This window comes from Cyclobacterium xiamenense (assembly GCF_900109255.1).
In the GTDB taxonomy this organism is placed as follows: Bacteria; Bacteroidota; Bacteroidia; order Cytophagales; family Cyclobacteriaceae; genus Cyclobacterium; species Cyclobacterium xiamenense.
The window spans coordinates 732324-847666 of the sequence record NZ_FNZH01000003.1 but is presented as its reverse complement, the minus strand read 5'-3'; the positions used below and the strand labels follow the sequence as shown (position 1 = coordinate 847666).

The following is a 115343-nucleotide window of genomic DNA, read 5'->3' as shown; positions in this document are numbered from 1 at the left end:
CGGTATTTCCAACTTTGGAGGCACGCTGTTTAACCAACAGCAAATCGGTCTGGGCATCGCCAATCAGTTGGGATTGGCTAGCTTGGGGCTAAAAATCAGCTATTTTCAAACGAATATCGAAGGTTTTGGAAGAACTGCACGCCCGGTCATCGAACTGGGGGGTACGGCCGAACTACTTCCAGGATTATTTTTCGGCGCCCATGCAAACAACCTTACCCGGGCGGCAATCAGTCAGGCAAGCAACGATTACCTACCGACCACCGTGAAAGCGGGTATTTCCTACCGCCCTTCCGAAAACCTACTGGTCAATTTTGAATCCGAAAAGGAGCTGCTCAGTCCCGCACAGTTTAAGGCGGGTGTTGCCTACAGCTTTCAGCAAAAGCTATGGGCCCGAACCGGTATCAATACCCGGCCCAACAACCTGTTTTTTGGTATTGGTTTCAAACCCCGAAGGTACCAAATCGACTACGCCATGAGTCGCAATTTCCTCCTGGGCTTTACCCATCACTTTTCTTTTACCTACAACCTGTCTGCCCCGTGAAACCCTTGGTACTCATCCCGGGTATCTGCCTGGTCTGGGGACTGCAATCGCTCAGTGCCCAAACGCCTACGGACAGCGAACTGGATATCGAAGCCTTTATGGAAGAGCGCTTCGCCTTTCAGGACGAAGACATTGATTACGAAGACCTGTACGAAAGCCTGCTGCAAGTGCACCTCAGCCCGCTGAATTTGCAACAGGTAACTGCCGAACAACTCCAATCCCTTTCCATCCTGACGCCACTACAGGTGGAGTCCTTTATCGGCTACCGTGACACGTTTGGTCCGCTGCTGTCGGTCTACGAGCTACAGGCCATTCCGGAATGGGATCTGGAAACGATCGGTAAGATGCTGCCCTTTGTCGTTTTAAAGTCCGATCCAATCCCACTAAGTCCCCCGGGCGTAAGACGTCTTAAAAATGCGGAAAACGCCTATTTCATTGTTCGTCAGCGCCGAATCTGGCAAACCCGGAAAGGATTCAGCCCTCCGGATACCCTATCCAGCGGCACCTTAAGCAGCCGGTACCTGGGCGATCCAAACGATGTGTACGTCCGTTTACGGCTGCAGCAACCAGGCGACTTTAGCGTAGGACTCACTGCCGAAAAAGACGCTGGCGAACCCTTCACCTGGGATACGGACAGCAGACGGTATGGGATGGATTTTCTGTCCCTTCACTACACCCTGTACAATAAAGGGGCGCTACAAACCTTTACGTTGGGAGATTACCAGCTACAATTTGGGCAGGGGCTCGTATTTGGGGCCGGGTTTTCGGTAGGCAAAGGGGCAGAAACCGTGGCCACTGTAAGAAGAAGCTCACTGGGCCTCCGTCCATACACTTCGGTCTTGGAAACCGGCTTTTTCCGGGGGGCCGCGGCCACTGTTACCAGCGGAAACCTGGCCTGGACCGCCATGTATTCTTCCGCGCCAAGAAATGCGAACGTACAACTACTGCAAGACAGCCTCGAGGCATCCGATAGCTATTTGTCCTCCTTGGTTCTTTCGGGATACCACCGTACGGAGAGCGAAATTCAAAAAAAAGCACAGGCCCGAGAGCAAAATATTGGCGGAAATGTTCATTACAAAAACCGGACAAATGGCCTTCAGGCAGGGGTGAATTTTTTGCATACCCGGTACAGTCAACCCTTGCTGCCACGGGCCCGCATCTACAATCAATTTGAATTCAGAGGCGATCAAAATGCCATTGGTAGCCTGTACATCTCGTATAATTTTTCCAACCACTACCTATTTGCCGAATCGGCCCTTTCGAAAAGCGGAGGCAGCGGATCTGTCGTTGGCATCATGAGTAGTTTAAGCCGGCAGCTGGATTTTTCGCTGGTGTGGCGAAATTTTGACCGAAACTTCCATTCGTTTTACGGGAATGCTTTTTCCGAAGGATCCCGGCCGATCAATGAAGAGGGATTTTACATGGGAATGAACTATAAACCCTCACGAAAAATCAGCTGGTCCGCCTATTATGACCACTTCTCCTTCCCCTGGCTGCGGTTTCGGGCATACGCCCCCTCCTCGGGCAGCGAATGGCTAAGCCGCTTTACCTACACACCCAATAAATCCCTGGTTTTATTCGCACAATGGCGGGAGGAGCGGAAAAGCAGAAACCTCCTGTCCGACGAACAATCAGCAAATCAATACCTCCTGATGGAAGGAAAGCGACGAAACTTCGCCTGGAACCTCACTTACCAACCGACCCCCTGGTGGCAAGCAAAAACCCGAATCCAGCTTAGCTCCTTTTTAATTAACGGCCGCACCACCCGGGGGTATGCGATCTTTCAGGACCTTTCGGGCACAATAAACAGGTTCAACTTCAGCGGAAGGATCTCGCTTTTTGATACCGACGATTTTGAAAACCGACAGTTTCTTTTCGAAAAAAACGTGCTATGGGCCTTCTCTGTTCCCAGCTTTTACGGACAAGGTATGCGGTACTATTTGCTCGCCAAATACAAGATCAGCCGGCAGTTGACCTGCTGGGCGAGGTGGGCAAAAACCAGCTACACCAACCGGGAAGGGATCGGTTCCGGGCTTCAGGAAATCCCGGGCAGCGAGGTCACAGAAACCACCATTCAACTGAGGTATCAGTTTAACCGATAAGGCACAAAAAAGCGAAGCCACCCGAATAACCGGGCGGCCGCTGCTCTATTTCTTCAAAAGGTCCCGAATTTCTTCCAGGAGTACCTCGGTTTTGTTGACGGTAGGCGGAGGAGGCGTAGTAGCTGCCTCTTCCTTTTTCTTCAGGTTATTGATCAGCCTCACGATCAGAAAGACCGCCAGTGCTACGAGTGCAAAATCAACAATAAATTGGATAAAGTTGCCATAATTGATCGTAACAGCGACGATCTCGACCCCCGCCGGATCCACGTAGCCCTCTTTGAGCACGACCATCAAATCCTTGAAATCAACTCCTCCAAGTAGCAAACCAAGCGGAGGCATCAGGATGTCGTTTACCAGCGAAGACACCACCTTTCCAAAGGCGCCGCCCATAATGACCGCCACTGCCAGGTCGACGACATTGCCCCTTACAGCAAAATCCTTGAATTCTTTAATTAATCCCATACTTTTGTGCGTTAAATAGGTTACATAGCGTGTGAAATAAAAGCATCAAAGCCCACCAATATATGTAATTATCCGAATAATTTTTTATTCGGCGGGCGACAAAATAGAAAAATAAAAAATCAGGAAAATGAAAACACCATCATCCTTGGAAGCCCCTATAGCTGCGATTATACCAAAAACCATCGACTACCATTCCGATTCCCGCATAGACAACTACTATTGGATGAACGAACGGGAAAATCCGGAAGTACAGGCCTATCTGAAAGCGGAAAACGCGTTCAAATCGCACTGCCTGGCAGCTACCGAACCCTTGCAGGCAACCCTTTTTCAGGAAATGAAACGCCGGATTAAAGACGATGACGCCAGCGTACCCTATTTTAAGAAAGGGTATTATTACTACCAGCGATTTGAAGCCGGAAAAGAATACCCGATCTACTGCCGAAAAAAAGAGGCATTGATGGCCGACGAGCAGATCGTTTTGAACGTCAATGAGCTGGCAGCAGATAAGGAATACCTGCAGGTAAATGCCCTGGCTGTCTCGGAAAACACCCGGCTCTTGGCCTATGCTGCCGATGCAGTAGGCCGAAGGATTTACACGATTTACTTCAAGGACCTTCACTCGGGGCAAACTTTTCCGGAAAAATTAACCGAAGTTACCGGAAATATGGCCTGGGCAAGTGACAATAAAACCCTCTTTTACGCACAGCAGGATCCGCAGACCCTGCGGTCTAACAAGGTATACAAGCACGTACTCGGTCAAAGCCAGGCCGAAGACGAATTGGTATTTGAGGAAACAGACGAGAAATTTACCGTTCGTATCCAAAAATCCAAATCAGGAAAGTTCCTTTTCCTTGCCAGTCAAAGTACCGTCTCTTCGGAATTCAGGTACCTGCCAGCGGACCAGTCGGACGGAGTCTGGACGCTCATTCAGCCTCGAGAAAAAGATCTGGAATACGAAGTAGAGCACCACGAGGGTCGGTTCGTTATCCTGACAAATGCAGACGGGGCCACCAATTTCAAACTGGTAACCGCTCCGCTATCGACGCCGAACAAAGCCCATTGGAAGGAACTGGTGCCGGCACGTGAAAATGTATTGTTGGAAGAATTTGATGTCTTCAAACACCACCTGGTAATCGCTAACCGGTTCAATGGCCTGACCCGCCTGGAAATCCGCACCTGGGATGGAGATCGGAAACACTACATCCGAATGCAAGACCCTGCCTACTCGGTATGGATCGGAACGAATCCGGAGTACTATACAGAGATTCTCCGCTATGGCTACAATTCCCTCACCACCCCCTCTTCCATCTACGACTACCATATGGATAGCCGGGAGAAGACGCTCATGAAACAACAAGAGGTAGTCGGCGGTCACGATCCGGAAGCGTATCAATCCGAACGGATTTGGGCACCCGCCGAAGATGGGCAGGAAATTCCCATTTCCCTGGTTTACAAAAAGGACCTTTTTTCCAAAACAGGAGAAAACCCCTTGCTTTTATACGGCTATGGAGCCTATGGATTGAGTTCGGACCCGTACTTTAGCTCCAGCAGACTGAGCCTGCTGGACCGGGGATTCGTAGTTGCCATCGCACATGTACGAGGTGGACAGGAGATGGGCCGGCACTGGTACGAAGATGGAAAAATGCTGCAAAAGAAAAATACCTTTACCGATTTTATCGCTTGCGGTGAGCTACTCATCCGGGAAAAATACGTGCATCCAAAAAAGCTCTTCGCCATGGGCGGAAGCGCAGGTGGTTTGCTTGTCGGTGCAGTGATTAATCTGCGGCCCGACCTATTCTTTGGTGCCATTGCTGCGGTACCGTTCGTCGATGTACTTACCACCATGTTGGATGAAAGCATTCCCTTGACGACTGGTGAGTTTGACGAATGGGGAAACCCGAAGGACAAGGTTTTTTACGACTATATCCGGTCGTATTCCCCCTATGACAACGTGAAAGCACAAAACTATCCCCACTTATTGGTGACATCCGGGCTTCACGACAGTCAGGTTCAATACTGGGAACCCACCAAATGGGTCGCAAAATTACGCGCCCTGCGCAGGAATGACTCCTTATTACTTCTGCACACCAACATGGACGCAGGGCACGGAGGTGCGAGCGGGCGCTTCAGAGCTTTAAAAGAATTGGCCATGGAATATGCCTTCCTGCTCTGGTTGGCCGGGAAGAATCAATAAGGACCTATCCGAGGGGAGTAATTACTTTTTTGAATAAAAAAAGCGGGTGATATGTAAAAAGTTTAACTGAATTGCCGGGAATAATTGCAATTATGCTAATCTTTGATTAAATTATTCAGCTAATTGTTTTTAGAAACGAGAATTTAAGTCGATACCAATCCATACCAATGAAGGTAATCCACAACAACCAACAAGGCTTTTACGATGAAATGTACCGAAACGAACGGGAACTGAGACCGCACTACAGTCGATTTGGCAACTACATTCAAAGCATCTCTGCCAAAAAACTTAGTCACCTTCAGTATTCGGCTGACAAAGCGCAAATGGCCATGGGTATGACGTTCAACGTGTACCACGACAAAGAGGGGCTGGAGAAAATTTTACACCTGGACATCATTCCCCGAATCATTCCCGCAAACGAATGGAAAATCCTCGAAGATGGCCTGAAACAGCGAATTGATGCCTTGAATCTATTCCTGCAGGACATTTACAACGAGCAAAAAATCTTTGCGGACGAAGTGATTCCAAGGGATCTTATTTTGGGGAGTAAAGATTATTTGGAGCCCTGCAAGGGCCTCACTCCTCCCAAAGGCATTTGGTGCCACATCACCGGTACCGACCTGGTCAGAGACAAAGATGGGGATTTTTACGTACTCGAAGATAACCTGCGCTGTCCTTCGGGCGTGTCCTACATGCTGGAAAGCCGGGAAATCATCAAAAGGGCCTTTCCGGAACTCTTCAATAGCCTGGGCGTACGCCCTGTCTCGGATTACAGCACCAAGCTTTTGGAAATGCTGCAATTCCTGTCGGAAAAGCCCAAACCAGTGATCGGGGTGCTAACGCCGGGGGTTTACAATTCTGCTTACTTCGAGCATTCGTACCTGGCACAGCAAATGGGGGTGGAATTGGTCTCGGGAATGGATCTACTGGTGGAAAACAAAAAGGTGTACATGCAGACCACCAAAGGCCTGGAACAAATCGATGTCCTGTACCGGCGAATCGATGACACGTTCCTGGACCCCCTGGCCTTTAATCCGGATTCCATGCTGGGTGTACCTGGGCTATTTGAAGCCTACAAAGCAGGCAACGTGGCCCTGGCAAATGCACCGGGTACCGGCGTGGCCGATGACAAGGCCGTATATGCTTACGTTCCCCGAATCATTCGGTATTACCTCAAGGAGGAACCCATATTGAAAAACGTCCCTACCTATCTCTGCCGGGAAAAAGCGGACAGAGAATACGTTCTGGACAACATTGCCGATCTGGTGGTCAAGGAAACCAACGCTGCCGGGGGATACGGCATGCTCATTGGTCCGAAAGCCGATTCCGAAGAACACGAACGTTTCCGAAAATTAATACAGGATAACCCCACCAACTACATAGCCCAACCCACGCTGTCGCTGTCTACAGTCCCTTCCATCATCGATAACAAATCCATCGAGGGAAGACACGTAGATTTGCGGCCGTACATTCTGTACGGGAAAGAGATCGAAGTGATTCCAGGTGCGCTCACCCGGGTAGCCCTGAAAAAAGGATCGCTGGTCGTCAATAGTTCTCAGGGTGGGGGAAGCAAAGACACCTGGGTATTGTACTAACCAACAACAACCATTATGTTAAGTAGAGTAGCAAATTCCATTTACTGGCTGGGCAGGTATCTGGAGAGAGCAGAAAACTATGCCCGTTTTATCGACGTAAATTTCAACCTGATGCTGGATCTTCCCGGAGACCTGAAGGAACAATGGGAGCCTCTGATTTTAGCTACCGGAGACAAAGCGCTCTACCAGGCAAAGAATCAAAATTACGACATGCAGGAAGTCATCTATTTTCTGGCTTTTGATGCGGATAATCCCAACTCCCTCATTTCTTCGGTCAGCAAAGCACGGGAAAATGCCCGCATGATTCGGGAAAACCTGACCAAGGAAACCTGGGAGAAACTGAACGAAACCTATCATTTTGTAAAACGCGGCTCTGAAGGTAAAGTCTGGAAAAAAGAAGATCCAAGGGTTTTTTTCGAGTCGGTCAAATCGCAAATACTGTTACTTTACGGCATTGCAGATAGTACCGTCGCCCGGACAGAAGGCTGGTATTTTCGCCAACTAGGCCAATACCTGGAGCGGGCGGACAAAACGTCGCGTATTTTGGATGTCAAATACCATATCCTCCTTCCCTCCCCCAAAGAGGTGGGATCTCCGCTGGACTTCCTTCACTGGATGGCCCTGTTGAAATCGGTCACAGCCTTTAATACCTACCGCAGGCTTTACGGTACCATCGACCCTTCCGGTGTGGTGGAGTTTTTGGTGTTAAATCAGTATTTCCCCCGTTCCGTGTTTTTCTGCCTCCGTGAGGCCGAGCAAAGTCTTTTTAAGATTTCCGGAACAAATGGCTCGGGCTTTTCCAACCGGGCCGAAAAATCCATGGGAGAGCTTCGATCCAAATTGGAGTTTGACGATGTCAACGACATCATCAGTACCGGACTCCACGAATACCTGGAACACCTTCAAGTAAAAATCAATCACATATCGAATCAGATAAACGATAATTATTTCCAAATAAAAGATAACTTTGTAAGCCAAACCATGGAGCAAGGATGACATTTTGTATTGGAATTAAGACGAAGCACGGGATCGTTGGCTTATCAGACACCAGAATCACGTCCGGAAACGAAACCACCACCTCGAAAAAATTATACACCGTCAATAAAAAAAGGCACTCCTTCTTTATCATGACTTCCGGCCTTCGGTCGGTTCGTGACAAGGCCATCACCTACTTTGGAGAACTCATCGAAAAAGAAGACGATTCCTTCGATAAATTATACAAAGCAGTCAATGGCTTTGCGGATCAAGTCAAGCGGGTGGCGGGAGAAGACATGGACTCACTGGAAAAATCCGGTTTCTCGTTCAATCTCTATTCGATCATCGGGGGGCAGTTGGAAGAAGACAGTGAGCCCAAGCTGTATCTGTTGTATCCACAGGGAAATTGGATTGAAATACGGCAGGGAACACCCTTTGTGATCATCGGCAACACGGGATTTGGAAATCCAGTACTGCGCCGGTCGCTGAAATACGAAGAGCCGCTTTATTTTGCCTTGAAAAGTGCCTTTCTGGCTTTTGATGCTACCCGAATCAGTGCCAACGATGTCGATTACCCCATTGATACCGTCATTTTGGAAAACGACAGTTACCATGTCATAGAAAATCGCTTTGAGCAACACGAACTGAATCATTTGTCCGAGTTCTGGAATAATTCGCTAAAAAGGGCCATCCATAAACTACCGGCAGATATATTGAAAAAAGCCTTTTTTCACGAAGAAATCGAAGAAAGCGAGTAGATTTCACCCCATTTGAATTCCACAGATGCCGGGTTTTCCGTACCCTTTAACGAATACACGATGCGTCTACAAATTCAACACGACACCAGTTACGATTACCATCAGCAGGTTGGACTCAACCCACACCGTATCTTTCTTCGCCCACTGCAACGAAACTACCTGAAAATTCATGATTTCAGGCTCCACATCCAACCCGAACCCGCCGGCATAAATGAACGGTACAGCCTGGAGGGCAATCCATTTTTCCAGGTATGGTTTGCAAAAGAAACCGACCGCTTACACATTCGAACCTCTTTTGAGTCCATTCATACCCCATTTAATCCCTTTTTATTTTTGGTGGATCAATCGTTCATTGATCAATTGGATCCGGAAGCCGAAACACCCTTTTCCTACCCGGAAGCCGATATGCCGCTGCTCCAGGCCTATCTAAACCATAGCAATAATGCACTGCTACAGAAATACGGATTGGCAAAATTAACCTCTCGGGATCCCATTGGTTTTCTAACCGGCCTCAATGCCTCCATCCACGCCGATTGGCAGCACATTATCCGGGAAGAAGAAAACCTATGGGAAGCGGATTATACCTTTGCTGCCGGTAAAGGATCCTGTAGAGACCTGTCCTGGATGTTGATCGAAATCCTCCGGCATCTGGGGCTGGCTGCCCGATTTGTGAGCGGCTATGCCTTTAACCCGGAATTGGAGGAAGGACACGAACTTCACGCCTGGGTAGAGACCTATCTACCGGGTGCGGGCTGGGTTGGACTGGACCCCAGTCTGGGCCTGATGACGGACGAACACTATATTCCCCTTGCCTGTAGCTTTCTCCCTCAAAACACCCTGCCGGTGCATGGAAGCTTTGGTGGCGATCAACTGCAGGAACCTTCCATGCATGCCACCGTACGTATTCAGGCCTTGTAGGAGCACAAATCCAATACTTTCTGCTTTTTTCAGTCGAATACCAAACCTTTTCTTTCCGTTTGCGATTAATTAGGGTAACATAAAAAAACATGACAAAAGTGGGTGGCATCATTATCATTTTCATTGTACTGGCTGTACTGTTTTTCTTAAATTGGTACGTCTACCAGGGAGTGAAAACCCTGCTGCCCGTAGCATGGGCTTCCAGGGGGAAATTCGCCTATTGGCTGGTTTCTGGAGGCATCAGTTTGTGGATCGGCCTTACATTTTTCCGGATTATGCAGGAAGGGAAAATCTCGCCAACCTCTCAGCAATCGCTGAATTTATTTCTCACCATTTCGGTCACGCAGCTAACGGTGATCGCCTTTTTGTTTGGAGAGGACATTTTCCGCGGATTGAGTGCTACGTGGTCGTATTTTTCGGCTGGGCTTTCTTCGGATGACGGTGGCGTTTATCCGGGACGAAGAAAGTTTATCAGTCAGCTTGCGTTCAGTGCGGCAGTTATCCCATTCACGGGGTTTGTTTATGGGATAGTTAAAGGGAAATACGATTTCCGAACCATTCGAAAAACCATCTATTTTCCCGACTTGCCGGAAGCTTTTGATGGCTTTACCATTACCCAGCTATCGGACATTCATGCGGGAAGTTTTACCGATATGGAAGCGGTAAAAAAGGGGGCAGCACTTGCGGCATCGCAAAAATCGGATCTTTTTGTATTTACCGGGGATCTGGTAAATCACCGGGCGGATGAGATCGAACCCATGTTGGAGGCATTTGCGCAAATCCGTGCTCCCTTCGGGCAGTACTCCATCCTGGGTAATCACGATTATGGGGACTATTCATCCTGGCCCAGTCCGGAGGCGAAGCGGGCAAATTTTGAACAGCTAAAGCAGAAGCACAAAGAGCTGGGATACGACCTACTACTAGACGAAAACAGGGTGCTGGAAAAAAGCGGGCAGCGGATCCGCCTGTTGGGCGTGGAAAACTGGGGAGTTGGGTTTCAGTCCAAGGGAGACCTCGAAAAATCCCTGTCGGGTGTAGCTGAGGAAGAGTTTAAAATTTTGCTTTCGCACGATCCTTCCCATTGGGACGAGCAGGTCAAAAAGCATCCAAAAAACATTCACTTGACCCTGAGTGGGCACACCCATGGCATGCAATTTGGGATAGAAACACCCCTTTTCCGTTGGAGTCCCGCCCAATACCGGTATCCCAATTGGGCCGGATTGGTAGCGGAAGCCGGAAAATACCTGTACGTCAATCGGGGCTTCGGCTTCCATGCCTTTTCGGGGCGGGTAGGCATCTGGCCGGAAATTACGGTGATTGAATTGAGGAGGGGGTAAGAAAGATCAAAAAGACCCTTCCAAAAGCCCACAAAATTCCTATTCCGCTGACTTTTGAAAAAGGTAAATCAAACTTACCTGCGAATGGACAGAAAAAAGATGCTGTCCTTTGGGGAATTCGGGTGTGCTATCCGGAGAGAGTTGCCATTGGTAGTTGAATCCATTGATAAGTTGGAGTTTGGAACTCAGAAGAAACTGCTCCCATTTTTTATCAAATAGAAACCCAATGCTAAGGTCTACCCAGGGTTGATGCTCGTGTTGCTGTCCGAAAGCCTGATAATAGAAGTCTTGGTGGTTTGCCAGCCGTTCAAAAAGAACGCCTAACTTATCGAAGTTCTCAACTAAAGAAATCTCAAGCGTTTGTACATTAGAGCCAGTACCAATGCCTACCCCGAGTGGCTGGCCAAAATGAGTAAACCCACGTGCTTTTGAATGCGTATGCCACGAAAGACCACCGTTTATTCCCGGATATCGCATATATCGATTCACAGACTCTTGCTGATGCGTCATTTCGCCCCTAACCTGAATGATTTTTTCAAGATTATTTAAATCAAACAATTTTTTAAACCCAAATAAATATGCTCTGGCATGTTCGGGATTAAGAATCGCTTCACGCCAATTAAAAGCATGATCTCTTCTTCCATATTCGAAATAAATTTCAGCTTTTGCTTTAACCGATAAAAACCTAGCAAAAATTGTAGCTTGTTGATCCTTACCGTCAATATCACGGTCAAAACCAACTACTGTTTTCTGAAACGCATCAAAAATTGGGAAATGATCTCTAAACTCATCTCTACGGTATTCATTGTATTGCTGATAGGTGCGGGTAAAACCCAAGAACAGCCCAGAGATCCACTTGGGGTTGTACGAGACTGTTATACCGTTTAAATACCTCCAGTCATTGGTAAATGGAAGTGAAAATCGTTCATTCAATTCCTTTGATTGGGTAGCCTCTGCTCTCGAACTCTCCAAACGGCCGACTATAAGTTGACCTTCAAACCTCCCTAAAAAGGTATGCACCGGATCAATGGTATTTAGCGAAAGATGGGGAAATCCGGGAGCATTGTTTGAAAAAGTTAGCGCATTCCATTGGCCTGGTCCCCACCAAATATTTTGTGTAGAAATACCAGTTTCAAACCCACCAAATTGAGCGGTAATTTTTGATTGCCCCCACAAAAAATTGGTATACTTTCCGGACCCGAATCTTTCTGGATAATCCCCAAAATTAAAGATCCGGAACCTAAGTCGATTGATATCCCGATTAAAGGCATCACTGAACCCTTCAAAAGGTAGGTTCTGTGCAATAATGATCTCTGGTTGAAATTGAATTCTAAAAAAAAGCAGTTTACTGTATACTCCAAAAGTACCAAAATATTGTAAACCCCTATTTGGAATAACTGGACCGTCCGCCCAGCCATAAGGTCGATTTGAATTCATGTACAACCTATGAATAATGGGTAAAATTCCTATACCAAAATTTTCTGTCCCTTCATAAGGCTTCCTACCGACATTATTTAAACCATAAAACCTTTCATTATTTTTAAAACTACTATTAAGCGCTCTTAAATGGAATGAAATATTAAACACACTATCATCATGGTTAAATAACTGATCTCTTCGTACATATTCCTGCAATTGAGTATTATTAGAAAGAAACCCCTGAGAATAAACTGGGTTACCCAAGAAAGCAGAAAAAAGCAAACACACGAAAACTCTACTATCCATTAATGCTAACGTACTATCTGTTTAGATATTGATTAAAATATGAAACATTTTTTTTGCTAGTTTCTTCCTATCGAAGTCCACTGCCAACTCCCTACATCCTTTTTGCAATTTTCGGTACACTTCTAAGTTTAACGCAATTTCTTTTACATTCGAAACAAACGAACTCCGGTCTTCGGGAACAAAACATAATCCAGCCTGGTACATCTCTATGATCACTTTTGTTTCTCCTTCTAACCCTAGCAAAATCGGTTTTTCCATAGCTGCGGCTTCAAAAATCTTTGAAGGGATTACTGTCAAAAAGGTCGGATTCCTTTTAAGATTTACCAATGCTACATCCATGACTTTTAAATAGTCTACCACCTCATTCTTTGAAACCGAATCTAGGAAACGTACATTTTTAAGCCTTAATTCCGCTGCTTTTAAAACCAGCTTTCTTTTTTCAGCACCATCTCCCAAAAACAAAAATAAAATTTCCGGATTGGAATAATACAATTCACCGATAGATCCCAAAATAAAGTCAAGCCCATGTGCCATACCATGGGTTCCAATGTAACCGATGACAAATTTCCCTTCCAATTGATGTTTTTCGACCAAACGGTCGGGCTTTTCCCCTTTTTGAAACATTTCTAGGTTCGCGCCATTTTTTACTACAGATATCTTCCCCTTACAAATTCCCCTAGAAATCATCTTGGATTTGAACGTATCGGTAACTACAACAATATGGTTAGCTGAACGATACAACCATAATTCAAGTCGTTCAAAAATCCGAATTAAAAAGTTTTCCTTCATTGCACCTACCGCTACGATGGACTCTGGCCAAAGATCCCTAACCTCCATTACCCACTTTTTCCTCTTAATTACCGACAAAAAGTTACCAGAAAGCGCAGTAAAAAACTGGGGAGAGGTAGCGATAATTAAATCTGTTTTAACGAATAAACCTACGAAGAATGCCATTAAAGCATAGGAAGTATAATCTAAAATTCGTTTAAAAAAACCCTCATTAGCAGTTATGTACGACCAAACCCTGATAACTTTTATGCCATCAATCTCTTCCTTATTAATAAACTTATTTTTATAACCTGAATACACCTCTCCCTTTGGAAAATTTGGCGCACAGGTTATAACCGTGACATCTGCACCTAAACGGACCCATTCCCTGCAGTGTTCGTAAGTCCTATTCGCTGGCGCGTTTACTTCCGGTGGAAAATTATCGGTAAGAAATAACAACTTCATATTTATACTTTAAAGATCATCAGCTATATCGCGGCTGATTAACAATTACTTAATAAATTCAAGAAAAAACCGTTGGACTAAATGAATTGAAAAACCCATTCCATTTACTACCTAAAATCATCTTTATCCGAAATCGCAAATAGACAAAGTGCCTATTTTCCCCTAAAAAAACTTCTTTCTAGACTTTAGAAATTCATATCGATCTATATCCCTTTTATTAAAAGCAACAGCAGGATTACCCCCTGCAATTGACAGTGCAGGAATACTTTTTGAGACAACACTTCCAGCTTGAATAATCACTCCTTCTCCAATCGTTACACCGCCTAGAATAATAACGTCTAACCCTATCCAAACATTATCACCAATAATAACATTTTTGACAATAAGGGTATCATCATAGGGCAATTTATCTCCTTTATAGTTATGAAACGATGTCAATATTTTGAGATTTTGAGCAGAGTGGAAATTGTCTCCAAATTTAACAACACCCTTACCATAAATCTTACAACCATTAAAATGAGTATTATTACCGAAAACTGTATGCCTATTGAAAACACAATAGTTATTAATATTGGCATTTAGTACATTCCTGTTATTGGAGATAAGCATAGCAAGACGCCTATAAAACATACGTCTAATCCTGAAAAACATTCTTTTCATATTTCGGGGATTTTACTTTTACCATCAAAAACATGAACAATGCTGCACATACCGTAGCGATAGCGCTTCCGTACAGGCCAATATTTTGAACTAATAATAAGTTAATACAAATGGTAATACACGCACCGCCTAACGTAATAATAGACAATCGTTTAGTGTTCTTCGAGTAAAAAAAATAGTTAGCCTCAAATTTATAGAATGAAATAAACATGTAGGCTAAAGAAATTATAGTGACTAAACCCATTTCGATAGCGTATGACTCAAAAAATGGACTAAATTTTACGAGAAGATAAATGAAAATAAGCATTAAAACACTAAATATGCTGATTAAATAATATGAAATTATCTTTATTCTTCTAATTCTAGAAAGCTCGTTCTTCTTCAACATCTCATAAAAAACCGGAACCCAGGCTAGATTAAAGCTTGTAAAAAGGAAATTACCTAACATACCGAGTTGATAAGACACTGCATAGTTACCCAAATCCTCTTCAGAAAGATAATATAGTATCACAAATCGATCCCCAATATTCAAAATATATCCGGATATCATATGCACTATTAAAGGACTACTATAAGCAATAGCAGTTACTAGCAACTTTTTATCAAATTTCAATAAATACTTATTTTTAAACAGAATAAATATGGCAACTAACCCTACTAAGCTTGTAGCAAATACATTCGGAAGAACTCTAAACGTCCAATCAAAATGGTCAACCAAAGAGTAGAAGGTATAGAGTAGAATTATATCACTCCCGATACAAGCCAACCTTATTAAAAAATAGTTTTTGGACTCTTTTTTTGCTCGGTAAATTGAAAGAAGTATTTCAATAATTTGATTAGATAAAAAGAAAATGATACAATAAAAAATAATGGACCAATACTTCTCAGAAATAAAGTATGACATAGAAAATAAAAATATCATCCCAAAAATAGCATTAAAGAAATGTAAAAAGATAATATTCGAAACAAAAACTTTAAAATCGGTCTCCTCCAGGTCATAAAAAAACCGTATGATGGATTGGACGGTACTCAACCCGAGAATAGGTATCAATACCATCGACAAAATTCGATAAAATTCGATAAGCCCATAATCTTCAGGTGACAATAAAATAGTAAATAATGGCAACATAAACAACGGAAAACCCGCATATAAGGCATTTGAAATTCCGTATATCACAGAATCACGTAATAAAACCGATGACTTTAGCCTTGCGATTGGTACCTTCAACGAATGCTTTCCTTTTGAGACAATAAAGAACTGAGAAGGGTGTGGGGCTTGGAAAAAATAATAAAGCCAAGGTCTTGCAAATTTCTCACTTTTTCGATTGAATGATTTACGTCATCAATAACAACATCTATTTGATTAAAAAATGCTTGCGTTAGGCAAGAAGAGTATAAAGAGATCACTGATTTTGTTCGAGAAAACGATTTCTCTAGCGACACTTCATTAGGATTCTCAACATTGAAACCATTGAAAATCCTTTCGATCGTATCCTTCCTTGAATACCTAGGATGGTATCTAACACATATTTTATCTATAGTTTCAATTTTGAGAAGGATTGATCGAATATTAATTAGTTCTTCATTCGTTTCTGCGGCTAAATAGTAGGTAAAACTATATAATTTACTATCATTTGTCAAACTCATATTTAAATGGCTGAAAGTTCCAACCCTAAATTGATTAGGCGCTGCATTTAACTCAATAAATAAATTCCTATAGTGATTATCCCAGACATAAAACCTGTCAAATTCAAAAAAACTATCCCTTATAAAAAAGAACTTTTCCCCATGCATTAAGTTAATGTGCTGAACTTTATTTTCCCTACAGAAGTAAGTGGCTATCGACGACGTAAATGAATATTCGGAAGTAGATAAAATTGCCTTTGGGTTATATTTATAAATGATATATCGATAAAAAAATAATTTAGAAAAACATTTTGATATAAAATAAAAACTTAGTGGAGAACTTTTTACTATCTTAAAAATTAATTTTACGTCTTTTACCTCAAACAAGAACTCTTCCATAAAATCAATCTTTTCGACATGAAACTCTTCATTAATCTCCTTTGGAATAATATCAGGATAATGGAAATTTTTGTAAGGAAAAATTGTAAGGTTGGAGATGCTATTGGCCTTTGCCTTCGTACCGCTAGTAAAATTACCGAGGACGGCTAAAAATAAGAAATAAGGAATACCAAAAAATCCTACAAAATTTTTAACAAATCGGTCCCTTCTTGAAAGTGTTATAAATTGTGCTTTATACTGTTTGATAGAACGATCAATTAGACCATTAGGGAGTCCTAAATCGTTCATTTTTTTTATCTGTTCGTCCTTATTATACTCCAAAGGCTTAGGCAGGCCAGATAATAGATTATTTAATTTATTTTTTAGAAACATTAATAGTCAATAGTCGTGAATTTAACCTTGTATTTTTCTGAAAATTCTACAGGTTGCAAATACATTTTTTCTTTTGAGTTCTACCAAGTTGGTATGAAACGGAAGTAGGCTCTGTTAGGGAGTAACCTACCGGAAAAAAGATCGGCTGGACGAAAAAGTTACTTAGGCGGCTTGGTTGACAACCTTTTTTTGTAGCCATAATGGGAGTTTGATCCCTGCAGAAAACCGTGTCCTGCATAAACGGTTGGTGTTCTATATCCTAGCGCCTGATTTGGCCTGTGCACTATATCCTACTTGCCCATTGGTCTGTCATTTGCTATTTTAGGGATGTGAACAAGCAGTCATCTGGTATGTCGTTACAGAAAGGCCTGTCGAAGCGTTCCACAATCCTATTTTGCTCAGGTTTCCTTTCTAGAGAGGGGACCATTCAATTGCTTATTTTTTTATCCATTGACGGAATCTCTCGATTCGAAGCTCTGCCCCAATATCTGTTCGTATGCTTTTGGGTTTACCATGAATGTCTATGATCTGCTACAGTGGGTCTATCAAACGTCCTAACGGTAAGCTATGGGCTGTCGTCATTCCTTTGCACGCACGATCGAAGTGATCGGTCACATTCAGTATCCTGACTATCCTACCGTTTTCTAGGAAATCAGACATGTTGTCTATCGCCCACTACTCGTTGGCACCAGAGGGATCAGGATCTCGGATGAGCGCGTTGGCCTTTTACTCTTCGTTTCTATCACTTATACAAGCTGAAGCCCTTTTAGCTCATGCACTAGCCTGCTAATACTCCGACTAATATGAATAAACTTTTTCATTACCTAGCAGACCACCTTGATTCTCCCTATTCTGCTACAAGCTATGACCTTCTTAATCATCCCTTTGATCACGCATCCTTTCCCAGTATTTTATTCAGCATTCTTCTTTGGTTCTGGAAACCGAAATGGTGTTTCGCACCCATACATGGACTACTTGGCAGGTGTGTCTAAGCTAGGAACGGCTTCTTGCTCTTGCATAGGCGTCAGGCCTTTTTTGATGGAATAGCCTCTATAAAGTCAATCTCAAGGCTTTGGTAACGACAATTCTTTTAAACCGATTGTTTTCCTCCTCCAGACTTCTGAGACGACGGAGTACCTGTACCTCCATCGCTGCGTATTTTTTCCACCAAGCGTAAAACGAGCAACTATTAATTCCATGCTTCCGCCGTATTTCTTTCCTTTTGATGCCTTCTTCCTGTAGTTTGAGGTTTCTAATGATCCGTTTCTCAATCAATTTGTTCGTGTAAATTAAGACAAAGTTGAAATTTCTAGCTTTAACCTGTTCAAAGAGGAAACCAACTAAGCACCACGCGCTAATAACTACGAGACGAACTAGCCAACAACTAATCTTAAAAAATATTACCAATCTAACGAACGAGAAAAGCTAGGCCACAACCGTTAATTTTCTAGAATCATTTGAAGCATTAGCTGATTCTTTTTTTGAAAGAAAAATTAGACTATACATCGATATATCGAATAGTGAACAGCCCCAAAAAATACCGTATTGGGCAAGCGAATAAAATAAAAAAGGTAAAATAAAAACAAAATTCGATCCTTTAATTAAATTCGTAAAAAACAGAATCCAAACAAAAAACAAAGGCATCCCAACTGTAGCAATAAACTGTAAATAAGAGTTATGAGCATGATAACTATGTCCCGCAAATGACATATAGATTTTTTCAGAATAATTGCCCCAAATCAGGTTGTTAGAAATAAATTCAATATATACACCAAACACGATAGCGCGTATATCCTTAAAGTCAGTCGGATTTCCTCTGGTAAATTGGAACAATATTTCGTTACTATTTGAAACAACCAAAAGAACAAAAAGGACAAAAATAAAAATTAAAAAAACTTTATATTTAAATTTTATTTCAAATAACCACGGTAGAAAATAAAAACAAAAAAAGACAGAAACAGTTAAAATAGCGGTCCGCTGGAAGGATAATATCGAAGCGATTAAGATTATTAGTATAAACAAATAGGTATGAGCTTTAGATATTTTATTCATTTCAAACAAAAACATCGAAAAGACAATACCTACGACTAGCTTTAATCCTAAAACACTCACATTTGGACTTAAACCAAAAACCCGATTATAATAAAGTAGATCAGTTTCTCCGAATTTAGTTTCACCGCCTAAATCACCTGGGTAAATTAGGTATTGAATGCCAATTAAATATTCAATTACAGCTATAATGGCCTCAAACAAGATAAAATACAGTAAATAGCGCATCGTGTCAAATGACATGTGCTTAGAAAAAAAAATGGTACCCAGAAGCAAAATTGTAAACGGAAATAAATCGGTTGAGCGCTCGTAGTCTTTAAACATAAAACTCGCTCCATAAAAGACTTTCCCTAAAAGAAATGAAACTACTGAACCTACTATAAAAATAATCAGAATTACCCCCGGCTTATCCAGTGTGAATTTCCTTGAATCATTGAAAAAGTGATAAATCCCAATTAACATTATTACAAAATAAAACATTACCTGCGGCATTTGAGCTACGGAGGTAATGTAAATCAATAATGCATAAAAAAAATCTCTTTTTACTTTAAACATTAAATTCAATAAAATCTAGTTAATTAGCAAAAATGCTTTGATCTTATTAATAATTATAATATCGGTTTTAAATGAAAATATGCATAGAATATTCAATTGCTGAACGTAATTTTCAAATAAGGGATAGAGTTATTTCTAACTGTTTTTTTTTATAAATTTATAATAAAGTTTTAAAAATAGTAATAATTATATCTCTAAAAATTGTTAACTAAAACATAATATGGATTCTCGATTTAGGGATAATCTATAGTAATAATAGACTATATTTAACCTTATTTTAGAAAATATATAAACTTATTATTTATTAAACATATATTCAAGAAAAACATCACCTATTATCTTATTTATAAGTTGGAATAAGTCGTCTATAAATAAATAAAAATTTCCATAGCTAACGCAAATAATAATGACTTGTTCGGTCAAAATTGAACTATATAACACATTGCCATTAGCACCTCTAAATTAGCGATTTCATCGAGGACGGCGATACTTAAAACGGAAATACTAACCTTACCTAAGGGTTTCTTTTCAAAATTTCTAATACTACGATCCAATAGGCAGTAATTGGCCAAAATTACACCGAATTGGCCGACAAAATAGACCTTACATTCGTAAAATATCAACTATAGCCGGTAGACTAGGTATTATTTGACAACTTTAAAATAGTTTCCATTGCATGAAATGATTTTACCTTCATGCATTTAAATCGAACCTAAGATTTCATAAACCATTCTTACGTATTTGACCTGTAATTACAAAGCCTGGTATACGACGAACAACATTTACTATCTCCGAGAAAAAAATAGAGGCGCTGAAATACTATTTTATTCGACAGTAAAGTTAGATATCAAGAAAAAACCACTCACTGAGCTTTAAGCAGGAGCAATTTGGTTCGGTTACCAAACCACTTTTAGCCTACTTTCCTTTGCACACAACCCGGTAGATGTAAAAATTAACTATCAAATCAATCCTACTTAAATAAGCGAGTCAAAAGAATAGCAAAAGATATCTTATAATTTATAGTTGATGATTTTTTCGCTTTATAATCCACTCAGCAAATTCAAAATCTTCAATCGTATCAACATCAACTGATTTATTTCTATCCATAATGAAAGCATAGGAATTATCAGTGTACTGAAGATCTTTAAATATCAGATCAGATTTCAGAATATAAATTGCTCCATTAGGAAAATAGGAAGTTCTTCCATCTTGCATATTTCCAATAGATTTATCAAAAATATTTAAAAACTTATTTTCCTCTGTAATGTACTTATGCCATTTAATGGGATGATGTTCCTGACAATAACTAATTACCGAATCAGCGTTCTTCAAAGAAAAAAGTTTGATTGCATTATCAATATCTTCACTCTCCCGCAATGGGCTAGTAGGCTGGAGAACTACTAACTCATTATATGAAACCCCCTCTGTTCTATAAAGCTCATTTAAAACAAACCGGAAAACATCATTGGACTTAGAACTATCTAGGGCTAGGTAATCCGGTCTCATAAAAGGAACTTCCGCTCCATAATTTTTTGCCACCTCGGCAATCTCCATATCATCTGTATTTACGACTACTCTGGATACTCCAATAGCCGCAATAGCTGCTTCTATTGAATAAGCTATTAAAGGCTTGCCGTTTAGAGCCCTAATATTCTTGTTCTCCAATCGTTTTGAACCACCTCTAGCAGGTATCAATGCCAACATCAACTTATCTTTATATGTTTAATATCTTCCTGGGCCTTATTGTAATCCTCATGTTTTCCAATATCCAACCAATACCCTACCAACGGATATGCTACAACTTTTTTACCTTCTTCTATCAACCGTTCCATTAAGTCAGTCGCGTTGTAAACAGTGTCTTTCGGTATCTTATCTAAAATTTCTCTTTTCATTAGATAAATACCTGCATTGGAATAATGTGTATATATCGGTTTTTCCTTAAGACCTTTAACAACTTTATTTTCAGTTTCCATAACGGCATAGGGTATATTTACCTGATATGGAATACAGGCAACCGCAAAATCAGCTTCATTTTCTTCAAAAAACAGAAATAAATCCTCGAAATCAATATCTGTGAGCAAATCAGAGTTCATCATTAATACATAGTCATGAATGAAGTCATCTATCAATGCAAGAGCACCTGCTGTTCCAAGAGGAATCTCTTCCCAAACGTACTTGATTCTAATTGACTTCTCTGCGCCACTTTTTAAATAGTCAACCAATTGTTCCCCCAAATATCGAATAGAAATCCATATATCATCTATTCCATAAAGATTCAGACGATCTATATTGTATTCAATGATTGGCTTTTGACCAATTTTTAAGAGTGGTTTTGGTGTAGTATCCGTTAGTGGCCTCAATCGCTCACCCCTTCCACCAGCCATGATTAGCGCATCCACCGGTAAATAAGACTTTTGATGCCTGAAATTGACGACATTGATGACCTGCATGTGGGTATTTACTACCGGAAAAACGGTAAAATGTCTTTTTCTGAGTTCTATAATTTCTTTGAGATTGTACCTTCCCTTCTGTATAAACTTGGGATTGGGCTGGATAAATTCAGAAAGATGATCATCAAAACTCATACCATTAATAAAACCACGCCTCAAATCACCATCTGTCAAAGACCCTAGCAAGGTATTATTATCATCCACCAAAAAAAGTATAGCATCTGAAGCAAGAATATCCAGCCTTTTTAGGGACTCTCTTACAGGAATGTCAATATTCGCAATATGCCGTTCAAAAGGTTGCATTGTATTCTTTAATTATATCTAATATCTTTTTAGATGGGTTGGGTTGGTAGTAAAGGTTAACGCCATTAAATTCTCTTTGCAGGTACCTTTCTGCTGTATCGACAATAGCTTCAGCAACAAAAGGAATGTGAATTACGTTTTGCCCGGACAATCGACCGCGTTGCCTGTCCCCTAGGTTTAAAACATATTTTCTAAAAGAACTGGCCTCAACTATCCCACTTGAGGTATTTCCAATCATTAACCTAGAGTATTTCATGCATGTAAAATAGGATTGAGTACCAAAATTCTCAATTAATTTGATACTATCATGTTTTTTACTCAGCAATTCAAAAGCCGATCTAAATACCGTTCCAGAAGTATCAGCATTGGGCATCGTGATCACAATCTGGTACCTGGCTGAAAGCTGGTCCAAAGCCAAAGACACTTGCTCGCAATATTTTTCATTTTGACGAAAAGATACAGTTTCAGGATGGACGGTGACCAAAATGGTGTCAATGCGTAGATCTATACCCCATTTTTCCAGAAATTCATTTAAAGTCAGCAACCTAAGCGTAGTTAGATTCTCTAAACTAAGCGATCCAACATTGAAAATTCTTGCAGTTTTATTGTCTAACAATTGAATTAGCCTGTCCTTAAATGATTCAGTAGACACAAAATGAATGGTGCTAGACAGGGAAATGCTATGCCTATAAACATTATCAATCGCACCCAGAGTAGTTTCGCCGCCATGAAGGTGGGCAATTTTCACTTGGTATGGCACTGAGGCTGCTACTGCTGCTGCCATTTCAAACCTGTCCCCAAGCGCAAAAACTAAATCAAACTTCCCTTGACTTTCTTCCCAAAACTCAGAAAATTTTAGGCAGGTTAATGCATAGCTCGATGAAACAGCATTTGGAGAATCACCTAATAGCAAAGATTCAATTTTTTTATAAACTCCGAAACCATCAGTTTCTATCTCGGAGAGGGTATATCCGTGAAATTTCGAAAGATGTGTTCCAAAAACGATGAGTTTTAGATCTAATTCATCGTCCTGCTTCATCGCTTTCAACAGCGGCAAATAAATCCCGTAATCTGCACGTGAACTCGTCAAAACACCGACCTTTATCACCTCAAGTGTTCATTTAAGAGTTTGGTACCTCCCAGTAAATCAACCAAAAATTTCTTCCCAAGAATTTCATCAATATCCATAGGAGAAATACCATCCCCTGGCCGAAGAGCAATCAAATCGTCCTGGCTTACTAATTGTCCCTTTTTGACATCGTGTTTAAGATGAAGGCTTTTTCTCGCTATTGTAATGTTCTTTTTTTCGCTTCTACTTGGTTCTTTTGTGCCAGAGCCTGAAATCGCCATTTCGATATTCCGGATTCCCTTAACCATAGCTCTCAACTCATCGGGCTCAAGAGATGCCGCATGATCAGGACCGGGCAAATCCCTGTCTAAAGTAAAATGCTTTTCTATTACAGTAGCTCCGAGGGCCACTGCTGCAATGGGAACCTCTATACCTAAGGTATGATCTGAGTATCCTACATCTAAACCCAACTCGTTGGCAATATGATTCATGGCAAGCAGGTTGACATCTTCCATGGGTGTAGGGTACTCCGTATTGCAGTGCAGAATGGTGATTCTATCCCTTTCTATACCCTCTTGAGTGATCACCGCTAATGCGGCTTTAACTTCCTCAAAAGTAGCCATGCCAGTGGACAAAATAATATCTTTCCCTCTTCTGGCTATATGCTGTAAAAAACGCTTATTCGTAATTTCTCCTGAAGGTATTTTATAAAAAGGAATTTTCAATTTATCTAAAAGATCAATACTTTCATTGTCGAAACCTGTCGAAAGAAACCGAATGCCCTTCGTTTGGCACCTTTCAATCAGCCTAGGATACCAATCCTCTCCCATTTCCAACTTTTTAAGCATACCTAATTGGGTATCCTCACCGGATTTCATGTTATTTCTTTGATATTCTGCCTTTTGGGCTGTAGGATTTACTATTTTCTCTGCCTTAAACGTTTGGAATTTTACAAAATCGGCACCGGCTTCGGCAGCTACATCTATTAACTCCAGGGCTTTATTTATGTCTCCGTTGTGGTTTACTCCAGCTTCAGCAATTACAATCACACGTTTATTACTCATAATTTCCTCAGTTTATTACCGACCCAAATCCCCTTTTCTTCAACATCCGATAGGACCACACTTCCCGCACCGATCACGTTTCCAGAAGTTATTCGTACATTTTGTCGCACTACTGCATTGGCTCCAACAAAACTTTCAGTCCCTACGTAAACATTGCCAGAAAGTACAGCACCCGGCGCAATGTGTGCGTAATCAGAAACTTCACACTCGTGCTCTACAATACAGGAAGTATTTAATATCACACCTTTTCCGATTTCTGATTGCGCATTCACTACAACATTCTTTCCTATATAAGTTGAATAGTTTAAGCTGGCAGTTTTGGAAACTTGGGCACTTGGATCAATGGCTACAAATTGGTTCAGTCGATGGTGTTCGAAAATATCTACTAATTTTCTTCTAATAGGATTCTCTCCAATGGATGGGAAAACCAGATCATTTCCTACTATCGTTTTAACATCTACTTCTCCCTCATATCCAAAATATTCAAGTTCATACGGGTTTCTTTCGGCTCGTTGAAAATCAAAATAGCCTCCAATAACATAGCCTGCATCCAGAAGCGACTCGATAATGACATATGAATGACCAGAATATCCAAAAAGAAATACAGACTTAGCTTCTGACACTGCTTGGTATGTTTACGATCCGTTCCTCCAAAAACTCAGCATTCCTTTGCCCATCCCTGAAACACCGTTGGTACATGGGCAATCGATACATTAATTGCCATATAGGGCGGGTCATAATTTTCGAATCGTTGGTAACTTTCAAAAATGCATTGCGTTCTTGTAGATTTTCCAATTCGACGGACATCAGCCAGTAATTTGCTTGCGTGTTCTCCAGTTCTTTTCTAAAGGTAATTGTCTGCGATTCAAAAAAATCTGCATATTCGTTGGCTAGCTGTCTCTTGCTCGCTAAAAAGCTTTCCAATTGTTCGAGTTGTGCACAGACGAGGGCCGCATTTAGATTCGGCATTCTAAAATTATATCCGATTTGATCGTGTACGTATTCATATGAATGGGTAACCTTGGCTGTCGTTGTTAAATGTTTACCCAAATTTCCCAAATCCTCCTCACTTGTCACAATCATACCTCCGCCTCCCGAAGTAACAATCTTATTACCGTTAAAGGAGAACACGCCTATCCTACCGAAAGATCCCGAATGTTTTCCTTTATAAAAACTCCCTAAGGATTCAGCTGCGTCTTCAACAACCGGTATATTCCATTTTTTGCAGACCTTCAAAAGGTCATCCAGGTTTACAGGGAAACCAAAGGTATGCATGGGCATACAGGCGCTAATTCTTCTTCCGGTTTTTTTATTGAAGGTACCGGAATCCCTTCGTTCTCCAAACTCCTCCAAAAAATCCGAAACAGCACTGGGAGATAATCCCATGGTATCGTAATCTACATCTAAAAAAACGGGGAATGCTCCGTTATAGTGAATTGCATTTGCTGTAGCAACAAAGGTTAGGGCTTGCGTAATCACTTCGTCCCCTCTTTGGACGCCAACTAATTGTAGTGCTATCTGTAAACCTGCGGTTCCATTGACCACAGCTACAGCTCTTTTAGCTTGGCTAATTTCAGCAATCATTTTTTCAGATAAATTCACATACGATCCAACTGAAGAAACAAATGTAGAATCCAACGTGTCCAACACATACTTGCGTTCGTTGCCCTTAAAAATGGGAGCATGCAAATTGATAAAATCTTTAGTGTCGAATTTATCACGAATAAACTGGATGGTTTCCTTAAAACCCATACTTACATTTTAGCATCTAAATATTTCCCTTTTTCCTTATGATCGAATGCAGGCAATAACTCCCGGAAGGTGTTTACCAGATCAGCTTTATCCCATCGCTTTCTTTCTAATAATACTTCGATTTTGGAAAGGAACCAATTGAGTTTTTCCTCGTTGTAGAGTAGGCTGCTTTTTACGATACCTAGATTTTCAAATCTATCGAAATCCAATACCTCACCTTCCATGAAAAATTCCTCGAAATCCTTTTCTCCAGTAGTATCACTTTGGGAGAAGTAGCAAGGCCAGTAGTGGTCAAGACTTGCAGATGATTGGGTATTGGTTTTGAAAAACTGACGGGCTTTTTCTTCTGATTCGCAAATATATGGCTCGTACCCCAATTGCGTTAAATAATTAACGGCTATTTCTGCAAATGTTGTCAAATGGAGTTTTTCACTCAGTTTGGGGAAGAAGATATCCCTATTTTCGCCAAGCAAACAGGACATCAAACAGAGTTCGCCGGATTCCTGTGGGGTCACAAAGTATCTTTTGATGTCGTTTGGGGCCACAATCGGCTGTCTTTTCTGTATCCGTTGATTAAAACCATGAAGTAAAGACCCATCAGAAAACGCCACATTGGCAAACCTTGCTGTAGATATGGAAATATTCTTACTTTCTCTCATCAGGAACAATTCCATGATCCGCTTGGATGCCCCCATCATGTTTACGGGATTGGCTGCCTTATCCGTCGAAACGCAAAAATATTTCTTCACGCCATTTATCTTAGATTGGCTAATTGTTTTGAGGGTATTTAAAATATTAACCTCAATCATTCTCATCAATGTATACGGATCTTTCTCGCTTCTCACATGCTTAAGTGCCGATAAATTCAACACGTAATCATACTCTCCGTCAGCATCTATGAAAGCATCATAAATTGGAGAGCCAATATCTAATGCAAAGGTTCTGAAATCCCCATCTATATACCCCAAAGAACTCCGAATATCCCTTACCATCTCTACTAAATTATTTTCGCTGATATCGACCACATGGAGTTTCTTTGGTTTTCGCTTGAATATTTCCTTAGAAACAGCTTGGCCTATAGACCCAGCTCCACCAATTACCAAAAAATGTGAGCTCTCTACTTTTTGGCTTAGCAATTTCTCGTTTTGATCAATATCAAGATCAAAAAGAAATCTATTCCTTCCAATTAATTTTAAAATATCCATTACCTTTTTTTTTAAGTCTGAGTCATCAAAATCAGTCCAAAACTTAATCGGCCTTTAAAAACGGCTTGGTTATTCGACTTGTTTCGGTTTTCGAAAAAAATTACGCACCATAGGCAAAATAATTGCAGACTATTTGTCATACAATTCCTGAAAGTATCGCTTAATAAACGATTCATTATAGGTGTAGATACCGTCGGCAAATCTTCCCCAAGGCCTCCTTATTCGCTATCCATTAAGCATGATTTTTAGCTCGGTTAATCACCAATAACCGATGTAATCGGGGTTAAGATACAATTGGTAGCCCGCTTTGATCCCGTTTTGGACTACGAGTATCATCTGTTTGATACTTTTTTTCCGGTTTTCTTCATAGATCTCGTAACCTTCTTCTTGATATCGCAACTCTTTTTAACCATTCTATATTACGATTCGTATCACAGAAAAAAATTTACTGCTATGTAGGACAGGCTACAATTTTTAATAAGGTAGGAATTAAATTTGGCTGCCGCGGACTGCGAAATATTTAGGTAATTCTTTCCCTGATAAATCGGCAGTTTTGCACTGCTTGTAGGAAATACTAACATACTACCGAAGTGCACTCCATTGCTCCTGAACCCGTTTTACAAATTCGATACCGAAAACGTATCCTACACCGACTATAGCTCCCAATATCAAGAAAACCGCCAGAATAAATGGCCGCTTGGGTCCAGATTTCTCAGTGGGAATCGTCACCGGTTCGATGATGGAAAAAATCGGCGTATCCTTAGAAACCTGTAGCTTCGCCTGCTCCAATTGCTTAGCCAACTCGCTGTAAATTGTAAACGCAAAATTGTACTCCGCCTCCAATCGCTGTAATTCATTGTTAACGGAAGCGGAAATGATGTTCTGGTTTCTATCCCTAAATGTAGCCAACTCGGCCTGAATTTTTTCAAAAGCGATCTTTTTTTCTTCAAACTGTTCCTCTGTAAACTTCAATTGCTCCCGAGCATTCTGAATTTTATAGGAAATGACTTCTTTCTGTAAAAGCGCTTCCGCATAGGAGGCCATCTGAGCAGCCATGACCGGATCGGGCATATCAAAAGAAATTGTCACAAAACCTTCCTCTTCATTGGGCGTGACCGTCAATTGCTCTTCAAGGATAGTAAACAACCTCCTTTCTTCTTTGCTGATTCGTAAAAATCCTGTATCGATTTCCAAATGATCCATATCTTCCTTTGTAGCCCGCAAGCCACCCAGAATCTTTTCCGGTAATCCCACCGTATATTCCTTAACTAAAGCCAAAGGGCCGGGAGAATGAATAGCTACAAAATATTGCCGGTAGCTAACTTTTTCAATTGTCCCAGGAAGGGAAATTTTCGCATCCAACAATGCCTGCCGAAAAGCAGTAGAAGAAACAAATTTGGGGTACAGTGCAGGTGGGACTTCAGACCCGCCCGGTATTCCACCTAAGCTAATACCGGCCAAGGAAGCCAGCCCACCAAGACTTCCGCTCGCTTTGCCTGAATCTGCAGTTTGGGGAATAAAGGTCGAGGAAGCTGTATACGTTTTGGGCAATAGAAAGGCGATAGCAAGCCCCGAAAAAGTAAAAGCAAGTACAATTACCAGTACCTTTCTGCGACTGGACCATAGGGTCTTTGCGAGAGCAAGGAGATCTATTTCATCATCATCCTGATTAGAATTTGTCTTTGCTGTATGTAACATACTGATAAGTTGCGTAGTGTAGTCGATTGTGCCGATTCACCCGAGAGTCAATGGGTATGGACGGATTCTGTTACCGCGTAATGTTATTCACCAAGATGGCTAGCGTTGCCAAACTGGACGCCAGTCCTATCCAACTTTGCGCAGACAAGGGTTGACGTTCCGGTTTTCTGGGCACGATGATTTCTGCCCCAGGTTCGATTTTCGGATAAAATGTAAAAAATAAAAACCTGTTTGTTCTACGAACATCTCCGTTTGCATAGATTACATAGGATCTTGACTTCCGGGAACGATCTGTAAATCCACCTGCCCTGGAAATGTAATTCCTGAAACTTGCCTGGGGGCGGTACCTGGCTGTGGTCGGGTAAAGCAATTCCCCACGCATACGGACGGTCTGAAGCTCCTTTGGAATGGATAAGACATCACCTTCCTCAAGTATCAAATCCTCGGGCCCTCGTGGATTTCGAAGTATGGCCTCCAGGTCTATTCCTACCATTTCTTGGGTCTTGACTTCAATCACTACCGAATCCTGCTCTGAAATCGTCTGGATGGTTTGCTTCCGAAACTCCGCAGAGAGTAACGTACCGTTCCTCCCTTTCCCGCTGGCTTCATTTTCGAACAATTTTTGATCAATCCGGTCCAGAAGAATTCGATCATAGGCGGTTTGTTCCAGACTATCTCTGGAAATATTACCCTTTACCGATGTTAAATTTTTTGTTTTGATTTCGCTTTCCGTTGGTGCTTCGTAAAACTCATTTTTTCGAATCAATGTCGCTCCTCTTGCAAACGCAAATTGATTGAGCCCACCTGCCCGCTTGACAACATCCGAAATTCGCTCATCAACCGTAACAAGCGCATATTCCCCCGGATAATACACTTCTCCTTCTACCCGAACTAGTTGCTCCTGCTGAAAGCCTGGACTTTTACGTACGATGATGTGATCAAAGGGATGCAATACGGTTTCCCCGCCGTTTCCACTGATTTTTAAATCTTTGTCTATGTTGACATAGATGATCTCGGCGAGTTTTCCCGACACATCGTCTTTCACTCTCCGTACAATTTCTATTTGAGAGGCCGAGGCACTCTCTTTGAATCCCCCAGCTTTTAAAACAGCATCTGCCACGTTCATATTTTCCCCATGGGCAAATGCACCGGGTTTGTTAACCTCACCGGAAATCTTAATGTAATACTCTTCCCGAATATCGTACCTGCTCGGAATATTTAACACATCCTCTCTCCTTAGAGGAACATCTTCCGCTGTTCCGTCAAGTATTGCATGGATATCCACCGATACAATCTCCAGGGAATAATCGGGCTTGGTTCGATAAATTGTCGCTCGATTGACGAACGCATCTTCTCGCAAACCGCCACTTTTTTCGATTAGTTGAGAAACTGTCATTCCCGGTTGGAGGGCATAGGTTCCGGGGCGCATGAGGGCTCCAGCTATCTGTACCCTATTTTCATAGCGATCGAGGATTTTTCCAATCCTATACGTATCTCCATCAAGCGGAATAAAACGCTCAAATACAGCAGCACTTACATCCTCCACTCTCATTTCAGTCGACGTGTTACGCGTAACCGTAATCCTATCTTGATAAGCATCAGAAGTAAAACCTCCCGCAAACCTAAGCAGGTCCGTCAGACTCTCCCCTGGCTTGACTTCAAATAAGCCTTCCCTACGAACAGGACCGATAAGTTCCACCCTACTTCGTACCGGGGGAACAATAATCACGTCATTGTCTCTCAACACAATATTCGCTGTATTTCGACCGCTGACAAGAAAATCATAGACGTCGATTTCCTGGAGAAGCCGATTATCCCGATAGAGCTGAATATGTCTGAAAGATCCGTTTTCATTCGGCCCTCCTGCGACAAAAAGTGCATTAAATGGAGAAGCAAAAGACGGCAGCGTGTAATTCCCAGGTTTGTTAAGTTCACCTACCATCGCAACCGAGACCGTTCGAATATTTCCGAGCCGTAACTCCATAAAGGTATTTGGATCAGGCCCTGCCAAACCCGAATAAATTTTTGTGAGTGCTGATTTGACCCGTGCGGTTACCGCTGCGATCGTTGCTCCTGACAGCTGTATCGACCCTACATTCGGAATGAGTATCGTCCCCTCGGGACTTACCTGAACATCGTACGACTGCTGGGAAGCACCGTAAATATCGATCAACAATTGATCCCCCCCTCCGATAACGTAATTCTGCGGAGTGGGAATCGATAAGCTGGGGTTGAAATTTAGTTCACGGTTGTGAAACAGTGTAAAGCCAAAGATTTTTTTCTGTGTGTAACTCAGCTTGCGAAATGTATCTTCGCGTAGTCGCTCTCTGGAATCCGGCTGCTGAACGCCATCCGCCACCACTCTTTCCAGGCTTGAACCTTCTTGATTTGACCCCCCAGAAGGCATTCTACCACTTCGAATGGAAACAATTCGCTGCTGTAGTTTGGCGATTTCACCAGCGGGCATACCTCGCTCCCTCGCCATCGACAGAATCTGTTGCTCGTTCAGTCCGGAGCTCTCCGCTCTACGGATAATCTCCTCTACCTGAGCATCGGTAAGTTCATCTGCTTTTATATTTTGAATGTCCTGCAAGGATTGGGCAAGGAGAATTCCGGTGTGAACCAGCAACACTAAAATCAATAAAAATCGAGTCAGAAACAAACGAGTAATTTGCATGCGCTACTGTAATTTTTTTAGGGTACTAAAAAGATCGATTTGTCTTACCGGATACAGCTTCGCCTCCTCAGCCACAGCCTGCGGACGAGTTGACGGGAGCATTGATGCGATCATCCTGGCGTTTACACCTTTTACCCTCCCGAAACCGCTGAGGTAACGTTGAAAACTGGCTACTCAAAAAAAGCGGCCGTATCCTGGGATTTTCGGATTTCCAGTTGCTACGTACTGCCCCCTTCTCGTACTTCCGAGCCCCGGATAAATTAAGCCACAAATCTAATCATTTCTTTCGATTCCACCCAAGCGAGATGGGCGAACACGCGTGATCCGATTCGAAGTTACGGTTCCTCCCCGCTCCCCTTTTTCCGATTCGGTCGAACGGTAGTAGTAAGGCAACAGCCAGGCTCCGCATAGAAAACGGCATTACTACAAGCAGACCTATCTTCTGTCTTTTGGACGCTACTAATAACAAGCGCCTAACCTGCGTTTCCGTATTTGCGAACGTCACCGAACGAGAGGCGAATGCGAACGAACGAAATAAAAAAAAGCAAAGGAGGAATCGATTCCTGGTTCCTCCTTTGCTTTTCTGGTACGTTTCGGTGGACTACTCCGCCTGGTTCAGCACTTTGTGCCCACCTTTCAACAAATGGATGTCGCGCTTGAATAAATTTACATCCGAAAGGACCATGTCCTCCACCAGCATCTTCAAATCATACTTCGGTTTCCAGCCGAGCTTGGTCATCGCTTTGGTCGGATCACCAATAAGCAAATCAACTTCGGTTGGCCGGAAATAAGCCGGGTCAATCTTGACTAGCACGTCGCCCTTCTTTACTTTAAAGTGAGAAGTTCCAAGTATATCAAAGGCTTTTTCCTTGTCGATGTCTGCCAGGATACCCTTCTCGTCGATTCCTTCACCCTCGAAAGACAGCGTAAAGCCCACCTCTTCAAAAGCCATTTTAATAAAATCCCTCACTTTGGTGGTCACGCCCGTAGCAATGACGTAATCTTCTGGCTCGGCCTGCTGCAGGATGCGCCACATGGCATCTACGTAATCCTTGGCATGCCCCCAATCTCGCTTTGCATCCAGGTTGCCCATGTACAGGTCATGCTGAAGCCCCAAGGCTATCTTCGCCACCGCACGAGTAATCTTACGGGTAACAAAGGTCTCCCCTCTCAACGGCGACTCGTGGTTGAATAAGATCCCGTTACACGCATACATGCCATAGGCCTCCCTGTAGTTGACCGTGATCCAATAGCCGTACAGCTTGGCAACGGCATAGGGGGATCGGGGATAGAAGGGCGTGGATTCGGATTGGGGTACTGCCTGCACCAGTCCGTACAATTCGGAAGTCGAAGCTTGGTAGACCTTGGTCGTTTTTTCCATGCCAAGTAAACGAACCGCTTCCAATATCCGAAGCGTGCCAATACCATCGGCATTTGCCGTATATTCCGGCGTATCAAAACTCACCTTCACGTGGCTCATGGCAGCCAGGTTGTAGATTTCATCCGGTTTGGTTTCCTGGATGATCCGTGTCAGGTTCATCGAATCTGTCAAATCCCCGTAATGCAAAAACAATAGCTTGTTGTCATCGTGCGGATCCTGATACAAATGGTCAATCCTATCCGTATTAAAAAGAGAGGCTCTTCGTTTGACTCCATGTACCGTGTAGCCTTTGGATAGTAGTAATTCGGCGAGGTAAGCCCCGTCCTGACCGGTAATTCCTGTGATTAATGCTGTTTTCATGGTCTTAAGTTTCACCGTGGTACACTGAGTTGGACTCAGCGTGACACGGTGGTTTTATTTTTGTTTAACTTTTTAAGTTACATGGGGTTTACGCAGTGTTTCACTCAGACTTTATTCAATAGTTAAGCAGTGGTACGCTGTGTTGAACTTTGCGGTACATGGTAGCCCTTTAAATCTTTACTTCTTTAAACGTAGCTTGATTCTCTAGAAACCATTGGTACGTTGACTTGATTCCGTCTTCCAAACCGATGCTCGCCTTCCAGCCTGCTTGTGTCATTTTGGAAACGTCCATTAACTTCCTGGGGGTCCCGTCCGGTTTACTGCTGTCCCAAATGATGTCGCCCCGATGCCCCGTGATTTTCTGAATCAACTCCGCAAGGGCACGAATCGTCAAGTCTTCCCCAGTGCCTACGTTGTAGAGGTTTTCAGAAAAGGTGGTTTCTATGGCAAAACAAACGGCCTCCGCCATGTCGTCCACGTGCAAAAATTCCCGAAGAGGTGTCCCGGATCCCCAGAGTTTGACGGGCTGATCACCCGCCTCCTTCGCTTCGTGAAATTTCCGAATCATCGCGGGCAGCACATGCGAGGTCTCCAGGTCGAAATTATCAAAGGGTCCGTAGAGATTGGTGGGCATTAGACTTACGTAGTCCTTTTGGTATTGCTTCCGTATGGCCTCGCAGGCTTTCACACCCGCAATCTTTGCCAGCGCGTACCATTGATTGGTCGGCTCGAGGGAGCCGGTAAGCAAGGCCTCTTCCCGAAGCGGCTGTTCCGCCATTTTGGGGTATATGCAGGAACTTCCAAGAAAAATAAACTTTTCGACACCGGCTTCCAGGGAAGACTCAATCAGGTTGTTTTGAATAACCAAATTGTCCATCAAAAAGGGATAGGGATGGTTGTTATTCGCCAAAATCCCACCTACTTTGGCTGCGGCATCGATCACTACCGATGGCTTTTCCTGCGCAAAAAAGCGGCTTACCTCGGTTTGATTTTTTAAGTCCAACTCTTGTCGGCTTACCCCAATCAATTGCTGGTACCCTTTTTTTTCCAGATTTCTCCAGATGGCAGCCCCTACCATTCCTTTGTGTCCTGCGATGTATATTTTACTATGCTTGTGCATCTGACTATTAATTTACCAATCCCGGATTTTCTTTTTCTAATTTCTCGTAAATCTTTTTAACATCCTGTGCCCGCGCCCGGTTCAGTACCAAAATGGCGTCCGGTGTCTCCACCAAAATCACATCCTCCACACCCAAAAATTCCACGTGTTTGCTACCTGCACCCAGCACCAGGTTTTTTCCATGGCGCTCCTTGCTGTTTTCCGGAAAGTAATCGAACAAGGCTTCGTAAGATCCCATATCTGACCAGGAAAAACTGGAAGGGACAACTTTTATTTTATCGGATTTTTCCATTACCGCATAATCCACACTAATGGATGGGATTTCACGGCTCAAGTCTAAGGGCAAAAACCCTTTTGATGCTGCATCAAGCGCTTTCCGGGACTTTTCGAAAACTTCGGGTTCGTGGAGCTGAAGCTCTTGAAGGTAGGTGCCCGCCGAAAAACAAAACATGCCACTATTCCAAAGAAAATTGCCTTTCTCCAAAAACCCCTGAGCGGTCCGTTCATTGGGCTTTTCGCGGAAGCTCAGCACCTCGTTTCCTTCGTGTTCGATGTACCCAAATCCGGTATCGGCCCGGGTGGGCGTCAAACCAAAGGTCACCAGAAAACCCTGCTCCGCAAGGCGTACTGCCTCAGCGAGTGCTCCTTCGTAATTGGCCTGATCCCCTATTAAATGATCCGAAGGTGTTACGAGCATGACCGAATCGGAAGGCAATGAAAACGCAGCAAAGGCAATGGCGGCAGCGGTATTCCGGGGGGTTGCCTCCACCAATTCCAAAAAACCTTCCTTTTTATCGTTTAGAATTTGCCTGGAAAATTGGTAGTTATCCACCCCTCCTACCACCATCACCTGATCACAAACGGATGCATTTCGCGAAACGGTTTTTTCAAAAAGGGACTGCCCGTCAAAAATGGGCAGGTACTGTTTGGGTTTGCTTTTTCTGGAGAGTGGCCAAAGCCGACTCCCTACGCCACCCGACAACACCACGTTGACGATTTTCATGCGTTCTTTGTTTGCTATTTCTCACAATCCGGTAGTCAATTCCGGCTTTGTATCTACAAAATATCGTTCAAATAAAATCTAACCTGGCTTTTTCAATTACGGATTCGCCAAACACGCAAAAAAGCAGCCATACTATAAATTTGTGGTTAAGTCGATTAGGGCAGTCGTGCTTCCAATGCCCCGAACCAGTCAATCACAAGCCAAAAGTAAATAAAAAAAAATTAAAACAGTAAAAATTAATTTGAAATACAAATTAACTATATTAAGTGCCACCAAAGTGAAGGTTGGATCTTGTTTTGAAGGGGTAGGGGAAATCAGGCTAAAAATTATCGCATACGAATGAAGGGTTACCGAAATAATTCGGTAATTTCGTTTTTTTAATGCAAAAAACTATGGACGAAAAGTTGCACTGGTACGTCATGTACACTGCTCCCCGAGCAGAAAAAAAAGTGGCTCAACGACTAGAGGAAAAAAATATCAAGGTTTATCTGCCAATAATTGAAGAAATACGCCAATGGAGCGATCGTAAAAAAAAGGTACAAAAACCATTGTTCAACGGGTATTTGTTCGTTTACACCAGCAAGGAGCGGCTTTGGGAGTCGCTTCAAGTGAGTGGTGCGGTAAAGTTCATCAACTTTTCTGGAGAACATGCCGTGGTGCACCAAAACGAAATAGATGCCATCCAACGGGTGATCGAAACCGGGGTGGCCGTTGAGGTGGATACCGGCACGATCGAACACGGGGAAATGGTCCATATCCTGGGTGGCCCGCTTCAGGGAGTAACGGGAGAATGCATCCAAAAGTCCAACCAGGATTATTTCATCATACGAATTCCGAGTATTAACCAAAGCATGCTCGTGAAAGTGCCTAGAAAATTTTTGGAGGTGATTCGCGAATAAAAATCCAAATTCATTATCATTCAACCTTGATTTTAATAACTTCGCCAAAATAACTGCCTGTTCGTTTCCTTTTTATTAAAAGGTCTGGGACAGGTACCTTTTCGACACGTAACCAGCTTTACCATGGAAAAACACACATACGGTACCGGCCTGATAGGTAACTGCAGTTTTATCGCACACATTGAAAAAAACACCAACATCAGTTGGCTCTGCATGCCGCGCTTTGACAGTGATTTTCTGTTTGGCAGTATGCTGGACAAAGAAAAAGGAGGCGAATTTACGGTACTTCCTCAGAATGGAGGATTTACCTCCAGGCAGTCCTACATGGAAAACACCAATATCCTCGAAACCTATATCGAGACCTCCGGCGGAGAATCCTATAAAGTCACGGATTTTGCTCCCCGGTTTTACAATTACGACCGGTACTTTAAGCCCTCCATGTTGGTCAGGAAAATTGAACCCCTGCGAGGTGAACCGAAAATCAAGATCAACTGCCTGCCCGTATCGGATTACGGACAACGCCAACTCACGCGCGTTCCTGGCAGTAACCATATCGAATACATCGGGAGGGACCAACATGTTCGACTGACGACCAATTGTTCCATTACGTATATTATGGAAGAACAGGATTTTCGGTTGCAGCGCACCGTATACCTGGTGCTTACCTATGGAAAACCCCTGGAGGCACCGATAGAAAGCACCATTGAAAAATTCCTAAATGCCACCTGTCAATACTGGCGGAATTGGGTGAAATCAACCAGCATCCCGAATTTTTTTCAACGCCTGGTGGTCCGATCTGCCCTGGTGCTAAAAATTCACCAATACGAAGACACAGGAGGAATCATCGCCGCCTCCACCTCAAGCCTACCCGAGTCCCCGGGCTCCACGAGAAATTGGGATTACAGGTATTGCTGGATGCGCGATGCGTACTATACACTCAATGTCTTTAACCATTTGGGGCATTTTGAGGAATTGGAACGGTATTTTGAATTCATCCAAAACCTGCCAACCGATGAAAAGGGCCGTTACCAACCGCTATACGCCATCACGGGTTCTTCCAAATTACCCGAACTGGTGGCGGACCTGGACGGGTACCTGGGAAACAAGCCGGTTCGTTTCGGAAATCAGGCGCATACCCACGTACAAAATGACCTGTACGGACAGGTACTCGTGACCCTCTTGCCCCTATATGCTGACAAGCGATTCATCGAGTCGGAAAAGAGCCACTCCAAACCGTTTATCTATAACCTATTGAACAAAATAGAAGAAACGATGGACGAAAAAGATGCGGGGTTGTGGGAGTTCCGTAACTTGAAACAGGAACATTGCTATACCTTTTTGTTCCATTGGGCAGGAGCCTGCGCTGCTATTAAGATTGCAGAGCGCCTTTCAGACAATGAAATGAAAGCCAAAGCGATCGAACTCAAAAACAAGGCAATCCGTAAAATTGAGGCTTGTTACATCCCGGAGAGGAAAGCGTATGCGCAAGCCATTGGCACGAAGAATATGGATGCCAGTACCCTTCAGATGATTACCATGGGGTATTTTGGAGAAGACATCGAAAGCGCTAACAACCACCTAAAAGCTTTGGAAGAAGATCTCCTTGCCAAAGATTTCTTGTTTTACCGCTACAAGCACCAGGACGATTTCGGAGAGCCGGAAACCACCTTTCTGATCTGTGCCTTTTGGTACATCGAGGCACTCGCCTGTGTAAACCGCCTGGACGAAGCCATGGAAGGATTTGAAACGTTAAGCAATTATTGTAACCATCTTAAGTTGTTTTCTGAAGACGTGGATCAGCATACCGGCAGCCAATGGGGTAATTTTCCGCAGACCTACAGCCACGTGGGATTATTGAACGCCGCCTATCGTATTGACAAAAAACTGGATAAACCGAATTTCATTGTTTAAACGAACCGAGCTTTTCCCGCTGATCCTCCTTGTTTCGAACAACCAGGATCCAATCCTGTTCTAGCCTGAGGTAGCCATAATCGTAACAATAGCCGTAAACGTTTCCTTTTTTATTCGTGTAGGTATGGGTGCGGTACTTAAAAATAAAACCTTGCTCGAGTAACTTTTCCCGGGATATTTTCGCCGTGTCTTCCGAATCCGGCAAGATGGCCGCCAAAATATTCCGGTTTTTTTTTAATGCATTGTTGATGTTGCGTATCAGGTTATTGCTCCCTGACTTCATCTGGTTGTTGTAGCTGTTTCTGCAATAATCGTCACAAAACTTTTTGTCAATCCTACCCGCCACTGGTTTACCACAACTGAGACATTTTTTAGGACCTACTGGCATATAAATCCAATTTGAATGGATAAATCAAGCAAAATATACGTAAAAATTGCGAATCATATACTATTTGTAGTCGTTTTTAAACGTTTACAAACGCTTACAAACGGATTTAAACGAAAAAAACCCGACTAGAGCGATACCGATCCTGCACCTTTGTCCTGTTCCAATTCGGAAAAAAATCAATTCTAACGTAAACTTTATTTGTCATGAACGCAATTAAAAACAAAGTACAACTGATCGGAAGGCTGGGAGCCAAAGCAGACTACAAAACAGTAAACGGAAGTACCCCCATGGTGCGGCTCAATCTGGCTACCAATGAATCCTACAAAAACAACAAAGGAGAAAAGGTAGACGAAACCTACTGGCACAACCTGGTGGCCTTTGGAAAGCCCGCCGAGATCATCCACAAATACACCGATAAAGGCTCCGAAATCTGTGTTCAAGGTAAACTTGTCAGCCGGTCCTACGAAGATGCCGCTGGCAATAAAAAATACATTACCGAAGTACAGGTGAACGATGTATTGCTTATGGGCGAAAAAGTGAAAATGCAGAATTAACTACTTTTTACGCTGTTTTTTTTCAGATCCACTTTTTTTGACGGGTACCGGTGGGGCATGGGTGGCCCCACCGGTTTTTTTTCCGTACAAACCGTATTATTGGCAACTACCTACGCCGGACATGAACTACACACTCCCCATGCCACCCGGAATTACCACTGCGGATGAATTTCTTCCTTAAAATACCTGGCGTATATTTCGGCCACCGCTTCCATCTCAGCTGGCGAAAATGGGGGCAATGCGGAAGCCTGCACGTTTGCGCGAACCTGTTCCACCCTGGAAGCACCCGGTATAACCGTCGAAACGGCGTCAAACATGAGCACCCATCGAATGGCCTTTGCGGCCACATCACCCAGCAGGTCGTCCAGCTCGGCCACTGCCTCTATTCCCTTTTCCAGCGGAATGCCAGAAAAGGTCTCTCCTTTGTCAAATGCTTCCCCGGCTCTATTGAATTGCCTGTGATCTTCTGGATGAAATGTGGTCTCTTTGGAGATTTTACCGGTTAGAAGCCCACTTGCAAGGGGGACCCGGACTATTACCCCGCAGTCATTATTTTTCGCCTCTTGAAAAAACACATCTGCGGGCTTCTGGCGAAACATGTTGAAGATAATCTGAACGGTAGCAACGTTAGAAAACGTCAAGGCCTGCAGGGCTTCGTCCACTTTCTCCACACTAACCCCCATGTGCCGGATCTTTCCTTCTTTTTGTAACTCTTCAAAAAGACCAAAAATTTCCGGCCTTTGGTATACAGGGCTCGGTGGGCAATGCAACTGAATCAAATCGATGGTTTCCACGCCTAAATTTCTCAAACTTGCTTCCACGTACTTCCTCAATACCAGTGGGGTATATCCCTCGGCCAGGTGCGGCTGTATTTGCCTACCACATTTGGTCGCGATATACACCTCTTCGCTGCGCTCCCGAACTACCTTGCCCACAGCGGCTTCACTCAATCCGGCATCGTATACATCTGCCGTATCGATAAAGTTAACTCCCTGATCGATGGCTTCGTGAATAATCCTATAGGCAGTCGATTTATCGAAAGGGCCTCCCCATCCTCCGCCAACTTGCCAGGTACCCAATGAAACAGCTGAAACTTCAAAATTTGTTTTCCCTAATTTTCTGTAATTCATAATTTGCTCTTACCTTTAATTTGCGATTCAATACCGCATGTATCGATTACCATTTACCAAAACAACAGATGCTCAAGCGAAGAAAATTTATGGCTGCATTTGCAGCAATTAGTCTGGGAGCATGGATTCCTTTCAAAACTGTATCAAAAACCCCATCCACTATGATCGTCCATCAAGTATTTTTCTGGTTACACCGTCCCGAGCAAGACCTAAATGCCGTCTGGGAGGGATGTACGAAAATCGCAAGCACGGAAAGCGTCAGTCGGTACGCCATCGGAAAACCCGCGAACACCGCCCGACGGGAGGTAGTAGACCACAGTTTCCACCTATCCCTTACCGTTTATTTCGATTCCGTTGAGGCGCATGATCGCTACCAAACCGACCCGATACACCTGAAATTCGTGGAAGACCACAAGGACAAATGGTCACAGGTGAAAGTCTATGACTTTGAGGTATAAGCAGCCCTGCGTTCCGGTTTCAGTACCGGAACGCAGGTATGCTCCATCAGGAAGTCACTTTCTCAATTACCAGGTTGTGGTTGGTATAAATACAAATATCCGCCGCGATACTTAGGCTCTCCTTTACCATTTCCTCTGCTGTGAGGTGCCCAGCGTACATTTTCAAGGCTCTCGCTGCTGCCTGTGCGTACATGCTACCGGAGCCTATGGTAGCAATACCCAGGTCAGGTTCAATAACATCACCGGTCCCGGATAGAATAAGTATATCTGTGGCGTCGGCCACGATCATCATCGCTTCCAGCTTGCTTAGCATGCGGTCCGTGCGCCATTCCTTCGCTAACTCCACAGCGGCCCGCTTCATGTTATTGCTGTAGGCACCCAACTTTTCTTCAAATTTTTCCAAAAGTGTAAACGCATCGGCCGTGGAGCCGGCAAAACCGGTAACGATCTTACCGCCTTGTAACTTACGTATTTTGTTGACACTGCTTTTGGCAATGGTATTTCCCAGTGTGGCCTGCCCATCCGCACCAATTGCCACCTGTCCTTCGTGGTGGATGGCCACTACCGTAGTAGATTTTAAACGTTCCATATCTTTGGTTTTCTGCGCGCTATACACGCTCTTTCAAAAACAAAAAGCCCTATCTCTAGGACTTTTTGACTACTATATTTTATACCAATGGTCAAATAAGTAACCTAACCGGGTCTTCCAGCAAATTCTTGATGGTTTGGAGGAACGCGGAACCAATGGCTCCATCCACTACCCGGTGGTCACATGAAAGCGTTACTTTCATTAAATTACCGACCACGATTGCTCCATCTTTGACAATAGGCGTTTGCCGAATACCCCCGATGGCAAGGATGCATGCGTCCGGCGGATTGATAATTGCCGTAAATTCATCGATACCAAACATGCCCAGGTTGGAAACAGTAAACGTATTACCTTCCCAATCTTTGGGTTGGAGTTCTTTGTTCTTGGCTTTGCCAGCCAGCGTTTTGGCTTCCTGCGATATCTGAGAAAGCGACTTGCTGTCTGCAAAACGAATGACCGGTACCAGCAAGCCTTCTTCTACGGCTACGGCCATGCCGATATGTACGTGGTCGTTGTAGCGAATTTTATCACCAAGCCAGGCTGAATTCACATTGGGATGCTGTTTGAGTGCAGCAGCCACTGCCTTGATAACCATGTCGTTGAATGAAATTTTTACCGGAGCCACCTCATTCATGCTCTTTCTGGCTTCGATGGCTTTGTCCATATTGATTTCCATGGTCAGGTAAAAATGAGGGGCCGTAAACTTGCTTTCTGCAAGTCGTTTGGCAATCACTTTCCTCATTTGAGATACCTTTTCTTCCCGGAAAGACTCCTGTCCTACGCCTGCTGCAGCACTGCCAGCCTCCGGCGCTGCCGCTGCTTTGGCTGGAGTATAATTCTCAACATCCTTTTTGATTATCCTTCCGCCATCACCCGATCCTTTCACCAGGCTGATATCTATGCCTTTTTCTTTGGCCATTTTTTTGGCGAGCGGAGAGGCCTTGATTCGGCCGTTGGATCCGGTGTTGGAGGTTTCCGTGGCTTGCTCTGCCTTGGACGCTGGTTTGGCAGCAGGCTTCTCTTCGGTTTGCTCCTCTTTAGGCGCTTCCTTTTCCGAGGCAGCGTCCGGCGAAGACTCCTGCTTATGGGCCTTTAACAAGGTTTCGAAATCGGCTCCTTTTTCACCGATAATCGCGATGACACCGTTCACTTCAACGGAATCTCCTTCTTCCACCCCAATGTACAGCAAGGTACCGTCATCGTAGGATTCGAGTTCCATCGTGGCCTTATCGGTCTCTACTTCTGCCAATACATCCCCGGATTTCACCTCGTCCCCTACTTTTTTCAACCAACTGGCAATGGTTCCTTCCTGCATGGTGTCACTCATTTTGGGCATGGTGATCAGCGTAGCATTGATGGAGGAAGTATCGATTTTTTCGCTTGGTGAATCTTTCTTGGTCTCCGACGCCTTTTCTTCTGCTTTCGGTTCATCTTCCTTCACTTCTTCGGTGGGCGCAGCTCCATTTCCACCGGCTTTAATTTCCTTGAGCAGCTCATCTATATTTTCGCCTTTTTCGCCCAATATGGCAATGACTCCATTTACAGGTACGGCGTCCTTTTCCGCTACGCCGATGTGAAGCAAAACCCCTTCGTCGTACGATTCTAATTCCATGGTCGCCTTATCCGTCTCCACTTCCGCCAGAATATCACCGGGTTTTACCTCGTCTCCTACCTTTTTCAACCATTGCGCGATCACCCCTTCTTCCATGGTGTCGCTCATTTTGGGCATTCGTATTATTTCGGCCATAAGTTAAATTATTCGAATTCATTTATTCAGCAATCCAAAAATAGTTCTTAAAAGATGTTTATTCAAATTTAATAATAGTATTTTCACGTAAAGAAATGTTTACGGAATGCCCTATACGCTGAATGCCAGTTTCAAAAGAGTTCCCTTACCACCCACGCCGATTTTTATTTAACGGCCACCTTCAAACCCTGTTTCCCGCGCTTTTTAGAAAAAATATACCCTTACCTTTTGAAAGAGAACGGATTAACACGACAGACGGGGATTTCCTCGATTTGGATTGGCTCAGGCAGGGAAGTCAGGAATTGGTCATTATCAGCCACGGGTTGGAGGGAAATAGCCGTCGCCCGTATATGAGCGGCATGGCGGAAGTTTTTTTTTCCAACGGCTACGATGTGCTAAACTGGAATTTTAGGGGATGTAGCGGTTCCATGAACCAAAAACTGGTTTTTTACCATTCCGGAGCCACCGAAGATCTGGAACGGGTCGTGGTCCATGCCCAGCATTCCTACCGCTCACTGTTTTTGATCGGCTTTAGTCTGGGAGGCAACCTCACCCTAAAATACCTGGGTGAAAATAGATGGCCGGGTCATCAGAAAATAAAAAAAGCGGTCGCTATTTCGGTCCCATTGGATTTGGCTGGCTCTTGTGACCGGATAGACCAACCTGTTAATAAAATGTATGCCTTGCATTTTCTGCGCTCACTGAAGCAAAAAATCCGGCAAAAACAATTGCGCTTCCCGGAAATCACCCATGGAATAAACCTCCGGCAAATCCGTACCCTACGTGCATTTGATGAGGCATTTACAGCGCCTTTACACGGATTTGAAGACGCAGCCGATTACTACAAAAAGTGTTCCTCCCTGCAGTTTTTATCGGGAATCTGTCATCCCACACTTGTATTAAACGCCCGGAATGACCCTTTTTTGAGTGCAACGTGTTATCCAAAAAGCGAGAAGGAAACGGCAGATGGCCTGCGGATGGAATTTCCATTGAAGGGAGGCCACGTTGGGTTTGGTCCGCGAACGGTAAACGAGCGGTACTGGTCCGAAATCAGGGCACTTGAATTTATTCAATCTGGAAATTAACTTTAATCGAGGTAACTCGCTCAAGAAAAAACAAAACCTTTATGTGTGGAAGATACTCCTTAGCCAAGTCAAAAACAGAACTTGAAAACAGATTCGCTGCTGAGATGCTGGAACCCTTTGCACCCAGGTATAACATTGCTCCTGCGCAACTGGTGCCCGTCATTACTGGCGAAAGCCCCAAAGGCTTTTCCCATTTTTATTGGGGGATAACCCCCGCCTTTTCAAAAAACAAACCCGTTGCCAGTAAACTAATAAATGCCCGTTCGGAAACCATCACGGAGAAAATAAGCTTTAAAACGTCCTTTAAGAAAAATCGTTGCCTGGTGCCAGCCGATGGCTTTTACGAATGGAAAAAAATCGGAAAGAAAACGAAAGTCCCTTACCGGTTCGTTCTTCATGGGGAAGGACTATTTGCTTTTGCAGGAATTTGGGAAGAGTACGAGACTGAAAACGGCGACATTGCCCACACCTTTTTGATTCTAACCACCGCTCCGAATCAACTCGCCTCCGAAATCCACGACAGGATGCCCGTCATACTCCCCCCCGGTCAGGAAGCAACCTGGCTGGACCCTCAAACACCGGAAAACGTATTGCTTGAAATGCTGCAACCCTATCCCGATAAGGAAATGATGACCTATACAGTCTCCCCAATGGTGAACCAGGTGGCTAATGACAATCCCTATGTCATCCGAAAGACCTTGCCCATGGACCAATTTGGAAACTATACTCTATTTGGATAATGTATACCATACGTAGCCTGGACCTCCATTTTCAAAAAGAAGCCAATACCATTGCTAGTTTTTTGGTTTCCGATCAAAACCACCACGTGTTGGTTGAAACGGGACCTGAAAGTACCTGGCCTCAACTGGTACACCAACTTCAACGCCACCACCTCCGGCCCGAGGATATCGACGCAGTATTGCTGACACATATTCATTTTGACCATGCCGGTGCCGCCTGGAAATTGGCGGAGGCAGGCGCACGCATCTACGTACATCCGCTGGGGCTTCCCCATCTGGCAAATCCGGAGAAACTCTGGCAATCCGCCGCCCGCATCTACGGGAAAGACAATATGCAGGCGCTTTGGGGAAGCATGGAACCCATTGAGTCAACCAACCTTATCGCTTCCAGCGATATGGAAGCGGTACTTTTGGGGAAAATGACTTTTGTTCCGGTGCATACACCTGGCCACGCCATCCACCACGTAGCCTGGAAATTGGACGACAACCTATTTACGGGAGATGTAGCTGGTGTAAAAATTCACAGCGGCCCGGTGGTCCCTCCCTGCCCGCCTCCAGATATTGACCTGGAAGATTGGAAGGATTCCATCGCCAAAATTCGCGCACTTGAACCAGACAGGTTGTACCTGACACACTACGGCACCGTCTCGGATATTTCCAATCACTTTCAGGAACTGGAGCGAGCGATGGACGAATGGGCCGCATGGATGAAAATCCGGTTTGACGATGGCACCGCGCCCGAAGTAATTACCAAAGATTTTATGGCCTATACCGAAAAGCAACTGATAGATCAGGGCGTGGGGAAACATCTACGGGAATGCTATGAACTTGCGAATCCGAGCTGGATGTCGGTAAGTGGTCTCCTGCGCTATTGGAAATTGAAACAGTCAAGAAAATAATATCTAGACTATTTTTTCTAATTTATTTAATATTTTTTACAAAATATACTTACTTAATCTATATACCTATTTAATTAGTGTTTTAATAGGATAAAAAATTTCCTGATTTAGTTGAACCTTTATTGTTTCACGGGTAGGTCTTTCTTTTTTTTTACACATCATGTACCAAATAAAAAATCAATAAACCTATTCCCTATAAAATTAATGGTATATATATACTAAATAGGTAAAATGATAAAAAAACCAAGCTGTGTTTCCCAACTTCTGCCCCTCCAAAATCATCACTGCATTATTTACAGAAAGAAAAACTGATTTCAATCATGTAATATTTTTGAAAAGAATTTTTTTTTTATCAGATTTATTATTTTACATTTGTAAAAATGTATTTCAAATACACAAAAAGTATTTACAATCGATAGTAGCCTAAAACAGCATAATTTGCTGTGAGGCAGGTAATATTTAACTATTTCTAGTCATCGCTAGAGTATTTAAATATGTTTTTTTTTTAAAACAGCAGAAGACGTTTCAGGAAAACAGCAAGACAAAAAAACTGGAACAAATACATAGTTGATCACATCCATGTGATTGACCAGGCGAAGTTGTGTACCGGCAAGGAGGTACGCTAGCCGTTTTTAACCGAATATTCTTTCACTTACAGTCATGGAAATCAGAGATTTATTAACCCAGGATATTGATGTAAAAAAATCGAGTGCGGTCCCACTCGCTTTCTATTTTAAGAAATACCTTCGGCTTTGGTATCTTTTTTTGATCGGCATATTTAGTTTCGTTGGGGCGGCCTTTACGTATATTTACTACACTCCGGAACAATACGAAATTACCGCTACATTGCTAATCAACTCGGGAGAGGAAGCGAAGAGAGGTTTTTCGACCAACGCGGTTTTGGACGACCTGGACGGGTACCAAACGAGCAATATCATTGAAAATGAAATAGAAGTATTGACGTCCGTTTCCTTGATCAGGAAGGTTCTGGAAAATTTAAACCTTTACAATTCTTTTTTTGTAGCGGACGGGTTCAGGAGGTATCGGGAGCTTTTTGGAGAAGCCGTTCCAGTAACGATCTCTTACACCAAGCTAAGCGATCGTCCAAAAAATTTCCCGGGAATGGTGCGCCTGGAAATACTTGACGAGAATTCGTTTATTTTAGAAACCGAGCAGGGGAAAAGAAGTCAACACCAGTTCGGCGAAAATCTATCCAACTTTTACGGCGAATTTTCTATTCAGCTGAAAGAAGAGCGTGTTGAATCCCTTCCAACCACCCTTTTCTTTACTTTCAATGACATGCTGGAGATGGCATTTTCCTACAGCGAAGACATTCAAGCCGAGCCGACTAACAAACTATCCACGGTTATTTCCTTGTCCTTACCAGCGTCCATTCCTGAAAAAGGAGAGCTGATTTTGGCGAAATTGGCGGAAACCTATAATAGTGAAGCCTTGAAAAATGTCAATTCAACGGCAGCAAATACGCTGTCATTCGTTGACGAACAAATGGCGAAGCTCACCGCAGAACTGGCGGAAATCGAACAGGCGGTGGAAGCCTATAAAAACGAAAATTCGATTTCCGACCTAAGTGCGGAGTCCCAGCTTTACCTGGAAAATTCCAGCACCGCCAAGCAAAAACTTGCAGAATACGACATACACATCGAGGTGCTAAACAACCTGGAAGAAAACCTTACGGATCAGAACAATCCGTCAAAAATGGTGCAGGGGTCGCTGTTAATCGACGATGTCACCCTATCGGATCTGGTAAAAAAATACAACGAACTGCAACGTGACCGGCAGCGGCTTCTCAATGGAACCACTGCAGACAACCCATTGGTGAAAAATCTGGACGAACAGCTTTACAGCCTAAAATCCGACCTGTTGGAAAACATCCAAAGCAATAAACGAAGCATCCAAATTGCGAAAAAGAGTCTGGAAGAAAACTCCATGAAAATAGAAGACCGGGCAAATCGGGTGCCGCAAATTGAGCGTGAACTTCTAGCCATTACCCGGCAGCAGGCCACCAAACAGGAAAATTATCAATACCTCATGCGAAAGCGGGAAGAGTCCGTCCTCTCGCTAGCCGCCACTTCGGTGTCCAACGCCCGTATCATCGACCCACCCATGGCGGGCCTATACCCTATACACCCCGTGAAAAAATTGATCGTGGCATTTGCGCTACTCCTTGGTATCGGTGTACCCTTTGGACTCATCTACCTAAACAGCTATTTCTTCGGTAAAATCGGCCAGAAAAATGAAGTGGAAGCAATTAGTCAGGTACCAATTATGGGGGAAATTTCGCATGAGAAAAAGAAAAATCTGTACGTAGGTAATTTCAACCGGCGATCGCTTATTGGAGAACAGGTAAACCTGATCTGGACCAACATGAAATTTGCCTCCATGAGAAAATCCAATCAGGTGATTCTGACGACCTCCAGCATCGGCGGAGAAGGGAAGACTTTTTTCAGCATCAATCTGGCCCGTTCCATTGGCCTATCCGGTAAAAAAATCGTTGTTCTGGAATTTGATCTTCGAAAGCCTTCTGTTTTTAACCAACTTGGATTAAAACCTACCAAACCGGGCCTTAGTGAATACCTCTCAGACGAGCGTTTTTCCGCTCGAGATATCCTCACTCTTTCTGAGGATAACCCAAACATCTTTCTGGTAAGTGCGGGAAAACTACCAGAAAACCCGGTACAACTGTTGAATAGCCCGCGACTGGAGGAACTATTTTTGGAACTACGTAGCACCTTTGACCATATACTGATTGACAGCGCCCCCATAGGACTCGTTGCTGATGCATTCGCCTTGTCGCCGTATGCGGACATGCTTGCATACGTCGTTCGGTATTACTACACAAAACCCAACCACTTGACGTTAATCAATGACATTGCCGAAAAGGGCAAGTTCAGGAACCCCGTTTTGGTGCTAAACGACGCCAAGTCCGAACATAGCTACGGATATGGGTACGGGGACTACTATACCAAAAAAACCGCTACGATTTAAGAAATTCGGTCTTCATAATTTTTTTCAACCAGCCATGAAACACGCTGTATTATTTTTGGCCTACAAAAACATCCATCATCTGTTTGACTACATAAGCATTTTGGACGATGACTTTCTGTTTTACATTCACATCGACAAAAAAAGTGCGGTCAGCAGCGATATCATCGAGGCGCTCTCGCAGAAGAAAAACGTCGTATTTCTAAGCCGGAAATACACGGTCAACTGGGGAGGTCTGAATCTCCTGAAAGCCATACTCCATTTGGCAGGGGAAGCCGTGAAAAACAGGGAGGTCGGATACATCCACACCATGAGTGGACAGGACCTGCCGATAAAAAGTAGCCGGGAAATAAAGGAGTTTTTCGAAAGGAATGATGGAAAACAATTCATTGAGTATTTTCCGCTACCGTCTTCCCGTTGGACGGATGGGGGCCTTGATCGGCTAAATTATTTCAATCCCTACGATACGTTTGATCGAAAGACCCGCATGGGTAAAAAACTCATAAATGCCACTGTACGATTTCAGCGGTTTTTTGGAATCAAACGAAAACCATTCGACCTATTTCCTACACTGTACGGCGGGTCGGTATGGTGGTCACTTAGCAGCAGTTGCGTACAATACGTACTCGATGAAATCAGGAATAATCCCGCTATTTTGAAACGCCTTCGGTATACCTTATGCGCAGAGGAAATTCTCGTTCAAACCCTCTTGATGCATTCACCCTACCGAACGTCGATCGTTGGGAATACGCTGACCCTCGTCCTTTGGGAATACCGAAATGGAAACAGTCCGGCGACCTTGGATAAATCAGACTTTTCCACACTGCAAAAGTCACCTAAACTGTTTGCCAGGAGATTTGATTACCCTACCTCCAGAGACCTGGTGAGTCTGATTAAAAAAGAGCTACTTCACAAGGAACATTCCAATCCCTACCTGTCGTGATCAAAAAAATTTTTCAAAATACAGTTTTTAGGAATTTTTCATACCTAACCATCGGTAGTATACTGTCGCAATTAATTAGTTTACTGACAGTATTGAAAATTACCCAAATCCTACACCCGGACGACTATGGGCTGTACACATTTATGATAGCCCAGGGAACCTTACTCCTTACGGTCGGTGATTTGGGTATCCGAAACATCGTGATACGGTCCATAGCCAGAGATCCCTCCCGATCCAGGGACCTGATTTATAACGGTGCGCTGTTACGGACCCTTGCACTTCTAGTGCTGGGAGGCTGCTACATGGTGTACAATTATTTCCTTGGAAACCTTCAGGCAGAGGAACTGCTTTTTGTGTTTCTTTTTGCACTCATTTCCTGTTTCGGTAAGCTCTTTGAAACCGCATTTCTGGGCCACCAGAAAATGCTTCCCCCTTCGGTCATCAACCTCAGCTTCAGTATTCTTTGGTTTTTGTGGATATTTTTATTACCGGCATCGACCTTGAACGTCGCCTTCTTATTTTATTCTTTCCTGGCGCTGAATCTTCTGAAAAATCTCGTGTTTCACTTCGTTCTACGAAAACAGGGGCTGATACTGGGGAAAATGAACAATTTTTTCGCTTCCTCCCATTCGCTGTTAAAAGAAAGCTGGCCCTATCTGGCTCTGGTTTTGGTGATGCTGCCTTACACGAAACTCACAAACAACTTCTTGGATATCCATTCCACACGAGAAGAAATTGGGTATTTCAACCTGTCCGAAAGGCTTACCGGACCGATTGCGTTTGTACTTGATTTTGGCTTGGTTGCCATTTTTCCAAACCTGTCGGCACTGTGGGTTTCCAACAAAACAAAATTTAGGAACTACATAAGCGCTGGGTTTAAATACTACATGCTGTTGGGCATGCTATTGTGTTTTCTTTTCACACTATTTGCCAAAGAGCTGTTTGGGTTGATTTTTCCCGAAAGCTACCTACCCGCTGTGTTGGTTTGCCAGCTACAGGTTTGGTACCTTTTTCTTACCTCCGTGGACAGTTTGATTGGGACCATTTTTGGAGCTACTGACAACGAGAAAAAGATTCTTCGTCTGGGAATTGTCAACTCCCTGTTTTCAACACCTATCCTTTTCTTCAGTAGCCAGTACGGAGCACTGGGCCTGGCTTCCGGAATGGTTTTTTCCTTTGCTTTTTTTCAGCTATACCTCTGGTATGTATTTGGAAAAACGCTGCACGTCGCGATAGAAGACCGCGGGCTGATGTGGTTGTCTGCAGCCGTATTGTTTGTAACCTCCTATTATGTCGCCAGCGACCTGCATGTGGGCTACAAAGCGGTGATGGCTACTGCAGCCTTGCTCCTTACTGGTATGTATTTTTTCAAAAATTACACCTTGGCTAAATCAACATGAAAGCAAATCTACTCGTCGTCTACCTGGTTCTGTTGATCGCAATCAGTTTGAATTTTTTTGATGCAAAATTCATCCCGGCAAAGTTGGTCAACTACCTTGAATTTGCCGCAGTTATGGGATCGGTATTGGTCGCAATCGTATACATGTTTGACAGGAAGGGTGGTTTTGTGCTCCCGGTACAACTGATCTCGTTGTCTATTATCTTTTCAATGGTAATGGCCTATATCTCCTGGGGACAAGGCTTTAGAGACAGTTTGCTTGAAACCTCCCAATACATATTGTGGCCGTTGTTTTTTCTACTGCTTCATCTCAAAGTACCCATTCGTACCCTTGAAAAAATCATTCTTGCCTATGGGGTGCTTTACGTTATTCTCTATTTCTTTCAATACGCCAATGCGCACACGGTACTATTTGGCAAACCGATTTCAGGGGAGGAGTTTTCCGAACAGCGGGGAGCTATTCGCATTATTTTCCCCGGTGCAGGGATCTTTATACTGGCCATCTTTATTGCTTTAACGAAAATTACTCAAGCGGTACGATACCGTTGGCTCTACCTGGGTTTCGCAGCACTGGGACTCATCGTACCCATAATGCAGGTCACCAGGCAATTCATTGCCGGCGTAGTGCTGATATACTTTTATCATTTTTTCAAAAGTCAATCTATTCTGAAAAAAACGTTGATTTTGGGCGCATTTGCCGGAGGCGTACTTGTCCTGCTCAATGCAGACATCCCCATGATCCGCGGGGTTATTGAAGTACAACAACGAGATGCCAAATTAGGAAAAAACTACATTCGCGTTCAAGCGGGCGAATACTTCCTCACCGATTTTTCCCCCAATGTTCTTAGTCAGATTTTCGGAAATGGCGCTCCAAATTGGGGCATCTCCAGGTACGGTAAATTTATGGAGCGGCTCAGCAATACGCAGGAGTATTTTCTTTCCGATGTAGGAATCATCGCGGTTTACACCATGTTCGGGATTTTTGCAATAGGGGGGTTTATGCTGATGTGGTACAAAAGCTTTACGCTGCCGGTTCCGGAGCAGTTCGCCTATGTAAAGTATTACCTTTGGTACCTGCTTTTGACCAGTTTTACCTGGTATTCGGTCTACCACTACCATTACCTTATCGCTACGATCTTTGCCCTTTACATCTATCACCGAGCTGTGATGGACGAAAAAAAACGAGCGGTTATTGGCTACCTGCTCCGAAAAGCATCCGCCACTCCCAAAGCTGCAGACCGGGATTTTTCTCCAATGAAAAAAGAAACGCTACTAAAATCATGAAGACAGCTATGCTATCGGTGGTCATGCCCGTATACAACGGTGAAAAGCATCTACAGGAAGCTGTGGACAGTGTGCTTCAACAGACATTTTCTGAGTTTGAACTGATCATTATCGATGACGGGTCTACCGATGGCTCCGCAAAAATCATTCAGCAACTATCCGATTCCCGGATACGGGTACTACGTAACGGCTCAAATAAGGGGATTTCCTACACCCGAAATAGGGGGCTGGAAGAAGCCCGTGGTGAATTTCTGGCCTGGATGGATTGCGATGACCTGATTTCCCCCGATCGGTTTGAAAAACAGTTGGCCTATTTGAAAAGGCATCCACTAGTGGGCATATGCGGCAGCTGGCTGACCCGCTTCGATGAAAATAAATCGGAGGTGTCAAAATCTCCGACCGATCATGCCGCCATCAAGGCACTTCTGTTATTCAAACCCGCGCTATGGAACGCTACTGCCATGTACCGACTGGATCGCATCAAAAAAGCGGGACTTTCCTTTGACACCCGACTTACCGTCGCCGAAGACTACGACTTTTACTGGGAAGCCTGTCGGAAATTTCCCGTTGCCAATATTCCGGAATCCTTGTATTTCTACCGGGATTCAGATTCCAGCATTATGAAGAGCTTCGAAGGTGCCGAGGAGAAAAGCTTTGCCATCCATAAAATCATTTATACAAAATCATTGCATGAGCTGGGCATAGCTCCCACGGAAGCGCAGCTTAAAATCCACCGTAGGATCGGATCTACCCAACTGTTTTCTACCTACTCCTCCTACCTGGAGGCGGTTGATTGGCTGATTTACCTGCAGAAGCGGAACGAAATAGAAAGGGTTTATGAGCCAAACGCTCTTTCCGAGATCCTTGGAATCATCTTTTACTTCATTAGCAAAAAATCTTCTCGGGTAGGCTTGCCCGTGTATATCAATTACATAAAAGAAAGCAAGAGGTTCGCTCCGGTTGACCTATACCAACGCATCAAATTACTTATCCGGTGTCTTATAAAGTACCGGCGTTTTTAAGCGATCATTTTTAACGTAAACAGCATAGGAAAATGAAAAGCCTGCTAATCGTCACTAAATCCCAATACGGTTACCACATAGACCCGTATAAGTTTGGGGTATACCTAAAAAATGACTTTCGAATATGCCACATTAGTTGGGATTTTGGTCTTCCCAAAATACAGGGAGAAGGCGTTCAGACCAAATACCTACCCAGAAAGGGAACGAAGGCATCCCGATTTTTCCGCTTTTTACGGGAAATCAATACGGAAATCCAAACCGGAGCCTACGACCTGGTTTTTTTGGTCTATTTTCCCGGATGTTCGATTTTGCTGCAGCAAAATCCACAGCAAGCTTTCAACGTGGACATACGCACGGCTACGGATACGGACAGTTTGTTCGTCAACTATTGGAAAGACCGCCTGTTGAGGTGGGAGACCGGGCGATTTCCCCACCGATCGATTTTGAGCCATGGACTAGCGAAACGACTGGGTTTTGACCACTATCACTTCCTCCCGCTCGGCGGAGAAAGGTTTTGCTCCCAGGATAAAGCGTTTGACGAATTGCATTTGCTTTACGTAGGTACCCTGGAAAACAGAAACCTGCTCACCTTTATTCGTGGACTTCACCGCTTTATTCGCCACTCAGAGGGGACTCCATTCCCCCCAATTTCCTGCACCATTGTAGGCGATGGCCCCGGCAACGAACGTGCCGATATTGAGGAATACATCCAGTCGAATGGCCTAAAAAAACTGATCCAAACAACCGGATACGTACACAATGACCAACTTTATGGCTTTTTTGAAAAGGCAACCGTAGGTATTTCGTTTGTGCCGATCACGCCGTACTATACCCATCAGCCGCCCACTAAAACCTATGAATACTTGCTTTCCGGCCTGCCCGTGTTGGCAACGGCTACGGAAGAGAATGCAAAAATCATTTCAGATACCTGCGGAGTATTGATTGCCGACACCGAGGAGGCCGTTGTGGAAGGATTGGAAAAGCTGCTACAAAACTTAAACCGGTTTGACTCAAAAATCATTCGGCAGGTTTGCAGCGAACATTCCTGGCAGACCATCGCGCAGACAAATCTGGCTCCCTATCTGGAGACCATTTCCAAAGCGAAAAAAACCTCATTACAGATCGGTTAACGAAATCACGCCATGCAAGAAAAGAAAATAACAGCCCTCTATGTGACCAATATGTATCCTACACCGGAGCATCCCGTAGACGGGATTTTCATCCAGGAGCAAATTGAGGATTTGGCCAAAACACTACCACTAGCTCCAGAAATTGCATTGATCGATTCGGTATATCAGGGAAAAAAGGAGTACCTGAAATCGATTATAGCCATCCCGAAACGCATTCGGTCAAAAGCTTATGACATCATTCATGTACATTATGGATTGTCTGGCCTTTTCCTGCTTTTCTATAAACCAAAGGCAAAAGTATTGCTCACCCTCCACGGTAGTGACATTCAGAAACGAGAAAACAATGCCTGGCAGGTTTGGCTGACGAAGAAGATCCTCCCCAAAGCGGATCAGGTCTTTGTGCAAAACCAGGCGATGAAGGACCTGGTTTTGCCACATAACCGGCAGGTGTCCGTTCTTACCTGTGGGGTAGATACAGCGTTTTTTAGACCAGAGGCCCCGCCCGAATCCACGGGTAACTCCATATTAATACTATTTCCAAGCAGTCCCAGCCGGGAGGTCAAAAATTACCCCTTGTTTCAGGAGGTCATTCGCAGGATACGCGAAAAGGTCGCCTACGACGTGGAGTTTGCCTGTATAGACCAATTAAGCCGAACGGAGGTCCGCTCGCTTCTTAGCAAAGCAGACTGCCTCCTGCTCACATCAAAAACCGAAGGATCACCGCAGGTGGTAAAAGAAGCGCTGTGCTGCAACTTGCCGGTGGTGGCGGTTCCTGTGGGTGACGTCAAGCAAATCATCGCCGGCGTCCCCAACTGTCGGGTAGCCGGATCTCATGACGCAGACGAACTGGCCCATTTGACAATCCAATGCTTGCAGGAAAAGCGGGAAAACATCCGGGATGCTTTCTTACGAAATCAAAAATACCAGCATCGGGAAATTGCCGAGACCATGGCCCGGCACTACCTGCAAGCGGTACAAAAGGAATCTCCAAACAATCAACTCATACCATCCACTGAGACCGTCTCCTGATCGAGGAAATGTAGTCTTTGGAAAAATCCAAGTCAATTTCTAATCCAAGCACGCACATGTATACTTCAGAAAAAAAGAAAAAAATAATTCTTATCTGTTCCAATGGGGGGCATTTGGCGCAAGTCATGGAATTAAAGGATTGGTTTGTCAAATTCGATTACTTAATTGTCACGGAAGAGGCGCCGTCCACCCTGCCGTATGCGAAGCACTTCAATATGAAATTCCTAAGGGGTAGGCCAAAAGGAAAAAAACGTAGTTTATCCTTTTTCTATCACTTGTTGGTCAACTTCTACCTGACATTAAAAATCCTGGCACATCACCGTCCAAGAGCGATTATTACTACCGGCAGCCATACAGCCATTCCCATGTGTCTGGCAGGAAAAATCCTGGGAGCCAAAGTCGTTTGGATATTGTCATACGCCCGAATCAAATCACGGGCAGCATCCGCTGATCTCATTTACCCATTTGCAGATAAATTTATCATACAATGGCCGGAACCACAAAAGTTCTATAAAAAAGCCATTTATCTGGGCGGTATTTACTGAGGTACATCGTTAATTCTTCTTTCTTTCATTAACCTTTCAATTGACCTAAAATGATACTAGTAGTATTGGGGACGTTTCCCACACAATTTCAACGCCCGCTGATTGCTCTTGATGCCCTGTGCAGGGAGGGAATTATTCGTGAAAACGTCATTGTACAAAATGGCTTTACTGAGTTCCCCTCCAGGTACCTGGACTACAGACCGTTCCTTCCGGTCGAAGAACTCGATCAGTTGTACAGCGAAGCCCGGATTATTATTTCACATGCCGGTTCCGGCTCTCTCTTAAAAGGCCTGAAGATGGGGAAAAAAATAATTGCCATTCCCCGCATGCCGAAGTACGGAGAGGTAGTAGACGACCACCAGCTGGAGATTCTGGAGGAGTTTGAAAAAGAAAAGTACCTCCTGGGATGGAGGGAAAGCGATGACTTGCGGGAATTACTGGAGCGAATAGAATCCTTCGAACCCGCGTGTTTTGTTTCGAAAAAACAAAACATCATTAATTTTCTAGATGAGTACATGGAAAGTCTTTAAATGTAAAAGGTGAAGCGACTGAATAAAAAAATGTAGGGAATGGTAGCACTGGACACCTTGTTCCAAGAAAAGCCGTTTGTTACCCGAAACATCTTTAGTACATTCACTTCGGTTGCGCACTGATTGCTAGAAATGGTAGAAAAGGTTTCGTTACCTTTGCTTCCTTACGCCAAAAAGATCTATCCCTTTCAATGCCTCTTCACGTGCAGCTTGCCATGGGTCCTTACCAAGTAGTGATAGCTGTTCGGTACCGGTATAGCCGGCTTTACTATTCATTCTAATTCCTTTTTTTACCACGCATGAAAAAAATTGTTTTTGCTTTGCTTCGGTATTCCGGATTACCCGTCCTATTTCGGGAAGTTTTTCAACGAAACAAAGTCTCGATTTTGGTTTTTCACGACATGGACCGCCAAACAGCGGAAGCATCGTTCGCTTACTTGTCCAAACACTATAACTTCATTTCATTGGATCGGCTGATTACTGCCCTCCAAAACAAGGACGAACGGCATCTCCCAAAAAAAGCCATGGTTGTCACCTTCGATGACGGCCACGCACGAAACTACGAGTTACTTCCTGTAATCAAACGGTACAAGGTTCCCGCCACTATTTTCATTTGTTCGGGAATCATCGATACGGGACGCCACTACTGGTTCCGGGAGAAGTTGGACAAAAAAACGATTCGGTCGTTAAAGAAAATTCCAAATAAAGACCGCATCGCCTTCCTGCGGTCAAGAGGTTTTGACCCGGAAAAAGAATACCCAAACAAACAAGCCTTGTCCGCGGCACAGATCGAGGAAATGAGCACCTATGTCTCGATGCAATCCCACACCGTTTCCCACCCAATTCTTAGCCGCTGTGAGGACGAGGAATCCAACTGGGAAATCAGCGAATCAAAACGTTCGTTGGAAAAAAAACTAAAGCAACCGATCAATGCAATAGCTTACCCAAACGGCAGCTATACAAAACGTGAGGTGGCATTTGCCCAGGCAGCAGGCTATGCGTGCGGATTAACGGTAGAAGCAGGATTTAATTCGACGCGGACCGATCCGTTTCGCCTCAAGCGACTGGATCCAAACGATACTCCCGATATCAATGAACTCATTGTCAAGGCGTCGGGAATGCAAGTCCTCCTTGGCAAACTTCCGTAGCGAACCAACTACCCATGACGATTAACTACCTAATTCTTGCCCACACCAATCCACTTCAGGTGAAAAAACTCGTGGAAGCGTTAAACCAGGACAATGTCTGGTTTTATGTACACATCGATCGTAAGGAAGACGCTTTGCCCTACCAAGATGTCCTCTGCGAGTTTCCCAACCTTTACCTGCTGCCCGAGGAGCAGCGGCAACGATGTACCTGGGGCGGAATAGGCATCGTATCTGCCACTTTGACCATGTTACGGCTACTTGAAGAACACAAAAGAGATGGTTACGCCGTACTGATGAGTGGGCAGGATTACCCCATACGATCCAACGCGTATATTAGGTCTTATTTCCAACAAAACAAGGGTGTAGACTTTATCTCCTGCTTTCCCCTTCCATCTCCATACTGGACCAATGGCGGCCTGGACCGACTACGTTGCTACAAGATCGATTTATCCGATAGAAGAGGTGATGTTGTACTACTTCCTTCCATTCAAACTTCGGGATTTTACCGCTTGGAAAGTATGAAAAAGCTGGCAAAAGTACTGATTCGAAAAAAAACTGGGAAATTGAGGGTGTTGTTGCAACGAAAAGCCTTTCCCGCTTACCTTGAACCCTATGGAGGAGACACCTGGTGGGCGCTTAAAACCGAAACAACATCTAACATTCTGGCTTATATTCAAAATCACCAGGAGCTTTTGACGTTTATGAAGCACTCAAATTTACCCGATGAGATGTTGTTTCACAGCATTGTCCAGGAAATATACAAAGGATCTCCAGAAAAAATCGCTCATTCCCCCACCTTTGCAAATTGGTCTGGATTGGACGAGCCCTCCCCCAGAACCTTCGAACCCGAAGACCTTCCCCGATTAAAAAATCTCCCCTTTGATTTTCTTTTCGCAAGGAAATTCGACGCGAACCGATTCCCTGAACTTCTGGAAACCCTGGACGAGGAACTCAGAAAGCCCGTTACACTCGCTATTTGATCAAAAAGGCGAGGTCGACTCCACTGGGGAAATCGACCTCGCATCATTTTTCCAATTTAGGAAACCACCAAAAAACGTAGCCGTTTCACGGAATTATCCATTTTCACAATGCTGATAAGGTAGACGCCCTCCTTGATACCTGGTAAGGAAAGCAGGTACCCCTGGCCTTCCTTTTGAAGCGTAGCAGCATCGTACCGAAACAATAGATTGCCCAAACTATCGTGAATCAGAAATTGCTGAAAATCCGTTGTACTTCCCTCCAGGAAAATCCGGTCCTGTGCAGGGTTGGGATACAAGGAAATCCGACCAACAGAAGCTGCTCCTGTTAATTCATGTACAGGCTGCTCTTGGTTTTGCGCAACCCGAAGGTGCGTACCGGAGGAGGAATTGCTGCCAAAAATAGAAATGCCTGAAATTGTGGCCCGGTTGGCAGATGCCTCTAGCGCCAACTCCAGCAGTCCATCTTGAACCACCACTTCCTCAAAAACCAGCTCTAGCGGCTGATTATTGCTTACTAAAAATAAATCCAAGTTACGTTTCACCTGCTTGCCTTCCAGCGAGATGCTGAACACCCTTCGGCCAGCGCCGGCCGTAGGGCCTTCCTTACCAAACCAGAGCTCGTTGTGATAGGTTTTCACCACATACGTACCGTTAGGTACCGGGATTTTGTACGTTAGGTTAAGCCCATGTCGCTCCGATTGAAATAATTCTTCGCTACTTGCAGTCGTTGCCTGGTAGGTAGTTGGTGAATTAAAGAAATCAACCGACCCAATCTCTCCCAAAAACTCCTCGGTACCAAATACAGTGGATTTGGAGGAACCCGTATTCAGGGAGAGTTGAAAGGTGTTTTTAACAGGCGCTGTGTTTGGCGCGTCCTGCTCTTGATAAATAATCGAAATCCCCGAAAGCGTGGCCCGATTAAATCGGGCTAGCATGCGAATGTCCAACACTCCATCCGCTACCTCTATGTCCCGAAACGTCAACTTCAGGGGAGCGTTGTTGCTCTCGCGGTAAAGATCCAAAGCCTCTTTTACATTATTACCCTCCATCTCAATGGAAAACACCCGTTTGCCGGGACCCGCAGCCGGACCTCGTTTACCGAACCACAGTTCGTTATGATGGGTAATGACCGTATATCGACCATTTTTTACCGGTATTTTAAGCCGTAGATCCGGGGAATTTCGCTCTTGTTGGTACAGAGGAAGGTCACTTGCCTCGGGATTACTAAACGTATACGACGTCCCGGAAAAAAGCGTTGGCCCTGGATCCCGCGCAAAAACTACTCCCTCAAAGGTCACGGCATCATTAGATCCAAATCCATAGTGAACGGATATCTCCTCTTGCTCCTCGGGAACCGATTCCGGCACGTCGCTTTGTACGGGTGATTTTGCCAACACCAGTAGGTTTACTTCTTCTGAATTTGAAACATTTCCTTTCGTATCCCATATTTTTGCTCTAAGCCGGTAGCTTCCCGCTGGGAGGGAGGGAATGGAAAAATCATAAGGCGCTGTTTCGGTGGCACCCATCCACGTGTCATTGCTAAAAAATGCTACCTGAGAAATCCCAGCACGAGGATCAGTAGCTACCTGTGTTTCGATGGTAAGCCCGTCCCCTTCTGTAATGACCGTTTCATTCCGAGGTGAAACAATAGCTGCCTGAGGTGCTGTCAACGGCTCCGGTTCTTTTTCCACTTCCGGCATTCCGGGCAAATTGATCGAAAGATCGTCGAGGAAAATGTTCGTCACATGCGGAAAAGTTTTATCAGCATAGGCATTGATGCTGAACATGTTTACGTCCACGTCCGGCTTCAGGGTATTGCGAAAACCGGTATCAATAATCAGCGTATCGTCCTGCCAAACGAGTACCCTGCCCTTATCACCCCGATCCTGAATAATTCTCAGTTGGATTTTTACCCACTTCCCGACGGGCAGGTCAATGCCCGCCGGGGCTTTCCATGTAACGTCCGGGTTGCTTCCCCAAAATTTCTGTAGGTCGGCAAGGCTCAGGTAATTTGCCCCTCCACTACCTGCTCCTCCACGTACTTCCAATCCGAGCACATAATGCGGCAAATTGATCTGATCCGGACCGGTACCGGCCCCTCCCGGTGCGAACTTGACGCCTTTGGTTTGGATTAGATTAAACCAATTGTTATTTCGGTCAAAATCGATCCGGTTAGGAAAATAGAAATACTGTGTAAAAATTAAATCGTTGTGCTCGGATATTTCTTTCCAGCGGTAGTTTCTTGTGGCATGCCCTCCCCCCTTTGTGGTATTTATGGACATCTTTAATGCGTAGTTTCCCGTTCTGGCCAGCTCCGTGCTGACGAAACTGTTGCCGGTATTGCTATTAAACTCACCGCCGCCGCCATTCACAAACCAATCCGCTTGTGAGCCACTTTCGTGGCCGGTGCTCCATAATTGTTCCCCTAGCCGGTTAGATGGGACGGAGTCCTGAACGAGAACGCGACTACTACGCCTTGTATTTTTTAGGGTGTGCGCATCAGCACGCGTAGCATTCAATAAAACAAAATTGGCGAGAATGACCGCAAAGGCTACGTTAAGCACCCTACGCACACTCAGTGGATCGGCTATCCGTCGGTTATGCACTACCTGAATCATGTTACTTGTGGTTAGATCTGTCAGCATTTATTCGTAAAAAAAAGAAACTTATTGCCTTTTTAATGTATTTAATGATTACAAATAATCTAATTTGTATTTTAAATACAACAATATATTTTTCTGATTTATGTGTATTTTTTAAAATAAACAAAATTTAATTTCAAAAAACAAGAAGGGATAAAAATACTTTTTACAGTCCCAACGGTCAAAATTCTGCCTAAACGTCGCTGAATCAATTAACACTCAATTATCACCAAATGAACGTCAAAAAAGCAGCTTGGAATAAACCGCCATCAAACAAAATTCTATTCGCTATTATTTCAGTATGAGCAGCAATAACCAGGTGAATCAAGCCGCTTTTCCGAGCGTCCGATTTCATAATCAATGCCAAAATTGATTTTTACATTTAAAATGCCCTATTTGCCAAGAAAAGAAATCGCCATTCCGAAACATGAAGCATTCCCGAATTACCGGAGCAGGACACTACCTCCCTGAGCGAATCGTGACCAACGAGGATCTTTCCTCCATGATGAATACCAATGACGCTTGGATCGTCGAACGCACAGGTATCCGGGAACGAAGGTGGTTTACTCCGGGAAAGGAAACGGTAACCAGCATGGCCAAAGAAGCCTCGGAAATGGCCCTCAAAAACGCCGGATTGACAGCCGAGTCCATTGATTTCATCGTATTTGCCACCATCACTCCAGACTATTTCATTCCCGGAAACGGCGTGCTGTTGCAGCGGGAACTTGGTCTGCAGGGAATCGGTGCTCTGGATATACGAAATGCCTGCTCGGGTTTTATCTACGCGCTTTCGATCGCCGACCAGTTTATCAAGACCGGTATGTACCGGCGAATTCTGGTAGTGGGGGCAGAAATCCAATCCTCTGCACTGGACAAAAGTGACGAAGGGCGCTCCTCCGCAGTTATTTTTGCAGACGGTGCCGGCGCTGTCGTCCTGGAGGCCACCGATGAACCCGGACGAGGTATTCTCTCAACCCACCTGCATGCGGACGGGGATCATGCGGAAGAACTGTATGTAAAAGACCCGGGAAGCAGCCGGGAAACGCGCATATCGAAGGAATTAATCGATTCAGGATCGTTCAACCTATCAATGAATGGCAATGCCGTTTTCAAGCATGCGGTCGTGCGGTTTGACGAGGTTATTCGGGAAGCGCTGCAGGCCAACAAAAAAGAACCAAAAGACCTGGATTTGCTCATTCCGCACCAGGCAAACCTGCGCATAAGCCAATACATACAGGCCAAGCTGGGTCTGGAAGACCGGCAAGTCTACAACAACATCACCCATTATGGCAACACCACCGCAGCGACCATTCCCATAGCGATTTCGGAAGCCTTGATCCAGGAAAAAATTCATCCGCAGGACCTGATTTGCCTGGCTGCATTTGGGAGCGGGTTTACCTGGGCATCGGCGCTCATTCGCTGGTAACGAAATAAATACCATGTACAGCTTCGCCTCATTGCTTTCCATTACCCGGGAACGGGAACTTTTTGAAAAAATCAGTGCTGCTAAAAAACTATTTGTGGCTATTTTTTCAGAAGTAGGCAATCGGGTCGGGTCGGTTGATTTGACGGAAATCCACGCAGGTCAAAAAGGAATAAAAATCAGCAAGGGAAACGAACTGCAGCACTGCCCCTACCAGGTGCTGGATATCATTCGGGACTTTGATCCGGAATCTGGCCTGAATATTCGGGTATTGCATTGGTGGGGAAGAGGCCTATTTCTCCAACTCTACCTTGGCCGGATACACCCCTTTCTTCGGACATCCCGGGTAGAAAAATTAACGCAGTACGAATTTAACCTCTGCAAAGCCGATCGGTGGAACTACCAGCAAATCATCGACCAGGGTAAAATAGGGCCCTTTGAGGTCCAATACCTGCCGGAACACCTGCTCCACTATTCCCACCTTCAGTTGATCAAAACCCTGCCGATTACCGAGCCAGACCAGGTAATACAGGATGTATCACTGGAGATCAAGCGGTTGTATTCCCTGCTTCGGAAATAGATCGTAGCCTAGCAATCAAAAACAAGAAAAAATCGACTAAAACGATAAAAAACAAAAAACATGAAAGTTTTTCCAAACTAAATAAAGTTTTTTAACTATATCCCGTAAATTGGAACCAAGAACGGGCCCAATCCGTAAGACCTTTATAAATCGATTGAAATCGCTCATGAAATACCTATTTGCCTGTCTCGCCACCGTCTTTTTTATGGAATTCGCTTTTGGACAAGGTCAAATGGTCAACCTGTACAACAAGGACTCCACACTCATGGGTAACGGGGTCATGGTGAACAATAAAATGGACGGCCTCTGGAAGTTCATTAACCCAAAAACCCAAACCCTGATCCAGCAAGGCACCTTCGACAAGGGAGTGAAAGACGGGCAGTGGATCAGTTATTTTTCCAATCGCCAGAAGCGAATCGTGGCCGAATACAAAGATAACCGTCTCAACGGCGCCTACCAGGAATTTGACCTTGGAGGGGCGCTGATCAAACAAGCCGTTTATCAGGATAGCGTATTGATCGGCCCCTACAAGGAATACTACGGCAACCAAGGTGCGTCTGGATTTTCCAACCCAAGGCAGGTAAAGACGGAAGGTAACTATACCGCCGGCAAGCGTTCGGGCACCTGGATTTTTTACTACGAGAACGGAGAAAAGGCAGTGGAAATCCAGTACAAGGAAAGCGTGAAGGACGGAGCGTATAAAGAATATTCTCCTTTTGGGGAGTTGGTTGTCGAAACCTCCTACCAAAACAACCAACCGCACGGAGAATTTAAGCGATATTCTCCCTCTGGGCGAATCCAGGAACAAGGCACCTATGATTCGGGCAAGAAAGTAGGTGAATGGGTGAGTTTCTTTCCGGATACGGGGATCAAAGAATCCGAGAAAAATTTTGACGATTCGGGGAATAAAACCGGTACCTGGACCTATTATTACGAAAACCGACGGGTCGCTCGCACGGAGAAATACGAAAACAACATTCCGGTAGGAATGTGGGAGGAGTTTTTCCCGGATAAATCCTTATCTAAAAAGGTTACCTACGACCTGGGCGTACCGGTCGGCGACTACATCGAAAACCACAGCAACGGCAAACCTTCCGTTCGGGGACAATACGAAAATGGCTTTCGTACAGGCGTATGGAAAAGTTACTATCCGGAAGGAAAACTCTATTCCATCGGTGAATACAAAAACGATCTCAAGTCGGGGCTTTGGAAGTACTTTAACAAAATAGGTATTCTCATAGCGGAGGGCAGCTACCAACTTGGAAACGAGACCGGACAGTGGTTTTACTACTACGACGGAGGGCAGCTAAAGTCAGTCGGAAGCTATTTGCTTGGGAAAGAAGACGGCATGTGGGGCCTATTTTACGACAACAAGCAACTTACCCAGGAAGAAACCTGGGAGTTTGGCAGACTAATGAACGTCAGTGCGTACAATAATTATGAAGGTACCGAAACACTGGACGCCGGAACATTGACCGACGGCAACGGTACCCGGCTGACATACTACATCAATGGGCAAAAGGAATCGGAGGGCAATTACAAGTCCGGGAAAGCAGAAGGCACCTGGAAATACTACCATGACAACGGAAAACTAGCTTCCGAGGGACAGATGGTGGAAGGAAAGAAAAATGGGGCCTGGAAGTATTTTACCCGCTCAGGGAATCTGGAAGACATCATCAACTTCAAAGAAGACGAGGTCGTGCCGGAAAATATCCCTGAGGAAAGCGATTTGTTTCAGGATTTCAACTAATTCCGAACAAACTGCGCGCATCGCGGTTTTTATAGAAAAAGAAGATATGTTTGGTCTATTCAAGAAAAAATCGGAAGTAGAAAAATTACAGGAAACCTATAAAAGCCTGATGGAGAAAGCCCACAAAGCCTCTCATCAAAACAGAGCACTGGCAGATGACCTGATGGCGCAAGCCGAAGAGGTTGCAAAAAAGATAGACGCCCTCAAGAAATAATTAGCTGGTAAATCCAGCTTTTTTTGTGATTTTTTTCGTATACCATCCTATTTTTTAGTATTAAAAATCTATTTTTTCAATATAATATTTTGTAATGAACCCATTAGCGAAACATGGTACACTTATTGCCGTATACATTCCTAACAACAAATTGTTATGCGCCATGAAAACGTTCAGAATCAATTCATCGCTTTCGGAGAAATTTGTAGGGTTTGTCATTGTGGGTATGTTGCTGTTTTTGTTTGCCGGAAACAGGACTAGCCAGGCTTCTCCGTTTGCTGTTTCCTTTCAGGTTTTCTATGAAGAGCTTAGTCCCTATGGAGACTGGGTAGAGGACCCGCATTATGGGTTCATATGGATTCCATACGCCGAAAGGGGCTTTCAACCCTACCGGACCAATGGACATTGGGTCATGTCGACCTACGGCAATACCTGGGTCTCCCATTACGATTGGGGCTGGGCGCCCTTCCACTACGGAAGATGGTTCTTTAGTGACCTTTATGGGTGGGCCTGGATTCCTGGGTACGAATGGGGGCCCGCCTGGGTCAATTGGAGAACCGGGAGTGGATACTATGGATGGTTTCCCCTGGGACCACGGGTTAGCTTCTACACCTCGTTTCGATTTCCTGTGTACAGCCATTGGGTATTTGTTCCAAGGCGACGCTTGCTAAGCCGAAACCTTTTCCGCTATTACCTGCCGGGTAGAAACGTCAACGTCATCTACCAGCAAACGACGGTGATCAACAATACCTATGTCTACAACAATCAGAACTACATTGCCGGGCCAAGTAGACGAGAGTTGCAGCAGGTAACCCGACGAGACGTACCGGTATTCCAGGTAAGGGAAGGACGAAGACCTGGAAGAACCGCCGTAAGCAACAACAACATAGAGCTATACCGACCTCGGATACAGCCTGAGCAGGTGAGGAATCGTAACAGTCAGGGTCAGGCCAGGCCGAGAAACTATATCCCTTCCACCGAGTACCGTAGCCGAAACGCAGAACGGGTTCAACCGCAAAGAAGGGCAATAGTACCCGGTAGCACACCGGCAAATACCGTAAGATCCGAAACGCTCAAAGACGGGAATATTCGGGACAGCCGGTCAGCACGGAGCAATCAGGCGGTATCTCCCGCACGAATTGGGTCCGATACCGGCGGCACGCGCGGGGGCGCCACCTATACAAACCGAGCCGTTAGCCCGAATCGAAGAGAGGTACCCGCAGCGGACCGTTCCCAACCCTATGCGCGGTCCAGGACTACGACCGTCGCTCCACGGAGCAGCGCGCCTTCCCAGCCCACGGTTAGATCCGCCCCTTCTCAACCACGGGTAAACGCCAGCAGACAGCCATCTACGGTACACCGAAACACTAGATCTGCTGCGCCAACGATACAGCGCAGCCGACCGGCCCAAGGCCAGGTTCGGACAGCAAAGCCTGAAAATACCTCCCGAATAAGGAGTTCGGCACCGGCTAGCCAAAACAGAACCCTTAGAAGCGCGCCGGCTACCCGTTCTACCCGAACCTACCAAAACAGGGGTAGTAGCGGAACACCGCGCAGGGTGGCGCCTTCTACGCCAAGAACCCAACGCAGCGCGCCTGCAGCTTCCAGTCAGCGCTCCCGAAGAGGTAACTAGTCGATTGTAGTCACAAAAAAAGGCGGTTTGCAACCGCCTTTTTTTGTGACTAGCCTGGCGGCAGCCCTCAGGAAGACGCCTTTACGGCGTTTTTCATTTTCAAGAGTCCTGTTTTTGCCACTTCCAACGGATCCCTTTCCCAATAAGAGGGATTAAAAAGTTCCAGCGAAAGGACTTTGTCTCCGCCCATTTCCCTCAGATCGCGAAGTATTTGCGACAAAGGTGCCACACCATCCCCGGGATAAACGCGGTCCCTGTCCTGCTGCTTCTCGCGTGGAATGGAGGCCGGGTAATCGTTCATATGGAATATTTCGATGGCTTGACCACGAATGAGTTTCAATCCATCAAATCCGGACCCTCCCCGGTACAAATGATACACATCTGGAAGCAATCGAACATCCGGATCATTGGCCACCGCTGCCACCATCAAAATCTGACCCAGGTGATGAAAGGGTGCAAAGGCCCCCCAAAACTCAAGTTGGGGCATCACGCCCGTCTTTCTACCCAAATCCAATAACGCCTTGTATTTTCTCCCAGCCGCCATCAAATCGACTGGTGCCTCCGCCCCAATACCCGGTGCGGCTACCCTGTAGCAGCCTATTTCTGCAAGCATGTTCATTTCTTCCTCCATCTGCCGAAAACCTGCCTTGCTTTTGGATTCATCGGAAGCCATCCAGGGAGCAAATCCGATGGCATTTTCCACGCGGAGCCCATGCTGCCGAAAGAGTTGCTTTAATGCTTCTGTACTGTGTCCTTCCGAAAGAAACTTCTTTACATCGTCTACCCAGACCTCGATACCATCGTATCCGGCTTCTGCAGCAATCTCTATGTACCGAAGCAGCCCCGGCTGCTGACCGCGGATGGTGCTGGTGTTTAGGCAATAACTAAACGTAGATTTCTTTGGGGAACTGGAAAAGGCGGGAGCCGGAGCAAATGCTCCCAGGGCACCCAGGCCCATACACTTCACTACATTTCTTCTGTTGGTCTTCATGTGTTTTTGGGAAACATGGAATGGTTATTTGATCGAAAAAACGCCCGATAGGCGGTTAAATCTACAAAAAAAATTGCCCATTCCAGCTTCTCACCCTTGAGTCAATCAATTCTTTTCGAATCGAAAGAACTCTTCGCCCCGAATGCCAATATAAATTCCCTGTGGCAAGCGGTCAATTTCCAGACGATTCAGGCAGGGGGCGTCGGTGACACATTTTATCAAATTTGTCTTTTCCCGCCCAAATAGGTCATAGATCCGAATTTCTTCCTCGCAAGAATCGCCCCCATCCAGCCAAAGCTCCCTATCGGAGGGATTGGGATACACCTTCAACTCCCTGGGTTGTGTTCGTTCAAAATTTGCTGCCCAAACCTCCGAGTAGGTGGTCTTTCCATCCTGATCCACCTGCCGAAGCCGAAAAAAGACATTTCCATCTCCTGATAAGGGCAAAAAATGGCGATAGGTAGTGGTTTTGCTCGAAAACCCTGCTCCTTCCACTTCTCCCTGCACGACCCAGTTTTTACCGTCGGTCGACGATTGTATCTGGTAGTACCAGGAATTTTTTTCAAAAGCAGTGGCCCACTTCAATGCAATCCCCTTTCCCTGGTGTACCGTACCGGAAAAATTCAATAGGTCAACCGGCAGGAATATTTGCTGAACCTCTATGGTAACGAGGGCCTCGTCGCATTGCAAACCACCGGCTCCACAAATTTCGTAGGTAAACTGATCCATTCCAAAGAACTCGGGATTGGGTGTGTAGGAAATGGTGCCGGTATTCGTGTCCACGGACAGCGAGCCATTCGCCGGATGTGCCAAAATGGTCAGGTACGTAGGATCCAAAAGACCCTCTGGCAGATCGTTTTCCAAAACGTCTAAGACAACTGGTTCCTCCATCGTGGTGATACCTTCGTCGTTATTCGCTGCAACAATATCAAAGACCCCTACCTTGTATGCAGCAAAGGCCAAATCACTACTTCCATTTAGCCGGTACCGGAGGCTTCGCACCGTTTCGTAGTTTCCCATGTTGATACCAAAGGACTCGAGATCTGCCACCCACAAACGTAAGTCCCTTGATTCATTGGTAAATGCAGCCGAATTTCCATTCAATTCGTAAAAATCCGCAATCCATTGCCCCAAAACCGCTATCCCATTGTGATTAATGGTCAGCGAATTACCCACCTGATTTCCGGACGCATCGGTAAGAAATATCTCATCCAGGGTGCCACTGGGGTTTGCAAACTGGGTAACCAGGATATCCGGAATTCCGTCACCTATCTGCAAGGGATCAATAATTCCCGAAAAATCGAAAATAACATTCCCTGCGGCAACATTGGCTACCCCGGTACCGTAATCCAAACCCTGAAGACCATCTGTAAGAAATCCAGAAAGGTTTGGGGGTACAGAAAAAGGCGGTGGACTGGAAATTCCATCATTCACTCCATCGTAAATCTGACCCAATCCAATATACGTCCCCGAACTTTTCGCTTGCACATTCCGTACCGGAAAGGCCTGGTATACCTGGGGAGAATAGGAAACGCCCTCCAATGTCATTTGTGAATCGTTCACCCCGGTGGAATAAACCGTTCCTTGCCAGGTAAATCCAAGCAAATGGTGCGAGTCGTCCGGTTGCACTGGATTAATAGCGCCGGTGGCCGATGTCCAAAAGCCGTCATAATCGGTGTAAATTCGGGTGGCACCGCCATGACTTTGGGAAAAGGCAGATAGATGATTGACCAAAAAGGCAGCAACGATCCAGGTAAAAACTTTCCAATGAGAAAGTTTTTGCCGATAAAAAAAAGTCCGCGGCATGATCGAATTGACCATTATTTTTTGTTTTCGCTACCCTTCAACCAATCTATGCAAATAATTGAATTTCTTACAAACGAAATTGTCGATCACAAAATTATTAAGCACTATTTATTAGATTTGGAACATAAAATTAACCAAAAAACGGATAAAAATATAATTAAATTTTATAAATTACCATAATGAATCGCAGGCGACCTGCACTGTCCCAATCCAAAAACCCACCATGGAGAACCCCGAAAACAAAAAATTGTCTCCTGACATAAAAGGAAATGGCCCCCTCTTATCGATTCTTAAACTAGTATTGGGCCTGTTGATCCTTAGTTCAGCCGCTAGTTTCTGGAAATTCGGATCCTACCTGTCTCCCGACTCCCTGAGTTATGCAAGACTCAGCGAGGGCTTTCCCTACTTGCTTTCCTCCTTGTCCCCATTTTACCCTTTCCTTCTATCCCAGCCTCCCCTTTCTCTCATTCCGCTTATTGACAGGATCCTGGTGCTGAATGTACTGGTATTCGGGGGAGCGATTTGGATGGTCGTTAAAATCGCCAGGAAGGCGGGCGATTATTTTTCGTTGATATTCTATACGTTCGGGATCAGCCTGCTGTCGTGGTGGTCCTTCCGGGTAATCGGAAGTGCCCACGCCGACAGCCTTTTTTACCTACTGCTACTCCTTTGGCTATACCTGTTCGTTTGGGGAAGTAAGGGAGAAGACTATTACTTGCCAGCAATAGCTAATTTGTCTGCCCTGTTGATCTGGGTAAAACTCAATGCCTTGTTTTTAATCCCTTTTTTGGTGATTTGGAGTTTTATCGAGCGTAAAAAAGGCTGGCTTTTGGTCGCAGGTACCACGCTGCTCTCCTGGCTGATTTACCAATGGGCGATCCCGGACAACATCCTTTCCTACCACCTGGGGGATTCCCCATCTCCCATCGCTAGTGGACTGGATGCGGCCCCTTTGTTTTATGAAAACTTCGCGACCTGGATGCAGGTAACGCTGGGGCTCGTCGTTTCCGATACACTGAGCCAATACATACCGAGAATGCTCGCGTTTGTACTGGGAATAGCCTGGCTCGCGTTTCTCGTTCTGTTTCTGATCGGACATAAAAATAAATCAGGCAACAAACGATATGCCCTTTTGCTTTTCGGCACCATCTACTCCCTGTTTTTTCTGGGTTTTCAACAGTGGTCCGGTTTTCGAGAAGTCAATTACCGTACGCTATTTCCTTACCTACTGGTAGTTTCCTGGTCGCTATGGCTATTTTTACTTCGAATTAAACGGCCGAAGATGCTGCTCCTTGTAGCACTGCTTGTGGCCGGTCATACCCTGGTCGGCCACCTGTTGCTTTGGCAACGGGAAGACGTTGCATCCCTTGTGGAAGCCCGTTCGTTTCACCACAGTGACTTGAAAAGGAATATCGTAAACCTGCTCAAAGGCAAGCGGATAGAAATACGAACAGACTACCCCGAAAAGCTGATGCTGTCTTATCGAGACAAAGAGGTGATTCGTCTGGACCCTGCATTTGCGTTTATCAACGGAAAAAACGAACCGCTAGCCCCGGACAAAATGCTGGAGCAGCGGCAGGAATCCCTAAACTCCCTCATGCAGGGGACGGCGGTGATCGTCCTTTTCAAACCGGACACTTTTTGGAAGCAAGTGGCTGAAAATCCTTCTGTTCATCGCCTTATAGACGGGGAAACACTGATCCTTTACTCAGCGAGTTTACCGAAGTAGATACATTTTCCCGTACCCTTTTTTAAAGGCTTTATCGCCTGCACTATCCCGAAGCTCCATAAACTGTCCGTTTTTCCTGACCAATACCCGGTAAATGTACACGCCATTTGCCAACTGATCGCCAAATTCATCTTTTCCATCCCAGGCATAGGCAGAAATATTGTTCCCGATAGTTACCGGACCCAACTCATCCTGGAAAATTTCCTTTACTACCTTGCCACTAACGGTCATGATTTGGATCTTTATCTCGTCCGGAATTTCAGCCCCAGTGAGCGTAAAAACAAAACGCACCCGGTTACTAAAGGGGTTGGGGTAGGGATAAAAATGCGTAATTTGGCTTTCGTTGATGACTTCGAAACTTACCTCGTAAGGTTCCGTTCCTGCCTGATTCCGGGATGCATCCATCGCATTGATTCGCAGGGCATACCGGCCATCCTCCAGGGGACCGGGTTGGAATTCAATTTTAAAATCCGCATTTTCGGTAGCCTCGAACCACTTCACCCTCGGATCACTAAAGGAAATTTTTTCAAAATCACAGGTTTCACAGGGCTTGCGTAACAGGAGTTCCATCCCCAATGTATCCTTCTTTAGTGCAATCTTGTTTTCGTCCTTTACGAGGGCAGAAATGATCACGTTTGGCGACACAATATCGCCATTCATGATGTATCGTCCGTCAAAGTTGACATCCAGTACCGGGTTTAGATCATCTCCCTGCACCTTAAAAAATCCGGGCAGATCCAACACGTTGTTTCTGTACAACTGTTCCGGGAAAATCCGGGGGTTGGCAAAAACGTTCAGGGAATTGCTTCCCGGCCGACCCCTGGAATCGAATGGCAGGGTAAAGGCAACTGCCTCACCGGCTTGCGCGGGCCCAATTTTCAGACTACTTCGCTCGATACTTCGCCGTTCCTGATTCTGAAAGGTATAATCAATGGTGATCGAATCGGGAAACGAATGCCTGGAAATATTTACAAATTCGAAGGCCAACTCGTCTTCCTCCCCTTCCCGAAGGATCGATTCGTTTCGTTTATCTTTAAGTACCAACACCCCTTCTGGCACACCGGTATAATTAACCTGCCATTTTGCCAATTGGGGTAAGGAGTTTTCCGGTAGATCCTCCAGGGAATACCTTAATCTCAGGAAGGGGTAGTCGGTTGCACTAAATGCGGAAAGATCCAGCGGTGCGTCACCAACATTTGAGCGCAGCGACACTTCCCCTCCCTCCGGCGTAACGCCGACCACATCCATACTACCCGTTTCGGGGAGATAGAGCTCTTTCCCGTTGATTTCATTAAAAAAACTAACCCAATCTGCCGCGGGACCAATTTTGGGAGACAAAATTCTTCCCGATGGAAAGTACCCCGTGATAGCTGTTTCAAAATTAATCACCTGGGAATCTCGTGGTAATTCGGCGTCGGTATCCGGCACCACCTCAATCGCTTCCCCCGGGTTCATGCCTTTGCGACCGAATAGAATATATGGGTCTCCTGTTTCCAAATTTCGCAGGGTGGCCTCGTTAGCCCCTAATTCTTTTAATTTCAGATAGGCCGCATCCGGCCAGTCTGAAAAGGTGACATTGCCTACAGAAAAAATAATCACGTAATCGTCCGGTTTCATGCCGTCCACAAAATCCAACAGCATGGTCTGCCCTTCCCCTACAATGGATGCATTGCGAATACTTTGGATTACTTGCGGTACCCGACCGCAGGATCTGGGATCCAATACGTCAACAGTCACCAAAGGAACCGGCAAATAGGGTTCGAGGGTCTGGTGGTCAAAGGCCATGAGTCCGAGGGAGCCATTCGGACAAAACCGATTGAATGTATCCAAAATATACGCTACCCCATTCAGCATGATTTGCGTGTTTTCCACGCTGTATCCCTCGGTATCGGCCCCAAACGTAAACACGTCAATATTCAGCGCGGTTTCCTGAAATTGCCATTCCCTTTTGGATAAATCAAGCGTAAGCTGATCCAGTTGATTGCCGGCAAACTGCGGAAGGCGCCGCTGGGTCCAGCCCTCAGGACCGTTTTGAATAAAGGAAAAACTGCTTGTATTCCAGGCTGCATTTTCGCCATCCCTGGGCTCCAAAAACCGGGTTCGCCAATAAAACGTCAGGGAGTCCTGTAGGGGAAGGTCCTCAAACAGGTCCACAGCCCACCTGGCCAGATTATCGGTAGTGATCCGAACTTCCTTTCTTCTCGGACTGGAAAAATCAGCCGCCGTATCCAATTGGATGACCAGGTTTCTTTCTTCCCGGGCAAGACCCGGTATCTGCGCCACCAGTTCAAAAGAGCGTTCGCTGACGATGCCAAACTCCAGGGGAAACAAATTTAACGTACCGCTCAATGGAACGAAAAAAGAGACCGATACGGAATTGTTAGCGAAAGTCATTTCGTCCGGTTCACGTCCCTTGTTCAGCGCAACGGTAAAGAGGTTGTCACCAAAAGAATTGATTCCCGTGTTAGGAATGGTTATAAAAAGGCTATCTTTTCTAAAAACAGGACGGAGATTTCGGGTATCGAGTCGGGTCAAGGTGCCGTCAGGCAATTGCCGTTCGATGTCCAGCGTCACCGAATCCAAAAGCACCATTCCCAGATTTCTGGCCACCAGAGATAGCTCCAGGGAATCAGACAGGGAATTCAAGGGATCACCGCCCAGTCCCCGTAGCCGGGCTTCATCCGGGTACAGGGCATAATCGGGCTTATTTGCGGGAAACATTCGGGCAGCAGGGTCTCCCAACATAATGATTTGGTTTGCGTGCGATTGATTCACCTCCGAGGTTCCATACCGGCTATACAGTAGTTTTTCGGCCTCTATTTTGACTTTCCCCAGGCTTTGGTGAATCAGGGAAGAATCGGCAAACGCCCGCGCATAGAAGGATTCACTGTACCGTCGTAAATACACATCGATGCCAATGTCGGCATGTGCCAGAAAATTGGACGCCCCCCTTTCCGGAGTCACGATCCAGTCCTCCCCGAAGGTATAGGCATCCCCGTACGCATTTCCGGCATCACAACCGTTCAGTAAAAGCACCGGGTATTTCCCTTTATTTCGGTAACCCATTTCATTCACACTGGCAAATCCGATATCGATATCGGTAGTAGAAGGAGCCGCATGCCCAAAAAACGTAACCAATCCTACACCCTGATTGATCTCTTCCGATATATTGATTAGCTCCGTTGTTGCATTGGATCGCTTTCGGACGGTGGCAACATTGCCTCCCAAATAAATATCCTCGGCGACGGCTTTAAACCCGTTTAGAAAATTAAAAAAACGCTCCAACTCAAAAGCCGACCGCCCCCCACTGAGATGAATCAGGTCCTTTTGCCAGGGCTCGGTGACTCCCAGAGCGTCTTTTTCCTTCATTTTGTCCAGGTAGGCGCCCACATCATCCGGAGTTCTGGCAGGAATGCGTCCGATACTGATCCGTTGTTCCAATGGAGACCCTGGATCCAAGCCGACGACGTAGCGGTTATCGGAATAGGGATAGCCGAAAGAGGGAATTAATTCCTGAAAATCGAAAAGGTCCGGGTTTGTCCGGTAAAAATAAGTTACTCCTCCTTGCCTTCGGGTATTGATCATGCCATACGCCCTCCCAATTAACAGTAGGTATTCCGGACTGAATCGGCTTTGATACGCCTTCAAAAAATTACGAATGCCGAGGGGCGTTCTTTCTCCGTAGGAAAACTGGTCGTATAATTCCTGAACGGTGACCGTCAGGGTATCGAACCCACCGCCCGCGGGCGTGGCCCTGTACGAAGCATAAGCTCCCACCGGATCTCCATAATTTGCGGCAGGTCGACGTAGCAACGCATGCGTGATTATCAGATAATTGGCATTTTGTGCTAAAAAATTTCTGAACCTTACCCGTTTCATCACATTGATTTCCTTCACCAGGCGCTGGTTTTGAACCAGTACGCTGGCGGGCTTTCCGGGAAGGCCGGTGGGGAATTCAAGCAAATCTCCTGACCGCTCCATTTCCAATTTTATTGGATTGTCGGGATCTTCCATATCATAAGCCAGGTAGGAGTCATCGAGTCCTGACAATCGCATTTTGCCACCGCCATCATCTAGTCCAAAGGTTTCTTTCTCAAAATCACCTTCCTTTCCGGAGCCATGGTAGGTAACCTTGGAATAGTTTACCGAGATGTTGTCAATGGCATTATTGTCCCCCAACGAGGTAATCCGCACCACTAAATCTCCCTGTGGAGAGATGTCAGCAACCGTTAATTCTTCTTCAATCCGCCGAATCTCGTAGTCCTTGAAATCATAATTCCCCAATTCTCTAAGCGAATTTTCAGAAGGCCCTACCCGAACGGAGGTAAGATGAGGCGTTCCCGACCTTCCCAAAAGGCTTAACTCGAGCCTAGGTGGCACCGCCCCCGATACAGCTGCCAACCCCGTATATAGGATGGACCTGCTAAGTCCCCTGGATACGATGGAAGAAGTCCATCCCTGACCCTCATCGTAAACCGATAGGCGAACACCGGGAAAATATACTCTCCCCAGAGAATATTGCTCTACAAACGAAGAAAGGGCTGTTCGTTGGAAGCTACTCACTTCTTCCCTACCCTGATCCAGCGCTACCACGCGCATCCTTTGCCCCCGCTGCCCTGGGGTAATGGTTAAAAAAAACGCCGTCGTATCGGAGTGGGTATTGTAATAGGGGTTTGGAATCCAATCCGGATTCTCGTAGAGCTGCCGATCCATGCTGGCATCGTTTCGCTTTCCAATAAACTCCAGGTAATCCCCCTGGTCAAAGGAGCCATCCCCTTCCCCCGATAGGTGCACCGCCACTTCTTTTCCTCTGTGAAAAACGCGAATTTCCCGCGGATCGATCGATTCTACCGGAATACCCGATGCAGCAAGCGTGGTGTAGCTCAACCGAAACACCCCGTCCGAAGCCGTGGGGATTTTATAGTAATCGCTGCCAAAGTCAATCCACTGATTATCCTGCCCCGTAAGGAGCGCGTGCGTGGAGAAAAAAACCAGCAACATACAGCATCCTTTCCGCAACAGATCATTCATTTTCCCACCCGCTATATATTCTGAAATCATCTTTTAATGGGTTCAACGAAACCTTTACACTAAAAACATGCGAATAGGGAGTCTCCGAAATACTCCCTATATCGGTAAGCGCATAATCTACCAATACCTTTTCACTCAGGCGGAACCCCAGGCCAAAACCTGGTTTCAGGGAAGTGTACGAGGACCCATCAAAGTTTTTCAGTCGCTGCACATTTCCCGCGCCCATCCGAAGGTACGCGGTTTCCTTGTAGGCCAGTTCCATACCGAATCGGGGATCTACATTGAACAGGCTGCTTCCATACAAGGAGTTGCGTTGCCCGTCAAACGAGAAATCCAGATCCAAAACGGCCAACAAGCCAAGATCCATTCCAAGTTCAAAACGTTTGGCCAGGCTAAAAATGGCCTTGGGCAAGGTAAGTTCGATGCTATTTACCGGTATCTCGTTCTGGGTTTGCGCATAGATATCCCGGACCATCGCGGCATCGTGCGACCAGGCATTGAAGGTAGTCGTGACATCCCTGGCCATAAAGCCAAACCTCCAGCCATCCACCAGGTAAATGGCGCCAAAATCCAGCCCAAATCCCCATGCTTTTGCAAATTTACCAACATTGCGGTGAATGATTTTTGTATTTACACCCATCTTGAAATGATCGCTCATGTCCCGTGCGTAGCTTAAAATCAATGCATAATCCGCCGCATTAAAGTATTGAATATTGTTATAATTCAACGCACCGTTCGCATCGTACAAAAAACGGGTATCGGGAATATCGTCCACGCCAAATCGGATAATGGATACCGCTACCTGATTGTCCTCCTGTATATTGGTGGTATACGCGGCGTAATCATACGAGGCAATCCCTGCAAAATATTCCGCATGCATGAGCGAAAACTCGTGTTCGTGAGCCACTCCCAATAGGCCGGCAGGGTTCCAATAGGCCGCGGTCACATCCTTCACGGCAGCCACCTGAGCCCCACCCATACCCAGGGCTCTGGCACCTATCCCTATGGTCAGAAATTCATTGGAGTACTTGGGCGCTATCCCCTGAGCCTTAACGGAACCACACAGCACCAAACCTACCCACACATAAAAATAAGCCCTGGAAATCATAAGTTTAAATAATAATTCCACTGCAAAGTAAAAAGAAAAAATCAATCGAAATACGCAGCAAATGGAAAAATTCAGCCAGATCGTGTGTGTAATGTTCAAAAGCGAACAAAAAACTGTTCGGAGTTTGGGTTTTTCAATGCGTATTTCAACCTGACTCGTGAATCGGTAATAATTAAGAGAAAATTATCCCTGCATCTTGGCTAATGATTTATGTCCTTAATAGCTACTAAACAGTCGTTTATAACGTCGCTATCCTCAAAATCTCTGTTGCGGCAACACAGTTCCGCGTACCGGCAGGTAGCCGGAAAAAAATTGGTATTATTTTTCTTACAATTTTTGCCAGCGGGACCTGTGCACCGAAAGACCGGTTCCTGCTACTGGCTATTAATCCAAAAACCATGAATGCTTCAAACACCCAAACAAAAATGCGAAAAGGAATCGTGGAATTTTGTGTACTACATATGGTGGGCCGGGGAGGAATCTATGCCTCGGATCTTATCGAAGAACTAAAAGACGCTCAAATGATTGTCATCGAAGGCACACTTTACCCCTTGCTACACCGGTTGAAACAGGAAGGGCTGGCAACCTACGAGCAGGTAGAATCCGATGTAGGTCCTCCCAAAAAATATTATTCTCTAACCGATAAAGGGCACCAATTTTTGAACGAACTGCAGGAAACCTGGAAAAACCTGAATTCCGCAGTCAACCAATTGCTTTCAAAACCAAAAAACCACTGAATGCATTCGGGATAGTGCCAATTATTTCTTAACCTTAGCCAAAGAAATCATGAAAAAAACGATTAGTATAAACATAAGCGGTATCCTGTTTCATATAGAAGAGGATGGCTATACTTCTTTAAAAAACTACCTGGATGCGATCAATCAGCACTTTTCGCTGTACGCAGACAATCAGGAAATCATCACGGACATCGAAAACCGGATCGCGGAAATATTCCTCAGCAATTTAAAAAACAACAAGCAGGTTATTACCGCGGAAAACGTCAGCAACCTGATTGAAAAAATGGGGACGATCGCAGATTTCAAAGCCTCAGCGCTTGATCTGGACGGGGAAAAAGCAGGCGAAGAAGAAAACGACTTTTACAAATACATAACACCGCCGGACCAAAAATCAGGCAAGGCTTATAAAAAACTAACCCGACTCGCAAACACCAAAATCCTGGGTGGTGTCTGTGCAGGTTTTGCGAACTACTTTTCGATCGATCCCCTGTGGACCCGCCTGATAACCATTTTGCTGGTCTTTAGTGGTGGGCTTAGTTTCCGATCATTTCCAATTCCCTTCTTTTCCGACGACTTCGGGCTCTCAGTGGCCCTGGGCTGGTGGACGCTCATCGCTTATATTCTATTATGGATTATCCTGCCGGTATCGCACGAAAAACCGGAAGATAAAAACATAAAAAAACTCTACCGAAACCCAGATGATCGGGTTTTGGGTGGTGTAGGAAGTGGCCTCGCTGCCTATTTCAATTTGGACGTTATCTGGATGCGTCTGGCCTTTGTCGGATTGATTTTCGCCGGGGGGTCGGGGTTTGTATTGTACCTGATTCTTTGGATCATTACGCCCGTAGCCAAGTCAATTACAGAACGGATTGAGATGAAAGGCGGGGCCATCACATTGAGTAATATCGAAACCACCATCAAGCAAAACCTTTCGTCCGAAAGCGCCAGGGAAGAGTCCACCGCAAAGAAACTGGTGCTGGCACCGTTTCGCTTTCTGGGACTGGTGATCAATGGAATCGGAAAAGCACTGGGTCCCTTTGGTCGATTTCTGGTGGAACTGATACGCGTTGTATTTGGACTATTGATCTTTTTTGTCGGCATGCTTGTCCTTATCCTGCCCCTGGCATTCCTGGGAATTTACACCGACATCCTGACCAACGAAGGGTGGGCATACGTATTGGATGGATTCCCGATCGACTCGCTGGCAGAGTTATTGCCGATCTGGCTTGCAATTACCGTGTCCATACTCGTACTTATCCCGAGTATTGTCCTGGTAATTCTGGGTATAAGTGTGCTGATCAAGCGCAACCTGATAGATGGCCGGTTTGGTCTGGTGCTTTTTGGGATATGGCTGCTGAGCATTCTATTGGTCGCTTTTCAGGCTCCAAAAATCATCGGCCAATTTAATGCGAACGCCACCCATGCGGTGGAAAAGCAATTGGAAGTCCCCTCCGGCACGCTGGTTGTGCGAACGGAAGATTCCCTGCTCGAAAACAAGGATTGGGGGCTGGTACGCCTGGAATTACGGGGCCATGCGGAGGACAAAGTCGTTCTCAACCAAACCTTTTCTTCCAGGGGGTCCACCCACGAAGATGCGCTGAAAAATGCCTCCTCGGTGAACTACAGTGCACAACTTACCGATTCCGTACTGGTATTGGGAAAAACGCTTAATTTTCCCAGCGGGGTAAAATTTCGTATGCAGCAGCTAAACCAAACAATGTACCTCCCATACAATCAACCCTTTGTAATGGACCGCAGTCTGCTACCTATCCTAAAAAACACACTGGCTCGTGATGGGTATAAAAGCCGGGACATTTCCAACAGCCATCACTGGATTTTTAATGAGGACGGCTTGCTCTGCCTGAACTGCATCAACGACCACAAGCAATCCCCTGCTGACAGTGTGTCCAGAGCATTGTTTCAAAACCGCTATTTTATGGAATAAGCGATTGTCTTTCCCTGGTTTTCGTTAATTTCAGTTTCTGAAAGCAGCTAACGTATATGGATGTAAAGGTTAAATTTATGGGAGGAGCCGGAACGGTCACCGGCTCCCGCTTCCTTCTGGAGACCGACCGATTTCGACTATTGATCGACTGTGGGCTTTTTCAAGGGTTAAAAGAATTGCGCCTGCGGAATTGGGAATCTTTTCCAACCGATCCTGCAAAAATAGACGCCATTATACTGACGCACGCGCACATTGATCACTCCGGGTACTTACCCAAACTGGTTAAAGAGGGGTTTTCTGGTCCGATCTACCTCACCGAAGCCTCTTTGGAGCTGGTGAAAATTCTTTTGTTGGACGCCGGTAAGCTCCAAGAGGAAGAGGCCAAATTTGCTGCCCAAAAAGGCTACTCCAAGCACCAAAAGCCCCTGCCACTGTTTACCCAGGAAGATGCCGAAAGGGTGTTTCCCATGCTCAAAGCCATTTCGTTCGAAGAAGAGGTAACGATAGCTGACCACATTCAGCTCACCGCCTACAATGCCGGTCACATCCTGGGGGCAGCTATCATCAAACTCAAAGTAACAGGAGCGAACCAGGAAAAAAAGCTCGTGTTTTCGGGTGATTTGGGCCGGTACCGCGACCCCATTTTAAACCCGCCCGCTGATATCCCTTTCGCAGACGTACTATTTTTGGAATCCACCTATGGAGATCGCGTCAACGAATCCATCGATATAGACAAACGCCTCGGCCGCGTCATTCGGGAAACCTATCAGCGTGGAGGAGTGTCCCTAATCCCCTCCTTTGCCGTAGGCCGAACACAAATGCTGTTGTTTTACCTGCATCGGTTGCAGGAAAAAGGCCTGATACCAGCGATACCAATTTACGTGGATAGCCCCATGGCCATCAACGTGACGGAACTCTATAAAAAATTTGTGCATTACCACCACCTGGGTCCCTCCCTGGAAGAAAAGGGAGCCAATCCATTCTTGCATCCCAACCTCCACTATTACCGGGAACAGGAAGCCTCCATGAGCCTTAACCACATAAAGGGCGACGCAATTATTATTTCGGCAAGCGGAATGGCGACCGGGGGGAGAATCCTACACCACTTGTATCACCGACTTCCCAACGAAAATGACAGCGTATTATTCGTCGGCTACCAGCCCGAGGGTACGCGGGGACGGAAAATCCTGGATGGCGAAGATACCTGTCGCATCTATGGTATAGACGTGCCGGTAAAGGCCTCCATCCACTTCATAGATGGGCTTTCTGCCCATGCAGACCAAGCCGAGTTGGTCACTTGGTGTGAAAATTTTATTTCAAAACCGAAATACACGTTTTTAGTACATGGAGAAAAGAAAGCCAGCGAAAAACTGGCCGGAATTTTGAAAGACACGTACGCGTGGAATACCATTTGTCCCGGGTACATGGAATCCTTCGAATTGTTCTCCGGAATATGATAAGTAAATTTCCAAAAAAGATCCGTAGGTAGCACCGTATACAAAAACAGGCGCCCATGACACGATTCCTTCTTTTACTAGCAATGAGTTTGCTTAGCGCGTCGCTGCTGTATTCTTGTAAATCCAGCCGTCAATTGTCCGATCCTTCCAGTGAAAAGGATGTCGCCGGGCAAAAACAAGAATCGACCAAAAAAACGCCTGAAACCGATACCGGAGAAGGAATCCGGGGACAGGTGTTTTGGGTGGAAGGCAACCGAATGCCACAAGCCAACCAATCGGCGGGACAACCCGGCTTTCCCCCCGAAAAGAAACCCATCCAACGAACCCTACGGATCCATCAGCTCACCCATATCAATCAGGCCAGTCTGGGCGATTACCTGTTTGGTGATATCGAAACCGCGTTGGTTGCTGAGGTACAAACGGATGAGTCCGGGTTCTTTGAAGTGCCGCTTCCGCCCGGTACGTATTCGCTGTTTACGGTAGAAGAAAACGGCTACTTCGCCAACGTGTTCGATCTGGATAGCTACGTGCATCCCGTGACGGTGACAGAAAACGCCTGGGAAACTACCCAAATCACCATCAATTACATGGCAAGCTACTGATGCCAGTTGCTTGATTTTCAATCCCTTTTTGTCAGAAAGCCCAAGGGCTTGCTACTTTTTTTACCTATTTTTAATCAGCCATGCAACCATTTTCGCAAAGCTAGCATCTACCTAACTGTAAGCCATCAAGCATGTCCGCCAAAAATAGCATTAGGGAAGAAGAGTTAATCGACGGTTGCCTGAAAGGGAATCGGAAATCCCAGAGGCAATTGTACGAGTGCTATTCCGGAAGTTTTCTTTCCCTGTGCATGCGTTACGTTAAGGACATGGATCTGGCACAAGATGTACTGCTGGAAGGATTCATGAAGATATTCGACAACCTTTCCCAATACAAGAAGGAAGGGAGTTTCGAGGGATGGATGAAGCGCGTGATGGTCACGCAGGCCCTGCAAACGCTGCGAAAAAACAAAAAGTTGGCCATGGAAGTAAACCTGGAGGATCCGGAAAGTGAGTTTACAGCAGCTGCGGACATGAATGTACTGGAAGTGGAGGAGTTATTGCAACTTGTGGCAGCACTACCGGTAGGCTACCGAACGGTTTTTAACCTGTTTGCGATAGAGGGATACAGCCATCGGGAGATTTGTAAAATGCTGGATATATCCGAAAACACGTCCAAATCTCAGTTGAGCCGCGCCCGGGCTATCCTGCAGCAAAAACTCAATACCACATCCACCAAAACGGTAAAAAAAAATGGGAGATAAGAAAAAAAATCCAGACGCCTTTTTTCGGGATGCCCTGGCAAACCATCGCATCCGTCCCGAAGAAAGGGTCTGGGAGCAGCTTTCAGACCGGCTGGATAAACGAAACAAGCGGGCACTGCCAATCTGGTGGAAATGGGCCGCCGGGCTTGCCCTGCTGCTTGGACTTACCTGGCTGTTTTACCACCTGGCAGAGCTTCCCGATTCTACCCGGCGAATGACCGCTGACGAAACGTCGGTTCAGGAAATACGTCCAGCTGAAATACCTGAGGAAATGGACACCGCAGTCAATCAGCCAGCTGAAAAAAGCACGAAAGAACCATCGGCGCAACCCGACAGGCCTAAACCAGCAGACAGGGAGAGCCGGAATCCGATCGAAAAGTCTTCAGAGGAACGTCATAAAACTCTCCCTGCCACCGATCGCCTGATTTCCGCGGTTCCGGAGAAACCCGTACGTGAGCAGCTGGAAGCAATCCACGCTCCCACCCGGGGAGCTGGCGACGAGTTGTTGGCGAAAAAAATGCCCCCTTTACCAGAAGACGCCCGAACTGCGACCACGGATACGTATACCGTGCGGATCGTTTCAAGAGGTTATGCGCTGCAGCCTGAAAAAGAAAAACTGGTGGACGAACTGGAAACGAAAATCGGGGGATTTATCAGCAAGGTTGACGAAGGGTTTGGCGAACTACAAGATGCAAAAAACACCCTTTTCGCCTCCCTGACTTCCAAAAAAGAACGAAAGAACACGAAATAAAACCGAAGAAAAATGAAGAAATACGTACTCGCCATGCTCCTCATGGCATTGGTTGAATTGGCCTTTGGCAGCCCGGTGCTTCCGGATCCGCGGCCAGTAAACGATAGTATCATTGTAGAATTTGGCAACTCCGGAAAAATGGTATTTGTAGTAGACAATCCCGATGACTTTGAACGGTTGAAAAACATGGACATCAATCAGATTATCCGGGAGCTGAACATCCCCGATACCAAAAATAACGGGGAACTAACCGTCATCGAAATCCGGCAGAAAGACGGTCACAAAGAAATCGTGAGTATTTACGAAGATGTAGGAGAAACAGAGGTCACGGTCGGTAGGTACAAACTGATCGTGGACGAAACCGGTAACCGAACGAAAGTAAAACTCGAAACGAGCCCAAAAGAAGAGAAGGATCCTTCGTTTCGTACCTATTTTAATACCGATATCGGTATCAACAGCTATTTTGAATCGGGCACCATACCTGGAGCAGGCGCTGCATATGGTCCCAAGGGCTGGGGCAGTTGGAACGTGGGCTTTCATTGGATGGCCAGCCAACGACTCAGCAAAGGCGCTTACTGGGATTTTGGTTTGGGCGTAAGCTGGTACAATTTCAAACTGGACAACCCCCGGTACCAGGTCATTGGGTCGGAAAATGGCATTCAATTCGTCAACCGAACCGACGTAAACGGCTTTAAGAGTAAAATCTCCGCTTCCTACCTGAATGCATTGACCATGTTCAAAGTGGATTTCGGCAAAATCAACGATACCGGCAGAAACGGGCTTCGCATTGGTATCGGACCGTATGCAGGCTATCGGCTTGGGGGAAGAAGCAAGTTTGTCTACCGGGAACTCAATGGATCCGGTAGGAAAAAAGAAAAAGAACCTGCAGGAAGCTATCTGAACAACTTTCGGTACGGTATCCGGGGGGAGGTGGGCTTCAAGAGCGTTACCTTCTTTACCACCTATGATTTCAACCCGCTGTTTCACCAATCGCTAAGCCCGGAGTTGCATCCCGTGAGTTTCGGCATCGTATTTTAACTTTAACGTACACGCACCATGACATCAACGACGAATTTCCGAGTCCTCTTTGTACTACTCCTACTGGGAAGCCATGCAGTAAAGTCCCAGGAATTGATTCAAAAAACCTTCTCCGGCATTCAAAAGCTGGAACTGAATGCCGGGGCAATCGAGGTATGGTATCAGGGGCAGGAGGGACTGGAAGAGATACAGCTGGAGGCCTCCTTGGGCAACACCGAAAACACCGACAAAAGCCTACTAATGGTAACCGTCGGAAATACACTAAAGATCGCTTACGACCCGCCCAAAGAAAATGGTCGTAGCAAAAAATTTATCCGCCTCAAAGGCCCCTCTTCGATTGAACTCGATTTTGTCAATGGCTCGGGTTCCTTATCTGTCTCAGGCGTACGGGCAGCCCAGACCCGACTTCAGGTTGGGTCCGGACAAATCCATGCTCGGGAAATAGCCGGGGACGTTTGGGTCAAGGGGTCTTCCGGTATCATACGATTGGAATCGGTCCAGGGCGATGTAACCTGTCTACTGACCTCGGGGAATGCACATCTGCACCAAATCAACGGAAACCTGGCTTTCACAGCCACGAGTGGGCAATTGAATGCTTCCTCCATCGGAGGAGTGGTCAACGCCCGCCTGACCTCTGGTAACATGCGGCTCAAACAAATTGCGGTGCTGGGAAAACTGGAAATCACCTCCGGTAATATCAATGCCGACCAGGCGGGATTGGGGCAAGACACCTATTTTTCCGGCTCATCAGGCAATATAAACGTACGCACCATGAGTGACCTGGCCGCCTATAATTTCGACTTACAGGCAGGAAGTGGAAACATCCGTGTGGCCAGCCAAACCCAGCCCGGATCCCTACACATTCGAAACGGCGACTTCCCCACCATAAAAGGAAAGATTAGCTCTGGAAATATCGCCATTTTACCTATTTAAGTGTAGCGGAACACGACCTGGTCTATCAGTCCTCTCTTTTATTGATTTGGTAGACCAGGTCTTTATCGCCCTTAGTTAGCTGCAATGCGGTCACAATGCGATGGGGTGTCGGCTTCCCCAGGGAAACAAAAAGCAAGGTCAACGCATAACCGATGGTGAATCCGGGATTATCGTATAAAAACAGCCCCAGCGCACTGATTACCCCCACCCAAAACAACTGCCAATACCGCAGAAAGGTGGCTTGGGCATAGCGTTTGACCCGTTCGTGTAGTTCTGAATCACTCTTTTTTACCAGCTGTATCCTCCTTTCAAATGCTACCTGCTGCATCACCAAAAGCACCGCCACCGTGCCCAGCCCCAGGTAGGCAAGTACCGGAGGAAGGACGGGAAGGTCAAAAGAAAGGGTGTCGCTAGAGGAATAAAGATAGGCAAAGGCAAAAAAAGACAGAGGTATTGCGATAAGTAGCAAAACGTTCCGTTCCAACAGCCTGAAATCCTTTTTTAATCGAAGGAGTCGCTCATCGTTATCCATTACTCGATGCGGACTTTTACCTCGGAATCAGCAGGTTTAGAGGAGCAGCATAAAATAAAGCCTTCGGCTATTTCCTTCTCACTCAACCCGGCATCCTCGTCCATCGTGACCTTTCCGGCGATCAATCGACCACGACATGCCGTACACAAACCACTCTGACACGAATAGGGCATGTCCAGCCCTTCCTCCAGCCCGGCTTCGAGAATGGTCTTGCCCGGTAGCACGTCGACGACATGCTCCGACCCCTCCAACTCCACGGTGATTGATCGGCTCAGTAGATCTTGGGTCTCCTCGTCGGTATTTTTCTCTACTTTGTCCAGGTAAAAGCTCTCCGTGCGAATGGCCTCCCTCGGAACGCCCAGTTCAATGAGGGCATCCTGCGAACTGCGCATCATCCCCTCTGGACCACAGATGAAAAATCGGGACTCCAAACCGGATTCTTTTAGGAGATTTTTGAAATACCCCACCACCCTACCTTTGTCCAACCTTCCACAGGGTCCTTCCCAACCATCCGTTGGCTGGGACAGCTGATGTGACACCTGCAATCTGCCAGGGTTGCTTTTCTGTAGTGCTTCAATCGCCTCGTTGAAAATGATACTATCTTGAGAACGACTGCAATACAACAGGTGAACGGTAGAAAGTGGCTCGTTTATCAGTATGGTTTTAATGATTCCCATAATGGGAGTGATGCCACTGCCTCCAGCAATCATCCCGTATAGCCGACGGTTTTGCGAATGGTAATCCGAGACGAAATTTCCAAGCGGTTTCATGACGGTCACTCGTTTGCCCGGAAAAAACTGATCGTTGATATGGTTGGAGACCAAGCCCCCTTCCAGGCGCTTTACGGTAATTCCGGGAAAAGGATCTACAAAGGGCGAGGTACTCAAGCTGTAGGAACGACGTTCCTGCTTTCCGTTCAATTCCAGGATAAGCGTCAAAAACTGACCCGGCTTGTAATCCAAAAAGGGTTCGGGCTGCTCAAAATAAACCGTTAGGGTATCGGGTGTTTCGCGAACGGTTTCGCGAATACGCAAGGTTAGATACGCTTCTTCTTTGTGATCCCCCTCATCTTTGTTTTTTTTGAATAAATTAAACAGCATTTCTATAAATGATAAATTGAACAGGTTTCAGTGTAAAATTAAACAACCGATTCCATAAATACAGAATCGGAAGGAACTATTAGTAACCTAACCCGGCCGACGCCTATATGGTTCTGCCTGGAATTGTTTTTTTTACCTGGATTAGTCGCACTTTGGGAATATTTCACGTAATGGGAACAAATGATTAAACCAAACTATTACATGACATCCCAATCAAAAACGTATCTGAAAAAAATTCGCCTCCTCTGGAAAGGAATGGCACTCGTCCTCTTACTATCCGTAGGCGTTTCTTGCCTAAACATGGACGAGGAATCCGTGGACAATACGCCCACGGCCTATGTTTCCTTTTTTAATGGAACGACGGTGGATCGGGAAATCAAGATCACCGTAGACGAACGGGTGTATGACCGGAGGCATTTTGATTTTGGCCATTACATCGACTACTGGTATTTTTATACCGGCAGTAGGAATTTTTCTTTCAAAGACCCGGCCACTGATCAATCGCTGCTCGATACAGCAGTAACCCTTGAGGTGGAAAAAGCCTATTCCTTTTTTATGACCGAACAGGGGGGAGAAATCAAAACGCTGTTTACTGAGGATAAATTGAATTTGCCGGAATCAGGCAATGCCCTGATTCGCCTGGTTCACCTCTCTTCGGACAGCCCAGAAATAGCGGTTTACCGGTCCGGGGTATCCGATCCTCTTTTTTCTGAGCAGGAGTACATGGAAATAACCGACTTTATCAATGTATCGGCGGGCGAAACCGACCTGGTACTCATGGATGCTGACGGAAACGAGGAATGGGCCCGGCTAAACGAAGTACACCTGAGAGAAGGCAGAATCTACACGCTGATCCTGCGTGGCGACCAACAGGCTGCGAGTACTACCGAACAAGGCCTCCACCTGCAATTGATCCGAAACTATCCCAACTATTAACTACCCATTCGGGATCGGATTCACGAAGCCCCCAGTGCAAACGGGGGCTTTTTTATTTCAATATTATAGGAGCGGAGGTTCGCCGTTTGACAAATATAAATTAATTTTGTACCTCCATTAGACGGACTAACGAAACGTATGATTCTTTCCCCACTCACTGCAATTTCCTCCATTGACGGACGGTATGCCTCCAAAACCAGCCCTTTGATGGCCTATTTTTCTGAGTTTGCCCTGATTCGCTACCGGGTCACCGTCGAAATCGAGTACTTCATTGCCCTTTGTGAGCTTCCCTTACCGCAACTTGCCCAGGTGGACAAGGGTACCTTTGCCGCAATCCGGCAAATCGAAGAAAACTTCAGCGAGAAGGATGCGCAGGAGATCAAAGAAATCGAAAAAACCACCAATCACGACGTAAAAGCCGTGGAGTATTTTTTAAAAAAACGGTTTGAGAAACTGGGGTTGGCTCAGATCTCGGAGTTCATTCACTTTGGCCTGACATCTCAAGATATCAACAATACCGCGATACCCCTTATGTACCGGGACGGTATTCGAGGCATCATCCTGCCTGCTCTGGAAAAAGTACGAGAGAAAATCCAGCAACGGGCAGAAGAATGGGAGGCAGTGCCCATGCTGGCCAAAACACACGGACAGCCCGCCTCCCCCACCCGGCTTGGAAAAGAGCTGCAAGTCTTTGTCCAGCGTCTGGAGGAGCAACTGACCCTCTTACAACAAATCCCTTTTGTGGGGAAATTTGGCGGCGCGACAGGCAATCTGAATGCCCATTACGTGGCCTATCCGCACATCGATTGGCAACTGTTTGCGAACGAATTTGTCGCTGGAAAGCTTGGCTTAAAACGCAGTTTTCCTACTACGCAGATCGAACACTACGACCATCTGGCCGCGCATATGGACGGCCTCAAACGAATCAATACGATTCTGATAGACTTTAGTCGTGACGCCTGGCAATACATTGCCATGAACTACTTCAAGCAAAAAATCAAATCAGGCGAAGTCGGTTCCTCTGCCATGCCTCACAAAGTAAACCCGATCGATTTTGAAAATGCCGAAGGCAACCTGGGGATTTCCAATGCCTTACTGGAGCATCTTTCTGCAAAATTACCCATTAGCCGCCTGCAGCGTGACCTCACCGACAGTACGGTTCTCCGAGTTTTGGGCGTACCCCTTGCCCACATGCTCATCGCATTTTTGTCCCTGGAAAAAGGACTGGATAAGTTGGAGTTACACCCTTTGGCGATTAATAAAGACCTGCAAGATAACTGGGCAGTAGTGGCCGAAGCCATTCAAACCATCCTGAGGAGAGAAGGCTACCCGAAACCCTACGAAGCCCTCAAAGCACTGACACGAACCAACCAGGCCATCACCGAGCAAAGCATTGGCACATTTATCAACGATCTGGAGGTATCGCAGGCGATCAAAAATGAACTAAAAGCGATAAGCCCTTTCAATTACACCGGTAAGTAGAAATTTTTTTGGTAAAATCGAAATTCATTTTCTAAAGCTCGACTTTCATTTCCAAAAAAGGAGATTTGTACTTGAAAGTAAAAAAACCATTGCAACCTATCCGGACCTAAACGTACATTATCAAGAAAATTAACGTGCCTCTCGCGTAAATTTTGTGAAATTCTTCACGAAAAAGTTGCCTTATTGAACCCTTTTGCATAAAATTTGTTTATGTAAATCATAATTTAAAATTTTGATCTGCACTTGGGACCTACCCTCGGCAAACAATCCAATTGGAGAGGAACCGTAGGAATAGGTTATGAAGCGAAAACGTAGTAACCCATTGCACGAAAATTAAACCATACAGTATGTCAAGTAAAAACGGAATTTTTTCACATTTAGGCTCGGATTTACCTGCTGGCCTGGTAGTGTTTTTAGTGGCGTTGCCCTTATGTTTGGGAATTGCGCTTTCCTCAGGCGCACCCTTATTTTCTGGGGTGATTGCCGGCATCGTTGGAGGAATTGTCGTGGGCTTTCTTTCGGGCTCACACACAGCGGTTTCCGGACCCGCTGCAGGGCTAACAGTAATTGTACTGAATGCCATTGAAGACTTGCAAGCCTACGAGCTTTTTCTGACGGCGCTGGTAATTGCAGGAGTCATACAGCTGGTCCTTGGATTCGTGAAGGCGGGGGTCATTGGGTATTATTTCCCCACTTCTGTCATCAAGGGAATGTTGGCAGGAATTGGTATCATCCTGATCATCAAACAGCTTCCGTTCGTTTTTGGCACCAATTCCAGCGAATTAGTAGAGGATTTTATTCCGCTAGTTAATGATTACGAAGCAGTGCTCGCATTACAATCCCTTGCGAGTAACCTAGAAGTGGGAGCAATCCTCATTGCACTTTTTTCCCTGACCGTTTTACTTCTTTGGGAAAAACCATTCGTTAAAAACCACCATTTTTTGAAATTCATCCCCGGGCCATTATTGGCCGTATTGCTGAGTATTGGAATTAATGAGATTTTTAATTCATTGATTCCCAATCTGGCAATCGGAGAGGAAAACAAAGTAACCCTTCCAGAAATTACCGGTTTGTCTAGCCTGGGAGATCACCTGTTTTTTCCCGATTTTTCCGGGATCTTCAATCCCGATGTGTGGGTAGTGGCCATTACCATTGCCATCATAGCCAGTTTGGAAACCCTGTTAAGCCTCGAAGCAGCAGACAAAATTGATCCACACAGGCGCGTTTCCCCGCCAAACCGGGAACTACTGGCGCAGGGTGCTGGAAACCTGGTAAACGGTCTGGTAGGCGGCATGCCCATAACAGCCGTTATTGTCCGGAGTTCCGCCAACATCAACTCGGGTGCGAAAACGAAAATGTCCGCGGTATTTCACGGCATTTTGCTCCTGCTTAGCGTATTGCTTATTCCTAACCTTCTCAATCTAATCCCCCTATCGAGTTTAGCGGCTATACTGCTGGTGATTGGTTACAAACTTGCCAAAGTATCTCTTTTCAAATCCATGTATAAGCTCGGATGGGACCAGTTTCTGCCTTTTCTGATTACGATTTTGGGGATCATCTTCTTCGATCTACTCAAAGGCATCGGTATGGGAATGATTGTAGGCATTGTCTACATCCTGATGAGAAACTATAAAAATTCGCACTTCTTCAAGGATTCCAGAGAAGATGACGAAGGTATCGTTCACATTATCCTTGCGGAAGAGGTTAGCTTTCTAAACAAGGGATCCCTCATCAAAACGCTTAAACATGTGGGAGACAACAAGAAAGTAATCATTGACGGCAGTAATTCAAAAATCATCGACTACGACGTGATCGAAGTCATCCGGGATTTTCAAACCAATGCCAAAGAAAGGAACATAACCGTTGAGGTCATTAATATCGATAAAGAAAACGCAGAAGTATTAAATTGATTTGGCTCCCATTTTGATTGGATGAAGCCCCTTCACAAAAACTCCTGAGTGGGCTTTTTTCCCAATCTCCTTCGATGCGCCTAAAAAAATCGGGTCGGACTCAGTTCATTGCCCATCCTTTTTCGCAGGCAATGATATCAATCTGGCGGAATGTTAACCCGAAAAAAGGGAGCGGGGGAACCGTGAGAAAAAAGTAATACCCTGTTTTCGCATGTCTAGTATCACATTAGCCAATAGACGGGCAAAACCCGCGGTGCCAGTTTGTCTTACTTTTTCTTAAACAGGGAATCCACAAATTCCCTACGATCAAACACTTGTAAATCGGTCATCTTCTCTCCTACCCCAATATACTTCACTGGAATTTTAAACTGATCCGAAATACCGATTACCACCCCTCCCTTTGCGGTGCCGTCCAGTTTGGTAATGGCCAACGCGCTGATCTCGGTAGCTTTTGTAAATTCTTTGGCTTGGATAAACGCATTTTGTCCGGTAGACCCATCCAGTACCAGCACTATTTCGTGCGGGGCCTCGGGTATGAATTTCTGCATCACCCGCTTGATTTTCGTCAATTCATTCATCAGGTTTACCTTGGTATGCAGGCGACCGGCGGTATCGACAATCACCACGTCTGCATTCATTTCCACCGCCTTTTTGACGGTATCGAAGGCGACAGAAGCAGGATCGGTATTCATGCCGTGAGAAATCACCGGAACGTCTACCCGCTCTCCCCACAGAATCAACTGATCCACTGCCGCAGCGCGAAACGTATCGGCCGCTCCCAGCACCACCGACTTACCAGCCTGTTTGAACTGGTGGGCAAGCTTGCCTATCGTGGTGGTTTTTCCCACACCGTTGACTCCTACCACCATGATGACGTAGGGTTTCTTCCCCTCCGGTAGGTCATAATCCGCAAGATCCTGCGTATTGTTTTCCTCCAATAACCCGGCTACTTCTTCCCGGAGTAACAGGTCCAATTCGGAGGTATTCACGTATTTATCTCGCGCCACGCGGGCTTCGATACGCTGTATGATCTTGATCGTGGTATCCACACCTACATCGGAAGTAATGAGGATTTCCTCCAGTTCATCCAGAATGGCCTCGTCTACTTTGGACTTGCCTACGATGGCTTTGCCGAGTTTTGAAAATAAATTCTCGCTGGATTTTTCCAGCCCTTTATCCAAACTTTCCTTTTTTTCTTTTGAAAAAAATCCAAATATTCCCATAAGTACAAATCTATCGCCCGAATATACGCAAAAATCCCTTTCGATTAGAATCGAAAGGGATGTATCCTTACACGAATGCTGGGATTAGCTTTATTTTTTTAAGGTTTCCTGAACCATTGGGCTAGGGACCATTTCTTCTTTGAAGGTGTATGCTCCGGTCTTCTCTGAGCGTACCGCTTTGATTACTTTGGCATAGGATATACCACCTTCTTTTTTCAGTGTTGCTACTACTTTCTTAGCCATATTCGTTGTTGTTTATCCCTGGGGGAACGCGATTACTTGATTTCCTTATGAACCGTCACCTTTTTAAGGATGGGGTTGAATTTTTTCAACTCCAGTCGCTCGGTCGTATTTTTCCTGTTTTTGGTCGTGATATACCGGGAGGTACCGGGCATGCCACTCTGCTTGTGTTCTGTACATTCCAGGATTACCTGAACTCTGTTACCTTTCTTAGCCATTGCTTCGTATGATTTAGTGTGGTTGGAGGGATTTGTGCTTACTTGATGACAATATCACCTTTTTTCTGCGCCTCTTTCAATACCGCACTGATTCCTTTTTTATTGATCGTCCTCAAGGCAGAAGAGGATACTTTCAGCGTGATCCAGGCATCTTCCTCCGGGATGTAAAAGCTCTTCTTGTGCAGGTTGGGGTAAAATCTACGCTTGGTCTTGTTATTGGCGTGCGATACGTTATTCCCTACCTGAGGCCTTTTACCAGTTATGTCACAAATTTTTGCCATGATATGTATGTATCCGTGTTGTTTTACTTTTTCAATTGGGTTTGCAAATATCGGAAGTTTTCATTAAATAACAAAAATAGGCTCTATAATTATTTAATAAATCCCTGCCTACCAACTTTTTGGTTTTGCCTCCTGTTTCCGGATCGCTTTTCTTATATTTGCCCTTTCGGGAATTAAAATCCCATGAATATAAAGCGTAACTAAGCAAGTCCATGATGCAGGAGATTCATTCAAGTGAGGAAGCGATACAATTGGAAGACCGCCACGGCGCCCATAATTACCACCCCCTACCGGTAGTCCTCAGCAGGGGCGAGGGGGTCTATCTATGGGACGTGGAAGGAAAAAAATATTTTGACTTTCTTTCTGCCTACTCGGCCGTCAATCAAGGGCATTGCCACCCCCGAATAAAGGAGGCGCTTGTTGCGCAGGCAGGTACCCTGACCCTGACTTCCCGGGCGTTTTACAATGACGTACTTGGGCCTTACGAAAAATACCTGACCGATTACTTCGGCTTCGACAAGGTGTTGCCCATGAATACCGGTGTAGAGGCCGTTGAAACCGCCATAAAAATTGCCCGGAAATGGGGCTACGAGAAAAAGGGAGTTCCGGAACAACGAGCAACGATCATTGTGGCGGAGGACAATTTCCATGGCCGAACCACCACTGTTATCTCCTTTTCCAGCGACGAAAACGCCCGAACTAACTTTGGCCCCTTCACACCTGGATTTATCCGCATTCCCTACAACGACCTAAGCGCCCTGGAAGAAGCCTTGAATGCCCATCCTGCGACAGTAGCCTTCCTTATCGAACCCATTCAGGGCGAAGCCGGAGTCAATACCCCGGATGAAGACTACCTGATGCAGGCAAAGAAACTCTGCCAGGAGCGACAAGTCCTTTTGCTAGCCGATGAAATCCAAACTGGAATCGGGAGGACCGGTTCCTTGCTGGCTGTTTGCGGTAATTGCAATTGCGAGGGCCACTGTGAACAACAAGAAACCTACGTGGAACCAGATATTTTGATTCTAGGCAAGGCCCTCTCCGGCGGGTTTTTCCCTGTTTCGGCCGTTTTAGCCAACGACGCCATCATGGAGGTGATTCACCCCGGACAACACGGGTCCACCTTTGGAGGAAATCCGCTGGGAGCCAAAATTGCGATGACTGCCCTGGAGGTGGTGCGCGACGAAAAACTTTCCCAAAACGCCCGGGCGCTGGGCAAGGTATTTCGGGAGCGTATGGAACTTCTCGCCAATAAATCGCCCTGGGTCAGCCTGGTTCGGGGACGGGGATTGCTGAATGCCGTGGTGATCAACGACAGCCCGGACAGCAGCACGGCCTGGGATATTTGCGTTGCCTTGAAGGAGAATGGACTCCTGGCCAAACCTACGCACGGCAATATCATTCGCTTTGCACCACCACTGGTGATGACCCTCGAAGAGTTGCATAGCTGCTGCGATATTATAGAAAATACCATCCTGGGCTTCCAAAAAAAGCGTGCGTAATGAAACAGCAGGCCATCATTTTCGATATGGACGGCGTTATCTGCCATACCAACCCGTTTCACTCGGAAGCATTTCGGGTATTTTTTGGCAAACGGGGTTTGAATCCTACCGAACAAGAGTTTGCCCAACACATGTATGGCAAAAGCAATAAGTACATCTTTGCTCATTTTCTGGGCAGAGAGGTTATTGGTAGCGAATTTGCTGAACTGGAAAACGAAAAAGAGGGGTTGTTTCGGGAAATCTACGCCGATAAGGTAGAAACATTGCCTGAATTTCTCCCGTTTCTTCAGGCATTAAAAAAGGAAGGCTACCGAACCGGAGTCGCTACCTCAGCCCCCCGGGCCAACCTGGATTTGATCATGAATAGCCTGGGCTTTGGTCCCAGCATGGAATCGGTGTTGGCGAGCGAAAATGTAACGAAACACAAACCGGATCCGGAAGTGTACCTCAGTTCCTCCCGAAATCTGGAGATCGACCCGACCCGTTGCCTGGTATTTGAGGATTCCCATTCCGGTGTATCCGCCGCTCGAAATGCCGGCATGCGCGTGGTAGGGGTGCTCTCCTCCCATACCAAAGAGGAATTACCCCCGTGTGACCACTATATCCGCGATTACCGGGACATCGATACCGATACGGTATCCAAACTCCTATCTTGAAAAATCACATGAGTTTATAACCGTTATTTATTGTACCGTATACCTACCCAGAATCCAAAGCGACATGCTCAGAAGACCACGTAGAAACCGGAAATCAGCAGCCATTCGATCCCTTGTGGAAGAAACCAGACTATCCCTGAGTGACTTTATTTTCCCCTTGTTCCTGATCGACGGAATCAATCAAAAAGTACCGGTACATTCCATGCCGGGAATTTACCGGTATTCCCTTGACCTGATGCTTGAGGAAATCGATTCTTGCCTAAAGCTAGGGATCAATGCTTTTGACATTTTTCCTGCCTATCCGGAAGAAAAAAAAGATCGCTTCGCAACAGAAAGTTACCGAGAAGACACGTTCTACCTAAACGCCTTGCGTACCATCAAGCAAACCTTTCCGGAAGCCTGTATCATGACCGATGTGGCCATGGACCCCTACAATTCGGACGGACACGATGGGCTGGTAGAAAACGGCCGCATCCTCAATGACGAAACCCTGGAAATTCTTGGTAAAATGACCCTGGCGCAAGCCCGAGCCGGTGCAGACATCATCGGTCCTTCGGACATGATGGACGGCCGGGTCGGCTATCTTCGAAAAATACTGGATGAAAATGGCTACAAGGAAGTGTCGATTATGTCGTATACGGCCAAGTATGCCAGTGCTTTTTACAATCCCTTCCGCGACGCACTTGACTCTGCGCCTAAGTCAGGTGACAAAAAAACCTACCAAATGGATCCGGCAAATAGCCGGGAAGCCTTGATAGAAGCCCAGTTAGACCTGGAGGAGGGTGCCGATTTTTTGATGGTGAAGCCCGCGCTTGCCTATCTGGATATTATTCAACTCCTTCACCAACGCTTTCCACTTCCCATCGCCGCGTATAATGTTAGTGGCGAATACGCCATGATCAAGGCCTCTGCCGCCAACGGGTGGCTGGACGGAGAACGCGCCATGCTCGAATCCTTGCTTAGCATCAAGCGTGCTGGCGCAAAAATCATCTTAACCTATTTTGCCAAGGAAGTGGCGCAAATCGGCTTGTAATCCACCCTTTGGTTAGGTGCCTGGACAGTTGGTTTCCCTGCAGGAGCATTGGTGCTCCGAGGGGAGGAATAAAAAAAGGAGACCGGTAATCAGTCTCCTTTTTTTATGTTTTTTTTCGGAATTAGAAGCTAAGACCGGTAGTAACTTTAAAGAACGAATCGTTTCCTTCTACCAGGTCGCCACCAGCAGACAGTCGCGCGAACGCTTTTCCGTTAGGATCTGCAAACTGGATGTAGGGGCCTAACCACTGATAAACGTCTGTGGATTCGGATACGTTAGATCCACCGGAGTTGATCAGGTGTTCGTAATGAAGGCCCAGGGAAAAGAAATCGGAAGCCTTCACACCGAAGTTGGTCCAATAGTGGATGTAAGCCAGGGTTGTTCCGCCAGTAGGCGCTTCGTTTCGAAGCGGGGAGTACAGTCCGAAATAGATCTCGCCTTCTGTTTTTGCCTTATCCAAACCAATGGTCAGGTTAGGAACAATACCATCCCCGAAAATGCTGGGTCCGGCTGTGCCTGAAGACAGCAAGTTGCCACCGGTAACACCGATTTGCGGATTGACGCTCAATCCATCTGCTACATCGAAGTTCATACCTACACCGAATTCGGTCCAGTTACCCCAGCCACCGCCGGATCCTTGCACACCACCTGTACCTCCGGACCACAGAATGCCATAAAAGGTAAACGCGGAAGTTTCACTGACAGCATACGATCCCGCAAAGAATGGGTAGAAACCGAAAAACTGATCAGAATTGACGGTGATAGTGAAATCAAACTTGTCAGATGTTTCACTCTGAGCGGTTGCTGTACCTACAGCTACGACGAAAAACAATGAAAATGCGATAAGGCCTTTCATTAAAGTTGGAATGTTAATTTTTCTCATGATTTTGATAATTAAGGTTAATTATTAAACGATTGTTAAAACAAAATTATTTTTTGAAATAACCAGGGTTAAATGATGAAAACAAATTTATTTGATAATGATCAATTTTGCAAAAATAATTTATTCTTTTGCTATTTTTTTCACTTTAAACAGCCGTTTCTTTGTCTTTTTTAATTTTTTTGGTCATTTTATTACCTTCAAATAAAATACATAAACTGACCAATTACGTGAAAACATGTAGCTTTTCCAGAATAAAAAAAAATTTTCTCAGTATTTAATTTTATTTTTTGCTATAAAATAATAATTTTTTACTTTTCTAATTAAGTTAAATTTAACACTACATTAACACGTATTAAGTTATTTTCGATAAATACAATGCAAAAACGAAACCGTATCTACCCCCAGATCGGAATTGAATGAATTGTCAGAAAAGATTAAGTGACTTCCCTTTCAAACGATTTCTTCGCACCCAACTTCAGAAACCACGGATCATTTATCCCAGACATCGTTTTAGCCAGAAGAGCGGATGAAGCTTCGTCGAAGCAACATGCCAGACAAAGCACCGTTCGGAAGCATCCTGTAAACAGAACCTTTCCCATAAAAAATACAAATTGTCGCGATATCTACTTCGCTTAGTAGCTAATTTCTGATAGATCGCTGCTTCTTTCGAAAATCGGCCGATTCCCGTTGAGTTACGAAATGTGAATCGAAATAAGCTATTTTTTAAAATAACACTAATGAATAAAAAAAATTTTGTCAAAATCGAAAAAATATTTTTTCTAAAAAAACTTACATCACAGCTTCCATCCAAACCATCTATAGATTATTCGATGGCATCTTATTTTTTACATAAAACATATTTATATTTTTTATTAACAATATTTATGTGAAAATACCACTGTTTTCGTTCCTATTTTAAAATTTCACTTGGTTTTGTACACGAATCATTTTTTAACCAATATTTATCATTTTAGCATAAATATTATTGTTTAAAGTATTTTTATATTCTTATTTACGGAATATCCTCGTACAGTCAATTGTTTTTGGTTGTTTATTAAACCATCTTGTGCATTCAAATGGAAGCCATTCGTACCTCATATGGCGCAAGTTATTGTTCACTTTAAAAATTAACGTTCTATGAAAGGAATTTTCCCAGTTTTCACTCAGGTTAACGCGGAGGCGGTGTCTGAGGGAATGGATTACGGTAGTGCGATCACCCAAAACTTACTAACTACCAACAATGTCTGGATGATGTTGGCAACAGCATTGGTCTTTATTATGCACTTAGGTTTTGCCGGGGTGGAAGCCGGTTTTGGTCAGGCAAAGAACACCGTTAACATACTATTTAAAAATACCGTGACGCCCATCATTGGTATCGTTTCTTATGCATTGATCGGGTTCTTTTTAATGTACCCGGGTTTCGATGTGCCGGGATGGTTTGGATTTGATGGAGCCGGTTGGACCATGTTCTGGTTTAATCCAGCGGATGCGGACATCAGCGCCGAATATGCCGACGCTGGCTATACCTATTGGACCGACTTTTTATTTCAAGCCATGTTTGCAGCAACTGCGGCTACCATTGTATCTGGAGCCATCGCTGAACGGGTAAAGCTCTGGGCTTACTTGGTTTTCACCATCGTTTTTGTGGGAATTGTATACCCACTCATTGGTAGTTGGAAATGGGGCGGTGGCGCTCTTGACGCGATGGGGTTTTATGATTTCGCGGGTTCTACACTTGTTCATTCTGTAGGTGGATGGGGCGCATTGGCAGGAGTTATCATGGTTGGACCCCGGATAGGAAAGTATGTCAATGGTAAAACCATTGAAAAACCCGGTTCAAGTGTGCCACTAGCTGTAATTGGAGTCTTCTTATTGTGGTTAGGATGGTTTGGATTCAACGGCGGCTCGGTGCTTTCCGCAGACCCGGGATTGGTATCCCTTGTTCTGGTAACCACCTCTTTAGGTGCTTGTGCCGGTGGACTGGGTGGATTTCTTACCGCCTACCTGACATTCAAACGGCTAGACTTGGGGATGGTGCTAAACGGTATCCTAGCCGGGTTGGTAGGAATTACGGCAGGAGCGGATGTTATTAGTCCAATATTCGCACTCCTTATCGGCTTTATCGCAGGCATTTTGGTTGTACTTTCTGCCATATTCCTAGATAAGTTAAAGCTCGATGATGTAGTGGGAGCAGTATCTGTCCATCTCACCTGTGGGATTTGGGGTACGCTAGCCGTAGGCCTATTTTCAAGCAATCCGGACCACACCTTTTTGACTCAATTAGTCGGCGTCCTCATTTGCGGTGGTGTAGCCTTTCTGTCTGCCTTGGTTATCTTTTATGTTCTAAAAATTACCATCGGAATACGCGTTTCCGAAGAACACGAACGATCCGGCCTGGATAGTCATGAGCACGGAATAAGAGGATACACCATTGTGTACGACGAATAAACTGAATAAAAGTACCCCTAGAGAATAAATAAAAAAGCAGAACCCCCCTCCCACCGAAGAAATTGAAGCCTCTTTACAAGTGGGGAGGGGTTCTCATCAGTCAACGTATTATTAACTAACGCTCAAAATTAATATGAAAAAGTTCCAACTTCTAATCGTCTTAGTTATTTTATCAACATTGACCTTAGTCAACGCGCAAGAAGCAACCGAAAAACCAAAAGTAGCCCTATCTGGGTCTATTGATGCCTATTTCAGAACCAACATAAATGCTCCGAACAAAGGGGATGAATACCAGGCACCTGCCACTTCATTCGCCAACTTACCCGGTTTTTCACTAGGTATGGCCAATATTATTGCATCCTATGAAGGAGAAAAAATAGGTTTTGTGGCAGACATGGTTTTCGGGCCCAGAGGGGAAGATGCCGTATTCGGTTCCCCCTTATATTCCGCCTTTGAAGGTGGTAGTTCTCAGATAGTGAATCAACTATACATGTATTGGAATGCAAGCGATGTCGTTACTTTTACCATAGGAGACTTTAATACCTATTTGGGGTACGAGGTGATTTCTCCTACCGGAAACTTTAACTACTCAACCTCCTATATGTTTTCATATGGTCCTTTTTCGCATACTGGTTTAAAGGCAGACTTTCAGCTCTCCGACAACTGGTCCCTGATGGCTTCCGTTATGAACCCAACAGATGTTACGGAATTTAATTCCATTGGCTCTTATACCTTTGGTGGTCAACTTGCTTATGCCACCGATGCAGGAGGTACTTATTTAAATTTGCTTTATGGAGATCAGGATGGAAAATTGGATATGAACACCCTCTCTTCGTTTGGCAATGCCTCCATGGGAAATACCTTCCAAATTGACCTTACCACAGGATATGACCTCACCGAGTCGGTATATGCAGGATTCAATGCCACCTACAATACCACTTCTGCAGGACAAGTCCTGAATGGCAATACCATACAGGATGCCACCGGTGATGGCTTTGGTTTCTACGGAGTCGCCGGATACCTACAACTTGCAACGTCGGAAGCGTTTTCATTGGGTGCACGCGGTGAATACTTTAGCGTATTCAACGAGGGTTTGGAAGGTGTGGTCGGCCTCAACACTACTGGAGATGGAAACGTCGTTGCATTTACCCTTTCCGGAAATGCAAAGGTAATGGACAACCTCACCCTTATTCCTGAGGTTCGCTTCGACTCTATGTCAGAAAACTTCTTTTTGAACAATAACTACGAAAACGCAAGTAATTTGACGTCTTTTCTACTCGCAGCCGTCTTTTCGTTCTAGATTTCTGTTTTTTTTCTCAAAAATTGCCAAAAAACAGCAGTGTTTAAAAAAAACTGCGGTTTTTTGTGTTTCTATACTACTGGTTTCAAAACCACCTCAAAAACAACCCTTCCTGATTAGTTTTCTTGTGTTTATTCAAATTCACGGTCAAAAAAAACACTACTTTTTTGTATAAAAAAACCCTTTTTCAGTATATAATTTTACTTTTTCAAACATTTATTCATTTTTAGACTGAAAAAACACAACCTTTCTCTTCCAATTCGTATAGTTAGGTAGCGAATAATTATAAACTTAACGAAATAGTATGATGATCAGATTCACATGTATGTTAGCTGCTTGTTTCCTGGCCTTTAATGTATCGAATGCGCAATCTCATCAAGATCTTAAAGGCCCTGCTGCGAAAAACTATAAACCTTGGAAACAGCAGGCTAGAAAAGGTACCTTGTTGGTAACAGTAGACGAAGAGAAAGTTAAAGGACCCGCTTACAAAAACAAAAAGCCCCAGAAAGGCGATTTTGAAGTGGTGGAAGTAAATGCAGATTTGAGAAAAAGAGAACACGTAACAGGTCCCAAAGCGAAAAACAGCAAACCCTGGAAAAAAGACTAATGACACCTGGCATATAAATGCCTGATAAAAAAGTGCCTGAGAGAAACCAGAATTGGTTTCCCTCAGGCACTTTTTTTATCTTTCGGTTCTTTGTAAAGTAAATCGATTGGGTTACAAATCTTCCTCTCGTTCCAGCATCAAAATGGCGTTTTGAGGAACGATGTAATACTTTTCTCCCTCGTAAATAACCTCAAAGGCCCCGTTCATAAGAAAAACGGCCAAATCGCCTTCTTTCGCCTGCAAAGGGATATATTTTACATTTTCTGCATGGTCCTTCCAGGGTTCTTCTTCCGCTACAGGCAGGGGAATGGGGTATCCCGGACCTGCTTTCATGATGTACCCCTGCTGTACTTTTTCTTTTTCCCGAACTCCGGGCGGCAGGTATAGCCCGCTGGATGTTTTTTGATCGGGTTTCTTTAGCTTGATCAACAGGCGGTCGCCCACGATAAGGAGCTTTTTTAACTTATTTTCAGAGGTCAGTTGCATATTGGTTTGTGATTAGCAAGAGGATATAGCGCCATTCAGTGTAAAAATAATGGCATCTCCACCCGGTGAAGACGCCATTATTTTATTGGTTACAAATTGATGGAAGAATGCTTATTTTTTATCTTCTTCATTTACTTCTTCGTAGTCGACATCGGATACGCCATCTCCGGAAGCGGAATCCGATGTAGAGGCGTCTCCGGTGGGGCCACCTTGGGCAGCACCGCCTTCTGCACCCTGAGATGCGTTGTACATCTCTTGAGAGGCCGCAGTCCAGGCCGTATTCAAGGCTTCCATTCCAGCATCAATGGCCGCAATATCCTGACTTTGGTGAGCCGCTTTCAGTTTTTCCAAGGCTTCGTTTACTGCCGATTTGTTACTATCGGAAAGCTTGTCTCCAAATTCCTTCAACTGCTTCTCGGTTTGAAAGACAAGGCTGTCTGCCTGGTTGATCTTGTCGATCTTTTCCTTCTCCGCCTTGTCTGTGGCCGCATTGGCCTCAGCCTCTTTCTTCATCCGGTCGATTTCCTCCTGAGAGAGTCCGGAAGAAGCTTCAATTTTGATTTTTTGCTCTTTGCCGGTTCCCTTGTCTTTTGCAGACACATTTAGAATTCCGTTGGCATCAATATCGAAGGTCACCTCAATTTGAGGTACACCCCGCGGGGCCGGCGGAATATCCGTCAACTGGAACCTGCCGATAGCCCGATTATCCTTGGCCATGGACCGTTCTCCCTGAAGGACGTGAATATCGACTGCAGGCTGATTGTCGGCTGCGGTAGAAAATACCTCGGACTTCTTGGTAGGAATGGTGGTATTGGATTCAATCAATTTCGTAAACACTCCCCCCATGGTCTCAATACCCAGCGATAGCGGCGTTACGTCCAGAAGCAATACGTCTTTTACTTCTCCTGTCAGCACACCACCTTGTATGGCAGCTCCTATAGCCACAACTTCGTCCGGATTTACGCCTTTCGAAGGTTTCTTGCCGAAATACTTTTCGACCTCTTCCTGAATTTTTGGGATTCGGGTAGAACCACCGACCAGGATCACCTCGTCTATATCGGAGGGAGAAAGGCCGGCATCTTTGATGGCTTTACGTACGGGTTCCATGGATCGTCGAACCAGATCATCGGAAAGCTGCTCGAATTTTGCTCGCGAAAGGTTGCGGACCAAGTGCTTGGGGCCAGATTGTGTGGCGGTAATGTACGGCAGGTTGATCTCGGTACTGGATGAACTGGAAAGCTCAATCTTCGCTTTTTCTGCGGCTTCCTTCAATCGCTGTAGGGCCATGGGATCCTTTCTCAGATCGATCTCCTCTTCTGCTTTAAACTCGTCGGCTAGCCAGTTAATGATTACCTGATCAAAATCATCGCCTCCCAGATGCACATCGCCATTGGTTGATTTCACTTCGAATACACCATCGCCCAATTCCAGAACGGATATATCAAAGGTACCTCCCCCCAGGTCATACACGGCAATTTTCATGTCCTGGTTTTTCTTATCCAGTCCATAGGCAAGGGCCGCGGCTGTTGGTTCGTTGATGATTCGTTTTACGTCAAGACCGGCAATTTGACCCGCTTCTTTGGTAGCCTGCCGTTCCGAATCGTTGAAATAAGCCGGCACGGTAATTACCGCTTCCGTCACTTCCTGTCCCAGAAAATCTTCTGCCGTAGACTTCATCTTCTGAAGAATCATCGCAGATAGCTCCTGTGGGGTGTAAGACCGATCGCCGATTTTAATGGCCACGGTATCATTGGGACCCTGATCCACTTTGTAGGACGCATGTTTACGTTCTTCCGAAATTTCGGAAAACTTTTTTCCCATGAATCGTTTCACAGAAGAAATGGTATTTGACGGGTTTGTAATGGCCTGCCTCTTGGCAGGATCCCCCACTTTCCTTTCTCCATTTCCGTTGTCCAAAAATGCCACGATAGAAGGGGTTGTCCTTCTACCTTCACTGTTTTGAATGACCACGGGCTCACTACCTTCCATTACGGCGACGCAAGAGTTGGTCGTACCCAAGTCTATACCAATAATTTTTCCCATAATTATATTTATTTTATCGTTTTCGTATGTGTTACGAAAACAAGAACAACAACCAATGTGCCAAGTGGATGAATGGGCTAATTAATGCCACATTGTCATAATTTGTGACAGCTTTCAGATTCGATTTGTCAGCATTTATCCGTAATTTAACCGACCCAGTTCACTGCTTCTCGGCGGTTTCAATCTGTCTTACTTATGAAAATTACCCTTTCCGGGCTGTACATTTACCCCATTAAATCCCTGGGAGGCATTTCCCTTTCCGGCAGTAAGGTTCACCAATCTGGCCTCCAGCACGACCGTCAATGGATGTTAGTGGATGCGCAGGGAACGTTTATGAGCCAGCGAAGCCTCCCCCACATGGCTTTGCTTCAGGTCTCTCTGTCAGAAGATGGCCTATACCTCACGCACAAACTGCAGAAAGGTTCTGGCCTACACATTCCCTTCTCTGCCGATACGGGCCGGTTGCTGGAGGTCCGCATCTGGGACGATTCGGTCGATGCCCTGGAGGTAGACCCCGCTGCCGACGAATGGTTTTCGGACATGCTCCATACGTCCTGCAAACTGGTAAAAATGAGTTCCAGCCATAAACGCTGGCTAAAAAAGAAATACCAGGTCAACCAAGAGCACGTTGGATTTGCCGATAGCATGCCCTTTCTTATCATCGGCCAGTCTTCTTTGGACGACCTAAATAAACGCCTCGATACTCCTGTACCCATGGACCGCTTTCGCCCGAATATGGTATTCACCGGAGGCCCTGCTTATGTTGAAGACGGCTGGGACCGATTTTTCCTGGGGTCGGTACCTTTTAAAATCACGAAGCCCTGTGCCCGTTGTGTGATGACTACGGTAGACCAACAACGGGGAACAAAAAATCGAGAGCCACTGTATACCCTGTCCAGGTACCGGAAACTGGGGAAAAAGGTCTTGTTTGGCCAAAATGGAATCGCGCTGGACGAGGGGTACATTACATGTGGAGACGCTATTCTACCCGTTTGATTAACTGTGGAGAAAATATACACAGTGGGGGTGAAATTTCCAAAAAACGGTTCCTTTTGTACACAGCTATTCCACCCGGAAATTTCAAAATTTAAATTTTCTCGAAGAACCCATAGTATTTTAAATACATTTTTCTTATTATTAGGCGCTGAAAATTAGGTACAAAACAATTCATCCTTGTTTTCGGTTAACCCAAAATAACAGTGTATAGGAGGTAAAGGATATTCCTTTAAAAACAATCCTTACCTTTGGCACGAATTTTAAATGCTTGAGGCTGAAATAAACCAACTTAATTACCCAATTAACTATTCATAATTCAGTATCCAAGCAATAAATAATCACATTATCGTAGGGGAGATTTTTGATGGAGTTTGATGGATTATTTCAAACTAAGTAAAAATCCTATGCATTTTTCCGAAAGGCAAAAATGGAAAGGATCATTATGTGAAAAAAATAGAACCTAGTACATACAAACACCAACTAAATTAACATTTACATGAATACAGTTTTATACCGATTAATCCTGTGTTGCACGATGTTTTTGGCCGGATTGCATCTACATGCGGCCAATTATTACTTCTCCAGCGAAATAGGAGATGATTCTAGAAGCTTTTCCCAAGCTCGGAATGCAGCCACTCCCTGGAAATCAATTAATAAATTGAATGCCATCATGTCGAGCCTTAGTCCTGGTGATAAGGTTTTTTTTCGCAGAGGGGATACTTTTTATGGCACCATTCGCCTGGATCGGTCTGGAAATTCGGGTGCTCCCATTACGTTTGGTGCCTACGGTTCCGGAGCCGACCCGATCCTAACCACCTTTGTACGGCTTTCCAATTGGCAATCTGTAGGGAATGGTGTTTACGAGGCGTCTGATAACCGACTTCCCGGAAAACAAGTGAACATGGTTACCATCAACGACAATCCTCAGGAAATGGGCCGTTTTCCAAATTCAAACTCCTCCAACAAAGGCTACCTTACCTATGAAGACCACTCAGGAGGCCGCTCCATCACCGACTATCAGTTATCTTCCAGTCCCAACTGGACAGGGGCAGAGGTCGTGTTGCGAAAAGTTTTCTGGATTACCGACCGGCACACCATCACGTCCCATTCCGGAAGTACCCTAAACTTCGCGTCCAATCCGGAAACCCGCTATGAACCTCAGTCTGGATACGGGTACTTTATACAAAACCACCCCGGCACGCTGGATCGTTACGGAGAATGGTATTACAATCCCTCTACCAGAAAAATGCGGGTATATTTTGGTTCCAATCCGGGTAGTATCCGAGTGGAAGCAAGTACGCTGGATTTTATCGTTGAAAAGACCGGTCAGGCAAAGCACCTTGTGTTTGAAAATTTGCATTTCAAAGGTGCAAACCGAAATGCTTTTCAATTCGAAGGAGGAAATGACATAAAACTTTCGAATTGCAAAATTGACGTTTCCGGGCAAGATGGAGTCTTTTTTGCGGGCGTATCGAACTTGGTGATTGAAAACTCCGAGGTGAACTATGCCAATAATGTAGGGATGAATCTTAAGATTTCGGACGACGCCATCATACGCGGAAATTCGATTCAAAATACGTATATGTTTCCAGGACATGGTCGGAGCGGCGACGGGGTCGGACTTGCGATATTCTCAGATGGAGACAATAACCTGATCGAATACAACGAGATTAAAAGAAGTGGATACATCGGTATTCGTTTTGGCGGGGATGATACCCATGTCAGGTATAATTTTATCGATGGATTTTGTTATACTAAAAATGACGGCGGTGGTATTTATTCCTTTCAGGGTAGATTCGATAACCATAAAAACAGAAAAATCACCAACAATATTATCATCAATGGAGTAGGTGTGCGAGAAGGTACACGCATTCGAAACTTCGTAGATAAACCCCAGGCAGAAGGAATTTACCTGGATGACAATGTGACCGACGTGGAGGTATCGGGAAATACGGTGGCACATATTACCTCAAAAGGAATTTACCTTCACAACACCAATAACATACGGGTTATCAACAATACGGTATACGACTCCGACAACCTAATCTTCCTACGAAATGACCTCATGGGAAACCCGCTTACGAATACAACCATCGAAAACAACAAATTGCTCGCCAAGGATGCCTCCCAAGATTTTGTGCACATCTACACCCTGTTTGATGATGTGGCGCAATTGGCAAATTTCAACAACAACCAGTATTCTGCTCCTTTTTCTGACAATTACCGGTTTCGGATTCGGTATAATATGAATTCCAGTAACGAAACGAGCAAATTCTTTGATCTAAGAGGGTGGCAACGCGCGTATAGTAAGGACTGGAACTCGAAAACCGGTACGCAAATGGAGGATATGTACACTGTGACAAAACAAGTAGGGTCCACCCGGTATTCCAACGGCTCCTTTAACCAGAATGCGAACATGATCACCTGTAGCGACTGTTCTACGTCCTGGGATAATGGGAGATTGGATGGTGGTTCACTTAAGATCAGCACTACCGGTACAAGCCAAACAGTGATGAGTACGGGATCCCTTAAAAGGGGAAGCTACTATTTGCTGAAATTTAGCGCAGTTGCAGATAAAAATATTCCCATCGCTTTCTTTTTGCGCCAATCGGGTTCTCCCTGGTTCGAACTTTCGTTGAGACATAACGTCGGAGTAACCTGGCAACGAGGCGAAAACGAAGTGCTGATTCAATCGCTCTCTGATGCAGAAAATTCCCGACTAGTGATGGAAATAGGCACGGGTGAGGCCGGCACAGTTTGGATGGACAATCTCGAGTTTTACGAAGTAGAGGCTTCCGTCATACGTCCTGAGGAAAAGGTGCTCTTTGAGAAAAATCCTACCAAATCGGAACGGAGTTTTTCTGCATCCGGAGGCTTTGTGGGTTTGCTCAATGAACTTTTATCCACCACCCAAACCATCCCTCCCTACTCGTCTTTATTGATGCTAAAGACGGGCAGTGGGGTAATCGAACAAGAACCGTCTAAGCCAACCGTCACGCTGGTCAAACCAGAAAGTAATCAAACTGCTCAACAGGGAGCGACGATCCTACTTGAAGCGAGTGCGTCGGTTCAGAATGCAGCGATTTCCCGTGTGGACTTTTTCAACGGATCCACCAAATTAGGGACAGCAAACACATCTCCCTATCAATTGGCCTGGGAAAATGTTCCTCAGGGCTCGTACAATCTATCTGCCGTTGCGGTCGCAGACAACGGGCTGCAGTCCACTTCGCCCGTTGTCAGCTTTTCGGTATCTGCTACAAGTAGTAGCCCAGAAAATTCTTCGTCGTCGTACTTCCTCAATGTAGGTACCGGAGAAGCTACCATCTGGAATGGGTTGTCCTTTGCGGGAGAGAATGCAACCAACAACTTCTTCAGCACGTCTGAGACTTTTTCCGAAATTAATGCCAGTACCCATCCCCTGTTCCAAACAGAGCGACACGGACAAAGCTTTACGTATTCAATACCGGTTCCAAATGGGACCTATTATGTGTACACGCTACACAACGAGGTTTGGTTCGGAAATCAAGGGCCTAGTGCACAGGAAGGGCAGCGTGTTTTTGATATAACTATCGAAAACACGAAGGTGAAAGATGATCTAGATTTTTTTAAGGAAAACGGAAGCCAACCTCTGGCACTTGCCTTTGAGGCAATAACGGTGACGGATGGGGTATTGAATATCAACTTTAACGCCTCGGTAAACAATGCTTCTGTCTCAGGTATTATCGTGAGTGAAAGTCCCGTAAGTATTCCTTCCGACTTACTGGCAAAACCTGGTGCTCCTGAGCAACCTGTTTATGAAGACTACCTTATGATCAATACCGGAAGCCGAGACGATATCAGTTTTGACGGAAAAGTGTTTGTCTCTGATTACAAGACCACGTATTTTACTGGTTTTTCTCCTAACTTCAACTTCACGGTACCTGGAGAGGCCTTGTTTCAAACGGAACGGTATGCCAAGAACATGAACGTCCGCATACCGGTGGAAAATGGCACCTACCAGGTAAAAACGTACCACAATGAGCTCTGGTTTGGTACCTTTGGGCCTGCGGCTGCGAGTGGAAATCGGGTCTTTGACATTTCCATAGAGGGTGACCTAAAGAAGGATAATTTCGACATCTTTTCTGAAAACGGGAACATGCCTACGGTCCTTACTTTCAATAACATTGAAGTTACAGACGGGTTCCTGGAGCTTGCGCTTTCGGCAAGTCGGGGCGATGTAAGCATCTCCGGATTGTATATCGGAAAGGCACGCAGCATGGGAACGACTCCACCGAATAGCCAGCAGCCCGTATTTCTGAATGCCGGAACGTTCGACGACAAGACCTATAATGGTCAACTGCACATGGGAGATCGTAAAACCAACTACTTCAGCCCATCAAACATCAACGCAAATTACACAGTCAATGGGTCTGATCTATTCCTTACGGAAAGATTTTCTCGAAATCTGGAATACAGCATACCCGTGCAAAACGGAACGTATACGGTGATCACCTACCACAATGAATTGTGGTTCGGATCCTTCGGTCCGACAGCAAAAGTGGGGAATCGGGTTTTTGATATATCGATCGAAGGGAATCAGGTAAAATCAAATTTTGATATTTTCCGTGAAAATGGAAATAATCCCACCACCTTAACCTTCACCTCAATCAACGTAGGGGACGGTATTTTGAATATATCAATGGATGCTGACATCAACAATGCCACGGTAGCCGGTATTGCTGTAATTCCTGAGGGAAGTTCCTCCTCGTCTAATCTACGGCTTGCGACCGAAGGAACCATGCAGTCAACCCTAGAGGGGGAAATCACCCAGACCTCAGTCACCAAGGTTTATCCGAATCCTGCCATCTACCAAACCACCTTATCCATTGGTCAGGATGTGAGCGTGCGCGAAATCTACATTCAAAGTACTTCCGGAGCTTTGGTGAAAAGCATCGATCCGAAAGCAGCTTCCAATGGCTACGGATCCTACACGCTGCCTCTGGCGGGTATGCAATCCGGCGTGTACGTGGTGACCGTTTCGGATGGAGGAAACTGGGTCAAAAAGGTCAAACTCATTGTTCAATAACAATAACATTCCACCTGATAGCAAACAAAAAAGCCGGACGTCCACATCGTCCGGCTTTTTTTTATTTCTTACCCCTCCTTCGAATCGTACGTTTCCAATCAGGGTTTTAATTTCTTATTCGACAGGTGTCGATCTTTGTCTCGAAGCGTTTTTTTCTCAAAATTTTTTTCCAGCGCCTGAGTCAAATCCACCCCGGTCTGGTTTGCCAGACAAATGAGTACCCACAGCACATCGGCCATTTCGTCCCCAAGATCCTTGTCCCGGTCGCTTTCCTTAAACGATTGTTCTCCGTATTTTCTGGCCATGATACGGGCTACCTCTCCCACTTCTTCTGTCAAAATGGCCATATTCGTAAGTTCATTGAAATACCGAACACCTGTGGAATTGATCCAGGCATCGACTTTTTTTTGTGCTTCTGCTAAGGTCATTTGCTTTAGTTTTGGTACGTAATTTTTCCTTGGTTTAACTCGAGAACCCGGTCTACACTTTCCGGAACGTCCGCATCATAGTGGCTCACAAATAACAGCGACATGCCTGTATTTTCACAAAAGTAAGAAATGGTTTGCCGAAATCGTACCCGCTGTGCCTCGTCCATGCCTTGGGAAGCTTCATCCAAAACCAAGAGCTGGGGACATTTGATCATCGCTCGGGCCAACAGGCAAAACCGTTGCTCATCCAAGCTGACGCGATGAAAATTTACCGATGCCAGGTGATCCAACTGAAACGCGGCCAACCATGCGTCTGCCAGGGCTTCCTGCGATGGATCGGTTTTTTTGAACAGGCCCATGGTGTCAAACAATCCCGACAAAACCACCTTTTTACAGGTCTGATTGGATGGGAAATAACGACCCAGCTCCGGTGAAACAAACCCAGTGGGCTTCTTGACCTCCCAGATACTTTCCCCTGTACCCCGCTTCCGATCAAATAGTACGATATCGTTGGCATAGGCTTGCGGATTCTCTCCCAAAACCAAACTGATAAGCGTGGATTTACCCGCCCCGTTGTGACCCCGAATCAACCAGCACTCTCCCGGACCCACCCGCCAGTTGATTCGATCCAGTAGCAACTTGTCCTGGTACCTTATACCTACCTCACGCATCGCTATTACTTCGTGAATCCCTGACTTGAAAAAAACTTTTTTCAACAATCCCTCAAACGCATCAAAGGCACTTTCACCCTGCATGCGCAAGGTCTCTTCCTTCGCAAGTAAACGTTTGCGGTCGGTGACGACCTCCAGCCTTCCCTGACCCAACCAGCCAAAACGACTGATGGAAGGAGGAGCCTCATCTGCAGTGCTTGTCAGGACCACTTGTATGCCAGATTGAATGATTACCTGTAGTATTTCGTCGAACTGTTGGCGGGTTTTTACATCCAGGCCCGTAAGGGGCATGTCCATTAAAAACAACCGGGGATTTTTAAGTAAGGCCATGGCCAGTGCCAGTCTCCTGGTTTCTCCATTCGATAATTTGATCAGGGATTTCTCCCGGAGCTCCTGAAGCCCAAAAAGCCGAACCACCCGATCCAGGGTCCAGGGACCGGTCGCTTTTACTTCCACCTGTGCCAGGTACCTGCCCACTGTTTCTGTATCCTCGGATTCCGAACTATTAAAACGCTGCTGGTAGTAAAAGTTTTGCTGACTGGATTTATTTCGAAAGGTATATTCCTGCGACACAAAAGCAATTAGATCCCGGAAACTATTGATTTCACCTCGCTGGCTTTGGGCTTTTTGATAACTTTCCGCAAAGGGTCTGGCAATCCGTCCTGCCACCAGGGATGTACGGCCCAAAAGCGTTTCCAGAAATGCCGTCCGCTCCTTTCCTGAACCACCTGCTATCACCCAGGACTCTCCCTTTCCTATTCTGAAATCCAATTGCCGAAAGAGCGCTTTGCCCGAATACATAACCGTAGCCCGTTCAATTACTAAAAAATCTTCAGAGGTTTTTTCGGTAGTAATCCGATTTTCTTCCATTACTTCTACACGATTTTAATCGATTTTTCCCGGCGCAGGACTCCCAACGCATCGGTTTGGATGCTAGACCTTATTTTTGGAATCAATGATAATGGTTACCGGGCCGTCATTTATCAACGATACCTGCATGTTGGCGCCAAAAACTCCACATTTTACCGGCTTCCCAAGCTGTTGGGATAATTCGTCAATACAGGCTTCGTAGAGCGGAATCGCCACGTCAGGTTTTGCTGCTTTGATATAGGAGGGTCTATTTCCTTTTTTTGTGCTTGCATGTAGGGTAAACTGACTGATAAGCAGCAACTCTCCCGCCACGTCCAGCAGGCTTTTGTTCATGACGCCAGCCTCATCGGGAAAAACTCGCATGTGTACGATTTTCCGACTGAGCCAGTCCAGGTCTTCCCTTGTATCGGCATCTTCGATGCCCAGCAGAATTAGCAAACCGGTCCCGATCGAGGCTTTCTCCTGCCCCGAAATCGCCACAGCTGCCTCGGAAACGCGCTGAATCACCGCAATCATGAGCTCATTTGGTGCATTTCGGAAGAGGGAATGGTTTCATTTCCGGAAAGGGTTGGCTCCCGATCCTTTACAACCATGGCCCTGGCCACCTGGGACCCATAAATGGGCTTGTATTTTTTGAACAGTCCCAAAAATGTAAGCCCCTTCATCAAAACTTTTCCCACTTCCTCCCCAAGGCGATTTTCACTACGCTCTCCCAGGAGCAGGGAAGGCTGAAAAATGCCCAGATAAGTAAAATCCATTCGTTTTAGGTCGTTTTCGACGACTCCTTTTACCTTGTTGTAGAAAACTCCAGAGCCAGCATCCGCTCCAAGCGCGCTGACATAGAAAAATCGTTTTGCGCCAAAATGCAGCACCATGCGTGCAAAACCAATCACGAAATCATGGTCTACCTGAAAGAATTTTTCCTTTGACCCAGCATTTTTAATGGTGGTACCCAGAGAGCAGAAAGCGGATAGCGTTGCCTCCTCAGTCTCCAGGCTTTTAATAAGGGGCTGAAACTGACCGCTAGTATTTTGTAAGCGGATGGATTCTTGTAGATTCACTTTTTCTAACCGGTTAAAGTCTACGGTCACCTGAACCAATTTGGCGTGCTTTAGGGCCAAGTCGCGTCTACCAAAGGAAATCACCCAATCGTAGTCCGGGTTTTGGAAGAGCTGGTGGAGCAGTTGCATGCCTACCAGACCGGATGAGCCGGCTACCAGTGCTACCTTAGTCATAGTTGCCTTTCCCTTTCCCAATCCAGAAACCGCTCAATATCGGATTGAAGACTTTTGAAAATGGCCAATAACACCGTAATGTCATCAACGTAGCCGACGAAAGGTATAAAATCCGGAACCAAATCTGTTGGCAAAGCGAAATAAAATAAGCCGAGAACCAACAATCCCAGAGATCGATTAGAGAGCCCGGAATATTGCTTATTTACGTGGGCCCGAATCATCCGGATAAAAACTTCCACCTGGTATTTCACCTGGGCAAAGGTGGGATTTTGGGAAAGCTCTTTCCACTTGAGGCTGGCTTTTTCCAGCAAATAACGTAACTTTTCCTCCGTCGCCGCGATGTGCATGGCCCGGTTCAGGTAAATCGACTTTGCCTTCTCGAAGAAGCCGTGCTCTTGTTTGTCTCTGTTCATGCCTAATTGCTACGATTGGTATGGTACGGGTTTTAGTAATAGATGCGGACTTCGTCCTTAATTCGCTTTAGCGCAAGGACGACAATGTCCTTTTCTTGTTCCAGTGAAAGCTGGAAAATTGTCTTCGCCAGGTCCAGGCTTTTTTCGTTTCCATCCACTTGCTGATAGGACCGATTGATCAGCGAAAGTGTCTGCTCTACAGCCGTCCGCACCGATTCCCAGGTTTCATCCGAAAAATAGACCTGCTGGGAAAGGTTGTGATTGAATTCATTCCGTATTTCTTCTACCAATCTACTGTGCAGTTCTCCCGCCGTAAACCCCGGTTCATTGATCCTTCGGATCAAATTATTGGGAGAAATACGCTCCATTAGCAAGCACAACCGTTCCGCCGCCTGTAACCGAAGTGGGAGTAACAATTCGGTGTTCTTGGTTTTGATGTCTACCCACTTCATTTCTTTCTCCTTCTTCAAAAATGATACCGTAATGATAAACATCCCATAGATAACCAGACCGGCAGGAAGTACGATGCTCAAAAGTTGTATCAAGTATTCCATCGAAAATGTGTTTGCGGTACAATATCTAAAATAATGTCAATTTATGCTATGCCAAAAGGCTTTTCTCTCCTAATTTTGAACCATTCTTCAACACAGGACCTTTTTTGTACATGCAGATACCGGTCAATATCACTTCCAAAGCATTGGAGGAAATAAGAAATATCATT

The 115343-nt window shown here is 45.3% G+C and carries 97 protein-coding genes (2 of these 97 cut by a window edge); 52 read left to right on the top strand and 45 right to left on the bottom strand.

Annotated elements, in window-relative coordinates; translation table 11 throughout:
- Together BMW71_RS13220 and BMW71_RS13215 are read left to right on the top strand one after the other, a co-directional pair.
- Positions 1-541, top strand: the 3' portion of a protein-coding gene (locus tag BMW71_RS13220) for a PorV/PorQ family protein (protein ID WP_092174640.1). Its footprint begins 293 nt before the window's first position; only the last 541 of its 834 coding nucleotides appear in the window; the start codon falls outside the window, past its left edge; it ends in the stop codon at positions 539-541.
- Positions 538-2643: a ComEA family DNA-binding protein gene (locus BMW71_RS13215; protein WP_317041148.1), complete on the top strand. Its 2106-nt coding sequence runs from the start codon at positions 538-540 to the stop codon at positions 2641-2643. The genes BMW71_RS13220 and BMW71_RS13215 overlap by 4 nt, the downstream gene beginning before the upstream one ends.
- 45 nt (positions 2644-2688) lie before the next feature.
- Here the strand turns inward: BMW71_RS13215 and mscL are convergent, their stop codons facing one another.
- Entirely contained in the window at positions 2689-3105 is a 417-nt protein-coding gene (mscL, locus tag BMW71_RS13210; protein WP_092174637.1) for a large-conductance mechanosensitive channel protein MscL, read from the bottom strand.
- Positions 3106-3232: 127 nt separating this feature from the next.
- Between mscL and BMW71_RS13205 the strand changes: the two genes are divergently transcribed.
- The 6 genes from BMW71_RS13205 to BMW71_RS13180 all read left to right on the top strand — a co-directional run bounded on the left by BMW71_RS13205 (position 3233) and on the right by BMW71_RS13180 (position 10882).
- The gene (locus BMW71_RS13205) at positions 3233-5299 is read left to right on the top strand and encodes a S9 family peptidase (protein ID WP_092174634.1); all 2067 of its coding nucleotides are present in this window, start codon (positions 3233-3235) and stop codon (positions 5297-5299) included.
- A 167-nt stretch (positions 5300-5466) separates the two neighbouring features.
- Positions 5467-6894, top strand: coding sequence for a circularly permuted type 2 ATP-grasp protein (locus tag BMW71_RS13200; protein ID WP_092174632.1), 1428 nt, complete (start codon positions 5467-5469; stop codon positions 6892-6894).
- A gap of 15 nt (positions 6895-6909) precedes the next feature.
- A complete protein-coding gene (locus tag BMW71_RS13195) occupies positions 6910-7890 on the top strand; it encodes an alpha-E domain-containing protein (RefSeq protein WP_092174629.1) in 981 nt (326 codons plus the stop codon).
- The gene (locus BMW71_RS13190; protein ID WP_092174626.1) at positions 7887-8627 is read left to right on the top strand and encodes a proteasome-type protease; all 741 of its coding nucleotides are present in this window, start codon (positions 7887-7889) and stop codon (positions 8625-8627) included. Before BMW71_RS13195 ends, BMW71_RS13190 begins: the two co-directional genes overlap by 4 nt.
- A 60-nt stretch (positions 8628-8687) precedes the next feature.
- The gene (locus BMW71_RS13185; protein ID WP_092174933.1) at positions 8688-9545 is read left to right on the top strand and encodes a transglutaminase family protein; all 858 of its coding nucleotides are present in this window, start codon (positions 8688-8690) and stop codon (positions 9543-9545) included.
- A gap of 89 nt (positions 9546-9634) precedes the next feature.
- The gene (locus BMW71_RS13180; RefSeq protein WP_092174624.1) at positions 9635-10882 is read left to right on the top strand and encodes a metallophosphoesterase; all 1248 of its coding nucleotides are present in this window, start codon (positions 9635-9637) and stop codon (positions 10880-10882) included.
- A gap of 39 nt (positions 10883-10921) precedes the next feature.
- Here the strand turns inward: BMW71_RS13180 and BMW71_RS13175 are convergent, their stop codons facing one another.
- The 19 genes from BMW71_RS13175 to BMW71_RS13085 form a co-directional block, all read right to left on the bottom strand.
- Entirely contained in the window at positions 10922-12607 is a 1686-nt protein-coding gene (locus BMW71_RS13175) for a capsule assembly Wzi family protein (protein WP_092174621.1), read from the bottom strand.
- A 21-nt stretch (positions 12608-12628) separates the two neighbouring features.
- Positions 12629-13840 (bottom strand): glycosyltransferase family 4 protein, encoded by a 1212-nt coding sequence (locus tag BMW71_RS13170; RefSeq protein WP_092174618.1) that lies wholly within the window; start codon positions 13838-13840, stop codon positions 12629-12631.
- A 162-nt stretch (positions 13841-14002) separates the two neighbouring features.
- Positions 14003-14500 (bottom strand): acyltransferase, encoded by a 498-nt coding sequence (locus tag BMW71_RS13165; RefSeq protein ID WP_218145586.1) that lies wholly within the window; start codon positions 14498-14500, stop codon positions 14003-14005.
- Positions 14475-15728 (bottom strand): lipopolysaccharide biosynthesis protein, encoded by a 1254-nt coding sequence (locus tag BMW71_RS13160; RefSeq protein ID WP_143057620.1) that lies wholly within the window; start codon positions 15726-15728, stop codon positions 14475-14477. Before BMW71_RS13160 ends, BMW71_RS13165 begins: the two co-directional genes overlap by 26 nt.
- Positions 15725-16813 (bottom strand): hypothetical protein, encoded by a 1089-nt coding sequence (locus BMW71_RS13155; RefSeq protein WP_143057619.1) that lies wholly within the window; start codon positions 16811-16813, stop codon positions 15725-15727. Before BMW71_RS13155 ends, BMW71_RS13160 begins: the two co-directional genes overlap by 4 nt.
- Before the next feature lie 1134 nt (positions 16814-17947).
- Positions 17948-18172 carry a transposase gene (locus tag BMW71_RS24125; protein ID WP_177179635.1) on the bottom strand — a complete coding sequence of 75 codons (225 nt, stop codon included), beginning with the start codon at positions 18170-18172 and terminating at the stop codon, positions 17948-17950.
- Between the two features lie 150 nt (positions 18173-18322).
- Entirely contained in the window at positions 18323-19501 is a 1179-nt protein-coding gene (locus BMW71_RS13145; protein WP_092174607.1) for an O-antigen ligase family protein, read from the bottom strand.
- A 1017-nt stretch (positions 19502-20518) separates the two neighbouring features.
- Positions 20519-21205 carry an acylneuraminate cytidylyltransferase family protein gene (locus BMW71_RS13140; RefSeq protein ID WP_092174605.1) on the bottom strand — a complete coding sequence of 229 codons (687 nt, stop codon included), beginning with the start codon at positions 21203-21205 and terminating at the stop codon, positions 20519-20521.
- Positions 21205-22254: a nucleotidyltransferase family protein gene (locus BMW71_RS13135; protein ID WP_092174602.1), complete on the bottom strand. Its 1050-nt coding sequence runs from the start codon at positions 22252-22254 to the stop codon at positions 21205-21207. The genes BMW71_RS13140 and BMW71_RS13135 overlap by 1 nt, the downstream gene beginning before the upstream one ends.
- Positions 22241-23362, bottom strand: coding sequence for a UDP-N-acetylglucosamine 2-epimerase (gene neuC / locus BMW71_RS13130; protein WP_092174599.1), 1122 nt, complete (start codon positions 23360-23362; stop codon positions 22241-22243). Before neuC ends, BMW71_RS13135 begins: the two co-directional genes overlap by 14 nt.
- Positions 23359-24387 carry an N-acetylneuraminate synthase gene (neuB, locus tag BMW71_RS13125; protein WP_092174597.1) on the bottom strand — a complete coding sequence of 343 codons (1029 nt, stop codon included), beginning with the start codon at positions 24385-24387 and terminating at the stop codon, positions 23359-23361. The genes neuC and neuB overlap by 4 nt, the downstream gene beginning before the upstream one ends.
- Positions 24384-25010: an acetyltransferase gene (locus tag BMW71_RS13120; protein ID WP_092174594.1), complete on the bottom strand. Its 627-nt coding sequence runs from the start codon at positions 25008-25010 to the stop codon at positions 24384-24386. Before BMW71_RS13120 ends, neuB begins: the two co-directional genes overlap by 4 nt.
- Complete coding sequence (locus BMW71_RS13115; RefSeq protein WP_092174591.1) at positions 24997-26139, bottom strand: LegC family aminotransferase; 1143 nt, start codon at positions 26137-26139, stop codon at positions 24997-24999. The genes BMW71_RS13120 and BMW71_RS13115 overlap by 14 nt, the downstream gene beginning before the upstream one ends.
- A gap of 2 nt (positions 26140-26141) precedes the next feature.
- The gene (locus BMW71_RS13110) at positions 26142-27344 is read right to left on the bottom strand and encodes a UDP-N-acetylglucosamine 4,6-dehydratase (protein ID WP_092174589.1); all 1203 of its coding nucleotides are present in this window, start codon (positions 27342-27344) and stop codon (positions 26142-26144) included.
- Between the two features lie 582 nt (positions 27345-27926).
- On the bottom strand, positions 27927-29042 hold the full coding sequence (locus tag BMW71_RS13105) for a Wzz/FepE/Etk N-terminal domain-containing protein (RefSeq protein ID WP_092174586.1): 1116 nt from the start codon (positions 29040-29042) through the stop codon (positions 27927-27929).
- Positions 29043-29112: 70 nt separating this feature from the next.
- On the bottom strand, positions 29113-31719 hold the full coding sequence (locus tag BMW71_RS13100) for an SLBB domain-containing protein (protein ID WP_177179634.1): 2607 nt from the start codon (positions 31717-31719) through the stop codon (positions 29113-29115).
- A 601-nt stretch (positions 31720-32320) separates the two neighbouring features.
- Positions 32321-33460: a GDP-mannose 4,6-dehydratase gene (gene gmd, locus BMW71_RS13095; protein ID WP_092174584.1), complete on the bottom strand. Its 1140-nt coding sequence runs from the start codon at positions 33458-33460 to the stop codon at positions 32321-32323.
- 169 nt (positions 33461-33629) lie between these two features.
- A complete protein-coding gene (locus BMW71_RS13090) occupies positions 33630-34580 on the bottom strand; it encodes a GDP-L-fucose synthase family protein (RefSeq protein WP_092174581.1) in 951 nt (316 codons plus the stop codon).
- A gap of 7 nt (positions 34581-34587) precedes the next feature.
- Positions 34588-35583 carry a mannose-1-phosphate guanylyltransferase gene (locus BMW71_RS13085; RefSeq protein ID WP_092174578.1) on the bottom strand — a complete coding sequence of 332 codons (996 nt, stop codon included), beginning with the start codon at positions 35581-35583 and terminating at the stop codon, positions 34588-34590.
- Between the two features lie 392 nt (positions 35584-35975).
- Between BMW71_RS13085 and BMW71_RS13080 the strand changes: the two genes are divergently transcribed.
- Entirely contained in the window at positions 35976-36482 is a 507-nt protein-coding gene (locus tag BMW71_RS13080) for a UpxY family transcription antiterminator (protein WP_092174925.1), read from the top strand.
- A gap of 123 nt (positions 36483-36605) precedes the next feature.
- Entirely contained in the window at positions 36606-38393 is a 1788-nt protein-coding gene (locus tag BMW71_RS13075) for a glycoside hydrolase family 15 protein (RefSeq protein ID WP_092174576.1), read from the top strand.
- Here the strand turns inward: BMW71_RS13075 and BMW71_RS13070 are convergent.
- Entirely contained in the window at positions 38383-38739 is a 357-nt protein-coding gene (locus BMW71_RS13070; RefSeq protein WP_241684955.1) for a hypothetical protein, read from the bottom strand. The genes BMW71_RS13075 and BMW71_RS13070 overlap by 11 nt on opposite strands.
- 245 nt (positions 38740-38984) lie before the next feature.
- On the opposite strand from BMW71_RS13070, the gene BMW71_RS13065 reads away from it, so the two are divergent.
- The gene (locus BMW71_RS13065) at positions 38985-39335 is read left to right on the top strand and encodes a single-stranded DNA-binding protein (protein ID WP_092174571.1); all 351 of its coding nucleotides are present in this window, start codon (positions 38985-38987) and stop codon (positions 39333-39335) included.
- Between the two features lie 152 nt (positions 39336-39487).
- On the opposite strand, the gene BMW71_RS13060 is transcribed toward BMW71_RS13065, so the two are convergent.
- On the bottom strand, positions 39488-40465 hold the full coding sequence (locus BMW71_RS13060; protein ID WP_092174568.1) for an aldo/keto reductase: 978 nt from the start codon (positions 40463-40465) through the stop codon (positions 39488-39490).
- Between the two features lie 161 nt (positions 40466-40626).
- On the opposite strand from BMW71_RS13060, the gene BMW71_RS13055 reads away from it, so the two are divergent.
- Positions 40627-40923: a Dabb family protein gene (locus BMW71_RS13055; RefSeq protein WP_092174922.1), complete on the top strand. Its 297-nt coding sequence runs from the start codon at positions 40627-40629 to the stop codon at positions 40921-40923.
- A 46-nt stretch (positions 40924-40969) separates the two neighbouring features.
- Here the strand turns inward: BMW71_RS13055 and hslV are convergent, their stop codons facing one another.
- Positions 40970-41512, bottom strand: a complete 543-nt coding sequence (gene hslV, locus BMW71_RS13050) for an ATP-dependent protease subunit HslV (RefSeq protein ID WP_092174920.1) — start codon at positions 41510-41512, stop codon at positions 40970-40972.
- A gap of 91 nt (positions 41513-41603) precedes the next feature.
- Positions 41604-43259: a pyruvate dehydrogenase complex dihydrolipoamide acetyltransferase gene (locus BMW71_RS13045; RefSeq protein ID WP_092174565.1), complete on the bottom strand. Its 1656-nt coding sequence runs from the start codon at positions 43257-43259 to the stop codon at positions 41604-41606.
- 122 nt (positions 43260-43381) lie between these two features.
- Between BMW71_RS13045 and BMW71_RS13040 the strand changes: the two genes are divergently transcribed.
- The 12 genes from BMW71_RS13040 (at position 43382) to pssE (ending at position 56868) form a co-directional block, all read left to right on the top strand.
- Complete coding sequence (locus BMW71_RS13040) at positions 43382-44344, top strand: YheT family hydrolase (RefSeq protein WP_092174562.1); 963 nt, start codon at positions 43382-43384, stop codon at positions 44342-44344.
- 41 nt (positions 44345-44385) lie between these two features.
- Entirely contained in the window at positions 44386-45084 is a 699-nt protein-coding gene (locus BMW71_RS13035; protein WP_092174560.1) for an SOS response-associated peptidase, read from the top strand.
- Positions 45084-45983 carry an MBL fold metallo-hydrolase gene (locus BMW71_RS13030; protein ID WP_092174557.1) on the top strand — a complete coding sequence of 300 codons (900 nt, stop codon included), beginning with the start codon at positions 45084-45086 and terminating at the stop codon, positions 45981-45983. Before BMW71_RS13035 ends, BMW71_RS13030 begins: the two co-directional genes overlap by 1 nt.
- Positions 45984-46643: 660 nt before the next feature.
- Positions 46644-48989: a GumC family protein gene (locus BMW71_RS13025; protein ID WP_092174555.1), complete on the top strand. Its 2346-nt coding sequence runs from the start codon at positions 46644-46646 to the stop codon at positions 48987-48989.
- Between the two features lie 34 nt (positions 48990-49023).
- Complete coding sequence (locus BMW71_RS13020; RefSeq protein ID WP_177179633.1) at positions 49024-49929, top strand: beta-1,6-N-acetylglucosaminyltransferase; 906 nt, start codon at positions 49024-49026, stop codon at positions 49927-49929.
- Positions 49926-51329 carry an oligosaccharide flippase family protein gene (locus BMW71_RS13015; RefSeq protein ID WP_092174550.1) on the top strand — a complete coding sequence of 468 codons (1404 nt, stop codon included), beginning with the start codon at positions 49926-49928 and terminating at the stop codon, positions 51327-51329. Before BMW71_RS13020 ends, BMW71_RS13015 begins: the two co-directional genes overlap by 4 nt.
- The gene (locus BMW71_RS13010) at positions 51326-52612 is read left to right on the top strand and encodes a hypothetical protein (RefSeq protein WP_177179632.1); all 1287 of its coding nucleotides are present in this window, start codon (positions 51326-51328) and stop codon (positions 52610-52612) included. The genes BMW71_RS13015 and BMW71_RS13010 overlap by 4 nt, the downstream gene beginning before the upstream one ends.
- The gene (locus BMW71_RS13005) at positions 52609-53634 is read left to right on the top strand and encodes a glycosyltransferase family 2 protein (RefSeq protein WP_244891164.1); all 1026 of its coding nucleotides are present in this window, start codon (positions 52609-52611) and stop codon (positions 53632-53634) included. The genes BMW71_RS13010 and BMW71_RS13005 overlap by 4 nt, the downstream gene beginning before the upstream one ends.
- Before the next feature lie 32 nt (positions 53635-53666).
- Positions 53667-54764 (top strand): glycosyltransferase, encoded by a 1098-nt coding sequence (locus tag BMW71_RS13000; protein WP_092174547.1) that lies wholly within the window; start codon positions 53667-53669, stop codon positions 54762-54764.
- 12 nt (positions 54765-54776) lie between these two features.
- Entirely contained in the window at positions 54777-55793 is a 1017-nt protein-coding gene (locus BMW71_RS12995; protein ID WP_092174545.1) for a glycosyltransferase family 4 protein, read from the top strand.
- A gap of 56 nt (positions 55794-55849) precedes the next feature.
- Positions 55850-56338, top strand: coding sequence for a PssD/Cps14F family polysaccharide biosynthesis glycosyltransferase (pssD, locus tag BMW71_RS12990; protein WP_092174543.1), 489 nt, complete (start codon positions 55850-55852; stop codon positions 56336-56338).
- Positions 56339-56388: 50 nt separating this feature from the next.
- Complete coding sequence (gene pssE, locus BMW71_RS12985; RefSeq protein WP_092174541.1) at positions 56389-56868, top strand: PssE/Cps14G family polysaccharide biosynthesis glycosyltransferase; 480 nt, start codon at positions 56389-56391, stop codon at positions 56866-56868.
- Between the two features lie 150 nt (positions 56869-57018).
- Here the strand turns inward: pssE and BMW71_RS24005 are convergent, their stop codons facing one another.
- On the bottom strand, positions 57019-57144 hold the full coding sequence (locus BMW71_RS24005; protein ID WP_262485669.1) for a hypothetical protein: 126 nt from the start codon (positions 57142-57144) through the stop codon (positions 57019-57021).
- Between the two features lie 23 nt (positions 57145-57167).
- On the opposite strand from BMW71_RS24005, the gene BMW71_RS12980 reads away from it, so the two are divergent.
- Both BMW71_RS12980 and BMW71_RS12975 read left to right on the top strand, forming a co-directional pair.
- A complete protein-coding gene (locus BMW71_RS12980; RefSeq protein WP_092174538.1) occupies positions 57168-58016 on the top strand; it encodes a polysaccharide deacetylase family protein in 849 nt (282 codons plus the stop codon).
- A gap of 14 nt (positions 58017-58030) precedes the next feature.
- Entirely contained in the window at positions 58031-58996 is a 966-nt protein-coding gene (locus BMW71_RS12975; protein ID WP_092174536.1) for a beta-1,6-N-acetylglucosaminyltransferase, read from the top strand.
- A gap of 56 nt (positions 58997-59052) precedes the next feature.
- Here BMW71_RS12975 and BMW71_RS12970 read toward each other — a convergent pair whose 3' ends face one another.
- Positions 59053-61614 (bottom strand): malectin domain-containing carbohydrate-binding protein, encoded by a 2562-nt coding sequence (locus BMW71_RS12970; RefSeq protein WP_177179631.1) that lies wholly within the window; start codon positions 61612-61614, stop codon positions 59053-59055.
- A 451-nt stretch (positions 61615-62065) separates the two neighbouring features.
- Here BMW71_RS12970 and BMW71_RS12965 point away from each other — a divergent pair, with 451 nt between their 5' ends.
- From BMW71_RS12965 to BMW71_RS12950, 5 genes are all read left to right on the top strand, one after another.
- Positions 62066-63064, top strand: coding sequence for a 3-oxoacyl-ACP synthase III family protein (locus BMW71_RS12965; RefSeq protein WP_092174530.1), 999 nt, complete (start codon positions 62066-62068; stop codon positions 63062-63064).
- Positions 63065-63077: 13 nt separating this feature from the next.
- Entirely contained in the window at positions 63078-63641 is a 564-nt protein-coding gene (locus tag BMW71_RS12960; RefSeq protein ID WP_092174528.1) for a hypothetical protein, read from the top strand.
- Positions 63642-63807: 166 nt separating this feature from the next.
- Positions 63808-65391: a toxin-antitoxin system YwqK family antitoxin gene (locus BMW71_RS12955; RefSeq protein WP_092174525.1), complete on the top strand. Its 1584-nt coding sequence runs from the start codon at positions 63808-63810 to the stop codon at positions 65389-65391.
- 46 nt (positions 65392-65437) lie between these two features.
- Positions 65438-65605 (top strand): Lacal_2735 family protein, encoded by a 168-nt coding sequence (locus BMW71_RS23535; RefSeq protein ID WP_143057618.1) that lies wholly within the window; start codon positions 65438-65440, stop codon positions 65603-65605.
- Positions 65606-65768: 163 nt separating this feature from the next.
- On the top strand, positions 65769-67238 hold the full coding sequence (locus tag BMW71_RS12950; RefSeq protein WP_092174523.1) for a DUF6600 domain-containing protein: 1470 nt from the start codon (positions 65769-65771) through the stop codon (positions 67236-67238).
- Between the two features lie 67 nt (positions 67239-67305).
- Here the strand turns inward: BMW71_RS12950 and BMW71_RS12945 are convergent, their stop codons facing one another.
- On the bottom strand, positions 67306-68229 hold the full coding sequence (locus tag BMW71_RS12945; RefSeq protein ID WP_092174520.1) for a sugar phosphate isomerase/epimerase family protein: 924 nt from the start codon (positions 68227-68229) through the stop codon (positions 67306-67308).
- 105 nt (positions 68230-68334) lie between these two features.
- Positions 68335-70050: an Ig-like domain-containing protein gene (locus BMW71_RS12940; protein WP_092174518.1), complete on the bottom strand. Its 1716-nt coding sequence runs from the start codon at positions 70048-70050 to the stop codon at positions 68335-68337.
- 208 nt (positions 70051-70258) lie between these two features.
- Here BMW71_RS12940 and BMW71_RS12935 point away from each other — a divergent pair, with 208 nt between their 5' ends.
- Positions 70259-71764, top strand: a complete 1506-nt coding sequence (locus BMW71_RS12935) for a hypothetical protein (protein WP_092174515.1) — start codon at positions 70259-70261, stop codon at positions 71762-71764.
- On the opposite strand, the gene porU2 is transcribed toward BMW71_RS12935, so the two are convergent.
- Both porU2 and BMW71_RS12925 read right to left on the bottom strand, forming a co-directional pair.
- The gene (gene porU2 / locus BMW71_RS12930) at positions 71753-76825 is read right to left on the bottom strand and encodes a putative type IX secretion system sortase PorU2 (protein WP_244891163.1); all 5073 of its coding nucleotides are present in this window, start codon (positions 76823-76825) and stop codon (positions 71753-71755) included. The two genes, BMW71_RS12935 and porU2, sit on opposite strands and share 12 nt — an antisense overlap.
- The gene (locus tag BMW71_RS12925) at positions 76788-77903 is read right to left on the bottom strand and encodes a putative type IX sorting system protein PorV2 (protein ID WP_092174912.1); all 1116 of its coding nucleotides are present in this window, start codon (positions 77901-77903) and stop codon (positions 76788-76790) included. Before BMW71_RS12925 ends, porU2 begins: the two co-directional genes overlap by 38 nt.
- 398 nt (positions 77904-78301) lie before the next feature.
- On the opposite strand from BMW71_RS12925, the gene BMW71_RS12920 reads away from it, so the two are divergent.
- The 8 genes from BMW71_RS12920 (at position 78302) to BMW71_RS12885 (ending at position 86067) form a co-directional block, all read left to right on the top strand.
- A complete protein-coding gene (locus tag BMW71_RS12920) occupies positions 78302-78640 on the top strand; it encodes a PadR family transcriptional regulator (RefSeq protein WP_092174512.1) in 339 nt (112 codons plus the stop codon).
- Positions 78641-78689: 49 nt separating this feature from the next.
- Complete coding sequence (locus BMW71_RS12915; RefSeq protein WP_092174510.1) at positions 78690-80585, top strand: PspC domain-containing protein; 1896 nt, start codon at positions 78690-78692, stop codon at positions 80583-80585.
- A 56-nt stretch (positions 80586-80641) separates the two neighbouring features.
- The gene (locus BMW71_RS12910) at positions 80642-82042 is read left to right on the top strand and encodes an MBL fold metallo-hydrolase RNA specificity domain-containing protein (protein WP_092174507.1); all 1401 of its coding nucleotides are present in this window, start codon (positions 80642-80644) and stop codon (positions 82040-82042) included.
- A gap of 56 nt (positions 82043-82098) precedes the next feature.
- Positions 82099-82644, top strand: a complete 546-nt coding sequence (locus tag BMW71_RS12905) for a carboxypeptidase-like regulatory domain-containing protein (RefSeq protein WP_143057617.1) — start codon at positions 82099-82101, stop codon at positions 82642-82644.
- Between the two features lie 131 nt (positions 82645-82775).
- Entirely contained in the window at positions 82776-83345 is a 570-nt protein-coding gene (locus BMW71_RS12900) for an RNA polymerase sigma factor (RefSeq protein WP_092174502.1), read from the top strand.
- Positions 83335-84096: a hypothetical protein gene (locus BMW71_RS12895; RefSeq protein WP_092174500.1), complete on the top strand. Its 762-nt coding sequence runs from the start codon at positions 83335-83337 to the stop codon at positions 84094-84096. Before BMW71_RS12900 ends, BMW71_RS12895 begins: the two co-directional genes overlap by 11 nt.
- A gap of 12 nt (positions 84097-84108) precedes the next feature.
- The gene (locus BMW71_RS12890) at positions 84109-85134 is read left to right on the top strand and encodes a hypothetical protein (protein WP_092174497.1); all 1026 of its coding nucleotides are present in this window, start codon (positions 84109-84111) and stop codon (positions 85132-85134) included.
- An 18-nt stretch (positions 85135-85152) separates the two neighbouring features.
- Positions 85153-86067 (top strand): DUF4097 family beta strand repeat-containing protein, encoded by a 915-nt coding sequence (locus BMW71_RS12885; protein ID WP_092174495.1) that lies wholly within the window; start codon positions 85153-85155, stop codon positions 86065-86067.
- Between the two features lie 25 nt (positions 86068-86092).
- Here the strand turns inward: BMW71_RS12885 and BMW71_RS12880 are convergent, their stop codons facing one another.
- Both BMW71_RS12880 and BMW71_RS12875 read right to left on the bottom strand, forming a co-directional pair.
- A complete protein-coding gene (locus BMW71_RS12880; protein WP_092174492.1) occupies positions 86093-86599 on the bottom strand; it encodes a hypothetical protein in 507 nt (168 codons plus the stop codon).
- A complete protein-coding gene (locus tag BMW71_RS12875; RefSeq protein ID WP_177179630.1) occupies positions 86599-87699 on the bottom strand; it encodes a ferredoxin--NADP reductase in 1101 nt (366 codons plus the stop codon). The genes BMW71_RS12880 and BMW71_RS12875 overlap by 1 nt, the downstream gene beginning before the upstream one ends.
- A 201-nt stretch (positions 87700-87900) precedes the next feature.
- On the opposite strand from BMW71_RS12875, the gene BMW71_RS12870 reads away from it, so the two are divergent.
- From BMW71_RS12870 to BMW71_RS12860, 3 genes are all read left to right on the top strand, one after another.
- Positions 87901-88635, top strand: a complete 735-nt coding sequence (locus BMW71_RS12870; protein ID WP_177179629.1) for a DUF4397 domain-containing protein — start codon at positions 87901-87903, stop codon at positions 88633-88635.
- Positions 88636-88773: 138 nt separating this feature from the next.
- Positions 88774-90117 carry an adenylosuccinate lyase gene (gene purB / locus BMW71_RS12865; RefSeq protein ID WP_092174488.1) on the top strand — a complete coding sequence of 448 codons (1344 nt, stop codon included), beginning with the start codon at positions 88774-88776 and terminating at the stop codon, positions 90115-90117.
- 347 nt (positions 90118-90464) lie between these two features.
- Positions 90465-92027, top strand: a complete 1563-nt coding sequence (locus BMW71_RS12860) for a SulP family inorganic anion transporter (RefSeq protein WP_092174485.1) — start codon at positions 90465-90467, stop codon at positions 92025-92027.
- Between the two features lie 266 nt (positions 92028-92293).
- Here the strand turns inward: BMW71_RS12860 and ftsY are convergent, their stop codons facing one another.
- The 4 genes from ftsY to rpmB form a co-directional block, all read right to left on the bottom strand.
- Positions 92294-93250: a signal recognition particle-docking protein FtsY gene (ftsY, locus tag BMW71_RS12855; RefSeq protein ID WP_092174483.1), complete on the bottom strand. Its 957-nt coding sequence runs from the start codon at positions 93248-93250 to the stop codon at positions 92294-92296.
- A gap of 90 nt (positions 93251-93340) precedes the next feature.
- Positions 93341-93493, bottom strand: a complete 153-nt coding sequence (locus tag BMW71_RS12850) for a DUF4295 domain-containing protein (protein ID WP_092174480.1) — start codon at positions 93491-93493, stop codon at positions 93341-93343.
- A 32-nt stretch (positions 93494-93525) separates the two neighbouring features.
- Positions 93526-93708 carry a 50S ribosomal protein L33 gene (gene rpmG, locus BMW71_RS12845; protein WP_092174477.1) on the bottom strand — a complete coding sequence of 61 codons (183 nt, stop codon included), beginning with the start codon at positions 93706-93708 and terminating at the stop codon, positions 93526-93528.
- Between the two features lie 38 nt (positions 93709-93746).
- Positions 93747-93989 carry a 50S ribosomal protein L28 gene (gene rpmB / locus BMW71_RS12840; RefSeq protein ID WP_092174474.1) on the bottom strand — a complete coding sequence of 81 codons (243 nt, stop codon included), beginning with the start codon at positions 93987-93989 and terminating at the stop codon, positions 93747-93749.
- Between the two features lie 212 nt (positions 93990-94201).
- Here rpmB and rocD point away from each other — a divergent pair, with 212 nt between their 5' ends.
- From rocD to hemB, 3 genes are all read left to right on the top strand, one after another.
- Positions 94202-95488 (top strand): ornithine--oxo-acid transaminase, encoded by a 1287-nt coding sequence (rocD, locus tag BMW71_RS12830; protein ID WP_092174469.1) that lies wholly within the window; start codon positions 94202-94204, stop codon positions 95486-95488.
- The gene (locus tag BMW71_RS12825) at positions 95488-96144 is read left to right on the top strand and encodes an HAD family hydrolase (RefSeq protein WP_092174466.1); all 657 of its coding nucleotides are present in this window, start codon (positions 95488-95490) and stop codon (positions 96142-96144) included. The genes rocD and BMW71_RS12825 overlap by 1 nt, the downstream gene beginning before the upstream one ends.
- Before the next feature lie 64 nt (positions 96145-96208).
- Positions 96209-97177: a porphobilinogen synthase gene (gene hemB, locus BMW71_RS12820; protein WP_092174465.1), complete on the top strand. Its 969-nt coding sequence runs from the start codon at positions 96209-96211 to the stop codon at positions 97175-97177.
- Between the two features lie 121 nt (positions 97178-97298).
- Here hemB and BMW71_RS12815 read toward each other — a convergent pair whose 3' ends face one another.
- Positions 97299-98060 (bottom strand): DUF6733 family protein, encoded by a 762-nt coding sequence (locus BMW71_RS12815; protein WP_092174462.1) that lies wholly within the window; start codon positions 98058-98060, stop codon positions 97299-97301.
- A 1194-nt stretch (positions 98061-99254) separates the two neighbouring features.
- On the opposite strand from BMW71_RS12815, the gene BMW71_RS12810 reads away from it, so the two are divergent.
- The 3 genes from BMW71_RS12810 to BMW71_RS12800 all read left to right on the top strand — a co-directional run bounded on the left by BMW71_RS12810 (position 99255) and on the right by BMW71_RS12800 (position 102415).
- On the top strand, positions 99255-100508 hold the full coding sequence (locus BMW71_RS12810) for an ammonium transporter (protein WP_244891168.1): 1254 nt from the start codon (positions 99255-99257) through the stop codon (positions 100506-100508).
- Positions 100509-100641: 133 nt separating this feature from the next.
- Positions 100642-101808, top strand: a complete 1167-nt coding sequence (locus BMW71_RS12805) for a porin (RefSeq protein ID WP_092174457.1) — start codon at positions 100642-100644, stop codon at positions 101806-101808.
- 304 nt (positions 101809-102112) lie between these two features.
- The gene (locus BMW71_RS12800) at positions 102113-102415 is read left to right on the top strand and encodes a hypothetical protein (protein ID WP_092174454.1); all 303 of its coding nucleotides are present in this window, start codon (positions 102113-102115) and stop codon (positions 102413-102415) included.
- Between the two features lie 111 nt (positions 102416-102526).
- Here BMW71_RS12800 and BMW71_RS12795 read toward each other — a convergent pair whose 3' ends face one another.
- Together BMW71_RS12795 and dnaK are read right to left on the bottom strand one after the other, a co-directional pair.
- Entirely contained in the window at positions 102527-102901 is a 375-nt protein-coding gene (locus BMW71_RS12795; RefSeq protein ID WP_092174451.1) for a co-chaperone GroES, read from the bottom strand.
- Between the two features lie 111 nt (positions 102902-103012).
- Positions 103013-104944: a molecular chaperone DnaK gene (gene dnaK, locus BMW71_RS12790; protein WP_092174449.1), complete on the bottom strand. Its 1932-nt coding sequence runs from the start codon at positions 104942-104944 to the stop codon at positions 103013-103015.
- 195 nt (positions 104945-105139) lie between these two features.
- Here dnaK and BMW71_RS12785 point away from each other — a divergent pair, with 195 nt between their 5' ends.
- Together BMW71_RS12785 and BMW71_RS12780 are read left to right on the top strand one after the other, a co-directional pair.
- Positions 105140-105940, top strand: a complete 801-nt coding sequence (locus tag BMW71_RS12785; RefSeq protein ID WP_317041147.1) for an MOSC domain-containing protein — start codon at positions 105140-105142, stop codon at positions 105938-105940.
- A gap of 496 nt (positions 105941-106436) precedes the next feature.
- Positions 106437-111005: a malectin domain-containing carbohydrate-binding protein gene (locus BMW71_RS12780; protein WP_092174446.1), complete on the top strand. Its 4569-nt coding sequence runs from the start codon at positions 106437-106439 to the stop codon at positions 111003-111005.
- 98 nt (positions 111006-111103) lie between these two features.
- On the opposite strand, the gene BMW71_RS12775 is transcribed toward BMW71_RS12780, so the two are convergent.
- The 6 genes from BMW71_RS12775 to BMW71_RS12750 all read right to left on the bottom strand — a co-directional run bounded on the left by BMW71_RS12775 (position 111104) and on the right by BMW71_RS12750 (position 115176).
- On the bottom strand, positions 111104-111433 hold the full coding sequence (locus BMW71_RS12775; protein WP_092174443.1) for a nucleotide pyrophosphohydrolase: 330 nt from the start codon (positions 111431-111433) through the stop codon (positions 111104-111106).
- 5 nt (positions 111434-111438) lie between these two features.
- Positions 111439-112974, bottom strand: coding sequence for an ATP-binding cassette domain-containing protein (locus BMW71_RS12770; RefSeq protein ID WP_092174441.1), 1536 nt, complete (start codon positions 112972-112974; stop codon positions 111439-111441).
- Positions 112975-113037: 63 nt separating this feature from the next.
- The gene (gene dtd / locus BMW71_RS12765) at positions 113038-113490 is read right to left on the bottom strand and encodes a D-aminoacyl-tRNA deacylase (protein WP_092174438.1); all 453 of its coding nucleotides are present in this window, start codon (positions 113488-113490) and stop codon (positions 113038-113040) included.
- The gene (locus BMW71_RS12760) at positions 113487-114209 is read right to left on the bottom strand and encodes a Rossmann-fold NAD(P)-binding domain-containing protein (protein ID WP_092174436.1); all 723 of its coding nucleotides are present in this window, start codon (positions 114207-114209) and stop codon (positions 113487-113489) included. Before BMW71_RS12760 ends, dtd begins: the two co-directional genes overlap by 4 nt.
- Positions 114206-114622: a YkvA family protein gene (locus tag BMW71_RS12755; RefSeq protein WP_092174433.1), complete on the bottom strand. Its 417-nt coding sequence runs from the start codon at positions 114620-114622 to the stop codon at positions 114206-114208. The genes BMW71_RS12760 and BMW71_RS12755 overlap by 4 nt, the downstream gene beginning before the upstream one ends.
- A 32-nt stretch (positions 114623-114654) precedes the next feature.
- Positions 114655-115176, bottom strand: a complete 522-nt coding sequence (locus BMW71_RS12750; protein ID WP_092174430.1) for a DUF7935 family protein — start codon at positions 115174-115176, stop codon at positions 114655-114657.
- A 110-nt stretch (positions 115177-115286) separates the two neighbouring features.
- Between BMW71_RS12750 and BMW71_RS12745 the strand changes: the two genes are divergently transcribed.
- On the top strand, positions 115287-115343 hold the beginning of the coding sequence (locus tag BMW71_RS12745; protein WP_092174428.1) for a HesB/IscA family protein. Its footprint extends 258 nt past the window's final position; 57 of the gene's 315 nt are visible here — the first part of the coding sequence; it begins with the start codon at positions 115287-115289; its stop codon lies off the right edge, out of view.

What these genes read in the sequence shown, in the direction of transcription:
- BMW71_RS12805 (WP_092174457.1), top strand. Translation starts at nt 100,642, where the DNA reads ATGAAAAAGTTCCAACTTCTAATCGTCTTAGTTATTTTATCAACATTG.
- BMW71_RS12895 (WP_092174500.1), top strand. Translation starts at nt 83,335, where the DNA reads ATGGGAGATAAGAAAAAAAATCCAGACGCCTTTTTTCGGGATGCCCTG.
- BMW71_RS13200 (WP_092174632.1), top strand. Translation starts at nt 5,467, where the DNA reads ATGAAGGTAATCCACAACAACCAACAAGGCTTTTACGATGAAATGTAC.
- BMW71_RS13145 (WP_092174607.1), bottom strand. Translation starts at nt 19,501, where the DNA reads ATGTTTAAAGTAAAAAGAGATTTTTTTTATGCATTATTGATTTACATT.
- BMW71_RS13000 (WP_092174547.1), top strand. Translation starts at nt 53,667, where the DNA reads ATGAAAAGCCTGCTAATCGTCACTAAATCCCAATACGGTTACCACATA.
- pssE (WP_092174541.1), top strand. Translation starts at nt 56,389, where the DNA reads ATGATACTAGTAGTATTGGGGACGTTTCCCACACAATTTCAACGCCCG.
- BMW71_RS13140 (WP_092174605.1), bottom strand. Translation starts at nt 21,205, where the DNA reads ATGTTGGCATTGATACCTGCTAGAGGTGGTTCAAAACGATTGGAGAAC.
- BMW71_RS13165 (WP_218145586.1), bottom strand. Translation starts at nt 14,500, where the DNA reads ATGAAAAGAATGTTTTTCAGGATTAGACGTATGTTTTATAGGCGTCTT.
- BMW71_RS12860 (WP_092174485.1), top strand. Translation starts at nt 90,465, where the DNA reads ATGTCAAGTAAAAACGGAATTTTTTCACATTTAGGCTCGGATTTACCT.
- BMW71_RS12760 (WP_092174436.1), bottom strand. Translation starts at nt 114,209, where the DNA reads ATGACTAAGGTAGCACTGGTAGCCGGCTCATCCGGTCTGGTAGGCATG.
- purB (WP_092174488.1), top strand. Translation starts at nt 88,774, where the DNA reads ATGATTCTTTCCCCACTCACTGCAATTTCCTCCATTGACGGACGGTAT.
- BMW71_RS23535 (WP_143057618.1), top strand. Translation starts at nt 65,438, where the DNA reads ATGTTTGGTCTATTCAAGAAAAAATCGGAAGTAGAAAAATTACAGGAA.
- neuB (WP_092174597.1), bottom strand. Translation starts at nt 24,387, where the DNA reads ATGAGTAATAAACGTGTGATTGTAATTGCTGAAGCTGGAGTAAACCAC.
- BMW71_RS12965 (WP_092174530.1), top strand. Translation starts at nt 62,066, where the DNA reads ATGAAGCATTCCCGAATTACCGGAGCAGGACACTACCTCCCTGAGCGA.
- BMW71_RS13115 (WP_092174591.1), bottom strand. Translation starts at nt 26,139, where the DNA reads ATGGGTTTTAAGGAAACCATCCAGTTTATTCGTGATAAATTCGACACT.
- BMW71_RS12885 (WP_092174495.1), top strand. Translation starts at nt 85,153, where the DNA reads ATGACATCAACGACGAATTTCCGAGTCCTCTTTGTACTACTCCTACTG.
- pssD (WP_092174543.1), top strand. Translation starts at nt 55,850, where the DNA reads ATGTATACTTCAGAAAAAAAGAAAAAAATAATTCTTATCTGTTCCAAT.
- BMW71_RS13085 (WP_092174578.1), bottom strand. Translation starts at nt 35,583, where the DNA reads ATGAAAATCGTCAACGTGGTGTTGTCGGGTGGCGTAGGGAGTCGGCTT.
- BMW71_RS12795 (WP_092174451.1), bottom strand. Translation starts at nt 102,901, where the DNA reads ATGCAACTGACCTCTGAAAATAAGTTAAAAAAGCTCCTTATCGTGGGC.
- BMW71_RS12935 (WP_092174515.1), top strand. Translation starts at nt 70,259, where the DNA reads ATGGAGAACCCCGAAAACAAAAAATTGTCTCCTGACATAAAAGGAAAT.
- BMW71_RS12900 (WP_092174502.1), top strand. Translation starts at nt 82,776, where the DNA reads ATGTCCGCCAAAAATAGCATTAGGGAAGAAGAGTTAATCGACGGTTGC.
- BMW71_RS13195 (WP_092174629.1), top strand. Translation starts at nt 6,910, where the DNA reads ATGTTAAGTAGAGTAGCAAATTCCATTTACTGGCTGGGCAGGTATCTG.
- BMW71_RS13060 (WP_092174568.1), bottom strand. Translation starts at nt 40,465, where the DNA reads ATGAATTACAGAAAATTAGGGAAAACAAATTTTGAAGTTTCAGCTGTT.
- BMW71_RS13025 (WP_092174555.1), top strand. Translation starts at nt 46,644, where the DNA reads ATGGAAATCAGAGATTTATTAACCCAGGATATTGATGTAAAAAAATCG.
- dtd (WP_092174438.1), bottom strand. Translation starts at nt 113,490, where the DNA reads ATGATTGCGGTGATTCAGCGCGTTTCCGAGGCAGCTGTGGCGATTTCG.
- BMW71_RS12970 (WP_177179631.1), bottom strand. Translation starts at nt 61,614, where the DNA reads ATGATTCAGGTAGTGCATAACCGACGGATAGCCGATCCACTGAGTGTG.
- BMW71_RS12915 (WP_092174510.1), top strand. Translation starts at nt 78,690, where the DNA reads ATGAAAAAAACGATTAGTATAAACATAAGCGGTATCCTGTTTCATATA.
- mscL (WP_092174637.1), bottom strand. Translation starts at nt 3,105, where the DNA reads ATGGGATTAATTAAAGAATTCAAGGATTTTGCTGTAAGGGGCAATGTC.
- BMW71_RS12870 (WP_177179629.1), top strand. Translation starts at nt 87,901, where the DNA reads ATGACATCCCAATCAAAAACGTATCTGAAAAAAATTCGCCTCCTCTGG.
- BMW71_RS13110 (WP_092174589.1), bottom strand. Translation starts at nt 27,344, where the DNA reads ATGGATATTTTAAAATTAATTGGAAGGAATAGATTTCTTTTTGATCTT.
- BMW71_RS12880 (WP_092174492.1), bottom strand. Translation starts at nt 86,599, where the DNA reads ATGGATAACGATGAGCGACTCCTTCGATTAAAAAAGGATTTCAGGCTG.
- BMW71_RS12955 (WP_092174525.1), top strand. Translation starts at nt 63,808, where the DNA reads ATGAAATACCTATTTGCCTGTCTCGCCACCGTCTTTTTTATGGAATTC.
- BMW71_RS13105 (WP_092174586.1), bottom strand. Translation starts at nt 29,042, where the DNA reads ATGTTACATACAGCAAAGACAAATTCTAATCAGGATGATGATGAAATA.
- BMW71_RS12815 (WP_092174462.1), bottom strand. Translation starts at nt 98,060, where the DNA reads ATGAGAAAAATTAACATTCCAACTTTAATGAAAGGCCTTATCGCATTT.
- porU2 (WP_244891163.1), bottom strand. Translation starts at nt 76,825, where the DNA reads ATGATTTCAGAATATATAGCGGGTGGGAAAATGAATGATCTGTTGCGG.
- BMW71_RS12785 (WP_317041147.1), top strand. Translation starts at nt 105,140, where the DNA reads ATGAAAATTACCCTTTCCGGGCTGTACATTTACCCCATTAAATCCCTG.
- BMW71_RS13040 (WP_092174562.1), top strand. Translation starts at nt 43,382, where the DNA reads ATGCCAGTTTCAAAAGAGTTCCCTTACCACCCACGCCGATTTTTATTT.
- BMW71_RS12775 (WP_092174443.1), bottom strand. Translation starts at nt 111,433, where the DNA reads ATGACCTTAGCAGAAGCACAAAAAAAAGTCGATGCCTGGATCAATTCC.
- gmd (WP_092174584.1), bottom strand. Translation starts at nt 33,460, where the DNA reads ATGAAAACAGCATTAATCACAGGAATTACCGGTCAGGACGGGGCTTAC.
- BMW71_RS13045 (WP_092174565.1), bottom strand. Translation starts at nt 43,259, where the DNA reads ATGGCCGAAATAATACGAATGCCCAAAATGAGCGACACCATGGAAGAA.
- BMW71_RS13005 (WP_244891164.1), top strand. Translation starts at nt 52,609, where the DNA reads ATGAAGACAGCTATGCTATCGGTGGTCATGCCCGTATACAACGGTGAA.
- BMW71_RS12850 (WP_092174480.1), bottom strand. Translation starts at nt 93,493, where the DNA reads ATGGCTAAGAAAGTAGTAGCAACACTGAAAAAAGAAGGTGGTATATCC.
- BMW71_RS13030 (WP_092174557.1), top strand. Translation starts at nt 45,084, where the DNA reads ATGTATACCATACGTAGCCTGGACCTCCATTTTCAAAAAGAAGCCAAT.
- BMW71_RS12750 (WP_092174430.1), bottom strand. Translation starts at nt 115,176, where the DNA reads ATGGAATACTTGATACAACTTTTGAGCATCGTACTTCCTGCCGGTCTG.
- BMW71_RS12925 (WP_092174912.1), bottom strand. Translation starts at nt 77,903, where the DNA reads ATGATTTCCAGGGCTTATTTTTATGTGTGGGTAGGTTTGGTGCTGTGT.
- BMW71_RS13100 (WP_177179634.1), bottom strand. Translation starts at nt 31,719, where the DNA reads ATGCAAATTACTCGTTTGTTTCTGACTCGATTTTTATTGATTTTAGTG.
- BMW71_RS13010 (WP_177179632.1), top strand. Translation starts at nt 51,326, where the DNA reads ATGAAAGCAAATCTACTCGTCGTCTACCTGGTTCTGTTGATCGCAATC.
- BMW71_RS12980 (WP_092174538.1), top strand. Translation starts at nt 57,168, where the DNA reads ATGAAAAAAATTGTTTTTGCTTTGCTTCGGTATTCCGGATTACCCGTC.
- BMW71_RS13080 (WP_092174925.1), top strand. Translation starts at nt 35,976, where the DNA reads ATGGACGAAAAGTTGCACTGGTACGTCATGTACACTGCTCCCCGAGCA.
- BMW71_RS12890 (WP_092174497.1), top strand. Translation starts at nt 84,109, where the DNA reads ATGAAGAAATACGTACTCGCCATGCTCCTCATGGCATTGGTTGAATTG.
- BMW71_RS12945 (WP_092174520.1), bottom strand. Translation starts at nt 68,229, where the DNA reads ATGAAGACCAACAGAAGAAATGTAGTGAAGTGTATGGGCCTGGGTGCC.
- rpmB (WP_092174474.1), bottom strand. Translation starts at nt 93,989, where the DNA reads ATGGCAAAAATTTGTGACATAACTGGTAAAAGGCCTCAGGTAGGGAAT.
- BMW71_RS13175 (WP_092174621.1), bottom strand. Translation starts at nt 12,607, where the DNA reads ATGGATAGTAGAGTTTTCGTGTGTTTGCTTTTTTCTGCTTTCTTGGGT.
- BMW71_RS12755 (WP_092174433.1), bottom strand. Translation starts at nt 114,622, where the DNA reads ATGAACAGAGACAAACAAGAGCACGGCTTCTTCGAGAAGGCAAAGTCG.
- BMW71_RS13205 (WP_092174634.1), top strand. Translation starts at nt 3,233, where the DNA reads ATGAAAACACCATCATCCTTGGAAGCCCCTATAGCTGCGATTATACCA.
- hemB (WP_092174465.1), top strand. Translation starts at nt 96,209, where the DNA reads ATGCTCAGAAGACCACGTAGAAACCGGAAATCAGCAGCCATTCGATCC.
- BMW71_RS24005 (WP_262485669.1), bottom strand. Translation starts at nt 57,144, where the DNA reads ATGAATAGTAAAGCCGGCTATACCGGTACCGAACAGCTATCACTACTT.
- BMW71_RS12800 (WP_092174454.1), top strand. Translation starts at nt 102,113, where the DNA reads ATGATGATCAGATTCACATGTATGTTAGCTGCTTGTTTCCTGGCCTTT.
- BMW71_RS13170 (WP_092174618.1), bottom strand. Translation starts at nt 13,840, where the DNA reads ATGAAGTTGTTATTTCTTACCGATAATTTTCCACCGGAAGTAAACGCG.
- BMW71_RS12770 (WP_092174441.1), bottom strand. Translation starts at nt 112,974, where the DNA reads ATGGAAGAAAATCGGATTACTACCGAAAAAACCTCTGAAGATTTTTTA.
- BMW71_RS13020 (WP_177179633.1), top strand. Translation starts at nt 49,024, where the DNA reads ATGAAACACGCTGTATTATTTTTGGCCTACAAAAACATCCATCATCTG.
- BMW71_RS13155 (WP_143057619.1), bottom strand. Translation starts at nt 16,813, where the DNA reads ATGAACGATTTAGGACTCCCTAATGGTCTAATTGATCGTTCTATCAAA.
- BMW71_RS12780 (WP_092174446.1), top strand. Translation starts at nt 106,437, where the DNA reads ATGAATACAGTTTTATACCGATTAATCCTGTGTTGCACGATGTTTTTG.
- BMW71_RS12950 (WP_092174523.1), top strand. Translation starts at nt 65,769, where the DNA reads ATGAAAACGTTCAGAATCAATTCATCGCTTTCGGAGAAATTTGTAGGG.
- BMW71_RS12995 (WP_092174545.1), top strand. Translation starts at nt 54,777, where the DNA reads ATGCAAGAAAAGAAAATAACAGCCCTCTATGTGACCAATATGTATCCT.
- BMW71_RS13035 (WP_092174560.1), top strand. Translation starts at nt 44,386, where the DNA reads ATGTGTGGAAGATACTCCTTAGCCAAGTCAAAAACAGAACTTGAAAAC.
- BMW71_RS13135 (WP_092174602.1), bottom strand. Translation starts at nt 22,254, where the DNA reads ATGCAACCTTTTGAACGGCATATTGCGAATATTGACATTCCTGTAAGA.
- ftsY (WP_092174483.1), bottom strand. Translation starts at nt 93,250, where the DNA reads ATGGGAATATTTGGATTTTTTTCAAAAGAAAAAAAGGAAAGTTTGGAT.
- BMW71_RS12810 (WP_244891168.1), top strand. Translation starts at nt 99,255, where the DNA reads ATGGATTACGGTAGTGCGATCACCCAAAACTTACTAACTACCAACAAT.
- rpmG (WP_092174477.1), bottom strand. Translation starts at nt 93,708, where the DNA reads ATGGCTAAGAAAGGTAACAGAGTTCAGGTAATCCTGGAATGTACAGAA.
- BMW71_RS12910 (WP_092174507.1), top strand. Translation starts at nt 80,642, where the DNA reads ATGGATGTAAAGGTTAAATTTATGGGAGGAGCCGGAACGGTCACCGGC.
- BMW71_RS12905 (WP_143057617.1), top strand. Translation starts at nt 82,099, where the DNA reads ATGACACGATTCCTTCTTTTACTAGCAATGAGTTTGCTTAGCGCGTCG.
- BMW71_RS13075 (WP_092174576.1), top strand. Translation starts at nt 36,606, where the DNA reads ATGGAAAAACACACATACGGTACCGGCCTGATAGGTAACTGCAGTTTT.
- rocD (WP_092174469.1), top strand. Translation starts at nt 94,202, where the DNA reads ATGATGCAGGAGATTCATTCAAGTGAGGAAGCGATACAATTGGAAGAC.
- hslV (WP_092174920.1), bottom strand. Translation starts at nt 41,512, where the DNA reads ATGGAACGTTTAAAATCTACTACGGTAGTGGCCATCCACCACGAAGGA.
- BMW71_RS12875 (WP_177179630.1), bottom strand. Translation starts at nt 87,699, where the DNA reads ATGCTGTTTAATTTATTCAAAAAAAACAAAGATGAGGGGGATCACAAA.
- dnaK (WP_092174449.1), bottom strand. Translation starts at nt 104,944, where the DNA reads ATGGGAAAAATTATTGGTATAGACTTGGGTACGACCAACTCTTGCGTC.
- BMW71_RS13090 (WP_092174581.1), bottom strand. Translation starts at nt 34,580, where the DNA reads ATGCACAAGCATAGTAAAATATACATCGCAGGACACAAAGGAATGGTA.
- BMW71_RS12920 (WP_092174512.1), top strand. Translation starts at nt 78,302, where the DNA reads ATGAATGCTTCAAACACCCAAACAAAAATGCGAAAAGGAATCGTGGAA.
- BMW71_RS12960 (WP_092174528.1), top strand. Translation starts at nt 63,078, where the DNA reads ATGTACAGCTTCGCCTCATTGCTTTCCATTACCCGGGAACGGGAACTT.
- BMW71_RS12975 (WP_092174536.1), top strand. Translation starts at nt 58,031, where the DNA reads ATGACGATTAACTACCTAATTCTTGCCCACACCAATCCACTTCAGGTG.
- BMW71_RS12940 (WP_092174518.1), bottom strand. Translation starts at nt 70,050, where the DNA reads ATGGTCAATTCGATCATGCCGCGGACTTTTTTTTATCGGCAAAAACTT.
- BMW71_RS13180 (WP_092174624.1), top strand. Translation starts at nt 9,635, where the DNA reads ATGACAAAAGTGGGTGGCATCATTATCATTTTCATTGTACTGGCTGTA.
- BMW71_RS12825 (WP_092174466.1), top strand. Translation starts at nt 95,488, where the DNA reads ATGAAACAGCAGGCCATCATTTTCGATATGGACGGCGTTATCTGCCAT.
- BMW71_RS13185 (WP_092174933.1), top strand. Translation starts at nt 8,688, where the DNA reads ATGCGTCTACAAATTCAACACGACACCAGTTACGATTACCATCAGCAG.
- BMW71_RS13055 (WP_092174922.1), top strand. Translation starts at nt 40,627, where the DNA reads ATGATCGTCCATCAAGTATTTTTCTGGTTACACCGTCCCGAGCAAGAC.
- BMW71_RS13190 (WP_092174626.1), top strand. Translation starts at nt 7,887, where the DNA reads ATGACATTTTGTATTGGAATTAAGACGAAGCACGGGATCGTTGGCTTA.
- BMW71_RS13065 (WP_092174571.1), top strand. Translation starts at nt 38,985, where the DNA reads ATGAACGCAATTAAAAACAAAGTACAACTGATCGGAAGGCTGGGAGCC.